At 37.7% G+C, this 115,343-nt stretch carries 89 protein-coding genes (1 of these 89 running past the window's edge); 37 read left to right on the forward strand and 52 right to left on the reverse strand.

Annotated features, from left to right (window positions below):
- Window positions 1-596: 596 nt before the first annotated feature.
- Window positions 597-830 (reverse strand): helix-turn-helix domain-containing protein, encoded by a 234-nt coding sequence (locus tag D0817_RS04835; RefSeq protein ID WP_127337282.1) that lies wholly within the window; start codon window positions 828-830, stop codon window positions 597-599.
- Between the two features lie 27 nt (window positions 831-857).
- Window positions 858-1,184 (reverse strand): helix-turn-helix domain-containing protein, encoded by a 327-nt coding sequence (locus D0817_RS04840; protein WP_238160815.1) that lies wholly within the window; start codon window positions 1,182-1,184, stop codon window positions 858-860.
- 74 nt (window positions 1,185-1,258) lie between these two features.
- Between D0817_RS04840 and D0817_RS04845 the strand changes: the two genes are divergently transcribed.
- Window positions 1,259-1,729, forward strand: coding sequence for a JAB domain-containing protein (locus D0817_RS04845; RefSeq protein ID WP_127337283.1), 471 nt, complete (start codon window positions 1,259-1,261; stop codon window positions 1,727-1,729).
- A gap of 114 nt (window positions 1,730-1,843) precedes the next feature.
- On the opposite strand, the gene D0817_RS04850 is transcribed toward D0817_RS04845, so the two are convergent.
- The 8 genes from D0817_RS04850 to D0817_RS04880 form a co-directional block, all read right to left on the reverse strand.
- Window positions 1,844-3,271, reverse strand: coding sequence for an MATE family efflux transporter (locus D0817_RS04850; protein WP_127337284.1), 1,428 nt, complete (start codon window positions 3,269-3,271; stop codon window positions 1,844-1,846).
- Window positions 3,272-3,359: 88 nt separating this feature from the next.
- A complete protein-coding gene (locus D0817_RS04855; protein WP_202866471.1) occupies window positions 3,360-5,165 on the reverse strand; it encodes an IucA/IucC family protein in 1,806 nt (601 codons plus the stop codon).
- A gap of 12 nt (window positions 5,166-5,177) precedes the next feature.
- The gene (locus D0817_RS26090; protein WP_202866472.1) at window positions 5,178-5,777 is read right to left on the reverse strand and encodes a GNAT family N-acetyltransferase; all 600 of its coding nucleotides are present in this window, start codon (window positions 5,775-5,777) and stop codon (window positions 5,178-5,180) included.
- An 11-nt stretch (window positions 5,778-5,788) separates the two neighbouring features.
- Complete coding sequence (locus D0817_RS04860; RefSeq protein WP_127337285.1) at window positions 5,789-8,218, reverse strand: GNAT family N-acetyltransferase; 2,430 nt, start codon at window positions 8,216-8,218, stop codon at window positions 5,789-5,791.
- 16 nt (window positions 8,219-8,234) lie between these two features.
- Window positions 8,235-9,332, reverse strand: a complete 1,098-nt coding sequence (locus tag D0817_RS04865; protein ID WP_127337286.1) for a heparan-alpha-glucosaminide N-acetyltransferase domain-containing protein — start codon at window positions 9,330-9,332, stop codon at window positions 8,235-8,237.
- Window positions 9,333-9,343: 11 nt separating this feature from the next.
- Entirely contained in the window at window positions 9,344-10,675 is a 1,332-nt protein-coding gene (locus D0817_RS04870; protein WP_193555352.1) for a lysine N(6)-hydroxylase/L-ornithine N(5)-oxygenase family protein, read from the reverse strand.
- A gap of 8 nt (window positions 10,676-10,683) precedes the next feature.
- Complete coding sequence (locus D0817_RS04875; protein WP_127337288.1) at window positions 10,684-12,216, reverse strand: pyridoxal phosphate-dependent decarboxylase family protein; 1,533 nt, start codon at window positions 12,214-12,216, stop codon at window positions 10,684-10,686.
- Window positions 12,217-12,388: 172 nt separating this feature from the next.
- Window positions 12,389-13,015, reverse strand: coding sequence for a response regulator transcription factor (locus D0817_RS04880; protein ID WP_127337289.1), 627 nt, complete (start codon window positions 13,013-13,015; stop codon window positions 12,389-12,391).
- A gap of 320 nt (window positions 13,016-13,335) precedes the next feature.
- Between D0817_RS04880 and D0817_RS04885 the strand changes: the two genes are divergently transcribed.
- Window positions 13,336-14,547, forward strand: coding sequence for a M24 family metallopeptidase (locus D0817_RS04885; RefSeq protein WP_127337290.1), 1,212 nt, complete (start codon window positions 13,336-13,338; stop codon window positions 14,545-14,547).
- Window positions 14,548-14,781: 234 nt separating this feature from the next.
- Here D0817_RS04885 and D0817_RS04890 read toward each other — a convergent pair whose 3' ends face one another.
- The 6 genes from D0817_RS04890 to D0817_RS04915 all read right to left on the reverse strand — a co-directional run bounded on the left by D0817_RS04890 (window position 14,782) and on the right by D0817_RS04915 (window position 25,987).
- The gene (locus D0817_RS04890; protein ID WP_127337291.1) at window positions 14,782-18,612 is read right to left on the reverse strand and encodes a M43 family zinc metalloprotease; all 3,831 of its coding nucleotides are present in this window, start codon (window positions 18,610-18,612) and stop codon (window positions 14,782-14,784) included.
- Between the two features lie 369 nt (window positions 18,613-18,981).
- A complete protein-coding gene (locus tag D0817_RS04895) occupies window positions 18,982-21,141 on the reverse strand; it encodes a S9 family peptidase (RefSeq protein ID WP_127337292.1) in 2,160 nt (719 codons plus the stop codon).
- 21 nt (window positions 21,142-21,162) lie between these two features.
- Complete coding sequence (locus D0817_RS04900; RefSeq protein WP_127337293.1) at window positions 21,163-22,398, reverse strand: NAD(P)/FAD-dependent oxidoreductase; 1,236 nt, start codon at window positions 22,396-22,398, stop codon at window positions 21,163-21,165.
- A 67-nt stretch (window positions 22,399-22,465) separates the two neighbouring features.
- Window positions 22,466-23,476: a 4-hydroxyproline epimerase gene (locus D0817_RS04905; protein ID WP_127337294.1), complete on the reverse strand. Its 1,011-nt coding sequence runs from the start codon at window positions 23,474-23,476 to the stop codon at window positions 22,466-22,468.
- A 1-nt stretch (window position 23,477) separates the two neighbouring features.
- Window positions 23,478-25,061 (reverse strand): aldehyde dehydrogenase (NADP(+)), encoded by a 1,584-nt coding sequence (locus tag D0817_RS04910; RefSeq protein ID WP_127337295.1) that lies wholly within the window; start codon window positions 25,059-25,061, stop codon window positions 23,478-23,480.
- Between the two features lie 11 nt (window positions 25,062-25,072).
- On the reverse strand, window positions 25,073-25,987 hold the full coding sequence (locus D0817_RS04915; protein WP_127337296.1) for a dihydrodipicolinate synthase family protein: 915 nt from the start codon (window positions 25,985-25,987) through the stop codon (window positions 25,073-25,075).
- A gap of 267 nt (window positions 25,988-26,254) precedes the next feature.
- Here D0817_RS04915 and D0817_RS04920 point away from each other — a divergent pair, with 267 nt between their 5' ends.
- A complete protein-coding gene (locus tag D0817_RS04920) occupies window positions 26,255-27,013 on the forward strand; it encodes an AraC family transcriptional regulator (RefSeq protein WP_368773378.1) in 759 nt (252 codons plus the stop codon).
- A gap of 40 nt (window positions 27,014-27,053) precedes the next feature.
- Here D0817_RS04920 and D0817_RS04925 read toward each other — a convergent pair whose 3' ends face one another.
- The 3 genes from D0817_RS04925 to D0817_RS04935 form a co-directional block, all read right to left on the reverse strand.
- Window positions 27,054-27,869, reverse strand: a complete 816-nt coding sequence (locus tag D0817_RS04925; protein ID WP_127337297.1) for a polysaccharide deacetylase family protein — start codon at window positions 27,867-27,869, stop codon at window positions 27,054-27,056.
- 113 nt (window positions 27,870-27,982) lie between these two features.
- Window positions 27,983-28,675 carry a LytR/AlgR family response regulator transcription factor gene (locus D0817_RS04930; RefSeq protein ID WP_127337298.1) on the reverse strand — a complete coding sequence of 231 codons (693 nt, stop codon included), beginning with the start codon at window positions 28,673-28,675 and terminating at the stop codon, window positions 27,983-27,985.
- Window positions 28,672-29,700, reverse strand: a complete 1,029-nt coding sequence (locus tag D0817_RS04935) for a sensor histidine kinase (protein ID WP_127337299.1) — start codon at window positions 29,698-29,700, stop codon at window positions 28,672-28,674. The genes D0817_RS04930 and D0817_RS04935 overlap by 4 nt, the downstream gene beginning before the upstream one ends.
- Before the next feature lie 145 nt (window positions 29,701-29,845).
- Between D0817_RS04935 and D0817_RS04940 the strand changes: the two genes are divergently transcribed.
- Window positions 29,846-30,751 (forward strand): DUF6268 family outer membrane beta-barrel protein, encoded by a 906-nt coding sequence (locus D0817_RS04940; RefSeq protein WP_127337300.1) that lies wholly within the window; start codon window positions 29,846-29,848, stop codon window positions 30,749-30,751.
- Window positions 30,752-31,232: 481 nt separating this feature from the next.
- Here the strand turns inward: D0817_RS04940 and D0817_RS04945 are convergent, their stop codons facing one another.
- From D0817_RS04945 to D0817_RS04990, 10 genes are all read right to left on the reverse strand, one after another.
- Window positions 31,233-32,135 (reverse strand): ROK family protein, encoded by a 903-nt coding sequence (locus D0817_RS04945; protein WP_127337301.1) that lies wholly within the window; start codon window positions 32,133-32,135, stop codon window positions 31,233-31,235.
- Between the two features lie 24 nt (window positions 32,136-32,159).
- On the reverse strand, window positions 32,160-33,623 hold the full coding sequence (locus D0817_RS04950; protein ID WP_127337302.1) for a glycoside hydrolase family 125 protein: 1,464 nt from the start codon (window positions 33,621-33,623) through the stop codon (window positions 32,160-32,162).
- A 6-nt stretch (window positions 33,624-33,629) separates the two neighbouring features.
- Entirely contained in the window at window positions 33,630-35,915 is a 2,286-nt protein-coding gene (locus tag D0817_RS04955; RefSeq protein ID WP_127337303.1) for a GH92 family glycosyl hydrolase, read from the reverse strand.
- Between the two features lie 183 nt (window positions 35,916-36,098).
- Entirely contained in the window at window positions 36,099-38,375 is a 2,277-nt protein-coding gene (locus D0817_RS04960) for a GH92 family glycosyl hydrolase (RefSeq protein WP_127337304.1), read from the reverse strand.
- A gap of 419 nt (window positions 38,376-38,794) precedes the next feature.
- The gene (locus D0817_RS04965; protein WP_127337305.1) at window positions 38,795-40,309 is read right to left on the reverse strand and encodes a SusD/RagB family nutrient-binding outer membrane lipoprotein; all 1,515 of its coding nucleotides are present in this window, start codon (window positions 40,307-40,309) and stop codon (window positions 38,795-38,797) included.
- Between the two features lie 11 nt (window positions 40,310-40,320).
- On the reverse strand, window positions 40,321-43,413 hold the full coding sequence (locus D0817_RS04970) for a SusC/RagA family TonB-linked outer membrane protein (protein ID WP_238160816.1): 3,093 nt from the start codon (window positions 43,411-43,413) through the stop codon (window positions 40,321-40,323).
- A gap of 281 nt (window positions 43,414-43,694) precedes the next feature.
- On the reverse strand, window positions 43,695-44,705 hold the full coding sequence (locus tag D0817_RS04975) for a LacI family DNA-binding transcriptional regulator (RefSeq protein WP_127337307.1): 1,011 nt from the start codon (window positions 44,703-44,705) through the stop codon (window positions 43,695-43,697).
- 373 nt (window positions 44,706-45,078) lie between these two features.
- Window positions 45,079-46,323: an MFS transporter gene (locus D0817_RS04980; RefSeq protein WP_127337308.1), complete on the reverse strand. Its 1,245-nt coding sequence runs from the start codon at window positions 46,321-46,323 to the stop codon at window positions 45,079-45,081.
- A gap of 18 nt (window positions 46,324-46,341) precedes the next feature.
- Window positions 46,342-46,569 carry a hypothetical protein gene (locus tag D0817_RS04985; protein ID WP_127337309.1) on the reverse strand — a complete coding sequence of 76 codons (228 nt, stop codon included), beginning with the start codon at window positions 46,567-46,569 and terminating at the stop codon, window positions 46,342-46,344.
- A 6-nt stretch (window positions 46,570-46,575) separates the two neighbouring features.
- Window positions 46,576-47,172 carry a TetR/AcrR family transcriptional regulator gene (locus D0817_RS04990; RefSeq protein WP_127337310.1) on the reverse strand — a complete coding sequence of 199 codons (597 nt, stop codon included), beginning with the start codon at window positions 47,170-47,172 and terminating at the stop codon, window positions 46,576-46,578.
- 344 nt (window positions 47,173-47,516) lie between these two features.
- Between D0817_RS04990 and D0817_RS26180 the strand changes: the two genes are divergently transcribed.
- The 3 genes from D0817_RS26180 (at window position 47,517) to D0817_RS05000 (ending at window position 49,767) form a co-directional block, all read left to right on the forward strand.
- Complete coding sequence (locus tag D0817_RS26180) at window positions 47,517-47,972, forward strand: hypothetical protein (RefSeq protein ID WP_238160817.1); 456 nt, start codon at window positions 47,517-47,519, stop codon at window positions 47,970-47,972.
- 149 nt (window positions 47,973-48,121) lie between these two features.
- A complete protein-coding gene (locus tag D0817_RS26185; protein WP_238160818.1) occupies window positions 48,122-48,748 on the forward strand; it encodes a hypothetical protein in 627 nt (208 codons plus the stop codon).
- Window positions 48,739-49,767, forward strand: coding sequence for a hypothetical protein (locus D0817_RS05000; protein WP_127337311.1), 1,029 nt, complete (start codon window positions 48,739-48,741; stop codon window positions 49,765-49,767). The genes D0817_RS26185 and D0817_RS05000 overlap by 10 nt, the downstream gene beginning before the upstream one ends.
- Window positions 49,768-49,866: 99 nt before the next feature.
- Here the strand turns inward: D0817_RS05000 and D0817_RS05005 are convergent, their stop codons facing one another.
- The 3 genes from D0817_RS05005 to D0817_RS05015 all read right to left on the reverse strand — a co-directional run bounded on the left by D0817_RS05005 (window position 49,867) and on the right by D0817_RS05015 (window position 55,707).
- A complete protein-coding gene (locus D0817_RS05005; RefSeq protein WP_127337312.1) occupies window positions 49,867-51,732 on the reverse strand; it encodes a trehalase family glycosidase in 1,866 nt (621 codons plus the stop codon).
- Window positions 51,722-52,942: an MFS transporter gene (locus tag D0817_RS05010; protein WP_127337313.1), complete on the reverse strand. Its 1,221-nt coding sequence runs from the start codon at window positions 52,940-52,942 to the stop codon at window positions 51,722-51,724. Before D0817_RS05010 ends, D0817_RS05005 begins: the two co-directional genes overlap by 11 nt.
- Window positions 52,943-53,067: 125 nt before the next feature.
- Window positions 53,068-55,707, reverse strand: a complete 2,640-nt coding sequence (locus D0817_RS05015; RefSeq protein WP_127337314.1) for a TonB-dependent receptor — start codon at window positions 55,705-55,707, stop codon at window positions 53,068-53,070.
- A 297-nt stretch (window positions 55,708-56,004) separates the two neighbouring features.
- On the opposite strand from D0817_RS05015, the gene D0817_RS05020 reads away from it, so the two are divergent.
- Complete coding sequence (locus D0817_RS05020) at window positions 56,005-57,036, forward strand: LacI family DNA-binding transcriptional regulator (RefSeq protein WP_127337315.1); 1,032 nt, start codon at window positions 56,005-56,007, stop codon at window positions 57,034-57,036.
- Window positions 57,037-57,044: 8 nt separating this feature from the next.
- Here the strand turns inward: D0817_RS05020 and D0817_RS05025 are convergent, their stop codons facing one another.
- From D0817_RS05025 to D0817_RS05050, 6 genes are read right to left on the reverse strand one after another with little or no spacing between them, the layout of a single operon-like run.
- A complete protein-coding gene (locus D0817_RS05025; protein WP_127337316.1) occupies window positions 57,045-57,566 on the reverse strand; it encodes a general secretion pathway protein in 522 nt (173 codons plus the stop codon).
- 1 nt (window position 57,567) lies between these two features.
- Window positions 57,568-58,764: a PilN domain-containing protein gene (locus D0817_RS05030; protein WP_127337317.1), complete on the reverse strand. Its 1,197-nt coding sequence runs from the start codon at window positions 58,762-58,764 to the stop codon at window positions 57,568-57,570.
- Complete coding sequence (locus tag D0817_RS05035) at window positions 58,764-60,938, reverse strand: type II secretion system protein GspD (protein ID WP_127337318.1); 2,175 nt, start codon at window positions 60,936-60,938, stop codon at window positions 58,764-58,766. Before D0817_RS05035 ends, D0817_RS05030 begins: the two co-directional genes overlap by 1 nt.
- A 40-nt stretch (window positions 60,939-60,978) precedes the next feature.
- The gene (locus D0817_RS05040) at window positions 60,979-62,382 is read right to left on the reverse strand and encodes a GspE/PulE family protein (protein WP_127337319.1); all 1,404 of its coding nucleotides are present in this window, start codon (window positions 62,380-62,382) and stop codon (window positions 60,979-60,981) included.
- Between the two features lies 1 nt (window position 62,383).
- A complete protein-coding gene (locus D0817_RS05045) occupies window positions 62,384-62,860 on the reverse strand; it encodes a general secretion pathway protein (RefSeq protein ID WP_127337320.1) in 477 nt (158 codons plus the stop codon).
- On the reverse strand, window positions 62,860-63,270 hold the full coding sequence (locus D0817_RS05050) for a prepilin-type N-terminal cleavage/methylation domain-containing protein (protein ID WP_255667693.1): 411 nt from the start codon (window positions 63,268-63,270) through the stop codon (window positions 62,860-62,862). The genes D0817_RS05045 and D0817_RS05050 overlap by 1 nt, the downstream gene beginning before the upstream one ends.
- A gap of 452 nt (window positions 63,271-63,722) precedes the next feature.
- On the opposite strand from D0817_RS05050, the gene D0817_RS05055 reads away from it, so the two are divergent.
- The 18 genes from D0817_RS05055 (at window position 63,723) to D0817_RS05140 (ending at window position 85,229) form a co-directional block, all read left to right on the forward strand.
- Window positions 63,723-64,454, forward strand: a complete 732-nt coding sequence (locus D0817_RS05055; RefSeq protein WP_127337321.1) for a hypothetical protein — start codon at window positions 63,723-63,725, stop codon at window positions 64,452-64,454.
- A 54-nt stretch (window positions 64,455-64,508) separates the two neighbouring features.
- Window positions 64,509-65,444: a hypothetical protein gene (locus D0817_RS05060; RefSeq protein WP_127337322.1), complete on the forward strand. Its 936-nt coding sequence runs from the start codon at window positions 64,509-64,511 to the stop codon at window positions 65,442-65,444.
- Window positions 65,445-65,556: 112 nt separating this feature from the next.
- Entirely contained in the window at window positions 65,557-66,603 is a 1,047-nt protein-coding gene (locus tag D0817_RS05065; protein WP_127337323.1) for a hypothetical protein, read from the forward strand.
- 25 nt (window positions 66,604-66,628) lie between these two features.
- Window positions 66,629-67,603: a tail fiber protein gene (locus tag D0817_RS05070; protein WP_127337324.1), complete on the forward strand. Its 975-nt coding sequence runs from the start codon at window positions 66,629-66,631 to the stop codon at window positions 67,601-67,603.
- Window positions 67,604-67,608: 5 nt separating this feature from the next.
- Window positions 67,609-68,088: a hypothetical protein gene (locus tag D0817_RS05075; RefSeq protein ID WP_127337325.1), complete on the forward strand. Its 480-nt coding sequence runs from the start codon at window positions 67,609-67,611 to the stop codon at window positions 68,086-68,088.
- A 110-nt stretch (window positions 68,089-68,198) separates the two neighbouring features.
- Window positions 68,199-69,371: a hypothetical protein gene (locus D0817_RS05080; RefSeq protein WP_238160819.1), complete on the forward strand. Its 1,173-nt coding sequence runs from the start codon at window positions 68,199-68,201 to the stop codon at window positions 69,369-69,371.
- Entirely contained in the window at window positions 69,359-69,703 is a 345-nt protein-coding gene (locus D0817_RS05085) for a hypothetical protein (protein ID WP_127337327.1), read from the forward strand. Before D0817_RS05080 ends, D0817_RS05085 begins: the two co-directional genes overlap by 13 nt.
- Window positions 69,685-70,161, forward strand: a complete 477-nt coding sequence (locus D0817_RS05090) for a PulJ/GspJ family protein (RefSeq protein ID WP_127337328.1) — start codon at window positions 69,685-69,687, stop codon at window positions 70,159-70,161. The genes D0817_RS05085 and D0817_RS05090 overlap by 19 nt, the downstream gene beginning before the upstream one ends.
- On the forward strand, window positions 70,151-71,287 hold the full coding sequence (locus D0817_RS05095; protein WP_127337329.1) for a type II secretion system F family protein: 1,137 nt from the start codon (window positions 70,151-70,153) through the stop codon (window positions 71,285-71,287). Before D0817_RS05090 ends, D0817_RS05095 begins: the two co-directional genes overlap by 11 nt.
- Window positions 71,288-71,369: 82 nt before the next feature.
- Window positions 71,370-74,780, forward strand: coding sequence for an RHS repeat domain-containing protein (locus D0817_RS05100; protein WP_127337330.1), 3,411 nt, complete (start codon window positions 71,370-71,372; stop codon window positions 74,778-74,780).
- Between the two features lie 12 nt (window positions 74,781-74,792).
- Window positions 74,793-78,455 (forward strand): DUF6443 domain-containing protein, encoded by a 3,663-nt coding sequence (locus tag D0817_RS05105; protein ID WP_238160820.1) that lies wholly within the window; start codon window positions 74,793-74,795, stop codon window positions 78,453-78,455.
- A complete protein-coding gene (locus tag D0817_RS05110) occupies window positions 78,456-78,785 on the forward strand; it encodes a hypothetical protein (protein ID WP_127337331.1) in 330 nt (109 codons plus the stop codon).
- 1,005 nt (window positions 78,786-79,790) lie between these two features.
- Window positions 79,791-80,189, forward strand: a complete 399-nt coding sequence (locus D0817_RS05115) for an Imm44 family immunity protein (RefSeq protein WP_127337332.1) — start codon at window positions 79,791-79,793, stop codon at window positions 80,187-80,189.
- 205 nt (window positions 80,190-80,394) lie between these two features.
- On the forward strand, window positions 80,395-80,853 hold the full coding sequence (locus D0817_RS05120) for a hypothetical protein (protein WP_127337333.1): 459 nt from the start codon (window positions 80,395-80,397) through the stop codon (window positions 80,851-80,853).
- Window positions 80,854-82,155: 1,302 nt separating this feature from the next.
- Window positions 82,156-82,539: a hypothetical protein gene (locus tag D0817_RS05125; RefSeq protein WP_127337334.1), complete on the forward strand. Its 384-nt coding sequence runs from the start codon at window positions 82,156-82,158 to the stop codon at window positions 82,537-82,539.
- Window positions 82,540-82,883: 344 nt separating this feature from the next.
- A complete protein-coding gene (locus D0817_RS05130) occupies window positions 82,884-83,306 on the forward strand; it encodes a hypothetical protein (RefSeq protein ID WP_127337335.1) in 423 nt (140 codons plus the stop codon).
- 496 nt (window positions 83,307-83,802) lie between these two features.
- Window positions 83,803-84,288 (forward strand): hypothetical protein, encoded by a 486-nt coding sequence (locus tag D0817_RS05135; RefSeq protein WP_127337336.1) that lies wholly within the window; start codon window positions 83,803-83,805, stop codon window positions 84,286-84,288.
- Between the two features lie 497 nt (window positions 84,289-84,785).
- Window positions 84,786-85,229 (forward strand): hypothetical protein, encoded by a 444-nt coding sequence (locus D0817_RS05140; protein WP_127337337.1) that lies wholly within the window; start codon window positions 84,786-84,788, stop codon window positions 85,227-85,229.
- 236 nt (window positions 85,230-85,465) lie between these two features.
- Here the strand turns inward: D0817_RS05140 and D0817_RS05145 are convergent, their stop codons facing one another.
- The 10 genes from D0817_RS05145 to D0817_RS05190 all read right to left on the reverse strand — a co-directional run bounded on the left by D0817_RS05145 (window position 85,466) and on the right by D0817_RS05190 (window position 96,448).
- A complete protein-coding gene (locus D0817_RS05145; RefSeq protein WP_238160834.1) occupies window positions 85,466-86,452 on the reverse strand; it encodes an FAD:protein FMN transferase in 987 nt (328 codons plus the stop codon).
- Window positions 86,453-86,462: 10 nt separating this feature from the next.
- Complete coding sequence (locus D0817_RS05150) at window positions 86,463-88,664, reverse strand: PepSY domain-containing protein (RefSeq protein ID WP_127337338.1); 2,202 nt, start codon at window positions 88,662-88,664, stop codon at window positions 86,463-86,465.
- 5 nt (window positions 88,665-88,669) lie between these two features.
- Window positions 88,670-89,149, reverse strand: a complete 480-nt coding sequence (locus D0817_RS05155; protein WP_127337339.1) for a DUF2271 domain-containing protein — start codon at window positions 89,147-89,149, stop codon at window positions 88,670-88,672.
- Window positions 89,150-89,156: 7 nt separating this feature from the next.
- Window positions 89,157-90,638, reverse strand: a complete 1,482-nt coding sequence (locus D0817_RS05160) for an ankyrin repeat domain-containing protein (RefSeq protein WP_127337340.1) — start codon at window positions 90,636-90,638, stop codon at window positions 89,157-89,159.
- Between the two features lie 497 nt (window positions 90,639-91,135).
- A complete protein-coding gene (locus D0817_RS05165) occupies window positions 91,136-91,936 on the reverse strand; it encodes an MFS transporter (RefSeq protein ID WP_127337341.1) in 801 nt (266 codons plus the stop codon).
- Between the two features lie 14 nt (window positions 91,937-91,950).
- Window positions 91,951-92,349 (reverse strand): MFS transporter, encoded by a 399-nt coding sequence (locus D0817_RS26410; RefSeq protein WP_127337342.1) that lies wholly within the window; start codon window positions 92,347-92,349, stop codon window positions 91,951-91,953.
- A 15-nt stretch (window positions 92,350-92,364) separates the two neighbouring features.
- The gene (locus tag D0817_RS05175; RefSeq protein WP_127337343.1) at window positions 92,365-93,186 is read right to left on the reverse strand and encodes an SDR family NAD(P)-dependent oxidoreductase; all 822 of its coding nucleotides are present in this window, start codon (window positions 93,184-93,186) and stop codon (window positions 92,365-92,367) included.
- Window positions 93,187-93,258: 72 nt separating this feature from the next.
- The gene (locus D0817_RS05180) at window positions 93,259-93,837 is read right to left on the reverse strand and encodes a TetR/AcrR family transcriptional regulator (protein WP_127337344.1); all 579 of its coding nucleotides are present in this window, start codon (window positions 93,835-93,837) and stop codon (window positions 93,259-93,261) included.
- Window positions 93,838-94,076: 239 nt separating this feature from the next.
- Window positions 94,077-95,537, reverse strand: coding sequence for a glycosyltransferase family 2 protein (locus tag D0817_RS05185; RefSeq protein ID WP_127337345.1), 1,461 nt, complete (start codon window positions 95,535-95,537; stop codon window positions 94,077-94,079).
- 476 nt (window positions 95,538-96,013) lie between these two features.
- Window positions 96,014-96,448 carry a PepSY-like domain-containing protein gene (locus D0817_RS05190; protein ID WP_127337346.1) on the reverse strand — a complete coding sequence of 145 codons (435 nt, stop codon included), beginning with the start codon at window positions 96,446-96,448 and terminating at the stop codon, window positions 96,014-96,016.
- A gap of 544 nt (window positions 96,449-96,992) precedes the next feature.
- On the opposite strand from D0817_RS05190, the gene D0817_RS05195 reads away from it, so the two are divergent.
- From D0817_RS05195 to D0817_RS05230, 8 genes are all read left to right on the forward strand, one after another.
- Window positions 96,993-97,646: a hypothetical protein gene (locus D0817_RS05195; protein ID WP_127337347.1), complete on the forward strand. Its 654-nt coding sequence runs from the start codon at window positions 96,993-96,995 to the stop codon at window positions 97,644-97,646.
- A gap of 422 nt (window positions 97,647-98,068) precedes the next feature.
- Window positions 98,069-99,742, forward strand: coding sequence for a circadian clock protein KaiC (gene kaiC / locus D0817_RS05200; protein WP_127337348.1), 1,674 nt, complete (start codon window positions 98,069-98,071; stop codon window positions 99,740-99,742).
- 7 nt (window positions 99,743-99,749) lie between these two features.
- On the forward strand, window positions 99,750-100,046 hold the full coding sequence (locus tag D0817_RS05205) for a circadian clock KaiB family protein (protein ID WP_127337349.1): 297 nt from the start codon (window positions 99,750-99,752) through the stop codon (window positions 100,044-100,046).
- Entirely contained in the window at window positions 100,046-100,345 is a 300-nt protein-coding gene (locus tag D0817_RS05210) for a circadian clock KaiB family protein (RefSeq protein WP_127337350.1), read from the forward strand. The genes D0817_RS05205 and D0817_RS05210 overlap by 1 nt, the downstream gene beginning before the upstream one ends.
- Complete coding sequence (locus tag D0817_RS05215; RefSeq protein ID WP_238160821.1) at window positions 100,338-101,603, forward strand: sensor histidine kinase; 1,266 nt, start codon at window positions 100,338-100,340, stop codon at window positions 101,601-101,603. The genes D0817_RS05210 and D0817_RS05215 overlap by 8 nt, the downstream gene beginning before the upstream one ends.
- Window positions 101,604-101,609: 6 nt before the next feature.
- Complete coding sequence (locus D0817_RS05220; RefSeq protein ID WP_238160822.1) at window positions 101,610-102,011, forward strand: response regulator; 402 nt, start codon at window positions 101,610-101,612, stop codon at window positions 102,009-102,011.
- Between the two features lie 5 nt (window positions 102,012-102,016).
- A complete protein-coding gene (locus tag D0817_RS05225; RefSeq protein WP_127337352.1) occupies window positions 102,017-102,889 on the forward strand; it encodes a helix-turn-helix domain-containing protein in 873 nt (290 codons plus the stop codon).
- A 77-nt stretch (window positions 102,890-102,966) separates the two neighbouring features.
- The gene (locus tag D0817_RS05230; protein WP_193555353.1) at window positions 102,967-104,016 is read left to right on the forward strand and encodes an alpha/beta hydrolase; all 1,050 of its coding nucleotides are present in this window, start codon (window positions 102,967-102,969) and stop codon (window positions 104,014-104,016) included.
- A gap of 89 nt (window positions 104,017-104,105) precedes the next feature.
- Here the strand turns inward: D0817_RS05230 and D0817_RS05235 are convergent, their stop codons facing one another.
- Together D0817_RS05235 and D0817_RS05240 are read right to left on the reverse strand one after the other, a co-directional pair.
- Window positions 104,106-104,498, reverse strand: coding sequence for a hypothetical protein (locus tag D0817_RS05235; protein WP_127337353.1), 393 nt, complete (start codon window positions 104,496-104,498; stop codon window positions 104,106-104,108).
- 80 nt (window positions 104,499-104,578) lie between these two features.
- Window positions 104,579-106,513 (reverse strand): tetratricopeptide repeat protein, encoded by a 1,935-nt coding sequence (locus D0817_RS05240; RefSeq protein ID WP_167470928.1) that lies wholly within the window; start codon window positions 106,511-106,513, stop codon window positions 104,579-104,581.
- A 267-nt stretch (window positions 106,514-106,780) separates the two neighbouring features.
- Between D0817_RS05240 and D0817_RS05245 the strand changes: the two genes are divergently transcribed.
- From D0817_RS05245 to D0817_RS05255, 3 genes are all read left to right on the forward strand, one after another.
- Window positions 106,781-109,645 carry a TIM-barrel domain-containing protein gene (locus D0817_RS05245; RefSeq protein ID WP_127337354.1) on the forward strand — a complete coding sequence of 955 codons (2,865 nt, stop codon included), beginning with the start codon at window positions 106,781-106,783 and terminating at the stop codon, window positions 109,643-109,645.
- A 171-nt stretch (window positions 109,646-109,816) separates the two neighbouring features.
- Window positions 109,817-113,785, forward strand: a complete 3,969-nt coding sequence (locus D0817_RS05250) for a hybrid sensor histidine kinase/response regulator transcription factor (RefSeq protein WP_127337355.1) — start codon at window positions 109,817-109,819, stop codon at window positions 113,783-113,785.
- A gap of 279 nt (window positions 113,786-114,064) precedes the next feature.
- On the forward strand, window positions 114,065-114,310 hold the full coding sequence (locus D0817_RS05255; RefSeq protein ID WP_127337356.1) for a hypothetical protein: 246 nt from the start codon (window positions 114,065-114,067) through the stop codon (window positions 114,308-114,310).
- Between the two features lie 108 nt (window positions 114,311-114,418).
- On the opposite strand, the gene D0817_RS05260 is transcribed toward D0817_RS05255, so the two are convergent.
- Together D0817_RS05260 and D0817_RS05265 are read right to left on the reverse strand one after the other, a co-directional pair.
- Entirely contained in the window at window positions 114,419-115,027 is a 609-nt protein-coding gene (locus D0817_RS05260) for a thioredoxin family protein (RefSeq protein WP_127337357.1), read from the reverse strand.
- A 3-nt stretch (window positions 115,028-115,030) separates the two neighbouring features.
- Window positions 115,031-115,343, reverse strand: the 3' portion of a protein-coding gene (locus tag D0817_RS05265) for a TlpA family protein disulfide reductase (RefSeq protein WP_127337358.1). 161 nt of this gene lie beyond the right edge of the window; 313 of the gene's 474 nt are visible here — the last part of the coding sequence; the start codon falls outside the window, past its right edge; the stop codon is at window positions 115,031-115,033.

Here is a 115,343-nt window from a genome sequence, read left to right on the forward strand (position 1 = left end):
TGTACGTCACCGTTTTAATATCATTCTGGGTCATTGTCTGGCCAATGACCATAGCCGGAAATAAAACTAAAAGAAGTTTGCTGAAATTTTTCATGATTTATTGGTAATTGGCTTGTAGTGATGCTGGTTTTCGGAGGGTATAATTCCAGTTTCATAATCAAATTCGGTTTTAATTTATAATTGATCTTCCATTATCCATATGTACAAGAATGTATGAATAATTTACATTTTACAAATATAGAGAAAAATTTAAAAGTAGGAAATACTTTATAAAGTAAAAATAAATAATTGTAAATAGTAAGAAAAATATTGTTTTTATGAAAAAATATTCTATATTTTTTCTCTTTATCAAAAAATAATTAATTGTAGTAAGTTATGGGAGAAAGTAAAAACAACACCATCACCATGGATTGCATGGAAAAACTCGCCGACGCAGTTCTGTATGGGAGTAACGGGATCAGTATAGGTAACGTGACGGAGAAATCACGTAAGAAAAACAAATGCCAAACTGGCAGAATTACCAATAAAAAGATATCCCTGTAAAGTAAAAACTGCTTCACAGGGATAAGTTGCAAACAATATAAAAAGTGAAATTCTTATAAATTCTTAAAGAACTCACCTAATGATATTTTATGTATATCTAAAACTTTAATCAAAGTCTTTAATGTAATATTTTTTCCAGATTCAATACGCCAGTATTGAACTCTGTTTAAATCATTTTCAAAAGCAAAAGTTTCATAACTCGTGTAACCTTTCGATAATCTAATTTCTTTTAGCTTTTGAGAAATCTGATTGATTTTTATATCAATATTTTTATCTAAATCTTCCATAGAGCGAAAATTCGAAACTTGGACAATTTAAAGATTAAAAGAGTCGTCGTCAAAAAAATCCTTGAGCGTTATATTAACCATTTTGCAAAACTTTTGAATTGAATATACTGTAACTCCCCTAGCATTTTTTACACTTTCCCATCTATTAATTACTTGTCTGTCTATATGATTTTTTTGGGCAAAATCAGTTTGAGAAAGTCCTGTTTTTAATCTTAAAGACTCAATTCTCTCTGCAATTTTTTTTTGTAGTATAATATCTTCCGTTGTCAATTCTCCCATACTGCAATTTTGATATTTTTTAATAATATTATGTAGTCCACTTGGATTACAAATGATAATTTTTATCTTTGCCAAATACTTCTTTAAAGAATGAAGATTATTAAGCAAAATATCAGTCACAAAAATAATAGCACCGAAAATTTCAACTCATGAAAACCAAAAAAGAAAAACCAGACTGGAAAATCGCATCAGAAATAGAACTCATTTACAAAACCAAAGTAAAAGCTTCAGAACGCCCGCATATCACCTCTTCGGAAGCAGCGTATAAACTGGCCATACAAACCTGGAATCCGGGAAAAATAGAATTCTTCGAACAGTTTAAGATTCTGTTGCTCAACAAATCCAATAAAGTAATGGGCGTTTATGAAGTCTCTTCGGGAAGTACAACCGGAACCCGTGTTGACCTTCGGTTATTGTTTTCGGCGGCACTCAAAGCCAATGCTTCAGGGCTTATTATGATTCACAATCATCCATCGGGCAAAACGATCCCGTCACATAACGATACCCTGATTACCCGAAAAATCAAGGAAGCGGGTGCTATGCTCAATATCGAGGTGATAGACCATTTAATTATTAGCCCTGAAAATTATTATTCGTTTGCAGATCACGGCAAACTTTAGTCTGTTAATTATTTTCAAATGGCTATCTTCCAATTTCCTCTCGCTGGCAAAAGGAATACTTGATGCGATTCCTTCGTTCCTCGGCATGACAAATTAGGTACACGATAACTTATTTCAAATCTTTATCCGCTTCCAGTTCCCTCTTCTGTAAACAATCACACTCAAAACCGTAATAAGAGTTTCTGCCACCGGAATAGCGATAAAAACACCCAATGGTCCTAATTTGTAATAGTGAACCAAAAGATACGCAAACGGAATCTGGAAGATCCAGAAACCAAAAATATTTATCCACGTGGGGGTCCAGGTATCGCCTGCCCCATTGAACGTGTTGTTTAAAACCATTCCCAAACCATAAAAAATAAACCCGATACTCATAATCTGCAGGGCATTGACAGCAATTTTTACAATTTCGGCATCGTTTGTAAAAAATGAAATCAGGTAATGGGCACTAAAAAAGCAAATGAGCATGATAAAGCCCATAAAGAGCATGTTGTATTTGGCGGTTTTATAAACCGATTTTTCGGCCCGGTCTACTTTTTTGGCTCCGAGGTTCTGACCTACCAAAGTCGCGGCAGCATTACTGAGTCCCCAGGCGGGCAGGATAAAAAACATCATAATCCGGATCGCGGTCTGATAGCCCGACGAAGCATAATCGCCTCCAGTGGTGGCGACAAGATTCGCCAGGAAAATCCAGCTGCACGAAGCGATTACATACTGCAAAACTCCGGGTGTGGCGAGTTTTATAATGGCCTGAATTAGTTTGAGATCCGGAATAAAATAGCTTCCTTTTATTTTTAAGATTCCTTTTCCGTAAAAGAGAAAATAACACTGATAGACCACTCCAATCGCTCTTCCGGCAGTGGTAGCAATGGCAGCGCCCATGATTCCCATGGACGGAATAAACCAAAAACCATTTATTAAGATAGGACAAAGAATGATATTCGAAATATTGGCAATCCATAAACTTTTCATGGCAATGATGGCATTTCCGGCACCCCGGAAGATTCCATTAATCAGAAAAATCAGCATGACCACTACACTTCCGGCAATCATAATTCGGGTATAGATGGCACCATAAACGATAGATGATGCCGAAGCGCCCATTAATTGCAGTATTTCTTTAGCATAAATAAAGCCCGGAATACTTATGAGTAAATTAATCAAGATGGCGATTACAATAGCCTGAACTCCCGATTTTGCGGCTTCGGTGGCTTCTTTCTCCCCAATACGCCGGGCTACAATGGCAGTGGTGGCAATACTGATGCCTATGGCAATCGAATAAATAATGGCAAACAACGATTCGGTTAAACCCACAATCTGAATAGCGTGGTTGCTTTCTGCTAAATGTCCCACGAAATACAAATCGACCAACGCAAATACCGATTCCATGACCATTTCCAATACCATAGGAACCGAAAGGATGATAATGGCTTTTTTAATGCTTCCGGACGTAAAATCAAACGATTCTGCCTTTTTCAAAACTTCAGAAAAACGATCCAACGTACCGCGAATTGACTTTACCGACCTTGTGAGATATAACATAATTCTTTTTTTAATTCTATAAAATACAGTTTTCTTCCCGGAGCTTAATCCGGAAAGAAAACCATTTAAAACAAACTTTTCAGCCCAGTTAAAATGCTGCCGAAAGTTTGTCTTTGGGTATGAATGCCGAAATCGGATTTTTTAATTTCCCCACAAACTGAAGACTTTCAATGGGCGAAGCCAGATCGAGCATTTGCTTGTTGTTTCGCAATTGCAGGCGGTTCAGGCAGCAGGAATCAAATTGGGAAACAAACAGATTGTTTTTTTTAAACTGTTCTTCCAGCTGCGGATGTGTCTCCTGGTATTCGTGGATACAAATCGCTACTTCTTCCCAAAAATCACTTTCAGGCAGTGTCCCCGATTCGGATAAAATAGCCGAAAGAAAACGGAAATAAAACTGAAAAACATCATTAAAAAGACACAAAATCTTTAGTGGTTCGTTCATGTCAATCTGAATGCGTTTTGCTTTTTCCGGCAGTTCCCTTTTGGTATTAAAAACCATTACTTCCTCGGTAATATCTTTCATGATGGCCTTTACGGGAACATGGTTTTCAAACACCAGAATCAGGTTTTCGCCATGTGGCATAAAAACCATTTCATGTTCGTAAAAACAATGTAACAAAGGCGAAAGATATGCATTGAGATAACTTTTAATCCATGATTTTGGACTGATTCCGGATGCCTTAATCAATTCAGACACCAAAGAATTCCCGGCCTGATCGACATGCAGTAAGGCCGCCATAGTCATGATTTGCTGGCCTTTGGACAATTTAGGAATGGGGCTTTCGCGCCACAAAGCAGCCAGCATTTTGTTGTGCGGCAGACTTCGTCCGAGCGGTTCGTACAGAAAATTTCGGTAGCCAATGGTGGCCACTTCGCCTAATAAAGTAAATCCTTTTTGTTGCAGATAAGCATCGTTTTCTACCACATCGGCAACCCATTCGGTAATGGTTGGCGTGCTTTCCATATAATACGGCGACAGACCGCGCATAAAGCCCATATTGATGACCGAAAGGGCGGTTTTGACATAAAATTTCTCGGGCGAACTGGTATTAAAAAAAGTACGGATCGACTGCTGTGCCGAATACGTATCGTTTCCGTAACCGAGGCAAACCAGATGGCCTTCGGCAATATCGGGCGCAAAAATAAGCGCCAGTTTATTAAACCATTGCCACGGATGCACCGGAAAAAAGTAATATTCCTCGCTGTTTAACCCTTTCGATTGCATTACATTTTCAAAAGAAGTAATGGTTTCCAATGGCAATTCCTGAGCCAGTACTTTTTTATAATTTAAAGTTTTAATTCCCGAGAAAGTGGCCCTGCTCCTGTGTCCGGCCAGCCATAACAACTGCATTGGCGCATTGGCTTCGGGTGAAAACTGCGCAAAATCATCAATATTGAAACCGTTTTTTCCGCTATTGGCCACAAAGCATGGGTGCCCTTCCGTCATCGCGTGTTCAATGACCTGATAGCCCTGATTTGCTAAGGCTTCAGACGAATATTTTTCATGGTCAATTTTATAAGCGGTGCTGTATAAGGTGCTGGTAATTTCTTCTAAATAGGTTGGCAAAAGCGTTTCGTCAATGCCTAAAACATCTTTAAATTCAATTAAAAATTCCAGTAAGCGCAACGGCACTTCTTCTCCGTCTGCTGTTTTCTTTTGAATGGATTCAGCCGAAACCGACCAGTGGTTTAATGCCAGAACAGAAGCTTCAAAGGTATATTCGAAAGTCTTATCGGGCGAAAACAAACCATAGGTTTTTCCGTTTTTTAGTGTTGGAACAATGAGCAATTCGTGTGCAAATTCGCCTATCGTTTTCTTTAGCAAAAGTACATTGGCTTTGTCCCAGTTTTTTTTGGTGATATGTGCAATACTTTTAGTGGGTAGTTCCATTTTCTTTTTTATTTAAATCGACTGTAAAGCCTTGTAATAGTCTCCACGTGTGCAAAATTCGAGATGTGCTTGTTTGTGCGGAAGATCGAGCAAAGTCTGAAAAACAAATCCTGCTTTTTTATTCAGTAAATGAATTTTATGATTACGGGCATCCGGTTCCACCACGACGCGCTGGTTGTTGGCATCACAAAAAATAAAATCAAGGATGACGGTAAAAATTGACCAGGTAAAATGGTTGATCGCTTTTTCGAAAGGCGCCACGAGAATGTGCATGCCCCTGTCGCCCTTTTCTACTTTGTAATAATCGCCGATACTGTCTTCTTCCGGATTATAACATTCTAACAGAAAAGAAACAGTACCATTGAAAATCCCCATATAAACATCGGTTTTTTCGAGAATTTTACGGTACGAATCGTATACTTCCTGTACCGAAAATCCGTTCATGCCCCAGTACACTGCATACTCGCGATTAACCCAGTTGTGCAGCAGCGGAATATCGGCCTCCATATCTATCGAACGAAGCTCAAAAACACCTAAGCCCGGAATCGTTTTTACAAAAACAATATCGGTAACGGCTTTATTTTCAGGATGCGTTAATGTTGTATTAATCATCTGTTGCGGAATTAAGCTGTTATTTTTTTATACGGCGCGATCGGATTTTGCAGTTTTCCCTGAAATTGCAGCAAAGCCACCGGATCATCCAAATCGATCATGGTTTTATTGTTGTTCAGCTGCAGGCGGTTCAGGCAGGACAATTGAAATTCATCGGCAAACAAATCATATTGTTCGAATTTGGAAGCCAGATGCGGATTTGCTTCCTGATAATCCGAAATGCAATCGGCTACCAATTCCCAAAAACGTTTTTCGTCATAACCGTCGCTGCTCACTAAAATAGCCGACAGGAAACGGAAAAAACCGTCAAAAACATCTATAAAAACAGAAAGTAATTTGACCTCTTCCGGCACTTCTGCGTAGATTCTTTCAATATTTTTCGGAATCACAACATCCGGGTTCAGGATCACGGCCTCTTCGGTAATATCTTTCATGAACGAACGCACCGGAACGTGATTTTCCAATCCTAAAATAAGATTTTCGCCATGCGGCATAAACACCAGATCGTATTGGTAAAAACAGTGCAATAAAGGGCTTAGATACACTTTGAAGTATTCAGTCAGCCAATTGTCTATGGACAGGCCGGATGCTTTTATAATTTCTGAAACCAATGCTTTTCCGTCTTTATCGAGGTGTAAAAAAGCGGCCATAGTCATCAGTTGTTCATCATTTTCGAGCTTGGCCACGGGGCTTTCCCTCCACAAGGAAGCAATCATTTTGTTGTACGGATTGTGTTTTCCGAATTCCTCAAAATACGGATTGATGTAACTTACCGAAGCCACTTCGCCCAACATCCCGAAGCCCACTTTTTGCAGGTATTCGTCCTTGCTTAATAACGCGTCCAGCCATTCGGCCATTTCAGGCGCGGTGCCCAGATAAAATATCGGTAAACCACGCATGAACCCCATGTTCAGGATTGAAAGTGAGGTTTTGGTATAGAATTTTTTAGGATTGCTTAAATTAAACAAAGTTCTTATCGACTGCTGTGCCTGATACAAATCCGGGCCATAACCTACACAAATCAGTTTTCCTTTGGCAATTTCGGGTGAAAATAAATTCGCCAGTTTATTGAACCATTGCCACGGGTGAACGGGAATAAAGTAATAGTCTTTTGGGTCTGCTCCTTTTTTCGCGATAATAGAATTGAAATGCGCCCGTGTTTCGGTTCCCAATTCCTGTTGAATCAGGGTTTCGTAATCTAGTTTTTTTGTCCCGGCATAAACCGTTCTGTCACGGTGACCGGCCAGCCAGATCATTTTAAACGGATTTCCTGTTTCGGGTGCATAGGCTTTATAATCCATGCTGTTGTAACCGATACGCCCGTTATTGGCCACAAATCCGGGATGGCCTTCCATCATGGACTGTTCGATGGTCTGGAAATCTGAATTGGCCAGGGATTTGGAAGTGGAATTTTCCTTTAATAATTTATAGGCGCTTCCGTATAAAGTGCTGATGATTTCTTCGATGTACGAAGGCAATAACTGCTCTGAAATACCTAAGTTGCTTTTGAATTCCTGAATAAATTCGACGGCATCTAAAGCGGCTGTTGCTCCGTTTTGCGTTTTTGAAATAGATTGCAGTTCAATATTCAAATGGTTTAAGGCCAGCAATTGTGCCGTAAAACGATACACGGTTTTGCCATTATCGGATACCAGCGCATACTGATTTCCCGCTTCATTACTTTCTTCCTGAATGGGCCTGATTAAAAACTCATGCGAAAACTCGCAAAGCGCTTTTTTAATCAAAAGCCTGTTGGCTTTTTCCCAAACTTCAGGCTGAATGTGCGCAATAGCATTTTCCGGAAATTCTATTTGATTTTCGTTATTCATTTCAATATAATTGAGGTTAAATAAATTTGTTTTTTTGATGAACTGATCGCGGTTACAAAAAGCCAGCAGCGCTGTTTTATGCGGTAACTGCACGACCTCTGAATCTACAAAACCAACCCTGTGGCAGATTTCGAACATTTTTTTGTTTCGAATATCGGGTTCTACCAGAATGCGCTGGACTTTCAGGTCACTGAAAATAAATTTCATGATTCCCGAGAAAATATGCCAGGTAAACTGCGGAATGTATTTCGTGCAGGGTGCCACAATTACGTGCATCCCACAATCGTAATCCTGAACCGGATGATAATTGCCGATAATGTCCAGTTTTGGATTGTAACGTTCCAGTAAAAAGGAAACTTCGCCATTGACCAGTCCGATAAAAATATCGGATTCACTGCTTAGTTTTTCATATTCGGTACGGACTTCTTCCACCGATTTCCCCTGCATGCCCCAATATTGTGCGTAATCGCGATTGACCCAATCGTGAATAATTTCAGTATCAAAATCCAGCTGCAACGGACGAAAATCGATAGTGCCAAATTCCGGGATCGTAATTGTATAAATAGGATTCAACGATCCTTTTATCACCCGTTTTCCATTGTATAAATTCATTTCTGTAGTCTTTTAATTAATTGATTAAAGGTGCTGTGGTCCATTTTTCACGCCATTGCTCACGAACTGAATTGTAGACCAGCTGAAGCGAAATGCTCAGACCAATCACGACCGGAAATAAACCTAAAACCGTGAGTTGGTCGTGTTCCCAAAAACCAATCACATACATGCCCCAATTGATCAGCACCCATTGAATGACATACAAACTGGTGACGTTTTTACTGCAGAAAATAAGTCCTTTAAAAACAGGATTATCTTCCCTGAACAGCTGCACAATAAAATTGACCAGCCAGTAAAAAACCATATTAGCGCCCAGTAATAAAATGCTTCCGCCCGGTCCTAAATGGTAGTAATCCCCAAAGTGATATTCGGAATTTGTAAAATTCAGTACAGCGCCAATTCCGATAAAAAGAAAACCGAGCCCTAACATTTTCCTGAAAAATACAGGTTGATTTTCTTCCAGTTCTTTATACCATCTTCCTAAGAACATTCCCAGCAAAATAAAGGCACTCCATGGGAAAACAGGGAAATAAACATTAAACTGGTTGCTGAAAAATAAGTCGCAGAGATAGTCTACTCCTACAATTCCAACCCTGAAACCGCTGACTTCCTTAGAAATGGCGATAATGGCCAGAGCCACGATTAACGGAACGTATTTACTTTTGCTGAAATGATTAATAACTCCCATAATAAACAGTGTTACACCCGCCAATTGCAGAATGTCTCCTAAAAGCAAACAGAATATTCCGGTTTGCAGCGTTCCTGATTGTAATCCATAAGCGCTCACAAAAGATTCCGGCAATCCTCCAAACACGAATTCGGGTATTAGGAATTTCAGGAAGTTCATTCCGTACCCAATTCCTAAAATGTATAAACCTCTTTTGCATACTTTCTGAAAACTTTGCCTTCTGGACAGTACAAATGAAATTCCCATACTCACTAAAAACAAGGTGGTTCCCCTTCCCAGCCATAATGTAATTTCGCCTAAAATGCTGTGGGTTTGCGTCGGAATAGTTCCGTAAATCAGCATGGTGTGAATCATCATCATAAAAATCACACTCATTCCCCTGGTAATATCAATCGCTAAAATTCTTTTTTTTTGTTGTGTTTCCATAGTTTTTCTATTTATGAAATTTCTTCAAATACATTCGATTCAATCGCCTCCCCTACGGTCACCCCGAATTCCTGAAAAGCTATTTTGGTTTCTACCTGATAATATTCAACACCGGTAATTTCTTTAATGATATAGGAATTGCGATAACAGGCCATCCCCAAATCCGGCGTCACAAATCCGTGCGTGTGCAGTTCCGCATTCTGAACAAAAATTTCACCTCCGTTTTTGTCAATACTGTAATTTCTGTTGGCATCAAAACGTCCTTTTTCGTCCCATTGGATTCTCGATGAAATGCCTTCTATAAAACGCGGCAGCTCATAACCGTAACCCGTTGCCAAAACCAATGCGTCGGTGGTATGACGGTATTTTTTGTCCTGCTCGACCTGATGCAATTCCAATTCGAAAGACTGCTTGTCCTCGTCGTAATCTGCTTTGATACAGGCTGCATTTGTTCTTAAATTCACATCTATTTCCGTCACTACTTTTTTAGTGTAAATGGTATCGAAAATGGTTCCGATCAGGTCTTTATTGATTCCTTTGTAAAGCAGTTTCTGGTCTTTAAGCAGGGAATCTCTTTTTTGGGGCGGAAGGCTGTAGAAATAGTCCACATATTCCGGAGAAGTCATTTCTAAGGTAAGTTTGCTGTAATCCATCGGGAAAAAACGGGACGAACGCGTAATCCAGTTGAGCTGATACCCGTATACATCGATTTCCTGCAACAAATCATTGAATACTTCGGCAGCACTTTGTCCGCTTCCCAATACCGTGATTGATTTTTGTTTTTGAAGGGCGGCCTTGGTCTGAAGGTATCCGGACGAATGCACTGCTTTTCCTTTAAGGGATTTGCAGGATTTCGGAATATGAGGTGCTGTTCCTGTTCCCAGTACCAGTTTTCTGGTTTGGTAGAAGGTGACGGCATTGGTCTTTGTACAAACTGTCTTTACAATATAAAGGGACTGATTTTCATCGTATTCGATCGTTGACACTTCGGTATTGAAAAAGACATTCGGCAGTTTTTTAATCGCCCACTGGCAATACTGATTGTATTCGTTTCGTAGTAATAAAAAGTTTTCACGAATGTAAAACGAGTACATTTTGCCCTGTTCTTTGATGTAATTCAAAAAGCTAAACGGGCTTGTCGGATCGGCAAGCGTCACCAAATCTGCCAGAAAAGGAATCTGCAGTGTAGTATCCTGCAAAAGCATTCCGGGATGCCAGTTAAAAGAATCATTTTTATCAAAGAATAAACCGTCAAGGTTCTCAATGGGTGTGGTCAGGCAGGCTAAGCCCAGGTTAAAAGGTCCAACACCAACAGCTATAAAGTCGTATATTTTATTTTCCATAATGGGTATTAATTTATCAATGAATATTCCTGCCCGTGAGCAACGATTAAAGCAATAATTTCTTCGATATCGGCAGGAGTTGTAAGCGGATTTAGCAAGGTGAATTTCAGGAATACTTCGTTATAGACTTTCGTACTGGTGATAATGGCTTTTCCTTCGTTGAAAATTGCTTTTCGAATGTAACTGTTTAAGCCGCAGAAGGATCTTTCGTCTGCTTTCCAGGGCGTGTAACGAAAGACAATGGTGCTGATTTCCGGATGATGGATCAGTTCGAAATCGTCTCTGTTTCTCAGTAAATTTGCCGTAAACAGGGCATTATCGATGGCTTTTTCCATGTAGGTGCTTAGTCCTTTCGTACCAATGATTCTTAAAGTAAACCATAATTTCAAAGCATCGAACCTGCGGGTGGTCTGGATGGATTTTTTGACCATGTTCGGAATTCCTTCGTCTTCCTGTTCTTTGGAGTTCAGGTAATCGGCGTGGTATTTGATATAATCGACATACAATTTGTCCCTCATAAAAAAGCCGCTGGAACTTACGGGCTGGTAAAATGTTTTGTGATAATCGATCGTCACCGAATCTGAAAATTCGATTCCTTCGAGTTTATTTTTATGTTTTTCACTGATCAGTAATCCTCCTCCATAAGCGGCATCTACGTGAAACCATAATTTGTTTTCTGCTGCTATTGCAGCGATTTCAGTTAAGGGATCTATCGAACCAAAATCTGTAGTGCCCGCCGTACCCACAATGGCAATCGGAATATTTCCTAAATCTTTCTGTTGCTGGATTACTTTTTTCAGTGCGTGAACATTCATTTTAAAATCCGAATCAACGGCTACCGGAACTACGGCATTCTGACCTAATCCCAATAAGCTTAAATTCTTTTTTAAGCTAAAATGACTTACTTCAGAACATAAAACCCTGAACTTTGAGGCATCAGCAGGAAGCCCGTCCATTTTTGGATCAATATCGTAATGCGTTTTTATATAATGATCGCGTGCCAGGAGCAATCCCATCATATTTGACTGTGTTCCGCCACTCGTAAAAATTCCGTCGGCTCTTTGAGGATAGCCCAATTTTTCTATCGTCCATTCGACCAGTTTCAATTCTATAAAAGTGGCTCCGGTGCTCTGATCCCAGGTATCCATGGAGGAATTTAAAGAGGAGATGAAGGCTTCTGCCACCAATGTAGGTGTCAGAATCGGGCAATTGAGATGTGCGATGTATTTTGGATCGTGAAAATGAATACAATCGTTCAGATAAATAGCTTTCAATTCGTCCAAAACATAATCGAGGCTCTTTCCTTCGAAGTTTTCCTCCAGCCCAATGGCATCTATTTTCTCCCTGATTGAAGTAATACTAGTTCCTGTAAAAGGCGTATCCCTGTTTTCCAAATGATTCGCAATTAACTTAATTGCTTTTTTCATGCTCTTTTTATAAAGAGATACCGACTTCTTATTATTAGAAAAGATATGCTTGTGATGGTCTGTTTCTAATACATTCCCGAACTGAATTGTTCTTATCTGCTCTTTTGCTTCCATTAGTTTATTTATTTAGATTGATTCTAAAGAATAGTTTTCAGCAAAAGTAAATCCGATAAAAAAAATAGTCAATACTACACCAATGGTAAATAGAATTGCACAAAAGAGGTACAGGAACTACTACATTTATAGTAGGAAATAACCAATAAAAATATAATTATTTGAACGAAAATTAAATCACTTTTTTCTCAATGGCATATAAAATAAGCTCTGGCGTGGTATGCTTGCCTGTTTTTTTCATAATATTTTTCCGATGTGTCCTGAAAGTGTGAATACTGATAAAAAGATGCGAGGCGATGCTTTTCCCGTCATTCCCTTTGGCAATTTGTTTTAAAATTTCGTTTTCCCGGAAAGTCAGTTTTTGATTGGCTTCTGAATCGGGTAAAGCAAATACGTTCATCAGTCCGTTTAAGGTTTTCGGGCAGAAGTAGCGTTCCCCGTTTTCAATCTTGTAGAGCGCATCGAAAATGGTCTGTTCCTGACAATCTTTGGAAATAAAACCTTCAATCCCGTCCTGTAAGAAACTGTTTACGGTTTGTTTGTGTTTAAAGTAGGATAAAATGATAATCTTACAATCCGGAAAATTCATGCGGAGGTTTTTGAAGTCGTCTTCGTAGAATAAAAAAATATTATTGGGATCTATGATAAGATACTCTACCTTGTTTTTTTCAAAATGATTAAGTAACTCATCTTTAGAGTTTACCACAGTAAGATTTGCTTTTTTCACAAATTTTTTCAGTGTATATCTCAAGCCGATTATGTGCAGGTTTTCAGAATCAGCGATAAGGAAATTTTTCATTATTTTATCTTTATTTAGAATTGGTCTAAACAAAAATAGATAATAAAATTCATATTACTATATTAATTTATTGACACATATGTTAATAAAAGAAAGAATCCAATTACAAAAACAAAACTATTCCCTACTAATGTTATAAAAATACTGGCATAAAAATGTTCAGACAGGGGTACTTCTACTCGTTTTGTTGGGCAATCAATTGGGGGTATTTATATGATATTACCTCAAAATTATATTATTTTACCAGTTTGTTCTGAAAATCAGACAATCCCAAAATAATGACTTAATTTTGATTTTAAACAACTTAAAAAAATAAACAAATGACAATTGGAGTTGGCGGTTCTACCGCAAGTATAGAATTAGACAAGATACCAAACATGACACTTGAGGTACAGCCCATTGCACTGGCTGAATATCATTTACGTATCAAAAAAGCAACAGCACTTCTTAAAAAACAAAACTGCAACGCCATCTTCCTCAATGCGGGAACCAACCTGTATTATTTTACGGGTACCAAATGGAATGCGTCGGAAAGAATGGTGGGTGCCTTACTTTTTGAGGATGAAAGCATCGAATATATTGTTCCCAAATTTGAAGAAGGTACGTTTAAAACCTTCCTGCAAGTGGAAGGAAATCTGAATTTCTGGGAAGAACATGAAAATCCGTATGAGCTTTTTGGAACAATATTACAAAAGAAAAACATTTCAAACGGAACTATTGCGCTGGATGAATCTGCTTCATACTTTTTAGCCGACAATGTTGTCAAAGCCAATCCCAATTATAGTTTTATAAATGCCCAGCCTGTAACTGCGGGCTGCAGAATGCATAAATCGGCTGCTGAAAATGCTATCATCCAACAGGCAAAAGAAATAACAATGGTGGTTCAAAGAGCTGCCGCACGCATTTTACATCCGGGTATTGAAGTAAAAACGGTTACTGATTTTATCAACAACGCCCATATCAAAGCCGGAATCCCTTCCGGTTCTTATTTCTGTATTGTACTTTTTGGGGAGGATTCACAATATCCACATGGCGTTACTGCCCCTCAGCCTTTGAAGGACAACGATATTGTTTTAATTGATACCGGCTGCCGTTTGGAAGGTTATTTGTCTGATATCACACGAACCTACGTTTATGGAACACCCTCCGAAAATCACAGAAAAATATGGAACTTAGAAAAAGCAACCCAAAAAGCTGCTTTTGATGCCGCGCAGATCGGCGCCAGTTGTGGTTCGGTAGATGATGCTGCCCGAAAAGTATTAGCCGAAGCGGGTTTAAGCGGTGATTACGAAATCCCCGGCTTACCGCATCGCGTAGGACATGGAACCGGACTAGACATTCACGAATACCCGTATTTAGTGCGCGGAAATCCAACGCTTTTAGAAGAGGGAATGGTGGTCAGCAACGAACCTATGATCTGTATTCCGGGCCAATTCGGGATTCGCCATGAAGATCATTTTTATATGACGGCGTCAGGACCTAGATGGTTTACAATGCCTATGGAGAGTATTGATAATCCGTTTGGTTTGTAGTGTTAGTTTCAGGTTTTAGGTTTCAAGTTTAAGGTTTCAAGTTTAAGGTTTCAAGTTTCAGGTTTCAGGTTTCAGGTTTCAGGTTTCAGGTTTCAGGTTTCAGGTTTCAGGTTTCAGGTTTAAACTGTTGCGTAATTTGCAACTGAAAACTTTGACTGAGACTGTGACTGAAAACTAAAAAAGAGACTGCCCAACTTATGGAACAGTCTCTTTTACTTTTAACTAACAAATGAATTATTCTACTAACAACTTTTTCTTTTCTGTAGAATTTCCGTCTGTGGCAATTACCAGATAAACTCCTTTTCTTAGGGAATTCACGGAGAAGGAAGTGGTATTGTGCACTGCGCCAACCAGATTACCTGTACTGTCATAAATGGTTATTTTGACTTTGGAAGTATCGAGACTGCCAAAATTAAAATGGACTACGTCAGAAGCCGGATTGGGATACATGGCAAATGATTTAATGGTATCTGCTGCCTGTACTCCTAAACTACCGGACTGCAGATCGATGGTATGGGATGCGCTCCATTCACTCACTGCTGTTCCGTTTTTGGCTCTTAGCCTGAATTCATAAACGGTTTGTGTACCTTGTTTCGGAATCCATAAATAGTAGGTTGCCGAAGTGCCGACTGTGGTCCAGCCCGAGTTGTTTAACTGGATTTCATAAGAGGCAGCTTCAGGTAAGGTCGCCCATGATGCATAAAATCCTGATGCATAAATCCCTGCATTGGAAAGATTTATGGGGGTTGGCAACGTTATCGGTGTTGTTGTGCCTGCCGTAACGGTATAATCTTCTACTTCCCCATCTCCTACATTACCGCAGGCTGTCGCTGGATTGGCATTGTATTTCATCACCACACGCATGCGGGTTGTTCCGGTAAAGCTAATTGGCGTAAAACTTCCTGTCACCGTCGTTTTTGAGGAGATTCCGTCGATTACTTTTTCGGATGCTTCAAACTGATTGTTTTTGTTATAATCAATCCAAACGCCCCAGTATTCCGTGTACGAAGAACCCGTAAAACCAGGAACCAGACTAATATTTATGTTTGAATTCGGAGTCAGCGTAATTACTTTTGAGGAATAGTCGGTATAACCAGCGGCGTCTTTTCCGGAAGTATGGGTAAAGCTTCCTATCGTTACAGTATTGATAAATTCATAACCGTTTGCAGCCTGAACCGCACACAAAGCCGCATTTGGAATAACAGCCGAAACGACATTGGAATAGTCCGAATAAACAGCCGCTGCTTTTGCCCTGATTTTGTATTTGTAGGTGCTGCCTGCTGTCAAACCGGTATTGGTATAAGTAGTTGCTGTAGCGGCTAAAGTCGCAATTTCGGCAAAAACATCCTCTGAACCGGCTCTTTCGATTACTACACTGGTGGCATTCGTTGCATTGTTGACCCAGCTTAGCTGCACTTCTGAATTTCCTGCCGTCGCTGTTAAAGCTGAAGGTGCCGGAACGGTTGTTGCGTTTTGTACTCCTGCTTTTATGGATTCGTTTGGTTTGGTGTTATAACCAAAATCGAGAACAGTATATCCTACTCCGCCGGCTTCCACTTTTACATGCATCCATCCGTAACAAGTACGTCCCCTGCTCTTGTATTCAAAACCTACATAGCCTGTTTTATTATCCCAGGCTGTATAAGAGGCCGTTCTTAAATCCAGCTGATCCGGATAAGCACTTCCGGGAGTCACAAAAGTACTGGATGCTCCGATAGTGGTTCCTTCAGGGATAAATGAAATGTTTCTGGTACCGGTCTCCCCGACTAATCTTTTTCCATAGGTTTCCATTTTCAAAGCGGCCGCTGCAAATTGCCAGGCACCATACTCCGTGTTATCTCCAATTCCTAAATTGAAAAATTCCCAGGTGGATGTCGCCGATGCTACATAATCAGTATTATTGACATAAAATATTCCATAGGGTGCATCAAATTTCAAATTGATGGTTTTGGACGCATTGTCTAAAGTGGTAATTCCGCCGGTAATGGCAGCATCTTTAAAAGTAATAACTATCGCTGTATCATTTGCAGGAAGATGCGCAGTGGCTTTTCCTGTAAAGCTAAGCACCGTTTTGGTATTGCCCTGAAGCGTAAGAACCGCTGTTAAACCTGCCGGAACTCCGGTGATGGTGTAATGTGTTACTGGGGTCCATGTTCCGCTGCTTTTGGTAAATGTTCCGTTATTTGTGGAGAGTGTAATCGTCGTGCTTGCGGTTACGCCGCCATCATTTACTTCGGATTCGTATAAAGTGCCTTCAGATAAAACTACGGCTGTTTTAGCAGTCATTCCGGTATAAATCGGAGTATTCGGCTGGGTATTATAGGCATATTCAGAAATCGTATATCCATCCCCGTTGGCATTTACGGTAATCTTAAACCATCCGTAACACGGTAAACCATCGATTAAATATTCAAAACCTGCATAGCCTGTTTTTCCGTCCCAGGTGGTATACGCCGGGGTACGCAAATCAAGCTGGTTGGGGTATGCTCCGGGTGCTGTCAGATTGCCTGCAGGCCCAACTGCTGTATTGGCTGCGAGCAATGTTATGTTTTTGGTACCGCTTTCGCATACCATTCTTTTGGTGTAGGTTTCAATTTTCAAAGCATTGGCAGCAAACCTCCAGCCTCCGAACGCAGGATCATCTCCCTGGGCAATTTCAAAATATTTCCATGTTAAGTCCGATGATACGGTTACATCTGGCATATCGACAAAAATGATTCCGTACGGATCTGAAAATTTGAAATTAAAAAACAGCGACGTACAGGACAAATCAGCCGTTCCACCCACAAAAGCTGCCGGTACAAAAGTTATTCCGCCTGAAGCATTGTTTGCAAAAGCGTGACTGGCTGCTTTTCCCGTAAGGGTTATCGTAATCTGCTTGTTTGAATTTACGGTAAGAACCGGTGTTATACCTGCCGGAAATGTATGTGTGAAATGTGTACCTGAAGTGAGTGTTCCGGAACTAAGGGCGAAGTTTTTGGTACCGCTTAAGGTTACGGTTGATGAGGTGGTAAAAGAACCGTCATTAACAATAGCTTCTTTAAAGGTTGTTGCAGATGCCAGCAAAGCACTTCCGGTTGCATTTACACCGGTATCGATCAGATTTTGAGCCTGCCATAAGGATTTACGGGCCGGGTGCTCTAAAGCGGCCAGCATTCTGCTGATCTGACCCTGAGTATACATTTTATAACAGCCCTGAGCGCCATTATAGCCCATATAATTTTCGAAATTCACTTTATCCCCTTTACAATTGGTTCCCGGCGTACAAGCCAAAGTATGCTTGGCATCTTCTGCCGGTGTGTCGTCTACTTCATCGGTTCCCGAGCATCCGCCTTCAAAAGTGTGGATTAAATTCAGGAAATGACCAAACTCATGCGTTAAGGTTGCCGAGAATTCCTTGCTATAGGAGTTGTCATACAGATAAGCGCCATTAAAAACCACACGGGCCGTATTGCTTGCCGTCATATCGGAATTGGGATACCAGGCTACTCCGGAGTTATTGGTGGCACCATCGTTATACAAATCATTCTGAATGTAAACATTCATGTATTTGGTATTGTCCCAGGCATCGGCCGCAATCTGGTCGTCATAACCTCCGCCGTTTCCATAACCATTTTTGGCGGGATGAAAGATAACACCGGAAGTACAGCCACCATTAGGATCTTTTTTCGCCAGTTTGAATTCCACATTGATGGTTCCTCGTCGTGGCTGAAAGAAGGATTCCACCGTCTGAAAATCGGCATTTCTTCCGTTGAAATCATCATTAAGCTGTGCCAGATGATTTACAATTTTTTCGTAAGTAACGGTTTTACCACTTTGTACGTCTCCATAAATATGGAAGACCACTGGGATAGTATAGCTAACAGCGGCGTCTTTTGACGTTTTGTTTTTCCGCTGTAAAGCAAACTTTTTGCTAAATACATCAAAGTTTTTTTTCTCCTGAAGCGAAGCCGGATGATTCCGGTATACTTTGGCGTTTTCTTCGGTTGTCCGACAAGGTAAACCTTGTGCACTAACTTTCAATACACTGAAAATCAGAAAGAACAGTAGTAGTTTTAATTTCATGGTTTTTTGGTTTTAATTAGTAATAACCAAATTTAACCCTACAGTTTTGTTCTTTCTGATACTATTTTAGTACGAATTGGTATATAGTTAGCTTGTTTTAGTGTTTAGTATTCAGTCGCTGTTTGCAGTATTCAGTCCCATTATTCAGTCCCAGTTGAAACCTGAAATCTAAAATTTACAATAGAAACGCGTTTCGACTTCGCTCAACGTGACAAGCTGTAGATTGAGACTATGACCGAAAACTGCGACTAAAAAATCAAGACCTGTCAGGCTGAGCGAAGTCGAAGCGCCGCAACAAAAAGCCCTTCGACTTCGCTCAGGGTGACACCAAAAACTGAAAATTGCGACTGAAAACTGCGACTAAAAAAACTACTTCCCTCCGGCAGGACAATTCTTTTGAATAAACCTTACAAAGGTATCCAGTAAATGCTTACTCGTTCCTTCGCCTTCATAAATACTGTGCGAACGGTTCGGGTAGATCATCAGGTCGAACATTTTATCGTATTTGATCAGCTCGTTTATTAAAACCTCGGCATTTTTATAGTGTACGTTGTCATCGCCTGTTCCATGAATGTATAACAGGTTTCCTTTTAAGTTTTTGGCGTGGGTTACGGGAGATGCCTGAATGTAAGTCGCCTCATTCTCACCCGGAATTCCCATATAACGTTCGGTATAAATATTGTCGTAAAAATGCTGGTCGGTAACGGCCGAAATTGCTATTCCTGATTTGTAGATGTCAGGATACTGGAACATTAAATTTAAAGTTACAGCGCCACCACCACTCCAGCCGTGAACGGCTATCCGGTCAGAATCCACGAATTTCCATTTTAGGATTTCTCTGGCTGCCATGGCCTGGTCACGGGTGTTGATAATTCCGATGTTTTTGTAAATGGACTTTCTCCATTTCGTTCCTTTCATTACAGGAGTTCCTCTGTTGTCCATCGCGATTCCGATATATCCCTGCGGAATTACCTGTGCGATAAACGGATAAAAATAAGGTTCGTCATTGGCTACGGAAGCCATAGGTTCTCCGTACACATAAAAGAATACCGGATATTTTTTGGAAGGGTCAAAATCCATTGGTTTTGCCATTATTCCGTCCATTTCTATTCCGTCTGCCGTAGTTACTTTGAATTTCTCCATGGTATAATCACGCTGAGGTGCCTGAAAGGAATCCGCTTCCTGCGGCAGGATTTTTTTATGTCCGGGTAAGGCAATTAACCGGGTATTATACTCTCTGCTGATACTTGAATTGGTATGTTTGGCATACATTGCATCTGTCGAAAAACTATATTCGTTGGTACCGTCAAACACATCCGGCGTTACTCTTTTGGTCTTTTTTGAATTTATATTGGTTTCGTACAAATAACGTTGTGTCGCATCTGTCGGACTTGCCTTGAAATAAATTGTTTTGGTCTTGTCGTTGTACGCCTGAAAATAAGCATCGAAATTAGCTTTCGTTATTAATTCTTTTGATTTGCCATCACTGCTGATTTTGTAAATGTGCATCCAGCCGTCTGCATCAGAACTCCATAAAAAGGCTTTTCCGTTATCTACAAAATGGCATGGGAAGCCATCGTATTCACCGGAGGAAATGTCAAAAACATCAATCCATGCTGCCGATTCTTCTTTGTAAATGGCCTTAGCAGCACCTGATTTCGTATCGCAATTGTAAAAAGTAACCTGGTTCTGATTGCGGTTTAACTGAATCACCATTACCGACTGGTTCGTCAGCCATTTCATTCGTACCAAATAGTTGTTATCCGGTTCGCCGGGAATATTCAGCCAATTGGTCTGTAAAGAAGCGATATCTATTATTCCGATTTTAACCGACGAAGGTTTTTCTCCTGCTTTCGGATATTCAACGGGAACCACCACCGGATACAAAGAATCGGTACTGTTGATCATGAAATGAAATTTGGTGGCCGAAGCATCTGCGCGCCAAAAGGCAATACTCTTGCCATCAGGGCTCCATCGGAATCCGTCTCTGGCCGCCAGTTCTTCTTCGTACACCCAGTCAAATGTTCCGTTGATGATTTTATCGGTTCCGTCTGTGGTCAGCGGTGTTATTTTTCCGGTATTTAAATTTTCAAGGTAAATGTTGTGATTGGAAACATAGGCTACATTTTCATTATCACCTGAAAACTTCGCAAACATCAATGAAGAGGCGTCCAGGTTTTTTCCTAATTGCTTTCCTTTTCCTGTTGCTAAATCAAAAAACCAGTAATCTCCTTTGGTATTTGCCCTCCACACTTTTTTTGAATTGGTATACAGCAGTACTTTTGTTTTGGCGGTATTCCAGACCAGATCTTCAATTTCTCCGGTAAAGCCGGATTCAGACAACTGTTGCTGAGTCAGAATTGTGGTATGCTTATCCAATTTGTCCACATCATAAACGGCTACATTGTTATTTTGACTGACCCAGAACGAATGGGAATCCGGTAACCATTTCAGATTATTGATGTCGACATCATTCTGGGCAAAAACAGCAGAACAAACAAAGAGTAGCAGTAGTAAATACTTTTTCATAGGAGTGTTTTTTATTCTTAATTACAGTTGAAACATTTTGGTGTCTACAGAAGTTGTTTTACCTGCGATAATCTCCGTTACAATTTTACCTGTTGCCGGGGCCAGACTTAATCCCATCATCGCATGACCTGTAGCCAGTGTCAAATTTACAATTTTTTTATCTCTTGTAATAACAGGCATTCCGGATGGTGTACAAGGCCTGAAGCCGAACCAGGTAGCTGCTGTTTTTGGCATTTCGACCTGCATTTCGGGGTAAAAATCATTGATCGTGGTTACGATTCCCTGGAGCCTGCCGGTATTTATTTTTGTATCTCCGGTATGTGTTATTTCCATCGTTCCGCCAAAACGAATATCATTATTCATCGGTGTTACCGCTACTTTTCCTTCACATAAAATCGACGGAATTGCCGGTTTTTGATCGCTGTCTTTTAATGTAAAACTGTATCCTTTTCCGGGTAAAACCGAGATCGAAACATTTAGTTTTTTGGCCAGTACAGGACTCCATGAACCTGCTGCCAATACCACTTCATCCGCAGCGAAAGTGCCTTTATCGGTGGCTATCTTAGTAATTTTATTTCCTTCAAAATGAAAATCCTTTACCGTTGTATGCCGATGAATCTCCACTTTCAATCGAATTAATTCTTCTTTAATGAACTTCATGAAGTGCTGCGGATACAAATGTGCGTCACTTTTATAATGAACGCCGCCCGTTACCTCGGTTTTGGTTCCGGTTTCCAGAGCTGCAACTTCCGCTTTGGAAAGATAGTCGACTTCAAGTCCCAGGCGTTCCGCTTCTTTGCCTTCATGGTACATTTCTTCTGCAACTTTATCACTTTTATAAAGCATTAAAAGTCCTTTCTCTTCGTAAAAAAAGGAATTATTTTCTCTGGCAAAATCCTGATACAATTCTTTACTCAACATCGAAAGATGATGCAAAGCCGGCATTGCTTTCTCGACGTGACTGCTGTTGGCATGTTTGTAAAATTGCAAACCCCATTTTAATAAATCGGTATTAAAACGCGGTTTTACATAAAACGGACTCTGGCTGTCAAACATCCATCTCATGCCCTGTGCTATCATGCCGGGCTGTGCCAGGGGTATAATGTGTGACGGTACAATCATACCGGCGTTTCCGTACGAGCAGCCGTCATCCATAGCCGACTGATCAAAAACACTGACTTCGTACCCTTCTTTAGCCAGATAATAGGCCGAACACAAGCCAATAATGCCACCGCCGACAATCCCTATTTTTTTCATAGATTTTAAATTAAAAGTTGATTGACAAGACGTCCCGCCTTTATCAATAGCTACTATTCTTGTATTTTTAGATGACCTGAAATCCAAAGGCATAAGGATCGTCGCTTTCATCAATAATGATGTTGTTGTATCCGTACACTTTTGCCCATCCCTGAATGCTGGGAACAATGGCCGGAATGTCTCCGATGGTGGTTTCTTCGACCACTTTTCCAATAAATTTACTTCCGATATAACTTTCGTGAATAAATTCTTCACCTGCTTTGAGCTTTCCTTTTGCGTGCAGTTGCGCCATTCTAGCAGAAGTTCCTGTACCGCAAGGCGAACGGTCTATGGCTTTATCCCCATAAAAAACAGCATTCCGGCCTGATGATTCCGGATCAATTGGAGTTCCCGTCCATAACATATGAGTCACATCCCGGATCGTATTATTTTCGGGATGAATAAAATAATTGGGATATTCTTCATTGATCCGGTTGCGTAATTCCTGACTGTACTGAATAATTTTGCTTGCGGTAAAATCCTGCACACCCGAAAAATTGTCCTGCGGATCTACAATCGCGTAATAATTTCCTCCGTAAGCCACATCAAATTTAAGATCTCCGAGTTCCGGGCAATGGATGGTCAGTCCTTCTGCTGCCAGATAGGATTTGACGTTGGTCAGCCGTACCCAATCGACCTTGGCACCGGTCTGCTGATATTCAATTTGTACCAAACCTGCCGGAGCTTCCATTTTGATTTTACCGGGTGTTTTGGGAATAACCAGTCCTTCTTCGATGGCAATAGTGATGGTTCCGATCGTTCCATGACCGCACATCGGCAGGCAGCCTGAGGTTTCTATGAATAAAATTCCAAAATCATTTTCCGGATCAGATGGCGGATATAAAATACTGCCGCTCATCATATCATGACCACGAGGTTCAAACATAAGCCCTTTTCTGATCCAGTCAAATTCTTTCAGGAAATGCTGGCGTTTTTCACTCATGGAAGCACCTGTCAAATTGGGTCCGCCTCCGGCCACGACTCGTACGGGATTTCCGCAGGTGTGCGCGTCTACACAAAAAAAAGTTTTCTTTAGCATTTTATATTTTGGATAGGGTTAGTTTATGGTCTGTGGTACGAACAATCTGCAGCGGATTTTCATTTTGCAATTCAGCCGGAAGCAAATCATCGGGCCAGTTCTGATAACTCAGCGGACGCACCCATCTGTAAACGGCATGTGTTCCCACCGCAGTAAATCTAGAATCCGATGATGCCGGATAGGGACCGCCGTGGAGCATGGAAGGGCATACTTCTACACCGGTTGGGACACCATTAAAAATCAAACGTCCCACCCGATTCTGCAAGGCAAAAATGACATCCTGATGCTCGTGCAATTCATTTTCTTCACCGATAATCGTTCCGGTTAGTTGTCCGTCTAATGTATTAATTATTTGTAGTAATTCGGCTTCATCATTACATTCAACCAGAATTGAAAAGGGACCAAAAACCTCATGACTCAATACTTTATTTTTCAGGAATTCTTCCCCGCTCACTTTCAGGACAGTCGGCCTGCCATGATTGGGTGGTACTTCTCCTGTAAACTGAGCTACTTTCGAAACGCCGTTTTGTGATGCCATCGTGAAAATGCCTGTTTCAAAATCAGCCTGCATGGAAGCATGCAGCATACAGGAAGGTGTTGTTTTTTCGATCGCTTTGGCTAATTGTTCGGCAAACTCGTTTAAGGCAGCTCCTTTTACGGCTAATAATAAGCCGGGATTGGTACAAAACTGGCCGGCACCTAAAGTAATCGAACCTGCATAGGCAAGAGCCCACTTTTGACTGTTTTGTTTCAAGGCCTCCGGCAGCAATACCACCGGATTCACACTTCCCATTTCAGCAAAAACCGGAATGGGTTCCGGACGCTTTGCAGCAAGGTCGCATAAAGCCCGTCCTCCACTGATACTGCCCGTGAAGCCTACTGCTTTTACCAAGGGATGTTGTACTAAACTTGCTCCCAGCGTTCTGCCTGCTCCTGCAAGATTTGAAAAGACGCCTTCGGGCATGTTTGTTTTTTGCGCTGCTTTTATAATGGCCGAGGCTACCATTTCTCCCGTTCCGATATGCATCGAATGGCTTTTAACGATCACCGGACAACCCGCAGCCAGTGCTGAAGCCGTATCTCCTCCGGCAGTTGAAAAGGCAAAAGGAAAATTACTGGAACCAAAAACCACAACAGGTCCTAACGGTACCAGCATCTTTCGTAAATCTTCTTTTGGGGCTGGCTGGCGCTCCGGAATTGCAGTATCTATTGTAGCCTGAACCCAGCTTCCTTCGATAAGCATTTCTGCAAAGGAACGCAGCTGTCCGATCATCCTGCCGCGCTCCCCTTCTGCACGGCCTTTTGAAAAACCGGATTCGCTACAATATTGAACCAACAATAGATCTCCCAATGCTAAAATTTCATCGGCAATGGTGTTTAAAAACGCAGCTTTTTCTATACCGGAACATCTTTTGTAACTGTCAAATGCCTGACTGGCCAAAGCAACCGCTTCTTCTATTTCTTCGTGTGTTGCTTCTGTAAAAACCCACGGATTCTCTGTATTTAAAAGCGGATTGAACGTTTTTAAGGTAATGTTTCCGCCTGCTTTAAGCTGACTTCCTATATAATTTTTTCCTGTAATCATATCGTTTGGAATTATAGGTTTTTGTAATCCGGCAATGTCGGTCGGGTGCGCAATCCTTCTGCTATAATGGCCAGTACTTTTTCACGCTCACTGCCCTGAAGCGGCAGTCTTGGTGCACGAACATATTCGCTTCCGATTCCGGTTGCCACTTCGGCTAATTTGATATTTTGCACGAGAAAAGAATTAATATCCAATTCGAGCAGCGGCAAAAACCATCTGTATATTTTTAGGGCTTCGTCGATTCGTCCTGCCTTTACCAGTTTAAAAATCGCTACGGTTTCTGCCGGAAAAGCACAAACCAAACCTGAAACCCATCCGTCTGAGCCCATTAATAAACTTTCTAAAGCCAGCGTGTCCACTCCCGATAATATTTTCAGACGGTCTCCAAAACGACTGATCATTCTCGTGACGTTCGAAATATCTCTTGTGGATTCTTTGACGGCCTGAATGTTATCGTATTTCAGTAATTCTTCAAACATGTCCAATGTCACTTCAATTTTGTAATCGACCGGATTGTTATAGACCATGATCGGAAGCGAGGTATTTTTGGCTACTTCACTAAAATAAACCACCGTTTCATAATCAGAAGCTTTATAGCGCATCGGGGGCAGCATCATCAATCCTTTGGCACCGTCTTCTTCGGCTTTGTTGGCGGCTAAGATTGCTCCTCTTGTGGTTTGTTCGGCTATATTCATGATCACAGGCACCTTATTATTCGTAATTGAAACAGTATGTCTGACCAATTCCCGCTTTTCTTCTTCCAAAAGTGTACTGGCCTCTCCTAATGTTCCTCCTAAAATAATCCCTGATACTCCGGCCTCTAATTGTGCTTTCATATTGACTTCAAACATATTGAAGTCTAATTTATCGTCTGCAGTAAATTTGGTAGTTACTGCCGGCATGACGCCGTTCCATTGAATCCCCATAGTATTGATTTTTTATTGTCAACCAAAATTATCGAGAAACCAGTCAGCTGTCTCACAGAAAATTACCTCAAAATGATACTATATTACCCTCTATGGTTTTGAAATTCAAAAAACAGATTAGGATAGCATCATTTTATTACTGAAATGCAATATATTTGGTAGTAACTAACCTACCCAACCATGAAAGTTTTTCCATTTAAAATTCCAAAATCGGGAGAATAACCGCTTATCTATCAGGAAGATATAGAAATATCGTTTTACGATAAATTGCATCAGCACGAAGAAGTTCAGATTAGTTTTATCGAAAAAGGAGAAGGTGCCGTTTTTGCCGGTGATACGATTTCGCAATATCAGGAAGGCGATATTTTAGTGATCGGAAGCAACCTGCCTCATGTGTTTAGAAGTGATGTCCGGGAAAATGAAATCTCGGTGATGCGGACCTTATTTTTTACTTTTACTTCTTTTGGAAAAGATTTTTTCGCATTGCCTACTTTCAAAAATATTCATCCGATTCTGGAAAGCAGTAAAAACGGGTTCATCATTCATAACGCTCCCAAAAAAGTAGTCAAATATTTTAAGAAACTTAAAAAAGCGGACCCCTACTCACGCTTTATTCTTTTTCTGGATATTTTGAAGTGGCTTTCAACAGCTGAAAATGAGCCTTTGTCCAATTATCTGTATCACAAAAAAATAACCGATAATGAAGGGAAACGAATGCAGACTGTTTTTGAATATGTGATGACCAATTTTCATCAGAACATTACCCTTGATGAAATTGCTTCTATAGCCAATATGACCAAAAATGCGTTTTGCAGATACTTTAAAGTACGGACGAACAAATCGTTTTTTCAGTTTCTGATTGAAGTCCGGATTGAAAGGGCGGCAAAACTGCTCTCGAGCAACGCGGAGCTTTCTGTTCTGGAAATTGCCGAATTATGCGGTTTCAATAATATTTCTAACTTCAATCGGAAATTTAAAGAGCTGAAACACCTTTCTCCTTTGCAATACAGGAAGATGAATAGTTAAACAGGGATAAATTTCCAACATCTGCCGTAATGGAATCCGGTTAGTTTTTTAATTTTTTCAAATCATCTACCGAATAAAACTTTAGTTTGTTTTCTGCAGCAAATGCACAAAGCTGTTTGAGTAAACCGATTGGGGTTTCCAGCCTTTCATCTGCATTATCGACTGTTTTATGTCCGTAAAATATAACAATTTTGTTATGTTCTTTGGCATACAGCAAAAGGCTTTTGTAGTATTCGAGGTTAAACTGTTCGTAATCATCATCAATCCCTAAGCCGTAGATGACGCGCTTGTCCTCATAATAACAATACTGGCTTTTCGGATAGAGTTCGCCGTAGGTGGTGCCTCTTATAAAATCGAAATAATTCAGCAATCTTTTGTCGAGTGCACTGTTTCTGGCACCATCGGGATAAGCAAAGGACTTAATATCGAATCCGTCTTTCTGCATGGCTTCCTTAAGTGGAATGATTTCATTTTTCACATAAGCATCCAGTCCGTATTTTGCGACGTATTTCACGGCGTTTTCATGATTGTAACCATGTCCGGCTATATCATGCCCCATTTTTTGAAGGTAATGCAATTTTTCTTTTTGATCTTTTGTAAAAGCACTGTACTTGCAGATGAAAAAAGTAGCTTTCCAATTGTAGGGACGCAGTTCTTTCTCGGCATTGTACCAGGTTTCTACATAATCATCATCAAAAGTCAATACAAGACCCGGCTGATAGGGTTCCTCCTTTTTCAGCTTTTTGGGAGCAACGGGAGAAACCGGAACATCAGTACTGACATCAAAGGCTACAAGGATAAATATAACAATAAGGCTGATGAAAGAAATCAGGTATAGAAGCTTCTTCTTGGTCATTACTTTTTAAAATTATAGTCTCAAATATACTCATAAATCCAAAAGAATAACCTTATCGAATGATTTATCGAAAAAAGCTTTTGGAGGAATACATCAATACCCGTTTAATCTCCTTATAAATTGATAAATCGCTCCATGACGATACTTTTTCGATTTCTGGCAATGGGCAAAATGGTGTTTTTTAGGGACAGCCTGAAACCGTCTATATGTGTGATGTATTTTGTATTTACAATGTAGGAGCGATGGATTTGCAAAAAGTTTTCTGTTGGAAGCTGGTCCGCAATACTTTTTAAGGTTTGATGAATGATGCTCTTTTTACTGTTTTCAGCATATATTTCGATATAATTCTGCATGCTTCTGATGTACATGATTTGTGCAGGCTGAATTTTTACGGTTATACCGTTTTCTTTAAAAAACAATGGTTTTGAAGTTAATTCCTGCTGGTACATCAAATCATGCATTTTTTTTGCTTTTAAGACGGCTGACTTAAAATCTTCAAAAAAAATCGGTTTTAATAAATAGTCGACCGCATTTACCTTATATCCTTTTAGTGCATATTCTGAATAGGCTGTTGTAAAAATAATCATTGCTTGTTTATCGGTAATAAGTTTTGCAAACTCCATTCCGTTAAGCAAGGGCATTTCTATATCCAGAAAAATCAGGTCAACGGTTTCTGTTTTTAGTTTTTCAAGGGCCAGATGTGCGTTAGCAAAAACGCCGACATTGCTTAGAAAATCAAATTCACTTATAAAGGACTCTAACCCTTCCCTGGCAATCCTTTCGTCATCAATCACGATACATTTCATACTTTGGTCAGGTTTAATTTTAAACGCACACTATAGGAGTCAGCTTCCGGAATCAGTTCCAGTTCGTAATTATCCTTATAGGAAAGCTCGAGTCTTTTCTTGACATATTTTAAACCAACTCCCCCTTTTTTTGGATTTGATACCTGCTGTCCCGACGCATTTTTCAGGTGCAGGAACAATTGATTTTCATCCTTTAAAAAAATGTGCAGTTGTATATAACGCTTTTCCTCCTTAAAAGAAGAAACATGTTTGAATGCATTTTCAACAAATGTCGATAACAGAAAAGGAATAATCAGCAATGTATTTTCCGGAATATCCCATTGGCAGGAAATTTCAAGGTCTTCCCCGGAGCGGTCTTTTTCCAATTCGAAATAATGTTTGAGGAAGGCAATTTCATCGTCCAGTTTAATCCATTTATTTTGTGATTCATAGACATAATAACGCAGAATTTTGCTGTATCTGGATAACAATTCGAGCGCTTCATCCTGGTCTTTTCGAATCAGGAATTGCAGGTTATTCAGGATATTAAAGGTAAAATGCGGGCTTAACTGCGTTCTCAGGTGATCTATTTCCATTTCCAGCACACTATTTCGTAATTCCTGATGCTTTTTTTCTGAAGCTATATTTTGTTTGAACAATTCGATCGAATAACTCATTCCCGCAATCAGGATACTCACTAGCAGCATACCGCAAAACATGGAAATGAGTTCATTTTCCATCAGGTTTGCATCCGATAACAATTTTGTTGTAATAAAATAACCTGCTGCAGTAAGCAGGATGGCTGTCGCAAAGCTAATAGATACAGCCGAAATTACAAACCCTGCCGTATCATGTGTTTTAAGGTATTTCTTGATTAATACATTCAGAAAAGAAACGTGTACACGCAAAATTAATACAATCGCGACAGCATGAATAAGGGCTACACCCAGGGTAAAATTCGGACTGCTGGACAATGACAGTTGCAATAAAACAATGAGGAATAAAAAAATCCAGAAAAGAAGGTTTGCTTTTTTAATAGTGAACATAGCTGCAGATTGAGATTACAAAATTAATTTATTTTCGATCGCGGCGCTGCCCATTGGTCAACAAAATACGACCATTAGTCAAAAGCCAAAAAAAGCTTTTGAATGATAGAATAGTTTTGCCCTGTCAAACTTAAAAACATACAATATGAAAACGACATCATGGCTGGCTTTACTATTATTATTGCTGGCAGCTTCACAAACAAAAGCACAAATAACCCTCCAGGCTGAGCATTTTGGATCATCCCGTTATCGGGATGAAAACAATAATAATTTGGGAGACAGTAAAGGATCCGCGGCAGTTTATCAGGCGGATGTAAAAATCCCGCTTTCGATGAAGGTTAATAAAGACAGTCTTGCTGTTGTCTGGGGTGTAGCGCTTTCTGGAGCCTATGCCTCCCTTACCAATAAAAATTTTACTCAGGAGATGGTGTTGTCTGATATTGTCAATGCGCAGTTTTCTTTATTTAATATGCGACCGCTCAACAAAAAGTGGAATATGTTATTGTTTGCAGGTGCCGGAATCTATACCGACCAGACACAAATTTCTAAAATGGGCGCCAGAAGTGTACTTGGAAATGCGGGTGCTGTATTCATCAGGAAAATCAATTCGAAATTAGAGCTTGGCGGCGGACTGGCTTTCAACAACACGTTTGGATATCCTATGCTGTTTCCGGCCTTATACCTGAATTATAATGCTCCGGGCAGGTATGTTTTTAATGTTTCGCTTATGAGCGGTTTTCAGGCATCGGCCGGATATGAGATTCACAAATCATTTGTGTTGAGTGTCATTGCGGACATGAACGGACAAATGGCACTTGTGGAAAAAGGAGGAAAAGATGTAATTTTCACACACCAGTATATTGTCACAGGATTACGGCCGGAAATCCGCATTGGCAAAAAAATCACGCTTCCGGTTACACTTGGAATCAGCGCTGTACGTCCTGCCTATTTTACGGATAGGAACCTGAAAAGCTTTTTCAGCAGTACAAACCAATATCAGTTTAAGTCTTCTTTTTATGCAGCGGCACAGATTAATTATAAGTTTTATTAGACTTTGCATAAATCTTAAAAAATAATTCTATGACTTCTCTTATGATCACCTTACTTTGTTATGTATTTGCCCTGATTTCTTAATTCCGAAGAAATACAAAGAGAACAAGAAACAAAATAAGTTTTGCAATAAAATGATCTGCTAAGTTTATCTTAATATATAAAGTTTCATACTTATAAAATTATCTCTAATGATGTTATTTATATTATGACAAAATTTATTTGTTATTTCATTTATTTATATCACAATATAAAACGGAAACAAGACTGGTAAAAATTAAAAATAAATTTGCAGCACTTTCTGTTTTAAAACTTTTATTTCAAAGTAGAGAAAACAGACTGATTGAAACAGTTTCTTTACGAAAACCAAAAACAAATAGTAAAGATTTTTATAAAAAAATGCGCAATGGTGTTTACATCTCATTGCGCATTATAAAAAAAATTTCTTTTTAAGCTGTATGCCTAACTTAACTTCATAAAATCTAACTTTTGTAAAGCATACTTGCAGCCCCTAACAAAGCAGCTGCCTCGTTATCTGTCGAAACACAGACTGTTATTGTACTACTTGCTTCTTCGATTTTTTTATTGAAAACAGGCAGAAAAAATTCACTTGCATTGGCAATTTTTCCTCCGATAATAAAACGGTCCGCACCAAACTTTTCCAGCCACGGAATCACTATTGCAGCTAAATTCTCTCCCATTTCTTCAAACACATTTACGGCAATAACATCTCCTTCAACAGCGCGATTATAAAGTTCCAGCCCGTTAGCAAGCTTTGTTCCGCTCAAAGCATGATAATGTGATAAAAGGCCTCTTACCGAAACATAATCTTCCGCCATACCTTGTTTATAAGGAAGGTTGTAAATTTCGCCGTCTTCAGGTACGCATTCTCCCCCGGCAACAGATATTCCTTTGTCAATAAAACAGGCTCCAAGTCCGGTTCCTAAGGTAACGGCCATTACTTTTCTGGATAGGTTCTCCTGATCCTTAAAAACTTCTCCTTTGCCAAAACAAACGGCATCATTTTCAAAAAGTACCGGAAAATCACCAGAAAGATCAAGGTGCTCCAAAAGCAAATCCCGAATATTTAACCCATAAAAATGTTCGTACTTGGACTGGTCTTTGATCCAGCAAATACCCTTTTGATAATCAAACGGGCCGGGCATGCATACCGCCAGACCTGTCATTGCTGTAACTTTAGATTTTTCTATGGCTGTAGCAATTGCTTTTTTCCAGATCTTCATTACCTGGTCAACCGGTAAATTAGAATCGAAAGATTCCTTGTTCAGAGAGAAGTCCATAACTTTCATCTCTTTTATATTAATAACTGCTGCGGTAATATGTGTCCCTCCAATATCTAGCCCTACGGCGTATGGTATATTCATTTTTCCTTGTTTAACTTGCTTATTCTAGATATTCTTATCTTTTAAAATCTGAGGGTATTTGATACTGGTGTGAACGATCATTTCGCCAAATAAGGTATTCGCCCAGGCAAACCATTTTCTCGTAAACCTGGTTACATCATCTTTATGAAAAGACTCGTGCATGAATCCGGTGTCTGCATTGGTTTTGATCAAATTGCTAATGCATGCTTTTATTTCTTTTTCATCTACACTGGTAATCGCTCTCAGTACAATACTCATTGGCCAGATGGTGTCAACTCCCGTATGCGGTCCTCCAACCCCTTCCCCGGCTTTTCCTTTGTAGAAAAAAGGATTGTTTTCTGACAGTACGACTTTACGCGTATTAAGGTATAAAGGGTCATTGGGAGCAATTGCGCCTAAATACGGCAATGACAATAAAGAAGGAACATTGGCATCATCCATCATGTGGAAACTGCCGTATCCGTTTACTTCAAAAGCAATGATTTTTCCGAATTTGGGGTGGTCTATGATTCCGTTTTCTTTTAAGCCTTTTTGTACCTGATCCCTTAATTCTCTTGCTTTTGCTACCAGGTCATTGTCTTTTAAGGCCGGTAAGGAGAATATTTCAATCAGATACCCCAATACTTCTATCGCGAACATATTACTTGGAATCAGATAGCCAAACAAAGTACTGTCATCACTTGGCCTGAAAGTAGAAACAATTAGTCCGCATGGTTTTACCGGATAACCGTAACCTCCCAAAGGCACTCCGTCTGTCGCCCAGGCGGTCTGACGCTGAAACGTATAAGGCCCTCCTTTTCCATCCAGTCTTTGCTGTTCCTTAAAAGTCTGCAATACGAGCAGCATGGCTTTTTTCCAATGTTCGTCGAACAGACTGATGTCTCCGGTTTCCTTCCAATAGCCGTGTGCCAGTCGGACCGGGTAACACAAACTGTCAATTTCCCATTTCCTTTCGTGGATTCCGGGCTGCATTTTGGTCAGGTCATTTTTCCATTCGCTTTCTTTTGTAAAATCTTTATAAAAGGCATTCGCATAAGGATCCAGCAATATACATTTTGCCTGGCGGTTTATTACGCCTTTGACCAGTTCGGCCAGTTTAGCATCTTCTTTTACAAACGGAATATAAGGCCAGATTTGTGCTGTACTGTCGCGAAGCCACATGGCATCTATATCTCCCGTAATCACGTAGGTATCGGGTTTCCCGTCGATGATTTCAAAATCGACTGTAGTATCCAGTGTATTGGGAAAACAGTTTTCGAACAACCAGGCCAGTTCGGGATTTGCAATTTGCTTTTTGATCCGTACAATGGCTGCTTCTACGGCCTGACTTGTAAATTTTCTCTCGGCCAACGGAGGTCTTTTGCTTATAAAATCTTTTAAAGGAAACTGAAAAGCATCCGAATTAAATCCGAAGGCATTGCTTTGAATGGCTAATAGTCCTGCTGAAAAAATGCCTGTATTTTTTATAAATTTTCTACGTGATTGCATAAAAGTTTATTTTGAAGTTGAATAAGAATACGGATACGCTTCTGCTGCTGTACCTCTTTGTAAATTAGGGGAACTGGTCATATCAAAATTTAATTCGCCACCTTCTAACACATCAAAATGATTGATGTAATTTTTGTTATGTTTCGAATTATTCCATCTTAATTCATTGACATATCTGTTGCTTTCTGAATTATCGGGCGCATTGATGATCAGCTGTTTTCCGTTTTCCAATTGCAGGGTTGTTTTCTTAAATAAGGGTGCCCCCAGCACATATTCATCGGTTCCGGGACAAACCGGATAGAATCCCATAGCCGAGAAAATATACCAGGCCGAAGTTTGTCCGTTGTCTTCATCACCGCAATATCCGTCCGGCGTTGGTTTGTACAGGCGGTTCATCACTTCTCGTGACCAGTATTGTGTTTTCCACGGTTCTCCTGCGTAATTGTATAAATAAATCATATGCTGAATCGGCTGATTACCGTGTGCATATTGCCCCATGTTCATGATTTGCATTTCACGGATTTCATGAATAACAGAACCATAATAAGTATCATCAAAAACCGGAGGCGTGGTGAATACGGCATCTAATTTAGCTGTGAATGCTTTTTCGCCGCCCATCAGACCGATTAAACCGTGAACATCATGAAATACACTCCAGCTGTAATGCCAGCTGTTCCCTTCCGTAAAGGCATCTCCCCATTTAAACGGATTAAAACTGGCCGGAAAACTTCCGTCTTTATTCCTTCCGCTCATGAGTCCGATAGCCGGATTGTAGAGGTTTTTGTAATTCATCATTCGTTTTTCGAACAGCCTTATTTCTTTATTCGGGCGGTTGAGGGCTTTGGCCAGCTTCCAGATCGTAAAATCATCATAAGCGTATTCTAATGTTCTGGCGGCATTTTCGTTAATACCGGCATCATAAGGAACATAACCTAATATATTGTAGTAATTCACTCCTTTTCTGCCCACCGCGTCCATCGGTCCTTCGTTATTCGCTCCGTGCAGCAGGGCTTCGTATAACGTATTGATATCATAACCTCTTAATCCTTTCATATAGGCATCCGAAACTATGGAGGCTGAATTATTTCCGACCATGACATTTCTAAAACCGGGACTGGACCATTCCGGTAAAAAACCGCCTTCTTTATAATCATTTACTAGACCTTCCTGCATTTCTTTGTTGATAGAAGGATAGACTAAATTCAGTAAAGGGTACAAAGCGCGGAAAGTATCCCAAAAACCGGTTCCTGCAAACATATAACCGGGCAGCACTTTTCCGTTGTACGGACTGTAATGCACGATTTTTCCATTGGCATCTATTTCGTACTGCTTTTGCGGGAAACACACCGTGCGGTACAAACAGGAATAGAACGTTTTTAACTGCTCTTCGTTCGTGTCTTCAACCGTTATTTTTCCTAAGACTTTGTTCCATTCTCTTTTTGATTCTGCTACAGTTTCATCAAAAGTAGCGGCTCCTAATTCGTTCTTTAAATTTAATTCTGCCTGCGCTGTACTAATAAAAGAAGAAGCTACTTTTATGTTTACCTTTTCTCCTTTTTTGGTTTTAAAACCAACTACTGCACCTACATGAGTCCCCGTCAGCTCTAATTTATCTTTTTCCAGAATTGTCTCATTCCAGGTGGAGCTGGTCAAAAATGGCTTGTCGAACTGCAATACGAAATAGTTTTTGAAATTCTCAGGAACTCCTCCGCTATTGCGGGTGGTGTAACCAATAATTTTATTTTCTGACGGAATAATTTTAATGTAGGATCCTTTATTGAAAGCATCAATTACAATGGAAGATTTTTCATTATCCGGAAATGTTATCTGAAAATGCGCCGCTCTTTCTGTCGTGGTTATTTCTGTTGTCACATCATAATCTGCGAGGTAAACGCTGTAAAAATAAGGCTTTGAAACCTCCGCTTTATGACTGAACCAGCTGGCACGATCGTCTTCTGTAAAAGCAACTTTACCGGTAACCGGCATAATCGAAAACTGGCCGTAATCGTTCATCCATGGTGATGGCTGGTGGGTTTGTTTGAATCCCCTGATCTTTTCTGCGGTATAGGTATATGCCCAACCGTCGCCCATTTTTCCGGTTTGCGGTGTCCAGAAATTCATGCCCCAGGGCCTACAAATCGCCGGATAGGTATTTCCGTTCGAAAGATTAGGCAGCGATTGTGTTCCCATCAGCGGATTTACATATTCTACCGGATCTAAAGTTTTAACCTGCGCGTTTAGAAAAACACAATATTGTAATAATCCTAAAAAAATTAAACTCTTTATTTTCATGTTTTAATTGATTATGAGTTGTGAGTTATGTGTTATGAGTTATGTGTTGTGTATTGTGTGTTGTGTATTGTGTGTTGTGTGTTGTGCGTTATTTGTTATTTGTTGTGAAATGAAAACTGAGACTGTGACTGAAAACTGAGACTGAAACTGTGACTGCAAACTGTGACCGAGACTGAAAACTCCCTAAATAGGCCTGTCTTCTTTCTTAACTCCAAAAGTCAAAGAAGGTTTGCTGCCCATATACAATTTTAATTCTCCTCCTTTTACGATCATCTCGTGTGTGATATAGGATTTTGTATAGGGTTTGCCGTTGTACTCTGCTTTTTGGATATAGATGTTTGTATTACTGTTATCGATTGCTTTCACCGTAAACGAAATCCCTTCTTTATGATGGATTGTAGCCGTATTGACCAACGGACTTCCCAAAACATATATTCCATTGGCGGGATTAACGGAATAGAATCCCATAGATGAGAGCACATACCAGGCCGACATTTGTCCTAAGTCTTCATTCCCACATAAGCCGTCGGGTTTTGTGGTGTAAAATTTATCGTCAATTTCACGAATTAGTTTTGCTGTTTTCCAGGGCTGTCCGGCGTACGCATATAGATATGGAATATGGTGATTGGGCTCATTTCCCTGTGCGTATTGTCCGATTAGGCCACTGATATCCGGGGAAACTTCTTCTCCTTCTACTTTATCCGTCAGTAAAAATAAGGCGTCTAATTTGGCTACGAACTTGTCCTCACTTCCAAATAAATCGATCAAACCATACGGATCCTGAGGTACCAGCCAGGTGTACTGCCAGGCATTACCTTCTACATAATCGTCTTTGCGGTGTGCTGAAGAAAGCGGATTAAAAGGCGTTCTCCAGTTTCCATCGGCTAACTTACCCCGCATGAAAGTGGTTTCTTTATCGAAATAGAGCTTATACAAATTGGCTCTTTTGGTAAAATAAACATAATCTTCGGTTTTGTTTAAGGCTTTTGCCATTTGGGCCACGCAGTAATCATCAATGGCATATTCCAAAGCATTTCCAACGGATTCCAGCATTTTATCAGCCGGAATATATTCTAATTGCTGCACATAATCCATTCCGTCGCGGGTTTGCATGGCCGTTTTTTTGATGGCTTCGTAGGCAAGTGCCGTGTCGTAATCTCTGTATCCTTTCAGGTAGGCATCTGCAATAACTGCAATGGAGTGATTTCCATTCATCGTATTTGTTTCATTCCCCATCAAATGCCAGACCGGTAATCTGCCCTGCTGTTGGTAAATGGCCAAAAACGATTTCACAATATCATTAATCTTTTCGGGTTGTGTAATAGTGTACAAAGGATGTAAACCACGGTAGGTATCCCAAAGTGAAAAAGTCGTGTAATTGGTAAAATCAGCTTTCTCATAGACCTTTTTATCGGTTCCTCTGTAATCTCCGTTGGCATCGTTAAAAATAGAAGGCGCAAACATCGTATGATACAAGGAAGTATAAAAAACTTTCATTGTTTTGTCGTCTGCTTTGATCTGAATTTTATTTAACTCCTTATTCCATTTTGAGTTGGCTTCTTTTACTGTTTTATTAAAATCCCAAGCCGGAATTTCTGCTTTTATATTGGCAGCGGCATTTTCGGAACTTACAGGAGAGATTCCGACTTTTACGAGAACCTGTTTGTTTTTTAAAGCTTTAAAATCTAAAACGGCTTTCATTCGCACACCTTCCGCTTCACTGCCTTTTACCGGAGCAATGCTTTCATATAAAGCCATAGCGGTTATTGGTTCTGAGAATTCCATCGTAAAATAGATGCGCTGGTCAGTTGCCCAGCCCGCCGAATACCGGTAGCCGGCAAGAGTCGTTTCGTTTATTTTTTTAATATATGTTTTTACAGGTTTGTCCCATCCTATTCCATCGGCAAGGTCCAATAAAACATGAGCATCAGTAGCGGAATCGAAAGTGTATTTATGGAAACCGACTCTTTCACTTGCTGTTAATTCGGCTTTGATTTTATACTTGTCTAACACAACGCTGTAATAACCCGGTTGGCTTACTTCGTTCTGATGTGAAAAATAAGAACCGTAACCGTTTGCCATATCTTCTTTGGTTCCTTTGGTAAGGGCGACTTTTCCGGATACGGGCAGTAAAAGGATATCGTTTAAATCCCCAATTCCCGTGCCGCTCAAATGGGTATGCGTAAAACCTAAGATGGTGTTGCTGGCATAATTATATCCGCTGCACCAGTCCCAGCCTTCAAAAACATTTACAGGCCCCAGTTGAACGGCTCCAAAAGGAACATTAGCGCCCACAAATACGTGACCATGACCCGCAGAGCCAATGAATGGATTTACATATTGGGTGTAATCGGTACTTTTCTGATTTGCTTTTTTTTCCTGTGAAATCACCGGACTGGCCAAAAAAAGGTTTAAAGCTAAAATTCCGCTAAAGGCTATTTTGTTATATTTTGTAAACATTTATTTTGTTTTAATATTTGACTTTTTTGATGGGTCACGGATGAATACTTAACCGCAAAGGTCGCCACGGGTTACGCAAAGGTCGCAAAATATTGCTTTGTCACTTTGAAACTTGAAACATGAAACTTTGAAACCTGAAACTTTGAAACTTGAAACCTGAAACCTGAAACTTTGAAACTTAAACAATCACTTTTAATAATTAAAAAGTGCTTCTCTATTGCTTTGATTTGTATGACAAAAATCCCCTCTTTTTCAGCAAGAGCATTTTTAGCTGTTGCGAAAAAAAAGACATTATACCTCTAAAACAAACCTGAACAATACGAACCCTTTTGACTATTAGCAGCAGAGTGATTAAAAAATAAGCCGGATAACAGGATCGTACCCGACTTATTTTAACTAATCAACCAAAATTAATTATTTTAAACTTTGTCCCACCAGATTCTGGTTGTCATCAAATCCAATCCCTGACGCTGTATGGCCGCTTTGTAATTGGCTTCATTGGTAATCAGTTCCGACTGATCGTAAATCAATCTTCTCGGAATAGTTCCTTTGGTCTCTCCCGTAGGATCATTCACCGGAACCAATACCGGATAACCTGTTCTTCTGTACTCAGAAAAAGCTTCAAAACCATTAAACAGCAATACAATCCATTTCTGCGTTATAATTTGTTCTATTTTCTGGGCATCTGTACCGGCCGATTTAAAAGGATAAGTTGTAATATAAGTGTTGTATTCCGCTGGAGTCACCGCAGGTACTTTGTCTCCGAAAATAGTCAGCACTTCCATAGCGGCTTTTACTCCGTTTTCGTAATGTTGCTGCGCTGTTCCGCCCACATTCCATCCTCGTACGGCTGCTTCTGCCAGTATAAATTTTACTTCAGCAAAAGACATGATCAAAGTCGGGGCATCTAAACGCAATACTGTAGAAGTATTCGGGTCTGAGAAAAGTTTTTTGTCTCCTCCCGGAAATTCTTTGGCTTCATTTGGCAAACCTTGCTGACTTGCCGGATTGTTGTTTCCTGTTGCTTCCAGTTTTGCATAGATTCTTAAACGCGGATCGTTGGTATTTTTCAGTAAATCGATAAAAGTTTTACTGAATTTAATATTCGACTCTCCTCCGTTCAGGTCATTTCGAACCCATGAAGAGGTAATTGGATTTGTTTTCACTCCTGCAGGGCCTGCATCATGTTTTAGAACAAGACTGTCATCATTAGACGTAAAAACTCCTTTTGCAACTGCTTTCTCTACATATTCTTTTGCTTTGGCAGGGTTTACTTTAGACAAACGCATGGCTACTCTCAACATCAGGGAGTTGGCCAGTTTTTTCCATCTTGTAACATCACTCTGGTAATACAAATCAGCATTTCCGACAAAAGCTTTATTGGCATCTAATGCTGTTCCGGCTTCATCAAGTTCTTTTAGAAGGTCATTATAGATCGCTTCCTGCGTATCGTATTTTGGGTCATATATATTGTGGGTATATCCTTTTCCGGCTTCGAAATAAGGAACTTCACCATAGGTATCTGTCAGTTTTTGAAACAGGAATACTTTCATAATCCTAAGGGCCTGAACCATATTGGAATTTTCCGGTGTATTGGGTGTTACCGATAATAACTGAAAAATCTGATTCAGTCCTTTCCCGTATGTTTCTCCAAACAAAGCGCCTGAATACTCCGAAGAATAGGTATATTTTGATCCCCCTCCCAGTGAAGCGAAATGCTGTACATATTGCGCGGCGTAAATATTATTTCCCCTTGTATTCGAAAAATCCTGTCCGTCCACATAGATTTCTGCAAGCGTAAACATTGATTTTAAAGCCGGATCTGTAAGGGCATTTGGATTCGTATTCAGTTCTTCGAATCCTTTATCGCAGGATGACAGCGTCAAGGCACCAACCATTGCGATACAAAATGTTTTTATATATTTATTTTTCATCTTATTTACTATTAGAATTTAACATTAAGCGTTATACCGTAGTTTCTGGTCAATGGCATAGAGGCTCTTTCCATACCCTGAGCATTACTATTGGAATAGTTGGACTCCGGATCAATGTTTGGAACTTTGTCATAAATCGTCCATAAATTATGGGCAGAAAAAGCTAAACTTATGGCCTGAAATGGAGTTTTCTCGATATAGTTTTTTGGGAAATTGTAGCTAAAAGAAATCGCTCTTAACTTCACAAAATCGGCATCGTACACAAAGTTTGAGGTCACGTCACTGTAACTTCTCCAGTAATCATAGGCTGATACGGTTTGGTTTACAGCATTACCATTCACATCTGTACCTGTTACGGCTACTCCGCCTTCACGACCCGGAAGTGTAATTTCGGATAATCCGTAACGCGTTCCTAACTGGTTGGTCGCCGAATAGATTTCGCCTCCGAATTTAGCATCTACAAAAACGGAAAGTGTGAAATTTTTATAACTGAAATCATTTGAAAGACCCATTGAAACCGGCGCTACACCTTGTCCTGCAATGATTAAGTTTCCTCGAAGGAATTTACCGTTGGTATCCAGAACGATATTTCCGCTGGCATCTCTTAAGTAATCATACGCTTTGATAACTCCGAAAGGCTGCCCTTTTTCTAAAACTACAGAAGCTCTTGCGTCTCTGTTTCCTTCTAATGATTTGGTATTGATTTTATCTGAAAGGCTCAGTACTTCACTCTCGTTGTACGCAAAATTATAGCCTACACTCCACGAAAAACTTGGTGTTTTTACTGCTTTTAGATTCACTGCAAATTCCACCCCTTTGTTCAGGATTTCCCCCACATTGATTTTAGTCGTTCTGTAACCCGAAGCCTGGGAGATATCAGCATCTGCAATATCCTTTGTTGTTTTCTTGCTGTAGAAAGTCAAATCGGTACTTAACCGGTTATTGAAAAATGTATTTTCAAAACCAAACTCTATCGTACTTACATTATAAGGTCTTAGGTTTCGATTGTTAACGGTATCCCCATTTACACCTAAAATGGGCTGCCCTTGTGAATCTGTTTGCCCGTCCGGTGTGGTATAAGTCAGTGATAAGGCATAGGCTTCCTGCAATCCGCCTCCCACGTTACCCCATCCTGCCCTGATCTTACCATAAGACATCCATTCAGGTAATTTGATCACTTCAGAATAAATAAAACTGGTACTTACCGATGGATAAAAAATGCTGTTATCTTCAGGATCTAAAGTAGAAAACCAATCTTCACGGCCTGTTAAACTTAAAAATAAGAAATCTTTATAGGCTAAATCAGCAGAATAAAAAAGGGAGTTTACTTCGCGTTCCGAAAATAATTTCTCTGTTTTGTCCGGTTGCGTATTTCCATAGAAATATTTGAATGGTACAATAAAATTATTTCCTTTCATTTTAATACCGTTGTATCGGTTATCCTGACGGTTTGCTCCAATAAAAGCATCCAGTGAAAGATTTTTAGCGATGTCACTTTTGTACCCTAAGTAACCCGAAGCATTAAATTCAGAGCGGTTCTCAATTCTGTCTTCAATAGATCCGCCAATATTGTAATTGATTCCGGTTGGCTCAATCTCTGTATATTCGTAGTTAATATCATCAATACCCACCACTGCTTTTGCGTAGATTTTATCTGTAATGTTATAGGTAACTTTTGCAGAACCTATAAAACGTTTTCTAAGATCCGTGTTTAAAGTCTGATCTGTTGCAAAGTACGGATTGGTATGGTAGACGTTTGCTCCCAGGTAATCTTCTTCTCCACCATTGGCATCGTACGGGTTGCGCAGCCATCTGATGTCGGTACCCGGCGTCATAAAAGTAGTCGGGAAAGAAGGGTTTCTTGGCGAGTCATTCAGATAAGGCCTGTTTTTACTTTTCTCCGAAATATATTGTGCGTTGGACTCAATACTTATTTTTTTGTTTGGAGACGTGTTTAAACTCAGCGTAATGTTATTTCTTCCGAAATTTGTTCCCGGTAAAATAGACTCGTCTTTTGTATTTCCGAAAGACAATCTGAAATTTGTCGTTTCATTCCCGCCTGAAATGGCCAGGGTATTACTGAAAGAATGACCAGTTCTGTAGAAATTTTCAACGTTGTCTTTTCCGTATGCCTGATACGGTCTCGTTTTTCCGTCCAGAGCAAGTGAGGGTGTTCCGTCGTACTTATCTCCCCAGGCGAAATAGTAAGAATCCCTAAGTTCCTGTAAATTGGTAAATCGGGTTGGAACTCCGTTTGCATCCGGTGCTCCTGCACCATATTGGTCCTGCCAGTCTAAAAGGCTTGCCGGTGTATTGAAAGTCGAATTTGTACTGAAATCAACTCCGATTCCGGTTCCGTTTTTCCCTTTTTTGGTGGTAATTAAGATAACACCATTTGATCCGCGGTAGCCGTAAAGCGCTGAAGCGGCACTACCTTTTAGTACCGACATTGAGGCAATATCATCGGGATTGAAGGAAGACATACCGTCACCCTTATCGGCTCCTCCGTACATTCCTGCATTTCCCTGTTGCGTATTATCAATCGGAATACCGTCTACTACATACAAGGGCTGGTTAAGTCCGGAAGCTGAAGTGGCTCCACGAATTACCACACGGCTTGAACCGGAGGGTCCTGTAACCGGTGCGGAAACGTTAACCCCGGCTATTCTCCCCTGAAGGGCATTTCCTAAGTTAATTTCTTTATTTTTGGTAAGGTCATCCCCTTTCAGTTCTCCAACGGCATAACCTAAACTTTTTCTCTGTTTCTTAACTCCAAAGGAAGTTACGACCACATCTTTTAATTCCTGCGCATTTTCTGTCAGTACCACTGAAACCCTGCTTTCAGTTGCCTGAAGCACCACTGATTTTGATACAAAACCTATAGAAGTTACATTTAAAGTAACCTTTCCTTCCGGAACATTCATCTTAAAGCGACCTTCGGCGTCTGTAATTGCGCTGAATGGTTTTCCCTGAACCTCGATTGATGCAGCAACAATTCCCTTGTTCTCTGCATCTGCCACTATGCCTGTTATTAATCGATTTTGTGCAACAGCTCCTAAGCTACTGAACAATACCATTCCTAACACTGCTAAAATTCGTTTCATAAGCATTTTTTTTGGTTTATTTGTTTGATTTGTGTTTGTTTTTAATCTGTTTGTTTTAAATATTAATAAAAAATTGAACTCAGTTTAAATAAAAAAAGTAGTTATATCGTTATAAAAAAATAGTTCTTGTCCGTTTTTACTACATAAAAATACTTGGTAAAAATCACTTATTAAGCAGCTTCAGCTGTTTTATTTACTAAAACGTTTTAGTGAAATGGGTAAAAAAAACCGCGTCTTAATTGATTTTTTATTTTTTCTAATTTTAAAATATTCAGAGAAATTTAAACTGACTCCCTGACTATCAATGTGCCTTTCTTAAGCACCTTTTCGACTTTAAAAGCATCTAAATCTGTCATCTGGCTCATCAGTAACTCAATAGATTTAATGGCAATATCTTCTATCGGCTGTGCAATCACGGAAATCGTGGGTGTATGCAATTTGAAACTGTCGTGATCATCAAAACTGATTACCGAGATATCCTCCGGGATTCTGTACCCCATACCTTTAAAAGCCTGCAAACCTACAAGTCCCATATAATTGGCTAAAAATAAAACAGCGTCAATCTTCGGGTTTTTATTAAAAAAGCGTACAATAGCCTCAATTCTGCGCTGCTCATTCGTATGGTAATCCAAATAAAGGGCAAGCGATTTATCGTACATGCCTTCTTCTTTTAATGCATCTTTATAGCCTTTCTCCCTTAATTTCATCTGTATCATTTCAGATGTATTATTGACAACCGCTATGTTTTTGCATCCTTTATTCATTAAATATTTAGTCGCAGAAAAGGACCCCTCATAATTATCCATCACGACATGACTTACTTTCTGATGGGCAAAATACCTGTCGATTAAAACAACCGGTTTCTGTAATTTCAACAGAAGATCAATACTCTTTTCTAAATTTTTTGTGGGTGTAATAATAAACCCTTCTACATTGGCCTGCAAAAGACTTTGTACCAATTCTTCACAACGTGCACCATCATCTCCCGTACTGCAATAGAAAACCCTGTAATCAAGATTTTTTGCTTCATCTTCTATTACCCTGGCTAAATCTGCAAAAAACTGGTTGGAGATGTCTTCTACAATAAGACCAATCGACCGTGTTTTTCCCGTTCTGAGACTGCTCGCAATCATGCTTGGACGGTAGTGGAGTTTTTGTGCCACTTCCTGTACTTTTTTTATGACAGGAGGACTAATTGCCATTTTCTCCCCTTTCCCATTAATAACAAAAGAAACTGTAGATATCGATACCTGGGCCTCAGTAGCAATATCCTTAATTGTGATTCTTTTCATTAAATGGTTTGTATTAAATGGAATTTAATTAGTTGAACAAATATATATAAAACTGATTTACAAAATCGTTTTAGTAAAATATTTTTTCCAATAAATCACTATTTTAATGCTAATTTAAAACATTATACTCAGCAATTATGATGTTTTTGACCATAATTATCATTTTGTGTTTTCAGGCAAATAAAAGTATTAATGCCTGTATTTCAGCTCATATCCAGTAAAATAATAAAAACCCCGACTGATTACAGAGTGTGATTTTTGATTTATTAAATTTATCTTCATCTTCATTTTGATCAAAAAAAAAGACGATCAGCGATCGTCTTTTTTTTTATTTATTGTGAAAATTTATCAGAAATGTTTCTTCCGCGATTTTTTACAGGATACTTTTCTCTTTGGATTTTGCCAATTGGTTTACTCTCCACATTAGCAGTACAGAACAGAAGGTAATAACGGCAATAACATATCCCAGGACATCATAATTTTCCAGGGGAGAAGTTTTAGTTTCCTGATGGACAATGAACCCTGCACATACCGCTGCGATACCACCTGCAATTTGCTGCAGTGAAGAAGTGATAGACATATAGGCACCACGATCTTTCATTTCCGGAATGGCTGTATTCAGCGTTGTCGCAGGAATCATTCGGCTCATGATTCCCATAAACAATACCATATTGATGGCCACGACTTCCCATAGTGGGATAGGATCAAGATTGGTATAAATTAAGATCATAATTACCGAAACCAGAGATCCAACAGCAAACAGCTTAAATTTATTGACTTTATCGCTTAGTTTTCCCACCAAAGGCATAATAATAAGCACCGAAAGTCCCGTAAAGAAAAATACCATTGGCAACTGAAGGTGGCTTATGTGAATATTGTTTACGAGAAAAGCACTCCCAAAAGGTTGTAACATAAAACCGCCTACTGAAAGAAATGCAATTGCGGCAAAACCAATCTGGTAGTTTTTATTCTGAAGTGTATGCCACAGGTGCAGAAAAGGACTTTTGTCTGACTGCAATTTGAGATGATTTGTTACAGGTTCCATCTGAGTAATAATGGCAACCAGAATCAATGCTCCCAACACGGCAATCATGATAAAGGCAGAATGCCATCCCCAGTTATTGGCAAAATACAATCCGAGTGGTATTCCCAAAATCTGACTTACCGCATAAGCCATCTGTATCGATCCCATTACACGTCCTCTTTGCTGAATTACAAATAAGTCGGTCACGATGGCAAGCGAAACCGAACCGATAACACCGCCAAAAAGGCCTGTAAAAATCCGCGCGAAAAGCAGCATCCAGTAATTGGAAGCCAGTGCACAAAAAAGAGTACCGATAATAAATCCGGTGTAAAAGAAAATGAGCAGTTTTTTTCTGTCGAATTTATCAGCGAAGCCCGCTGCCAGTAATCCTGAAATTCCGGCACTGAAAGCGTAAGCAGAAACCGTAAATCCAAATTTGGACGTCGTCATGTCCAGCGTTTTCATTAATATATCGCCCAATGGGGAAATAATAATAAAATCAAGTATAACCGTAAATTGTAAAAGCGCCAGAATGGCAATAATTATGATTTGTTTTAAAGTAAAAGCAGTATTTACTGCAGTAGTTTTTTCCATTTTGAATAGATTTGTTTTTTATATCAATTCCCGGCATTGATGCCCGAATTCACTGATAAGAGTAATAATTTGATTTGGCTGAAGCGATTCTGAAACTACCCGCAATACACAATCAATATCCTCATGATCTATGCTCCATTGTCGTATAGCATCGTGGTTGTTCAGCTCATGATACATTGCGCAGCCTGTATCGATTTTTCCAATATTCGTCTTAAAAATATGTACTGTGTTTAAATCTATATCCATAACTTTTCATGGTTTTAAAGCTTTTATGGTTGCCTGAAAAGCTTCTTTCATTATTGTATCGGTAAGAACAAACGGTTTCCCTCCCATACTCTTACCATCGGTATGAAAGTTTAATAAAGTGTATAATGGCCCGTAAGCAACGGCCCAAAAAGCTTCAAATGTCATTGGCGAAATTTCCTTATTATGCAGAGCGTTATCGATAAACTGTTTCATAATCATCCTGAAATCCGAAAATTTGGTGGTAGAATTTAATATTATTTCTCCGTGGGGAGAGTGTTTGATAATTTCAAAAAAAGCAACTTGCTTCGGATACTTCATGGTAAAATCAGCCCTGTTTATCCATTGTATCCATAATCCTTCTTCAAATGACATTTCGGGCGAGAAATTTTGAATTGTACTTGAAAAAAACTCAAGAGCGACGGTTGCTCCTATTTTTTGAATTAAATCATCCTTGTCTTTATAATAAATATATAATGTACCAACAGAGATATTACAAGCTTTCGCAAGTTTGTTCATACTGAAACCCTGAAATCCATCCTGTACGATTTGATCTATTGCATTGGCAATAACCAGTTTTTCTTTATCAATATCTCTTACTCTCATGACATTTTTTAGCAAAGATAAAATAATAAATGAATGAACATTCTTTTATTTATTGTTTTTTTTTGGATTCTGTAATATTTTTTTAAAAGTGATTTATGTTAAAACAATATTCGTATTTAAAATACGTTTTGGTATTTATTAACTTTTCAGATTCAGGTGAAAAAAAATAATCTAATGACAATTATTATATTTTTTGCAATAATCTGTAGTACTTGTATGATAATTTCGTTATTTTGCCCGCGAATTAAAATGAAGTAATTGTTTTTTAACCTTTAAACTGATAGCGTAGCCACTATAATATAAAAGAAAAGTCCCCCTTTTTTTAACATTCAAATTTAACAACAATGAAACCTACACTTTTTAAAAGCCTGTCCTCAATAGGCTTATTACTCTTAACCATCATGCTGCAGACCAGCTGCAGCGATACTGATTCGGGCGATTATACCGCCAATTATCTGCCACAGATTGATGCAACAAAACTTTCGGCAGCAAACCACCCAATGACCTTATTTGAAGACGATGAAGATCCTGCCAGAATGTACGACAAAAAGGACCGCTGGTTTCGTGTAAATCAGCCGGTACAGGTCATCCAAAAAGGAAAAGATTCTGTACAGTTATCCCTTTACTCCCCGGTTGGCCTTAAGGATGTAAAAATTTATGCCAAATTACCCAACTACGAGAAACGTTTTGTACTGTATCACTTTACGCAGATTCCAGCTTTTCATCGATCATTGCATCAAATTCCATTGGTTTCGGCAAAAAATGATTACGAACTGGAAGACGGAAAACAGTTACTATAGATAAAATAGAGGGTTTTTCAACTGGCGGAATCGAATTTTCAGTAGAATCTTCCGATCCCTTATTTGCGAAATTCAAGAAAATAAAATCTTCGCAACTGGTTCAGTTTCATGACGGTTACCATATTGACGAATATGGTAAATACCTGCCTATGAATCCCGTATTGGCGAAAGAAGCCATTACGATGATTATCAATTATTCCTATGCTTTAAGCCATCCGATCTACTATCAGACACATAATAATTTCGATCTTTATAAAAAAGAACAGGCCGCAGCAGCGGGAACTGCTGTACCCGGAGCTACCGACTGGCATGGCAATACTGCGGATGCCAATGGCCAGTACGATTATTTTACCAAAGCCGAGATCGAAAAACGATACTGGGACTATGTGGACGGAAGAACGCTTTACATGGCCATGGTGGGCGGTGATGCTGCCTGGGGAGGCGGACCACTGGCTTCTCAGTATGAATCTAATTATGTAAGCGGACACTGGAAAGGGGAAATGTCACTCTGGTCACATGAATATTCCCACCATACGGGCTATAACCATGACAGTAATTTTGCCAATAGCGGCGAAGGCGGCGGACAACAGGAAATGCTGACGCAGTTCTATAAATATTTGATATACATCAACGACCTTCCTTTTATTGATCCGGATATTTTAAAAACGTACAGCAAAACAAAATATCTAAACGGAACTTACACGAAACCGGTTTTTAAAATTGATCCGAAAAACGCATTTTTAGTAAAATATAAAGGAGAAGGAAAATGGAATTAAAAAGACTTTACACGCTGCCTAAAGTAGTTTTGGTACTGCTTCTGATACTTACAGGCTGCAACGATAACGATGATACAAATGCAGCTACAGACGATAAATATTACTATTATCCGACAGATGAAGCATCCATAACAGCTGCACAGATTGGAGACGGTACAGCTACGCTTGACCCGAGGGGAATCACCATTGCCAATGATAAATTATATGTCTGCAATGCGAATGTCCTTGAAATTTTTGATGCTAAAACGTTGAAACACCTAAAATCTGTAACTGCCTTTTCTAAAGGAGCAACAAACATCGATTTTACCAATCTTTCTTCTGTTTGCGTAGATAATAAAAGAATCTATCTCGGAAGTGTCGATTCACGTCTTTTTGTATTGGATGAAACTACGACTTTAGGAATCAATACGGTGGGTAACGGACAATGGTGGAATACTTTTGTACACGTTTTTGGTGTTGTAGTCAAAGACGGGCTGGTTTTCGTGAAGGAAAAAAACACGACTATTAAAGTTTTTGAAACCTCCCAAATTACAGAAACCAGTAAATGGGACTTAGCGCCGATTGCAAAATTAAATACGTTAAACGGATATGATGAATTTTATTCCCTGCAGGTCGAAGGCGGAAATCTGGTTGTTGCGGGACGAAATGCCAAAGCCTATTTGTATTATGATATTGCTTCGATTCGTGCCAATGCTGCGGCTTCACTCACCACTCCGCTTGTTCCGGTAACCAAGCCGTTTTCAGATGCTAAGCCTCTTGCTGTTTCGATCAATAGCGACTGGGCCATCACTTCTGAAAATGTAGGTGCTGTCAATTTTTTACGATTCTATCCGAAAGAAGAATTTCTTAACAAAACCTACTCCGCCAGGATCAATGCGAACGACATTATGGGCGAAAATCCTTTTGGAACTATTTTGGGTATTGCACAGTTAGAAGACCGTATCTTCGTAGCGGATAATACCAATAAAAAAATACGCATACTCAGGCTAAAGAAAGCCGCGATTAGCGAACAAAACTAAAATAAAAGCTGCTTCCTGAATAATATCGGAAGCAGCTTTTTTACTTTAAAAGGCATTTTCAAAAACAAAATTGACGTTTTAAAATGACCTGAATATTTTTTAGAATAAACTATCCGGATCAGTCAGACTGGATAATTTTTCCTTTAAGTCAGAACTTAGCAGTGTCAGTCCAAATTGGTAGGAAGCATTCATCCAGCCAAATCCCTCTTCTGTTATGTAGTTAAATTCGGTGCCGACATTTCCATATTCTGCAAAAATTTTATGGGAACTGATGGACAAATCAAATTTCTCCGGGATCGTTCCGTTGTAATCAACTGCATTTCGGGTAATAAGCCACAACCAGCGGTAGATCATTTCCTGCGCTTCGTCCTGAAAATTATAATTTAACAAGCCTTTCCACAGGAGTATCTGATGCGGCGCCCAGCCAAACGGATAATCCCATTGTCTTGTTGGCGCATGTTCACTTACGGCTGCAATAGACGATGGAGTACTTCCGGCAATTCCTCCTTTCATTTTAAATTTTGGCAATGTTTTTTGAACCAAAATAGCGGCTTGTTCCTGTGTACAGATTTTTGCCCACAACGGATAAAAAGTTGTGGCGGCCTCAAAATAATGTTGTTCTTTTAATTCAAAATTGTAATCAAGATAAAGGCCGTCGGCTTCGTTCCAGCACAATTCGTTGATTTTTTCCTTTCTTTCCGCTGCTTTTTTATGCCAGTAATCACTGGAATAAGACATGTTTTCATTGTATTGAAACTGGTCATTAAAAAACGTTTCAATCAGGAAGGCAATATCGGTTTCATATTTATAAAGCAGGCTGTTGATGGCGACTGTATTCAAATCCGCGCAAATACCTACCAGTCTGTTCGTCGTATCATGGCCGCTTTCGCGCATGCTCCTGTCATGTGTAAAATAATGATCCAGATCAGCATCGAGAATTTCCCGTTCGAGGTATTTATTCTCAAATTCCCGGGTTGACAGTCCGTATTTTGGTGCATATTTTTCCAGTATATCATCAAAATGCCCTTCTTCTACCTCAAACGGAAGCCCGATTCCCTCTGCTTTGTAACGATTCAATCCAGTGGGCGTAAGTCTTTTCCCCTGCTCCATCCAAACGGTTTTGTATTCTTTTATAGCGGTTTTTAAATGTCTTTCAATCCATGCTTTTTCGGGATTCGACTTCTGTATAATATCAACAATCAGTGAAGTATATAACGGTGGTTGTGTACGGGTCAGGTAATAACTTCGATTGGCATTCAGGATTTTTCCATAATGATCAATCTGGTATTTAAAGTTTTCTGCCATGCCAAGCGCCAGATCGGTTTTATCGTCAATTAAAAGTCCCATTGTGATAAAATAACTGTCCCAGCCGTACATCTCATTAAATCGTCCCCCCGGAACTACAAAAGGAACTCCCGTGGTTTCATTGTTTTTGGTTTGAAGCGCCAATGCCAGAATTCCCGGTTTTTTATTCAGGGATAAAACATATTCCGGTGTAATAACTGCGGGCAACTGCACCACTTTTAAGGTCGGATTTGCTGTTTCTAAATTTTTAAAATAGTCAAAAGCAAAAGAATCTCCGGCCGGAACATACAAATACGAAATGGCATTTTCTATTTTGTCGTCTTCCAGGATTTTTTTAACGCCCGCAGCATCAATCGTTCTGGTAAGTCCTTTCCAGTATAAATCTTTTATTTTTCTTGAAATTCTTTTTACCGGATCTTCTGTTATATCTTCTAAACTAATTTCGGCAAATTCCGTGTCATTTTTTTTGGAAAGCGCCAATTCCTGTAATAGGTTAGAAAGTTGGTACGTTCCTTCAACAGCCATCGGATTTCCTTTGTCATCTTCGAGCAAAAAGCGTTTTGGCCCTTTGTCATCAATGGTGATCTTTTTGTCGCCATCAGTGTCTTCCTGAGCCAGTAACTGACTAAGCGTTTGATTGATATGTAATTTAAATTTCATTTTTCGCGGTAATTTTTTTAAGAATAAAAAAGGAGATCAGCAATAAAAACATCGGAATTAAGGTGAAATAAAATGCTTTTTCCGGGCCTTCATTTTTAAACAGCCAGCCTGTAATCCGTGAGCCTAATGTCCCTCCAAGAGCTGAAAAAATAACGATTAATCCTGTCATCGAACTTTGAAGGTTTTTCGGCAGGGAGCTTAATACAATTGAATTCAGTAAGGGATAAATAGGCGCTATAAACAATCCGATCAGCGGAAATGCAAATCCAATCAGCGGAATGTCTGAAAGTGAATCAATATTTTTCACTTCAAGTCCAACCACATTGGGAAGTACAAAATATACGATTAACATGGCAGCGATTACACACACGCTCAGCACCCAGATCCAGTTGATTTTTTTGGTCACTATTCCGGCCACAAGCCGGCCAACCGCCAGTGAAATTGCAAGAATGCTTGCCATCATAATGCTGATATTTTCGGGTAAATGAAGCACTTTTGTATTAAAGGTGGGCAGCCAGGAAAGAATGCCCTGTTCGATCATGACAAATAAAAAAACGCTGATGACGAAAATGACCGTTAGCATTTTGGCGATCAATTTAAACATTTGCAGAAAATCATCCTTGAAATTGGCTCCTGCGGTTGCTGTACTTGTTTCAAATTTTGTAAAAAACAGAAACAGGAAGGACAATAGTGATAATCCCGCCAAAAACCAATATACATTTAACCACGAATCCGGATGGGTTTCATCATTAAAAGCCGGAAACAGAAAGTATGCCAGGGCAATTCCAATCATAAAAACGCCTTCAATACTGCTCATGAGCGCATTGTGTTCTTTCTGGTTTTCGGTGACGGTACCTATTAAAGAATACACCGAAACTTTTATCAATGCAAAAGAGACGCCTACAGTTGCAAATAAGAGTTTGGCACTGTCAAACGAGTTTCCGAAATACATGGCAATGCAGGCCAACGTGACGAGGGCAAGACCTGTAAGCATGGCTTTTTTGTAGCCAATCCGCGGCAGAAAAGAGGCGATAAAAAAAGAGACAATTGCAATAGGCATATCCTTAAAGGCTTCCAGAATACTGGCCTGTACTTCGTCTACGCCGTAATTTTTTTGTGATTTCAAAATGACAATGCCTACACTATTCAATAAAATGGCAAAGACAAAATAATTGAGATAAAGCGCTATTTTAATTCCTAGGTTTTTCATTAAGGGACGGGTTTGTTTTATAAAGAAAGATCCCTTTATAAAAAGAAGGATTACGTAAAGTTACAAAAATACCAAATGCTGTTTTGGCAACAGCATTTGGCAAACTATCAATTAACTAACTCAAATTAAAAATTAACGGTTACCGAAAATCTAAAAGCACGTCCTAAAATAGGTCTTGCCATAAACACATCGCTTGCTGCTGATGTGGTTTGTCTCGGGTCACCTTCTGTTAAACCAATCTCGTTGAATAAATTCGATGCATCTACTGCAAAACGAAGGTTATTATAGGTATAATTTAAACCTGCTCCCACTTCTTTGTAAGCCGGTAAAACTTGTCTGTTATCCTGATTGGTAAACTTTTTATCATAATACGAAAATTGTACATAAGCTGTAAAATCTTTTGTGATATTTACTTCAGGTCTCAGGTTACAGAAAAATTCAGGAATTCTTCGCGCTGTATTTCCATTGAAATCAAAAGTAGAACCGTCTGCGTTAGAACCGGTGAAATTATCGTATTCCGGCTTTTGAACGGTGAAGGTAAAATTCAGGTTTACGATTTCATATCTTGCATTCGTCTCCACTTCAAGACCAATATTGTTTACGTCGGCAAATTTGTTTTCAGAACTTCCGTCTGATAAAATATCGGTGAAAGCAACATTTTTCAAATTCATGTGAAATACGTTCGCATTCACAGAGAAGAACGAACCGGAATATTTGTACCCTAATTCCAACTGATTCACTTTTGTGTTTTCAAGCTTGCTTAAATCGGCCGCGTTGTCATAAAACGATTCTTCAATCGGAGATCTGAAACCATGACTGTAACGGACGTAAGAAGCCATATTATCATTGAATTTGTAATTGGCGGCACCTGTATAAGACAATTCGCTTACATCGTATCTCCAATAGGTATACGGATTTCCTTTTACTGTTGTAACTGCATCATCGGCGGTATTGTTATCCAGTACACCTAAATTTTCGGCAAAAAAACGGGCATTGTCCCTGTATCCGGAATATTTGTCTTTATTGTATCGTACACCCGCATTAAAAGTCAGGTTTTCGGTTGCTTTAATTTCTGCATCGGCATAAATATCATTCAGAACACCTTTGGTTTGGGCATCTCTTTCTAACCATGTAATTCTTTCTACTCCGTTCCAGGTATGGTTTACGCCTGTGGTATTATCTTCTACGTTTAATAATCTCGGATTGTCTGAAACACCTACCAGATACGAATTCCAGTTCCAGTATTGGTTTGATTTCCAGTTCGAATAATAGTATCCGGCGGTTAATTTTACAGGATCTAAATCGAAAGCGAAAGAGAAATTGTTGGCAAAATTGTTCATTTTTTTATGAATGTACCAATGATCGGCTCTCATAATTAATGCATTTGGATCAACAGCTGCTCCGTTGTCTACATAGGTAAAATCTAAATTAGCAGCGGTTGTATTCTGAACTCCTGTGGCGTAGGCATCTTGAGTCCACGGACCTCCGTTAGGAAAAATGGCATTGTAATTCAAATCGATAGCCGTTTGTTTAAAGGCATTTTTGAAAGTTACCTTATCCGATATTTTCTTTTTGAATTCTGCTCCGACAGAGTTGATCACCGGATGTGAACCATCTTCCAAATCGGCACTAAAAGTTCCGCCACCGTATTGAGGCACATTCAGATGACTGAAATTTACCGAAGTCAGCGTCCCGTAATTCGGATTAAAACCATCGATACCTTCGATTTTTCCGTTATTGCTTTTTAATGGAATCGGCAGGTAAAAAGTATTTCTGTCGTCCAGGTGTTTGAAATTCACTCTTAAATAATCGCCATCGTCAAATTTATACGTCAGGTTTCCTTTGATCTGACCTCCTTTATTGGCTGTAAATCCGGTATTTCTCACTCCGTTATCGGCTCTGTAGAAACCACCGATATTAAAAAACAACTTATCCTGAATTAAAGCGCCTGATAAATTAAGATCGGTTCTGAACATTCCGTAGTCCGAGGTAGAAAACTTTGCTCTTCCCTGAAAATCATTTTGTCCTGTTTTAGAAATAAAATTGATGATTCCGCCGGGCGCATTGTTGGCGAAAATCGAGGCAGATCCTCCACGGACCGCTTCCATTTTGCTGACCGTTTCGTCCAGTCTGTAAAAAGTATCCGCATTGGCAAATTGCAAAGCACCATCTTCAAAAACCGGTAATCCGTCTTCCTGGATTTGCACATATTCATACGCTCCGGCAGATGGAATTCCCCTTGCAAAAAGGTTGTTTCCGATTTCCCCTCCTGAAGCTTCTACCACAAATCCTGGAATGGTCTGAAGTAAAGCTGCCGTACTTGCCGGAGCCCTGTCTTCAATTGCTTTGGCTCCCATCGAAGTAATGGCTACACTCGATTCGAGCTTCGATCTCGGGCTGGATGAACCTGTCACGACCACTTCTTTTAAATTTTGCGATTCTGTTTCTAAAAACAAATTTTCAACTACTGCTTCTCCTTCTTTTAAAGTAACTTTTTTGGTGAAGCTTTTATAGCCGACATTGGTTGCTGAAATAGTATACGTTCCGGCAGCCACATTTGAAAACAGATAAGTTCCGTTTACATCGGTAGTCACCGTCTGATCTGGTCCTGTTAGGGATACATTGGCTCCGGGAACAGTTTGTCCGCTTTCGTCGAACACTTTTCCGGAAACCGTATTTTTCTCCTGTGCAAACAAGTGGTTTGGTACAGAAATTAGGCACAACATTAAAAATAGTCCGCCTGCATACGAGTGAATAAGTTTCATTTTTTTTTGGTTTGGTTAGTAAAATTCATACTTGTTAGTGTAAACTTAGTAACTAATTAAAACCTGACTACGAAATTATAGTCGAAAACGTTTTCGAAAACACCTAAAACGTTTTCGAAAACACCTAAAACGTTTTCGAAAATTATTTTTTTTAGGAAAACTGGTTTAATTTAACCGCGAAATGTACAATGAAGATGGTTGGGCGATGCAAGGTGTACCATCTTTGAAAAATCTTTACTAATATTGCCTTTCATAATTTTCACATCGAACTCTCGTAATTTTTAGTATATTTATTTCATGAATGATACAAAATTAATTGATATCGCCTCGGCCTTGGGAATTTCCGTTACTACGGTTTCAAAAGCTTTAAAAGGGTATACCGATATTAGCAAAACTACCCGTGCGAAAGTGATTGAAATGGCAGATAAGATGAATTATATGCCAAACTCTGTTGCGGTAAACCTCAGAACCAATGAAACCAAAACCATTGGGGTTATCATTCCTGCAACGGTGCATCATTTTTTTTCAAGTGTGCTGAACGGCATTCTGGAAGAGGCAGAGAAAAGAGGTTATCTGGTTATTATTCTACAGTCCAGTGAAAAATACGAACTGGAGAAAAAACAGGTTGCCTTATTATTGCAAAAAAGAGTGGATGGTATTTTGATGTCCCTCTCTAATGAAACGGATGATTTTTTTCATATCAACGAAGCCATCCGAAAAAATACGCCGGTGGTTTTATTTGATAAAATTGCCAAACGTGTCGATTGTTCCAAAGTGGTTATCAATGACATGAAAGCTGCGTATGATGCCGTAACATATTTAATAGAAAAAGGGTTCAAAAAAATTGCTCATTTTCGCGGTTCTTATGTTCCCCAGAATTCGATTGACCGTTTTTTAGGCTATAAAAAAGCACTTGAAGACCACAATATACAGTATGATCCTTCCCTGGTTTATGTTTGCGATCACAATACCGATTTTGAAGACGGTTACGAAAATGCCGAAAAATTAATGGCCGATCATAAAGATGTGGATGCTGTTTTTGCCGTTACGGATCTGGTGGCCATCGGAATTATTAAATATTTTAATGACAAAAAAATAAAAACTCCCGAACAGGTTGCCGTCTTTGGATTCAGCAACTGGTTTATGAGCACCGTCATTTCCCCAAAACTAACCACAATCGATCAGCCCGGCTATGACATCGGATATCGTGCTGCCTCGATATTAATTGATGAAATCGCCCAGATAAAAGAACATATTCCGGTAGTTCATCAGATTGTGGAACTTCCGACTCATATTATTGAAAGGGAATCTACGCAGAGAGGAATATAAAATGTATTCTAAATTCCTTTACTGGTCTGCATGATAACTTCAACAAATAACTGATCCGTATTGGTTTTGTAGTTTTTTTTCTTTGTGAAATTTAAATGTTTTATAGCCCCCAGCTTAGGATTGTTTTCGATCTGATTTAATAATGCAAGGCTTCCGTTAAAAGAACCTTCGAGGGTAAAAATATAACTGGTCGTAATAAATCCTTTTTGGGTTATACTATGAGGCTCCTGAAAATCTGTAATCTTAAGTTTATATTTGGTACTATACGAACTTAACTGCTTTAATAAATCATTCTGGAAAGAGTCTGAAACGTTAATTTCATACTGAGACAAGACCTGATCCAGCTGTTTCTCTTTTTGAAGAAGCTGAGCCACAAGATTAGGCATGTTACTATCATCTGCTATTTGCTGTTCCTTCTCTTTATATTCTTTGTAATACTGAATTGTATTTGAAATCGCGAAAGAATAACAGAAATAAAGGATTACAACAAATCCTGCTAAAAGCATTTTATTTTTATTGTTTGGTTTCATTTTATTTCAGCCTTATTTTGATGGAAAATTCAGTTTCGTTAGCATCGTTTTTTCCAAAATGTGCAATTAAAACTTTATCAATCCACTTGATTTTCTCTATATTTTCAATCCAATGTGTAAAATCATCATTGGAAAGTGTCGTACCTGTAACCGTAATGCTTTTATCTGTTGTAAGAACTGCTTCTCCTGCTTTTATTTTCTTTTCTAAAGGATTAAAAATTAATTCGGTCAACAAAATTGAAGACGGAATTTCTTTTACAATTTCATTAATAAGCAAGGAGCTTTGGGAAGCTGTTTTTCCAACGCTATTTTTTACTTTTTCCTCTTTTACTATAATTCGCTGTTTGATTTTACCAATATCTTCCAGGGATGATTTATTTACCAGAACTGTTTCAGTAGTTTCCTGTGCCAGTTTGTAATAATGTGTAAAAAAGGCAAAATTGATTAACAAAACAGCCAGTAAAACACCAATCATTATTTTTATCCCTTTGGCAAAAAATTGTTTCTGATTGTAGGTATCATATAATTCTTCGCTATAGGATATCACAGAACCTGAATTAGGAGAAGAATTTAGTATGAGTCTTAAGATTCCCGAAAAAGCCAGTACATGCCTGTTTTCGACTTCAAGGTCATTAATATCATAACTAATAGTGGAATCCTGTACATTCGAAGAAATAATTGGATTGTCTTCGACCTTGGAAATAAGCTGATTATTGGTAAAAATCTGGTCTACCTTTATATATTCAAGGATTTCAGATAATGAACAGATTCCCAGACTGATTCCTGAAATGATAATTTTTTGCTTTTCGTATTGATTGACTATTTCGTCAAGATATGTTTTTCGGGTAATCGCAATAACAGATTTTGTTTTTAAACGCCAGATTTCAAAATAAAATTCCTCCCAATTCGTATTTGGAAATGCTTTATGCAACAGTTTATCATCAGAAGGTTCAATACTTAAAACCTCTTTTTGTATCACCTGGTTTGTATTTATGACTAAAAAGAAAGGCAGTTTTATATCCCATTTTTCAGCTATTTTTTGAGAATAACTAACTCTGTCTTTTTTAGAGACAACCAATCCTTCTTTTTTTTCTTCAATCAAAATCAAGGCAATTTTTTCTTCACTTTTTAAAGTAAAATGCTCGATGCCAATATACTGTCTACCCAGTAAAAATGAAGTTATGGATGGAAAGGTCATTAATAAATAACGGTTGGTTTAATTAATACGCTTAATTTTTTCTTAGAATCTTCACGTTTTCGTGAACTAAAAAGCCATTTAAGAATCGGAATTCTGGATAATAAAGGTACTCCGGTTCCGGAATCGTTTTTTACGGATTCTTCTAATCCTCCCAACACAATTAAGTCTTGATCTTTTACTCTGATGATTGAGGTAAATTCCCGTGAATTGATTCCCGGAGGTGCATCTTTATCTACCTTTTGTCCATTAAAACTGGATTGAATCACCTTAATGTCCATTGTAATTTGTCCGTCACCGGATACCAATGGCATAATAGTTACTGATAATTCCGCATCAATGGGCTGGTAATTTTTAACTTCTGACGCTTGTGGAATCTGAGACCCGTAAAAATTTTGATTGGTTACCACATAATAAGTTGTTTCTCCAATAGACAAATAGGCTTTATGACCATTTAACGTTGATAGTCTAGGGGAAGAACGAATTTTTAAATTACCATTCGTTTCCATTGCTTTAAGACTCAGGTAAAAATTAGGCACCACTTTTCCAATATTTAACGAGCCAAATCCATTAAACCCTTCGATAATACTATTGATTGTTTTGGCGCCCAAATTAATATCGGCGGTAGGAAAAACTGTTCCGGAAGTGGTCACCGGTTTATCTCCGATACCTGCTTTTATTCCGGTTTCCACAGTGGCTGAACGGTTTACTTCTAAAAGCATCACTTCAATTAGAATAACGGGTACTGATTTGTCAATATATTTTATAAAAGACTCAAATCGTTCAATATTGGCCGCTGGTCCGTTAACGATAAAACTATTAAGTTCCTTGTCGATTTTAATATCCAGATCTTTTTTAACCTCGTCGGGAATAATTTTCAAAATGGATTCTGAAGGATTACTGCCAGAAGAGGACGAAGCTGAATTATTTGAAAAATTATTTTGATTCTGATTATTAGAATTCATTCTCGAATCAGATGAATTATAATTAGAAAAATTGTTTCCGTTATTATTATTTAATCGCCCTGCACTTCTGCCCTCTTTTGACGGATCACTCAAAATTTCGATAGAGCGATACATCAACGGAATCGATTTTATATTTCTTACCACTAATTGTTCCTTTGTTCCGAAATAATAAATGGAACCACTATTCATAAAGGTAAAAGAACCCGATCCGGAAGAGACTGATGAATTGTTACCCGAGTTAGTATTATATTGTGGCTGGGAAGAATTATTGTTTTGATATGAATTACCTTCCAGCTTCGTTTCAAACAATTTTACCAGTAAAGCATCGAAAGTGATATTCTTCGCTTTTACAGTGGCATTTCCGGCATTCTCTAAGGGAGTTGAAATAAACATGTCAACATCAAGTTCATGCCCTATATCATATACAATACTTGAAATTGGTGTGTTTTCAAAATCCACATCCAGCAGTTTTTTTTCTTTATCTACTACCGTAAAAAAGAAATTAGATTTTCTGGAGCGCTGCGGTTTATTTTGTCTGATAGCTGCATTTACATCCCCTGCTTCAGGAGTAAAATTTCCTTCAAGTTTATCGAAGACATAAAAATTATCCCTTGTTTTGGTCACGCTTAAATTATTCGCAAATGCCAGTTTATTCAAAGCGGCATCAAAAGGCATGTTTTTAATATAAACTGTTAACAATTGATTTTCCAAACCGGGAGCAAAGACGAGGTTTTTGGCACTTTCATCCATTATTTTTCGAAACACATCATACAATTTGTCTTCTTTCAGATTTAAAGAGAGCAAATTACCATCTGCGTAGTAAATGACATCAATAGCTTTTACTACGGGAGTTTCTAATGGTTTTTCGTATGTTTTTACGGATAAAATATTACCTGTAAATTCAATCGTCAGATTATATTCTTTACACAAAAAAATTAATAAGTCCCCAACTGTTACGTTAGAAAAATTATTGACAATGTTAATCTGACTTAAATTAGGAGCAACACTAATATTTAATTTATGAATCTGAGAAACCGCTAACAAAAAACCGGATAAAGAAGCCTCTTTAATATTAACGTTAACTCTCTCATTGAGTCCCGGCGCATCAGCTGTAATAGACTCAATGTTATTTTTAAGTTGCTGGATCCTGTTCTCCTGTGAGAATGAAAGCTGAAATGCGAATAGTAAAAGTAAAGTAATTATATTTTTCATGAAAAGATATCAAATCGTGAGATTTTGCTGTTTTATTTTTTTATAAGAGTAAAGAAAAGACTTCATCTATCGAAGTAATTCCGTCATTTATCAATGATAATGCATTGCGTTTTAGTGTGAAAATATCCTTTTCCTCGATGTAAGAATCAATATCAATTTGATTGCTTTTTATCAATGCGGCTAATTCTGATCCGATTGGTAAAATTTCGTAAATGGCTTTTCTGCCTGAATAACCCGTGTGATAGCAATGCTCACAACCTACTGCAACATAATGTTTGGAAATGTTTTTAGGAATCTCAAAATCAGTCGGAAAAATAGCTGTCTCTATATCTTCTTCGCTTTTGCAGGAGTCACATAATTTACGAACCAAACGTTGAGCTACGCTGATATTTAAGGTACTGGCGATTAAAAAAGACGGAATGCCCATATCTATTAATCTCGACACTGTCGCCCAGGCCGAATTGGTATGAATCGTCGAAAGCACCAAATGCCCGGTCAAAGCGGCACGAATGGCCATATTGGCGGTATTTACGTCCCGTATTTCACCCACCATAATAATATCCGGGTCCTGTCTCAGGAAAGTACGCAAAGTGGTTGGAAAATCAAGTCCAATATTCTCTTTTAACTGCACCTGAATAATACCATCCAGCGTATATTCTATTGGATCTTCAACCGTTAAAATATTAGTATCGGGAAGGTTTAGTTTTTTTAACGTCGCATATAATGTCGTTGTTTTCCCTGATCCTGTCGGTCCTGAAATCAAAACGATACCATTAGGTTTTTTTATATTTTGCAAATAGGTTTTTAATTCTTTAGCTGTAAATCCGAGAGCATTAATATCAATATGACTGGTGTCTTTGCTAAGAATACGCAATACAACCTTTTCCCCATGTAAAGTTGGTAAAACCGACACACGAATATCAAAATCCTCATAATCGGTTGTAATGGTAATACGTCCATCTTGAGGAAGTCGTTTCTCGGAAATATCAAGTTGCGCCCTGATTTTAATTTTGTTTACAATTACAGGATATTCTTCTGTTGCAATATGAAACTGTTCTTTTAATTTTCCATCCAATCTAAAACGTACACGGGCTCTTTTTTCAAACGGTTCAAAATGAATATCACTGCTTCCTATTTCTTTGGCATTCAGCACTATTTTTTCCAAAAAATCTGCCGTATAATGTATATCAGAAACATTATTAGAAGCTGTTTTCCGATAATTAGTACTTAAATATCGATTTATATTTTCTGTAGTGTCAGCTGCTAACTGAACAGGAAAGGGCAATAAAACACTAAGTTCATTCTGCAAACTTTGAAGGTCGGCGGTATCTGTTTTAAGCAAAACTGTTTTTTGGTCTACAGAGATGGGAACTACTCTGTAATAGTAGGCTTGCTCTGATTTAACAAGTTGTTGGAATTCAATTGGGATCTCAAATTTTTGCATTCTAATAGGCGTATAAAAAATTACTATCAGAACAAAAAGTTGCCATATAAACTACTGCAAAAAACAGTGACATATAGCCTGCCAAAGGAACTGTCTTAAACTGATTTTTCTTTTGAAAAACAATATGCAGGAGTAAAGAAAATACTAACGCAAAAACAAATAACACTATAAAAGAAACCGTTGCGAAACTAAAACTGATAAAAATAAAAAACAAAACATCTCCAATTCCTAAAGAATCTTTAAAAGACATTTTTCTTGTTTTCAGATAGATAAAGCAAACACCTAATAGAAAGGTAACAAAAGCAATATTCAGAATTGAATTTACAAAGACAAGTTCTATCGGAATATAATACAATTGAATTGCAAAAACCAGAATACCAGTTATTGGATAAAGAAACCAGTATACTAAACGGTTCTTATAATCCTGATATAAAATTGCCACAAATATCATTACTAAAATTAATTTCAAATACCACATTAATCTTTTGTAATTTGTTTTGGAACACCATTTTGATCTATTTCCCAAACATTAAAAATACCATTCCCATTAAAATCGGTTATTGCTGTAGCCTGTACTTTAAATTCTGTATCACTAGATTGTACTATTTCGTAAATATAATTTGCGCTGCCATTTTCTTTGGTGGTCTTTGGCGCTTCAAAATCTATTTCATTAAAATTCGGGCTGTATTTTGAATACATGAAATTATACTGCTTTTCGGCATTATATATTGCTTTTAGCTGTACCTGTGCCTCTACGCTTTTTGCTTTTGTGATCAGTGGCATTAGGTTGGGTAAAGCAATTAGAAGCAAAATTCCTATAATGGCCAAAACAATCAGCATTTCCTGAAGATTGAAAGAAGACAGTTTTTTAAATAGTTTTTTATCCAAAACAAGTATAATTTATTTTTGCAAATATATCTTTTTTATTGTGAAAACAATTAAGGTCTGCAGAAGAATATTTCATTAATCATGAATTTTATTAATAAGAAATAACCTATATTTGCAAAAAGAACAATCTTTACAGGATTAACGATTTAAAAACTAGACGATCAGTATATTAAAAATAAAAAAACGTATAAATAATTTATATTTCCTAACTCTTTTTAAATGTTTTCATTTTTAAGTAAGATTGAAAAAAAATTAATTTGCAACTGATAAGACAATCTTTTTTTAAGATATTTTTAATGCATAAATTACTCTTTTAGCTGCTGTAAAATAATTGCATAAAACGCAACAATTATCAATTCGATTTTTGTTAGTTTTGACAAAAAAATTTTACTAAAATTAAATTAAGAAAAACATCACTTTAAGTAAAAAAAAAACTTTCAAAAATTTACATTATGATCAAGAAATTAGTTGTTTTGACTTTGCTAATCTTTGTCGCTTGTCAAACAACCAAAATAAAAAATGAAACCTACAAAATTGCTACTTCATCCCCTGAATTAGGAAGTATCGGGCAATCTCAAATAAAAAATGGCGTCGAGAATAATTTTGCGGTGCGAACTTTACCTAAACTGGAGAATAATATTCGTGTTTCTATTGATATAGTTCCTTACAATAAACAATTAAATAAGGTTTATGCCTCAAAAGCCAAATACAATCAGAATCAGGCAAAAGTAACGTATGTTGACAGCTTGCCTAATAAACCTGAATTGGTCACTATTAAAATATTAGATGTAAATGGTTTGGTAAATGAGTTAAACGCCCAACATAACTCCGATGTTTTAAGATTATTACAAAACACTGAAAAAACGCAAATAATTACAGCTGTTGCAGTGACGTTTTCTTTGGATGAACTCACAAAAATAAGACAGGCAGATGCGTATTATTTAACCAATTCACTTGACAAGAAATATCTAATAACTTTATACAAGTCCGGTAAAAAAACAGACACTATAGATATCAGTACTCAAATAATTATCGCCTACCAATCGAGTAAGTTTTGCTGGGCACAATCGTCAAAAACCAAATGGTATATAGCGGATATTGTAAGCGACAACACCAATTGCAAAGGAAATACCAAATCTATCGTACCCAGAAAAGAGGAAGACAAAAGTCTTTTTGATATGTAAGTCCATTAGCAGCTTATATTCATTACACTACATTATTACTACAATTAAATTCAAATGAAAAAATTTCAGTTCTATACGTTTTTATCCTTCATCTTTTTTTTATCCCTTTTTTCATGTGAAGAAATCTTAATTGTAGATGATATTTCAAAAGAAGAAATTACTTTAATTGCTCCGGCAAATAACTCTGTTTTGTTTTCCACCGGAGCTTCATTCTCCTGGAACAGTATAGAGAATGCCGAAAAATATCGTCTTCAGATTGCAAAACCAAATTTTGCAAATCCGATCGAAATTGTTCTGGACACTTTGATCGCTAAAACCTCCTATACCCAACAAATGAATATTGGAAAATATGAGTGGCGCGTTAAAGCCGTAAATAGTGGCTACGAAACTCCTTATAAATCCAGTGCTTTCGAAATTTTGAACAACGAGGATTTCCAGAATAATACAGTCGTATTACTTTCACCGGGCAATAATCTGATAACGAAAAATGCCATTCAAAAATTAACATGGCAAACCATAATTGGGGCATCTGAATATCAGCTTCAGATTTATGACAGCACTAATGAGATTGTTAAAGAAAACAGCAGTGCTTCAACAAGTTTTGATTATATCTTTCCTGACGGCAATTTTAGCTGGAAAGTAAGAGCGAGCAATGGAACAAAGGAAACTTTATACACAACAAGAAAAATAGTTGTAGATACAAAAGTACCAAATACTCCTGTACTGGCAAATCCGGCCGATAAAAGCACCACTACTGCAACTGACATTAATTTTCAATATAGCAGGACTCCTATGACCGGAAGCGTTGAAAAAGACAGTATTTATGTGTACACCGAAAGTGCTTTGACAAATCTTAAATTTAAAGAACAAGTAACCAGCCCTTATACCAAAACACTTACGTCAGGTTCTTATTACTGGTATATACTGTCTTTTGATCAGGCTGGTAACAAAAGTAACAAGAGTAATGTTTTTAGCTTTACTATAAATTAAGTTGGTTTTCCAGATGGTAACTTAATAGTATTTTTAAGTGCAATCGATCAATCAGTTTTTTGATATCATTATAAAAAAAATAGAACTATAAAAAATTTAACAAAACAAAAAAATGAAAAAAATCACAACAATAATCATTATTCTAATCAGCTGTATTAATAGTGCTGTAAACGCTCAGACTTATTATCCTTTAAAAAATATAGAAACGAACCTCGCTCCCGTTTCAAACGTTAATGGGCAATGGGTTGCCGTTTCACCTTCTAACAATACTTTAGGGGCAAATTATTATCAGGGATTAAGTTTTGGTTTCGACGTAAATAATTATGCCAGCTTAGTTAACGGTGTTGGAACACAAGATCTTTATTTCGGAAGATGGCAATCTGAATGGAAAGGATGGAGAAAAATAGTAATGCAAAACGAAATTGGTAATGTTGGAATAGGTACCTCTGCACCTACTGCTAATCTAGAAGTAGTTGCTCCTTTACTGGATGGCTCCGAAACATTACTAAAAGTAAGAGTAAGCGATGCTGCTCAGGATTATTTTAGAATTTCTAATATGACTGGTGGTAGCGGACAATTTATTCCAACTTTATATGGATATCATGTTTCTGATAATCGACCAGCACTATATTTAACCGCTGCTGTTGAATCTGGCAATGATATTGGAATAGATCCCGTGATGGTATTTGATTCCAGATTACCTTTAAATGCTATTGCAACAAGACCTTTGTTTGCATGGGATTCTTTTGGCAATAGAAAAATGATTCTAACTTCAAACGGAAATTTGGGGATTGGCACTACAACCACTGGACCTCACAAACTGGCAGTAGAAGGATCAATCGGAGCAAGAGAAATAAAAGTACAGGCAACAGGCTGGTCTGATTTTGTTTTCGAAAAAAACTATAGTTTGCCAACTCTTGAAGAAGTAGAAAAACATATTAACGAAAAGGGCCATTTAAAAGATGTTCCAAGTGAAAAAGAAGTTCTTGAAAACGGAATTAATCTGGGAGAAATGAACTCTAAATTACTTCAGAAAATTGAGGAACTGACTCTGTATAGTATCGAGCAAAATAAAAAAATAATTGATCTACAGAAACAAAATGAAAAACTGTTAGAGATTGAAAAAAGATTATCTAAAATAGAAACTAATTCAAAATAATATTAAGCCACTAAACCTTTCAAAATTGAAAAAGATCATATACATTCTTACAATAACAGTATTAGGTTTCACGAAGATTTCAGCTAATTCTAAGTTCTATACAACTGAATATGAGACAGCTGTTACCTTTCCTGCAGCTTATGCTATAGGTGATTATATTGAATTTCTAAAAGTTAATCCTTTAGATGTTGCTGCATCAGGTTATTATCAAATTTCAATTAGTTATACCCGTGGAGGAGTTGCAGCTGCGGCAATACATCTGGCTTCAATTTCACACTCTAACCCTGCACTTTGGAGAGAAACAGGACGAATAAATAACAATCCGTATTCTGGTCTTGGTGTGAATTTTACAATAGATTGCAATACTGAATACAATAATCCTCGCTTCCGAATCAGAGCCATTAATACATTAGGAATAAGTGCTGATCTTATAGTTCATATAAAAGTAACTTCATTAAACATAAATGGAACTTTTACAGCATTAAATACTACTGGAAATGACTTAACCGTTTCTAAATTTTTACCGATGACAAGCGATTGGAATCTTTATGTTGGAAATGTATTTTCTAATGCCGGAGCCCAGATTGCAATTAAAGCAACTCAAAATGGGTATGTTGGAATTGGAACGACAATTCCTGATGAAAAACTTACTGTAGATGGTAAGATTCATGCAAAAGAAGTTCGCGTTGATCTTTTGAGCCCAATGACAGTACCTGATTATGTATTTACAACTGACTATAAATTAAAAACTCTCAAAGAAGTCGAGGAATATATTAAAAAAAACAATCACTTACCGGAGATTCCATCAGCAAAAGAAATAGAAAAAAATGGTCTGATGCTTGCTGAAATGAACATGAGTTTATTGAAGAAAATTGAGGAATTAACGCTATACAGTATCGAGCAAAATAAAAAAATTGAAGCACAGACAAAAGAAATTGAATCTTTAAAAAATTTAGTTTTAAGGGTTACAAAAATTGAAAATGAACTAGCCCGAAAATAATTTTAATGAAAAATAAAAAAAACATATACATCCTTCTCCCCATCGTATTATTCGTTTGGGGCGGAGTTTTGTATCAGGTTTTTTCTTTTACCAATACCGAAGAGGTGATTTCATCTGCCAATCCTGAATTTACTATTAAGCCTCTGAAGATAAAGAAAAGGCAATCTTTTGTTATTAACGTCAATTACAGAGATCCTTTTTTAGGAAAAATGTATGCTCCTCAAACGGCTTCAAAAGTAAAGTCTGCAACCGTAAAGAAAACAGTGCAACATCATGAAAATGTAGTGTGGCCTGTAATCCTTTACAAAGGAATGATTTCGGATACAAAAGACAAAAATAAAATTTTCATGCTTGTAATTGATAGCCACAATACGTATATGAGAATTGGAGATACCGAAAATGAAATTTTTCTAAAAAATGGTGACAAAGAATCTGTTTATGTAAAATACAAAGGGAATCTAAATCTTATAATGCTTCAGGATTGAAACTAAAGTTTAAAATAAGGTCCGGAGCTTTACAGTTTACCGTATTTATTTCAGTACTAATTGCTTTGCTCTTAGCTGGGTTAATTCTGTATGCCTATACTTTCATTTATATGAAAGAACAATCAAAGGGGGCCATAGAAAACATTCAGTTTTCGGATATCGGAATCAATGCGCTGTTACAACAGAAAGAGTTCACTACCGATACCATTCCATTAGATTTTATTAAAAAAGAAAATCAGACGGTTAAAATTCATTTGTCACAATGGGGCATTTTTGAAAAAGGAATTTCCACCTCGCAATTCCGGAAAAAAAAATTCACTAAAACTGCTATTATAGGAGGTCTTATTAATTCAGAGGAATCCGCAACCCTATTCCTGCAGGAAAGTTATAATGCACTAACTGTGGTGGGCAACACGGCCATTCGCGGTATAGCCTACTTGCCCGTACAAGGAGTAAATTCAGGTTACATTGGCGGACATAGTTATTATGGCTCACACCTCATTTACGGGTCGATTAAAAAAAGTACAAAAGAACTCCCGCAACCTAGAAAACAACTTTTAGAATCGGTTGAGTATAACCTCAATCAATACAAACCACTTACCGAGGATGATTATATCTCTTTGGAAAAAAGTTCAAAAATTATAAATTCTTTTCTGTTAAAAACGAAGGCAATATATTCACAAGACCCCATTATATTGGAAAACAAAACAATAACAGGAAATATTATCATTAAATCTGAAACCCTGATCAAAATAAAAAGAATAAGTCAATTAAAAGATGTCATTCTAATTGCCCCCGTTATAGAAATTGAAGATGAAACCATTGGTACTTTTCAGGCTATAGCTAGTAAAAGAATAACCGTTGGAAAAACATGCAAATTAAGTTATCCCTCAGCTCTGGTTTTGTTTCAGGATAATAAAAATAATCCTGACGAAGTTTCAACAAATCCGATGGATAATAAAATTTTTATCGATACAAAATCTGTTGTAAAAGGAAGTATATGTTACTTTCAAACCAAAACTAAACCCGATTTTCAGACCCAGATTGTTTTAGAAAAAGAAGCTATTATAAAAGGACAGGTCTATTGTAATGGAAATCTTGAAGTTAAGGGAACCGTTTCGGGATCTGTGATTACAAAGCAATTTCTGGCTAACGAATCAGGATCTATTTTTGTAAATCACATTTACAACGGTACCATAGAAAATCAAAACATTCCGAGTATTTACGGAGGAATAGTATTCGAAGAAGAGCAACCTAAAACTGTATTGAAATGGTTGTATTAAAAAAAATAAAATCTGCCACCCTGATTGAAGCTATTGTAGCAACAGTCCTAATTGTAATTGTGTTTGTAATTGCCAGTTTAATACTTAATAACCTGCTCTTAAATACTTTTTCCAAAAACACACATAGTATTGAAAACAGAATCAATGAATTGGAATATGAAGTGCAGCACAACACTATACAATTTCCCTATCAGGAAAGTTATAAAGGCTGGGAAATTACTATAGAACAGCAAAAAACAAGATCCGGCATACTGGTCAACTTTATGGCAACAAACAGGAATCGAAAGAAAGAAATAACAAAACAATTTGCAGTATGGCAGCAGGCAAAGTAAAATCATTTACACTCTCTGAGTTACTGATTGTTATGATTATCACGGCAATTGTGGTGGGTATGGCTTTTAGTGTTTTGCGATTGGTACAAAAGCAGATTCATACGATCCAGACCAATTTTGAAAAAAGCAGTACACTCGCCCTTTTTGAACAAAAACTATGGCAGGATTTTAACGAGCCCCATAATATCACCTACAATGAGCAAAAACAGCTTTTACTGATGCTTTCCGAAATAGACACGGTTACCTATTCCTTTCGGGATAAATATGCATTGCGAAATAAAGATACCATTCCATTAAACCTTTCTGTTCAAAAAATATTCACAAACGGAAAAGAGGTTCAAAACGGAAGTATAGATGCTATAACTTTATCTGCAGCGACTACGCTTAAAGATTATGAGATTTTTGTCTCCAAAAAAAATGATATAACCTTTTTTATGAATCAGGAAGATGGCCTTTAAAATAGAAAACACCCCTTCCAAAAAAGGGAATTCAGTAAAAAAAGCAAATAGTATTGAGCATTTGCTGAAAAAAGAAATTTCCTTTTTTGGTAATTCCTTCAATACTAAAAAGAAGCAGTCTTTTTATCAGGAATTAGCCGTTCTGTTAAAAGCCGGAATTACTTTTAAAGAGGGCTTATCGCTGATTGTAGATTCCCTAAAGAAAAAAGCGGATAAAGAATTAATCCAATCCATACTCAATCAGGTTGTAAACGGAAAACCTTTTTCCGAGGCTTTGTCCGGTTCGTCCTCTTTTACGGAATACGAATACTATTCGATTCAGATTGGGGAAGAAACAGGAACCACCGCGCAGGTCTGTTTTGAACTTGGTCACTTTTTTGAGCGCAAAAACGAACAGAAACGGATTATTATTGCAGCCCTGACCTACCCTTCTATTGTCTTAAGCACCGCTGTTTTGGTAGTTGCCTTTATGTTGAGTTATGTGGTGCCGATGTTTGAGGATATTTTCAGACAAAACAAAATGGAGCTGCCGTTTCTGACACAGGTAATTGTAAAACTATCAGTCGTAACCAAAACATACGGACTGTACTTTTTCCTGGCAATCATTCTTTTTATTTTTTCAACCCAGTTCTTTAAAGACAATCCCAAATACAAGAAAGCACTTCATTACTTTTTGATTAAAATACCTATTATAGGCTCCTTTATGACCAAAGTATATCTGGCGCAATTCACACAGGCCGTTACTTTATTGACCACGGCAAAAGTTCCGCTGCTGAATAGTATTCAGATGGTCAAAAAAATGATCCGTTTTGTGCCCCTTCAGGAAGCCCTCGAAAAAGTGGAGGAAAGTATCCTGAAAGGAAATAGCCTAAGCGGCAGTTTAAAGAACAATCCCCTTTTTGATAACCGAATCATATCCCTGGTAAAAGTAGCCGAAGAAACCAACCAAACCGAATATGTATTCAAACAATTAAGCGAACAGTACAATCAGGAAGTGATACAGCAATCTAAAATCATGACGACTGTTCTTGAGCCTTTTATCATTCTTTTCGTAGGGGTTCTGGTGGCGGTTTTGCTGGTGGCTATGTATTTACCAATGTTTCAGTTGAGTAGTGCGATTGGATAAAAAAATAGGTATTAACCTGTTAAAAAATATAATTAATAAGATAAATACAGTAATATTGCAAAATAATCTAATAGCTTTATAAATGAAAAACAAACCAATTCTTAATACAATATTTTTTATTACTTTCTTATTAAGTAATTTACCTGTTCTTGCTCAATCATCCTTTGCTCCAAAAATCACAAGTATACCTAGTTCTCCTGAAGCAGCACTACTGGGTAGATTTGGTGACATTCCGGTAGGCTATTACACAGGAACAGCTAATATTAGTATTCCTCTTTATAGTATTAAAGAAAATGGCGTTGAAATACCTATTAGTCTAAATTATCATGGCTCCGGAATTAAAGTCGCTGATGAAGCTACCTGGGTAGGTTTGGGCTGGAGTTTAGAGCCTGAGGGATCAATAATCCAGGAAATTAGAGGAAAAGAAGATTCCTTTGATAACACTAAAAATTACCTTGGTGGTTATGAAGGTGAGTATTTGGCATTTAGAACAAGATTGTTTGGAAATCCAGAATCTAACGAATATTGGTATGGAAAAACATATCAGTTAGGCTTTGAACATTGGAGAAAATGTTCTAATCAAGTTGCTTTACCCCCGGGCTATCCTTATGATGGACATGCTTTAATGGGGAGTTTGATGCAGGGACATGGAGAACCTGATATTTATAATTATAATTTTTCAGGTTACTCAGGAAAGTTTTATATAAATCCGGATACCAGGCAAATTGTCTTAATTGATAAAAAAGAAGAAATTATTTTTGAAAATTTAGGATCAAGCTTTAAAGCAACTACTCCTGATGGAAATATTTTTATTTTCGATATATTAGAAAAATCTTATGGTTTAAATCCAATTGGAGGTGTTGACTTTTCTGGTCAAACATATAAATTAAGTTCTGTACAATTAACCAATAATAAAGTTTTAAATTTTTCATATTCCAGCACCAATCTAGTTACCCAAAACTCATATCAAAATTCTGTAGCACTTAATTTTATTTGTAACACAAATGCACAGCCAGATCTTAACCCTCCCGTATTGCAAGGATACTTTTCGAGTGACGTAAAAACACTCAGTCAAATTAAATCGAATGAGGTTATAGTAAATTTTAACCTGGAGGAAAGGGAAGACTTAATACAAAGTACCTATAATACAGCAACCAATCCGAAAAGATTAAAATCTATTGATGTTTTATCTGTACAAACAAATAAAAAGGTTAAAACTTTTCAATTCGGCTATTCGTATTTCTTAAGTCAATCTTCCCAAACAAGTTTAGGAAAACGATTAAGATTAGATTCTGTTAAGGAGATTGGATACGATCAAAATGAAAATCCTGATAACTCAAAACCGGCACATTTGTTTCAATATGACATGAGTGTGACAATGCCGGAAAAAAATTCATTATCAGTAGATTTTTGGGGATATTATAATGGCCAAAGCAATACCGGATTACTTCCGAATATCGATTATTTTTATCCGTATAGTCTTTCTATGTTAACTTATCCTAAGGCCAATAGATTTGCGGATGATACAAAAGGAAAAGCTTACTTATTAAATAAAATAACGTACCCTACAGGTGGATATACCGAATTATATTATGAAGCTAACACTTTTACAAATCAATTTATTCCGGATAACATAACCATCAATAAAACACATAAATATCTAACCGTACAAGATAATAATAATGATGACTCTCTTACACCCAAAAACTTAACTCCTTATTTTGAATTAAGCAAAGCTGTCAGTATTCATTTTGAAAATAGAATTGAGGATGGAACGGCATTCCCCGGTAGTACTTCATATTCTTTATATGAACTTGAAGGAACATTTATTGAATTTAAGAAAATAAAAAACGGTGTAACAACTGTAATTAAAAGATGGGACCTGACTTCCGTTTATAATGTCGATTTTGAAAGAGATCATAGGAAGATCTGGGCAGAGGATATTTTGGTGCCTTATGATCCTGGTGCACAATATACAGTAACCACGTATTTACCCGGAAATAAATCTACTAAACCAAATGATACGTATAGGCTAGCTACAGCTAGATCAATCATACAGTATGATGATGAGACAGGAGTCGACACCAGCGTAAGTACAGGAGGCGGATTTAGAATTGCTAATATTAAGAATTATGCAAAAAGTGGACAAATGACAAGCAATAAAAAAATTTGCTACATTAATGAAAACGGAACTTCTTCCGGAAAATTACTAAATCAATTTAAACCTTTGCAGGATGTTACTATTTTTTGTAATACATGTTGGCCACCTAATGGTGGTTTAACAACATCGACATCAACAGCTTTTACGCAATATACTCTTTCTACGACTGACTTTGGAATGAGTGGAGGAAATACTATTGGTTACTCAAGAGTAGAAGAAATTGAATTATCAGAAAATAACGTAGATACAAATGGAAAAAAGGTCTTTACCTATTATAATAATACGAATTTAACCAAACCAGGATTTCCTAATATTGTCTATGCAAAAAACGGGCAGCTTTATGAAGAATTATTTTATAATAGTGGCGGCACTTTAGTAAATAAAAAATTCTATACTTATAAAAATTTGCAAAATTCTGCAATTACTTATGAAGGTGTCAAAATTATAAACCATAGCATAGGGAACGCTGATTTGGGAGATCCCTTTTCTGATGGTTCGACATCTTATGTATATACTTATGAAGCTTATCCCATAAATTCATATTGGTTTGCAACTGAAAGCGTTCTCACAACCAACTTTCTAAATAATGGTTCCTTAAGCACTAGTGAAAATTATATTTATAATGCTAAGGGAAAAATAAGATCTTCTATAACAACCAACAGTAAGAATGAAACTCTTCAGACAGACAATTTTTATGCGTCTGATAATGAAATGACAAGCAGTCCGTTTGCATTAGAATTGAAAAACAAAAACATGATCAATAACCCTTTACAAACGCAAACATATAAAGGCGGAAATAAGATATCAGATCAGATTAACATTTATGATAAAAGTGCTGCAACAAGTAATCTACTATCATTAAAGAATGTTTATGCAGCTAAATTCCCAAATTCATTACCCTTAATCACAGGAATAGGAAACCTTGAAAAAAAGGTCACGTACGATAAGTATGACGGCAAAGCTAATATTTTGCAATATAGCCTTGAGAACACCGGCTCTGTTTCTATTATCTGGGGCTATAATAAAACATTGCCAATTGCCAAGATTGAAAACGCCGACAACTCTAAAATTGCCACAGCACTAGGTGTTTCAGACCTTAGTGCTTTAAACGAAACTAATCTTGCAGCTATTAATGCTTTACGAAATAATAGCTCTTTTACTACTTGTATGATCACTGCCTACACCTTTATTCCTTTGGTAGGTGTCAGCACCATAACAGACCCTAAAGGTGATACTATAACTTATACGTATGATACTTTCGGAAGGCTTGCATTCGTAAAAGATAAAAACGGAAATATCCTTTCTGAGAACCAGTACAATTACAAACCATAAACCAAAAACAGCATGAAAAACTTTATAAAAATTATTTTGGTTTTATTTCCTGTTATGGTCATTGGCCAGACCAAGACCGAGAACTATATCAAGACGGTAACCTACAAAACAGCAAGCCTGACGACAATAACAACTCCCAGTCCTGCTCAGGCATCTCAAAATGTAACCTATTTTGACGGACTTGGAAGACCCGTACAGCAAGTTGCTGTGCAGCAATCCGATTCAGGAAAAGACATTGTAACTCCGATTGAGTACGATGGTTTTGGAAGGCAGGTAAAGGAATATCTTCCGTTTGCTTCGTCCCAAACCAATTCGGCTTTTATCAATCCAACAACTCTGGTTTCAGATTTAACCGCACAATACAAAACCAATTATGGGACTGTCAATGCCAACCCTTATAGTGAGAAACAATTAGAAGCTTCCCCTCTGAACCGTGTTCTGAAACAGGCAGCTCCCGGAAACGACTGGAGCATGGGATTGGGGCATGAGATCAAAATGGACTACCAGACCAATGTAGACAATGACGTGAGACTCTTCACGGCTACCACCATCTGTAATCCGACCTTAGGACTCTATACGATTTCTATTTCAGACAGTGGTACCTACTCCGCCGGACAACTGTACAAAACAGTTACTTATGATGAGAATACGGCAGCTCCGCTATCAGAACTAAATGGTTCAACTATAGAATTTAAAAATAAAGAAGGTCAGATAGTACTAAAAAGAACCTACGGCACTGTAGGAACCGGAACCACTAATGAAAAACACGATACTTATTATGTCTATGATGTTTATGGTAACCTAACCTACGTCATCCCGCCAAAAGCAACGGATCTTATTGGAACTGCCACAGGCCTGCAGGCTGACGTAACTTCATCAGCTCTAGTGCCTGCAGGGACTTCCTTAACCTTAATAGCTTCTAATTCGATTCGATTATTACCGGGATTTCAGTTTAAAGCGCAGGCAGGAAGTACTTTTAGCGCTGTTATTGACAATGGCAATCAAACTATTCTGGATAATTTAGGTTACCAGTACAAATACGACTACCGCAACCGTATGGTAGAGAAAAAATTGCCCGGCAAACAATGGGAATTTATTGTTTATGACAAACTAGATCGTGTTGTCGCTACAGGACCTGCTAATTCGCCTTTTTCGGATCTTACTTCAGTGGGATGGCTCGTTACCAAATATGATGCATTTAACAGGCCGGTTATTACCGGCTGGTTATCCGCTACGGTAACAGTGGCTACCAGGAAAATACTTCAGGATGCACAAAATGCCTTGACTTCAAATTTCAATGAAACCAAAATTGCCACGGCAACCAACACGATAGTACCCGCCACGACAGGAGTAAAATTCAGGTATGACAACGCAGCCTGGCCAACATCAGGATATCATGTAATGAGCGTGAACTATTATGACGATTATAATTTTCCCGATGCACCTGCCACAATTCCCGCAACTGTTGCAGCGAATACTGCCGGGGTAAGTCAGGTTGTTTATTACAATGCGACAACAAAACCTATAGGGCGTTTCACAGGATCCTGGGTAAGGGTTCCTGATCTGAGCACGAATTACAAATATGAACAGACCTACAGTCTGTATGATGAGAAGGCAAGACTGGTACGTTCCTATACGCAGAATTTTCTGGGTGGTTTCACCTGCCTGGACAATAAACTCGATACCTTCTCAGGTCAGCTGCAATATACCATAACCACACACAGCAGATTGTCAACAGACCCTGTACTTAAAACAACCGACACCTTTACCTATTCGGCTCAGGACAGGTTAAAGACCCACACCCATCAAATCGGGACAGGAACACTGGAAGTTATTGCCAATAATTCTTATGATGAACTTGGACAATTAATTTCTAAAAAGGTTGGAAGCAATACCCAAAACATCAATTATACCTACAATATCCGTGGATGGATGACGGGCATTAATGATGTTACGGCTTTGACCATAGCGGGAGATCCAAAGGATTTGTTCGCTTTTAAGATTAATTATAACAATACGCCAGGCATTACGGGTGGTAAAGCCCTATACAACGGAAATATTGCGGAGACGTTCTGGATCAGTACTTCTGAAACAACTCCGGTAATACGCGGATATGCTTATTTATATGATAATCTTAACCGACTTAAAACAAGTATTTATAAGCGCGATGCCGTAATCAGTAATACCATAATCAGTAATGCCTACAGTGAGAACCTGACGTATGATAAAAATGGCAATATAGGCAGTCTTACGCGTAACGGAAACAGTGAAACTGCCACACAAATTGATGCTTTGGTCTACACTTATACCAATAGCAATACCACCAACCAACTTTTAAAAGTAGTCGATAGTGCCCCCGCGGCTACTAAAATTTATGGTTTTGCTGACAGTGCCGCCAATACGGATGATTACAGTTATGATGCTAATGGCAATATGACTAAGGACAACAACAAAAACATCACGGCGATTACCTACAATCACCTGAACCTGCCAACCAAAATAACTTTTGCAACAGCAGGAAACATTGCTTATCTTTACAATGCAACAGGGCAAAAAGTACAGAAAATTGTAAAGGAGGATGCTAATGAAACAATAACCGAATATTTAGGGGGTTATCAGTATGTAAAAACACCTGCTACAACTACAATGCTTAAGTTTTTCCCAACAGCCGAAGGGTATGTAGAGGTTTCAGGAAGTTCTTATAAATATGTATATCAATACAAGGATCATTTGGGTAATATCCGTTTGAGCTATGACAAAAATCTTACGATTCAGGATGAAAACCAATATTATCCTTTTGGGCTACAACAAAAAAGACCTACTGATGTAATGGTAGCGTCTAATTATAAGTATAAGTTTCTTGGTCAAGAGCGTCAAGACGAGCTAGGACTAAACTGGGACACTTTTAGACATAGAAATTATGATTATGCTATTGGTAGATTTTTTGGAGTTGACCCTGTTTCGGAAGAGTATATGTCGATTTCCACTTATCAGTTTGCTCATAATAATCCTGTATGGAAAATTGAAATAGAAGGTTTGGAAGGAGCTCCCTCCAACGGAAAGCAAGATATTTCCAATCATGAACCAATTAAAGTTAAAAATACTCCTATGCAAGGTTTTTTAGGAGGAGGTTTAATTGAAACAAAGGTTATCCAGAAAACTACAACCGAAGTTGTTAAGGAGGTAGCAGTTGAAACTACTAAAAAAGGTGGAGGTCTTTTATTGAAAGGATTAGGTACTGTACTTGCTGTTTTAACTGATTACATGAGCCCTAATTATGGAGGACGTACAAGCGAGATGCCATCTAAATTTGGTATTGATGAAAAATTTAGCGTCAAAGATTATAAAATCGAGGAAAAAACAGTTGAAGAAACAGGAATAAAACGTTTTTTTGAAGATAATAGTAAACATGGCAAAGATAAGAAAGGTAGAGCAGGAAAAGCTCCTGAAAACCCTCAAGAAGTTCTTGATGATTCATTTGAATTGCCTGGAAATACAACGCGAAGAGTTGGTGTTGATTATGAGACTGGCGAGTTTAACGTTTTTGATGAGCATTCTGAAGGAAAATTTCATGGACATGTTAGAACTTGGAATGAATTATCTCAAGACATGAAAAATATATTATTAAAACAAAAAGTGGTTACTAAAAAAGGAAAAATAATTAATCAAGAATAAATGGAGTATAAAAATTATTCATATACAGATAAAAGTTCGATAGAATTATTGCTTCAGACAAACGATAATGAACAAATAATTTCGGCAATTATTGGAGCAGTAAACGGAATAGATGATTGGGAATGGTTGCAAAAATTATGTTTAAATTATATCAATCATTCTGATTATTGGGTTTCTAAGACGGCTATTTCTAGCTTAGGAGATGTTGCTAGAATACATCATAAATTAGAAAAAGAAAAAGTTGTTAGCCATTTAAAAAAAATAGTTAATGAAAAGTTATTAGGTTCTGTTAATTCCGCAATAGAAGATATTGATTTGTTTATCAAATAAATTACAACTCGCTCTGGCTCGCAGAAGAGTTCCCCCTGCTGGCGCGCGAGCGTCTCGCTCGTGAACGCAAAAGTCGACAAAGCATAAAAACAAAGAACTCGCAGTGATGCGAGTTTTTTTATGTTTCACTCGCTAGTGCGAATATCTAGTTCGTAATGACAAAGTATTTCTTACATTAGATGCAAAATCTAATAATGAGTAGAAAATACAAATTTGATAAGAAACTAAGGAGATAATGACCAAAATGTTTTAGAAATTAACATACATTGATGTTGATTGCGTTCACGAGCGAGACGCTCACGCTAGCGGGGGAGATATAGCAAGTTTACTTATCAAGAAGCAAAGATAGGGTCACAATTAAATGAACGATTTAATGATTCAGAAGCTGACCAAAGAGCAATTCATAATGCATACAAATTTTAAACTATGAAAAATAATTTTACCAGTTTAAGTATAATAAATTTTTTATTTTTTATTATATGCTTAATAATTTATTTATTGCCAATCTTTATTAATGGTGATACTAATAGAATATTACTTGGGAAGCTAACTTTTAACGTATTTTATCCATCTTTATTTTGTTGTACAGTACTAACATCTCTATTTATTATTAATAAGGCGAGAATTAGAAAAACTTTTTTGTTTTTGAATTACGTTGTTTTATTGTTTTTGTTGGTGTTTTTATTTAAGATAATATATGTTATTTTGTAAATCAACGGTGTGGCTAATCTATCACATGTGTTGGTGGTTAATTATTTCATATAATATTTGAGAATAATTAAGGATTTATAATAAAATTACAACAAAATAGAGTAGTGACACAACACTTTAGATTTATAACCTATTGAAATAGAATAGATAGCAGTGGAAATAATTTAAAGATGAGCAGTAATGCTCATCTGTTTTGTTTTAATATTGCCTAAATGATCTAAAATGAGTAAACATGCTATGCTAAATGGAAGTTTGCCACCAGGAAATAAGATATTTAGATAAAAAAATAAGATTATGAAATTTAGTATTGGACCACAGTTTTCTAGAGAATTTTCTAATGAAGACAGACTAATAGTTGATGATTTAACAGATACTTTAAATGGATGTATATCTGAAAAAAAATATAACTCAGAAATAGAGAAGATATACATCGCTGTTCTTTGTGTCTCTAAAGGATTCGAACCTTTTTTTAAAGCAAGACCTTTAAAAATATTAAGAAACGAACCAGCGATTGAGTACGAAATCAAACTAGAGTTTGAAACTTTTTTTAAAGCAAACAAGGAAGAAAAAATAACGATTCTGAATAATGAATTTCTAAATCAATCAAAAGAAATTTTGAGTGATAAGAAGGTAAAAAAATTTGATACAGATGCCTTTATTAATGACATTAGAGAATGTTTAAATAAAAATTAAATATGTAAAGCATAATTTTACCCCTTGCTGGCGCGAGCGTCTCGCTCGTGAACGCAAAGTGAATCAACAAAGCATAAAAAACAAAGAACTCGCAGTGATGCGAGTTTTTTTATGTTTCACTCGCTAGTGCGAATATCTAGTTCGTAATCGCAAAGTTTTTCTTACATTAGCTGCAAAATCTAATAATGAGTGTAAAATATAAATAATGAAAATATATATATTAATTATTGTGGTATTATTGCTTTCTTGTAATAAACAAAAGATAAATAGTCAAAAAACTTATTCTTCTTCAAATTATGAGAAGTATTACAACAAAAAAATAGAAGCTAAAAAACTTGCTGATAGCGCTTTAAAAACTGGAAATAAAATTTTATATGTCGAAGCATTTAAGAAATATGTTTCCATCAATTGTTATGAAGACTTTTTATATTATTCAATAAAAATGTCTGAAAAATATGATTTTGGAGAAGCCTACTTTGACACGTTTTATTTATTAACGCTTCGTGAAAATGATAGTGCCATAAGAGTAAACAAATTAGCCAATTATTACTTGTTTAAGGCATACGAAAAGAAGAATATTAATGCTGAATACGAAATAGAGCATATTTACCCAAATTTAAAATCAATACCAAAACCATCTTACTACTTAATTAAAAATGAATAATTAAATATTTTCTAAATTATAAAGTCCCCTTATTGTCCTAAAATAGGTTTACACAAAAGTGAAAAAATATGGAAGATATTCAAAAACAACATCTTCAAAATGGCAATCTAAGTAAGTATAGTGAAGAATTTAAAAGATTTGTTTGTAATGATTTTTAACTGGAACATGGACAAAAAGAGAAATATAAAATAAATATAACATTAGACGTACGAGATTAACTTATTGGCTGAAAGAAATAGGTTTTGACTATCTGTTTAAGATGGCACAAAGTCAGAGACATTTATGCAGCATTGATGAAGACTTCTGGGAGCTGAGTTATAGAATATCTCAATACAATCACCTCCGATGGTAATAGGTGACAAAGAAATCTAAATAAACACTTATATTATCTAAAAAAATCATGCTTACTATCAAAAATCGTCTAACATCATAGCATCATGGGATCTAACAGAATAGATAAAAATAACTTAACAATTATACTTATTCCAATATTTACTATAATCATTTATTATGCATTTATGTATACAGGTTTATTTATGATTTTTGATAAATTTTCAATCTTCTTGGTAAGATTTATTCGTTGGAAAAATGATAAACCTATTTCTATTTTTGATAGCATTATTACTGATTATTGTTTACTTGCATTGTTTTTTATAATTATATTATTGCTATTGTTGTATAGATATCGGAGGAAAAAAGAACTTAAAATTGGTTTTTTAATTTCAATATTAATCATGATGCTAATATTTTTTAAGTACTGTATAGCATTAATGTAAAAGATGGAATTTTAAAGATTGAGCACGTAAGCTTTCCAACGGGACTAAAATCCTTCTATACAGGGTATAAATTACCGGCCGTAATTTTAATAAATAATAGGAATATATAGGGTATTGAGAGTGAAACTAAGAATAAAACAACTTTAAGTAAAAATGGATATGGATTATAGAATTTTTAAAAATTTCCTTTTGCATATTTTAATATATATTGTAATTATTATATTTTTATTCAATTGCATTGATTTTTTTATACTAAATTTTTTGCAAGAATAAGTATTCTTACGCAGATTCGAGTTAAAATATATGTTTACAGCGTAATTACATTAGTCTATAGTACATATTTAATAAAAGAAACTGTAAGATTTAAGTTTATTGAGTATAGAATTAATTTAGTGGTTTTTATGTTATTACAAATGATTGTTTTATACATTTTCAAAAATTAAAACTTTCTTTAAGATATTTTTTAGTAAAGGAATTTTTATAGATTTTTATCCGAACTTCAGTACAATTTTAATATAGATAAAATATGAAAGCAAATATTATAATCATTGTTTTGATCTTAGCGCTAGCTTTTGCATGCAAAAAAAAGGAAGAGGTGAAAGTTTATTATTCAGATGAAAACTCTGGAACTTTTTTTAGGGAAAAATTATCAAATCAAAAATTAATGGATAGTTTAGAGAATCGTACACTATTTAATGGTGATACGCTAGCATATAATGAATTAAAAGGGATTTATTATATCGGTGGACAGAGAGTTACAGGATTGCTTTATTATTCTTTGATTATGTCTAATAAATATAATTATAAAAGAGCTTCCTTTGATGTATATGATATTCTAACACATGATAAAAAAGTTTTGGATGATAAAACAAAAAAAATGGCATATGATTACTTAAAAAAAAGCAAGTGAAATTGCAGTGCTTTTAGGTAGTGCTTCATATCAAGTCTTTTTATATGCTAGTAATGTAACGAACTGAGTAGTGTTTCAGAGTTAATTATATGAGATTGTAAATTCCCGCTCCCCCTGCTGGCGCGAGCGTATCCTCGTGAACACAAAGTGAATCAACAAAGCATAAAAAACAAAGAACTCGCATTGATGCGAGTTTTTTTATGTTTCACTCGCTAGCGCGAATGTCTAGTTCGTAACCGCAAAGTATTTCTTACATTAGCTGCAAAATCTAATAATGATTGTAAAATACAAATTTGGCAAGAAACTACAGTGATATGACCAAAATGTTTTAGAAATTGACATAAATGATGTTGATTGCGTTCACGAGCGAGACGCTCGCGATAGCGGGGAAAAAAAAATCAAAAATACTAGCAATACTAATCATTTTTTCCATTATAATTTTTATCATATATGGGCAACTAAAAAGTTATAGATATGAAAAAGAATTACTAAAAGATGGAAAAGTAACAATTGGAAAACTTGATAGTATTGAAGAACATCCTAAAAGAACTTATTTGCATGTATCATATTATATTGGCAAAAAAAAAATTATTTCTTTTGAAAGTGGTTTACACAAAAAAGTATCTCCAAAAGACATCGGCAAATTTTATAAAATAAAATATCTATTAAATTCTCCTGAAATAATTAGGGGAATTTACTCTCAACAGATTATCGATAGCATGGCAATATTAAAAGCAGGTTTTTCAAAAAAGGATATCGAAAAATAAGGGTAGTGTTCCAGATTAGGTGTTTTTATAAAGTAATGACGTAACCCCTTGCTGGCGAGCGTCTAGTTCGCGATCAAAATCAATAAATCAAAACTTTTTCTTTGGTAGTGCGAACATCTTTTTCCTAGATGCAAAGTATTTCCCCCTGCTGGCGCGAGCGTCTCGCTCGTGAACACAAAGTTAATCAGCAAAGTATAAAAAACAAAGAACTCGCATTGATGCGAGTTTTTTTATGTTTCACTCGCTAGTGCGAATATCTAGTTCGTAATCGCAAAGTATTTCTTACATTAGCTGCAAAATTAATAATGAGTGTAAAATAAAAATTTGGCAAGAGACTACGGTGATGATGGCCAAAAATGTTTTAGAAATTGACATAAATGATGTTGATTGCGTTCACGAGCGAGACGCTCACGCTAGCGGGGGAGCTGGGAGAAAAGAAATGACAGAACCTGTTTAAAATCGATGAATGATAATTTAAAAATGTATAAGGATAGAAGTGATTAAAAGAAAAGCAATAACTCTGGGCATATTAATGGTTTGTATATCTATATTTGAAAAATGTAGTTTCTATGATTCAAATATTTCTAGTACTATTCTGAATCATCAAATAATTTATGATTCTATAAATTATAAAGTAAAAAATTTTAATGTTAATTTATATATAACACTGGAGTTTAAAAATAAAAATATCGAGAGAAATCAGTATAATGACTTTTTATTAATTATTGAAAAAGATACTTTTCCCTTAATTCCGCAGGTTAACTATTTAAAAAAAGAGAATCATGGTCAGATACAAATCCGATATTTATCAAAAATAAATTTTCAATCTAATAGGTACGATAATGATTCTATATTAAATATTATAAAAAAATATAGCAAAGTAATTAATTCAAAAGGTAAAGAAATTAATAAAAATAAAGGATTTATTATTGAGCCACTGATACTTTTACATATGCCTAAAAATAATGGAATAAAAATTTAAATCTTACCCGCTCTCCTAATTGTTCCTTATGAAAAGCTGCGCAAATGTTTCTAGACTGCATCCAAAAGTTTAGACGAATTTATAATTAAATTTGATAAAACTCTCCTGACTTTTAAGATTAGTTGTTAATTAATACTGATTTGATATAGCTACTAAAATTCTACGAAAATGGTTTTAAAGTCAGAGATTTTATGAGATTTCTGTTTTAATTATATTTGTTTAAAATGACGCAAAGTCAGAGACAGATGCGCAGCGTCGATCAAGACTTTGGGGAGTTGGGGGGTGGTGATATTTTAAGTCTTATCGCGCATGAAAGAGGACAACATATAAAAGATTGTTTAGATTTGGGGAAGGGAATTTACAACACTCGTTTTAAGTATAATGCATACCTGAGGCAATTTCAGCTTGAGTCCTGGAAAAACACTTACAGACTTATGAAGATGAAATAGAGCAAGTAGCAGGACAATACGTTCATTATTAAAAAAATATTTTGTCAAATGAAAAAAAACATAATACTAATATTTATTATTTTTATCTTTTCATGTAAGAATTATAAATCTTACGATAAATATTGTATAAAAAAGATTGAATTTATAAATCAAAGTCGAAATTTAATTCCATCAATCGTAAAGATTCAAATTGAAGATTCAAATGATAGTTTAAAGAACTTGCTAGCTTTAGGTAAGTTAAAAAAAGTCATTTTGTATTCCGTAAAAGCTAATGATAGAGATTTCTTTTACTTAGCCCCTTTCGGTACTGGTAAACAATTTAACATAGAAGGAGAGGTTATAAATTTATCTTTAATGACAACTTTATACGAAAAAGAGTTTGGTAATCGGTTATCAGATATAGAAATTGAAAAAAAGGTTAATGGTGATATTGGTTTGGTAGTAGATAAAGATACAATTGTAATAAAAAAATGTGAAACCATTTCAGATTAAAGGTACTTCATAATCAGCAATGTAAGATTTCTTTCATTCCCCCCTGCTGGCGCAAATGTCTCTGACTTTGCGAAAATTTTTTTGTATCCTCATGAAAATTAAAACCTGATAAAATTATCTCGACTTTTAAAATTAGTTCTTAATGAATGCTTATTTGATATAGCTGATAAAATTCTAAGAAATAGTTTTAAAGTCAGAGACATTTTCGCAGCGTCGATGAGTACTCCAGTAAGCCGTTAATCACCCCTAAAATTTTTCGATTTAAAAACCTTTCCCTTATCCGTAATCATCAGACAACTATACGCCGGATATTTATTGATTAACTGAAGTCCGGCATCTTTTCCGAGGACAATCAATGAAGTACTGAAACCATTTGCCATTTCCGCGCTTGGTCCGAACACGGTGACGCTCACCAGTCCGGTTTCGGGATAACCCGTGATAGGGTTGATGATATGGGAATATCTTTTACCGTTTAGTTCTGTGAACTTTTCATAATTACCGGAGGTGGTAACGGCTTCTCTTTTCAGGGAAAATGTTTTGACGAATTTATCCGTATCAAATGGGTTCGTTATGCCTATAGTCCATTCTTTTCCATTGGGTTGTGCTCCCCAGGTGGTGAGATCACCCGAAGCATTTACAATGCCGGCTTTTACGCCTTTGGCTTCCATCACTTCGCGGGCTTTATCGGCTGCGTAGCCTTTTCCGATGGATCCAAAACCAATTTTCATTCCGGGTAATTTCAGGAATATCGTCGATTGAATACTGTCTAAGACTATGTTTTGGTATCCTACTTTTTCGACTGATTTTTTGATTTGTTCCGCTGTGGGCATTTCAGTCATCGAACCGTCGAATTTCCACACTTTTTCCAGAGCGCCAAAGCTAATATCGAATGCGCCGTTTGTCATCTTCGAAATGGCGATGGCTCTCTTCGTCAGATCAAATACTTCTCTGTCTACTTTTACGGGGCGAATACCAGCATTTTGATTGACTTCGGAAACCTGAGAATCTGACTTCCAGTCCGAAATAAGGTTTTCGATACGCGTAATTTCTGCAATGGTTTCTTTTATCCTGGTTTCAGCCGTCAGGGAGTCTTCTGCTACAATGGTAATATCAAAACGGCTTCCCATCAGCAAGGTGGTTCTTTTTCGCAGCACTTGTCCTGTGCAGGCAAAACTGTACAGGAACAGACAAATTGGAACTATATTTAGTGTTTTTTTTAACATGCTTTCAAGCTTAATAACAATCTGCCAGTACTTGCTTTTTTGTTTTATAAAACGCCAGATCATTTCCGGTTTTTTCATTGCAAATGGTGTCCAGGACTTTTTCTATATCCTGTTGCATGGCAAGAGAACCGCAAATCATAACTGTTCCGCCCTTTTGCAATAAAGCAGCAAAAAACTCCGCATCTCTTTGAATCAAATCCATCACATAACATTGATTTTGTTCGCGTGAAAAGGCAATGTGAAAATCTTTGAGATATTGCTTGCTGATGTGATCGTTTGCGAATTCTCTGTATGCAGAAACCGATTCCGTTTCGTTTCGGAAACCACAATACAAATGACAGGCTGTTTTAGCTTTATTCTGCTCAATCATTCCCAGAAAGGGTGCAATTCCGGTTCCGTTTGAAATCAGAGCCACTCCCGCACTCTTTTTAGGAAAATGAAATCCTTCATTATGCATAACGCGTGCTTTGATAACAGAACCAGGCTTAAGATCGTACAAATAACCGGATCCTAGACCGTGCGGGTGCAATTTTACGGCTAAACTGATATTGCCCTTGCTCTTCCCTATCGAATACAAACGATCTCTGCCATCGCCCACCGGATAAATGGCCAGCAAGTCTCCCGAGGTAAATTTAGTCCGCATTCCGGCACGCAGGGTGATCCTAAAGGTATGATCGGTTTCGGAAATCGCTGTTTTTTCCAAAACAATCATCTTCTCCACTCCTCTTGGCTTTTGTGCATATGTTGCCGGTGTCACAGCTAAAGCAATGTCTGTTTTTTGGCTCCATTTTTTCACCCATTCTACAAATTGCTTCGGCGACTTATCGTCAACGGTATGGAGTTCCATAAAATTGCTGCTCCATGATTTCTGAGCCAGAAATTCTTCCGCTTTTTTCGCAAAACCACAAAAATCAGGATATGATTTAGACCCAAAACCAACAATGCATACTGCAACTTTTTGTTCCTGCGGATATTGATCCACCAGTGATAGAAATTTTCCTCCGTTAGAAGGCGCATCCCCTAGACCGTGTGTCGAAGTAAAAATGATGAGATGTTCTGCTTTTGGAAATTGGCTGTAGTCATTTAAACCACCCAGATAAGAAGAAAAACCTTTGTGCAGCAATTGTGTGTGAATCGCATTCGCAAAACGGAAAGTGCTTCCGTTTTCTGAACCGGCCAGTATAATGAAGCGACTGTCTTTTGCGGTATGTCTGTTTTTGATCCTGGTTTCCCTGCGACGCAACGTCATGGCAAAGCCTGAATAAATAAAAAACAGAATGTTCAGGGCTGCAAGGGCCAGAACAACTGCCCAGATCGCATTGGCGCGTCCGGTATGAAGATCCAGACTCAGATTTTCAAGCAATACCGTTACCGGATAACGAACTTCACTTGCAATTTGCCCTGTAAACTGATTGACCTTCAGCTCCCTATCGGTAAGTTTAAGTATAAAAAACTCTTCCGGATCCTCGGTATCAAAAGGAAATTCTATTTTCTGAACATCAGAAAGTTTTGTTTTTTTGAAAATCTCAAAATCCGCACTATTTTGCTGTTTGGCAGTTTTAGTATTAACCTGAATTTCTTTCTCACTTATTTTACTTTCCGGAAAAAGCTTAAATCTTTGCATCGAAAGATACGTTCCGGAAAGCGCCATTATCAAAATCGGAATAAGCATCAGCCTTCCCAGAATGACATGGTAATATTGGGCAAAATTGTCTTTAATGATTTTCGAGAAAAAACGACTTAATCCCTTTTGTCTCTGTAGTACCAATGCGGTACCGGAAATGGCAATCAGAAAAAGCAAAAAAGCATTCACCCCAATAAAAAGCCTTCCGGTTTCGTGTAAAAACAGGGAACGGTGAAGCGAAGTGATCCATTGGATAAAAGCGTTTTTCTTTTCGGCCTTTCCTATAACTTTGCCGGTTACCGGATTGATATAGGCATTAACATCGTTACCCTCTTCATCAAGACCTTTTAAGGTAGTAAACTGATTGTGATCTACGCTGATTTCGCTCACTTCGAGATAATTCTTACTCAAAGCAGGGATAACAGCTGCAACGGATATATTCTCAAAATTATCAACACGGTAAGGCGGTATTTTCTCCCCTATTGCATCGGCAGCCAGTACCACTCCGGTAACTGATGTCAAAACAAGAAAGAGTGAAGAAAATACCGCCAGTGTTAAGTGTGCATATCTCCAGACGGATAATGTCATATGCCTTATATATTGCTAAGTTTTACATATCTTATGTATCCTTTTCCCTCTGCTTTTTCGGTAATTGCTGCAGTTGTTAAAGGTATTTCGGCATCTCCCACGTAATATTTCTGGTCTTCAACCGCGGTTTCAAAACGTATTTTATAGCCTTTATCCATTTTTGAGTTTTCGATCTCGAATACCGTTACACTGCGGTCTCCACCCGTAACTGAAGCACCTGTTTTAGCACTTACATCCGGTTTTTTAGTATTGAATTTATTCCATTCCTTCAGGCTTTTGTACCATTTTTTATCGTCGCCCATGATATAAAGCGTTTTTTCATATTCTCCTTTAGCATCAATAAGGGATACAACCACATAAGCACCTTCCCCAACATAGTTTGCCATTTGCAAAAGGCATTTGTATTTCGTGGTTTGTGCTGAAGCCTGAAATGACAAAAGGCCTGCAATTACTGCCATCAGACAGATTTTAGATAATGATTTCATTTAGTTTTTATTTTAAAAAATCAACAGATATATTATTCTTTTTCAATAATTCGTTTTCTTGTGCCAGACTAAAAGCCGTTTCATCAAATTCGGTTTTAAGGTCTTTTTTAGCCCCGATTGACAACAAATACTTCAAAACAGTATCGTCTTTTGCAATCATTGCCGCCTTGTGTAATGCCGTTAACCCTTCTTTGTTTTTGGCATTCACATCTATATTCAGTCCGTCGAGTTTTTTCAACAGAACGATATTATTTTTGGCTGTAGCAGTATAATACAATGTACTTCCGTCTTTTTGCTGCGCCGCAAAGTTAATCCCTTTACTCTTTAATAAGTTTAATTTCTCATCGAAATCATCTTTTTGCGCTCCGCCTTTTGAACCTCTGTACGATTCAATCAGATAATAGGCGAGATTGTTTCCTGCACTGTCTGTAACATTGATATCTGCTCCCTTGCTTAAAAGTAATGCCACAACTTCTTCTGAACTTCCTTTCACCCCTGCTGTCAAAGCTGATTCTCCCTTGGCATTTACAGCATTGATATTTTTTACTTTTGCGGCTAAAGTTTGTATTAGTTCAATGTCTTTTCCTTCTGATGCAATAATTAAAGGGGTATTGCCATCTTTATCAGCCTTATTAACATCTACGTCTTTATCGATAAAATATTTTATAATTTCGGACTGCTTTTCCTTACGTGCCAGGATGTGAATCACCGTCTGACCATTTGAAGAGGTCGCTGTGGGTTTAAGTTTAAGATCCTCCACTAAATATTTAAACGCTTCGATTGGGTTTGCACTTCTGCGCATTCCCTGAGCGGCTGTTATTAGGGCATAATCGGTATACTTCACTCCTTTTCCTGCGAGTGTTTTTAATAATTCAATATTTCCGGATCTCGCCGCATAATCAAAAGCGGTGTGCCCATTCTTATCAACCTCTTTGAGCGATAATCCTTTCGATACTAAATAGTTCGTAACCGTCAGGTCTTTATCGGCAGGGACAGCCAGCAATAATAGCGTGGCTCCGTCATCGTATTTCTTTTTCGGATCGATTCCTGCTTTAAAAAAAGCGTCAAATGTGGCAGGGCTCGTTGTTCCTGTCCCGGCAGCAAAGGCAATTGGCGTGGCGCCATGACTGTCTTCGAAATTAACATCGGAACCTTTAGCAATAAGGTATTCCACTAATTCTGTATTTCCTTTGTAGGCCGCCCAATGCAGGTAGATCCTATTGTCGTGCGTTAATTTTGTTATTTCGTTACCCGGAAGTGTCAGTAAATATTTGATATCTTCGATTGGTGCGCCATTATTGATAGCCAAAACAACCGGATCAAAGGCATTTACATTTAATTCTGCAGGGTTATTTCCTTTTTCTATTTCCGATTTTAAAGTGGCCAAATCCGGAGCCGTTTTCCAGAAATTCTGGTCTAAAAGTTTATTTTCCTGAGCGTTAACCTGTAATGTTGCTGCAAATAGTGCAGTAAGGAGTATTTTTTTCATAATGTATACAATCAATGAATTCCTAATCTGTTTAACGAACTTTCCACTGCGGAATTTCAAGGGCGAAAGTTAGGTCTTATTTAGAATATTTCAAAATAAGGATTCGTAAATGTGTTTTATTTTTTCAATAAAATCAATATCAGATGCAACACAATGATTTACAGACTCATCTCTTATCTAATTTATTTCAAACACCAAAAATCAGCGTTATTTCGGACTTAAAACATCAACTTTCGACTGATATTTAGCTGCTGTTTTAAGGACTTCCATTGAACATTAGAACAAGCATCGTCATTTATTTGCTTTTTACAGGAGAAAAATAAAACTTCGCCAAATAAAAAGTCCCGACTCACGAGCGGGACTTTTTAATCATCGTATAATTAAATAAATTATAAGTAAAGTGTTGATTGTAATTCACTGAATATCTGATTTCATATAAAAAATAATTGCATTCTTTTAGAAATCAATGTTTTCCTGACAAAAGTTTTGAATTTCTATTATTCTTTGGCAGCATTCTCAAAGCTGCTTTTTAATCGGTATTTGTTGAATACAATAAAAAGAATCGTAACGATTACCAGTAGCGAAAGATCTGCCACTCCAAGCAATAACTGACTTTTAACTTTGAATAAATTCGCAAATCCGTAACTGAATACAGAACTGATCATGTACATAACACCACCTGTAAGGCCACTGGCCACTCCGGCATTTTTAGAGAAACGGGTCAGGCAATAGCCATAAATAATATTAAAAATAAAACCTCCGGCGATATGAATGCCAATAATAAAACCAATCAAAGTATAAATATTGGTCAGTAAAGAAGAGGTGAAAATCATCAGTAACACTAATACGATCTGAATACCAAACGCGATTCCGACTTTCTTTCCTAACGGTTTTTTTAGTAGAGCTTTTGCGATAATTCCGCCTGTCATCAGCGATAAACCGGATAACAAAGAAGTATACCCTGTCGTGATGGCCGAATGGCCCAAAACACGTTCTATGATAAAAGGACTGGATAAACTAAAGACGACGACAATACCAAAACAGATTCCGATAATGATTAGTCCCAATGTAAAATCAGCAGTTTGAAGCATTCCCTTATATGTTTCTGCAATTGATTTTAGTTTGAAAGGATGATAATGTTTTAAGGATTCGCCACTATACATAAGTTCCAAAATCAGGAATACTAATGATAGTCCGCCTAAGAAGTAAAAGTTGGATCTCCAGCCAAAACTGTTTTGCAGATAGCCTCCCAGAAACGGAGCCATAATAGGCGCGCAGGCCCAAATGATCGAAAACAAACTGATATAGCTTTTTAGTTTTCACCAGCAAAAAGATCTACAAAATACGCTCGCTTTCCGACTACAATAAGCGCAATTGTGATTCCCTGAATAATTCGCATGGCATAAATCACATAAATATCAGGGACCAGTGCAATAACAAAACTGGTAACCGAAAATAACGCCAGTGATACAAGACCAATTTTATAACGGCCGAAACTGTCTAAAATACTTCCGATAAAAAACTGGCTGATACCAACACTAAACATAAACAACACCAGTGAAAGCTGGACTGCCGCCGCCGAAACATGCAGGTCATTGGCCATTGCCGGTAGTGATGGCAGGTAAATATCTGTAGCAAAGCCCGATAACGGAATCAATGCAAGGGCCAGTATTGTACTAAAGCCCTTGTGATTTTCTTTTAAAATTCTCATTTCTATTTTGATAAATTATGCTCCGTGTGCTTCCTCAGAAACGCTTTTCCATTCCTCAAAGCTAGCCAGACGTTCTTCATATACTTTTTTGACTGCCGGATAAGCAAATGCACCCAGTAACAATCTCAAAGGCGGTTCTTTTTCATCTGTCAATTTCAGGATAACAGCAGCCGTAGCTTCCGGTTTGCCAAAAAGACCCGGAGTTGAAACCGCTTCATTAAAAGCTTGTTTTACAGGATCGTAAACAGCCATACTTTGGGTCTGAACAGCAGATTCCCCGGACCAGTCCGTTGTAAAGCCATTAGGTTCTACCAGGGAAACATGAATTCCAAACCCTTTTACTTCTGTAGCGAGTGTTTCACTAAATCCTTCCACGGCAAATTTAGAGGCATTATAAAGTCCCAAAACAGGCAGTGTTACGAGTCCTAAGAAACTGGATACCTGAATGATATGACCGCTTTTTTGTTCACGCATAATGGGCAGTACAGCTTGCGATAACCAAAGCACTCCAAAAAAGTTGGTTTCCATTTGCTTTCTTGCCTCTTCTTCTGATGTTTCTTCTATCGTACCGAATAAACCATAGCCGGCATTATTGATCAGGACGTCAATTCTTCCAAAATGTTCTTTTGCTTTGTTTACGGCTTCAAAAGAAGCTTTACGGTCGTTGACATCCAGTTGAACCGGCAGTACAAGATTCCCGTATTTATCTTTTAAATCCTGTAGTGCTTCGATGTTTCTTCCAGTTGCCACTACACTATCACCGCGTTTTAAAAATGCTTCTGCCCAGATTTTCCCAAATCCTCTTGTGGCTCCTGTTATAAAAATTACTTTTGACATTGTTATTATATTTATTATTAAACTTTATTTTAAAATAGACCGAACGGTCTAAAAAACAGCAAAAAAAATATTTTAGATTACATATTTTATAAATTCGCTTTTTATGCTGTCCAGCACAAGCACCATCTGTTGATTTCCGACTAATTTACCGCATAAAATGGCACCTTCAATCATAGCAAAAACTTTGATGCTAAATTGTCCGGGATCCAGTTCTTCGGATAATTCCTTATTTTTTATGCCGTCTTCCACTATCATATAAAACCTTTTCTGGGCAGAAAAGACTGCTTTTTTGACCAGTTCTTTCATACCCGGATTGGTATCATCTGCCTCAGTACCAAAATTTAGTATCGGACAGCCCTCCATCATGCTTTCATCATTCTGATACACATCCAGTAAATTGAAAAGCTTCGTTTCTGCCGAGTTCCCTTTGGCTACAGCTGCGTCTAATTTGTTTGCCAATTTTGATCTCAGATAAACAAATGCCTCCATGCAGATCTCTTCTTTGCTCCCGAAGTTTCCGTAGATTCCTCCTTTGGCTAATTTTGTAGCTTCCATAATATCGGTAAGAGAAGTTCCGGCCATTCCTTTTTTATTAATTATGGGTGCCGATGCTTCTATGATAAATTGTCTCGTTCTTTCTGCTTTGCTCATGATCTTTTCCTTTTGACGGTACAAATATAGACCGTTCGGTCTTAAATGCAATTTATTTTAACTTTTTATTTCAATACTTGTTCTTTTGTGTCAGAATTAACTGCTCAGGAGATATTCGTTAATTTTCGCTTTTTTTACACTGCAAAAGAGTTCTTTCAGGAAACAAAAAAAAAGCTTCTATTCATTCGAACAGAAGCTTTTTAAACAAATTAATCTCTCTTTATTCAGTATTACAATTTTTATTTTTTATCTGATAACCCTCGGGTTAACCATCCTCTTTTATTCGCTGTTACTATGGCATAAGGAGTAATCCAAAATAAACTGAACGTATAAAAGATGCTGTAGGAATAAGCCCAGAAAGAATCTGCCACATTATATCTTTTTGCATAAAATATAACCGGAAAAGTAGAAACAATCAGAATCCCCAGTAAGGTTGAACTTAAAAATAACAACGGGTGTGTCGCTATAAAAATCAACATAAAAATCAGGAATGGGTACGCTAAAATGATTTTTAAAGACTGGTTGATAAACAAAAGTCTTGCCCCAAACTTAGATCCTTCTCTAAAATCCTTAAAAACATATTGTGCCATCATAAGGTTCTCACGAACATTACTTCTGCTCCATCTGATGAACATTTTGTATAAACCGGTGTATTCTTCAGGAACATTGGTAAGTACATAGGCATTTTTCTGGAACAACACATGAAGTCCCTGTTTCAGGATCATATTGGTCATCGCACGGTCTTCACCAATGTCTGAAGGTTGTCCCATAAAAGTCTGGTTGATCCATTCCGGAAGGCAGTTCAGTACGGCATCCCTGCGGTAAGCTGCTGCTGCACCCGGAGTGCAAAGTACAGATCCTAACATGCTTTCAGCCGAACGCATGAATTCAAAACTCATTACAAAACTTACGTTTAACATCTTAGGAAGTAATGCTTTTTTATTGTTCAATACCTGAACATTTCCTGCCACTGCCCCGCATTTTTCGTTTACCACAAAAGGGCTTACCAGATTCCTTAAAGTATCTTTTTTTACAATGGAATCACTGTCGACTGTTACAAAAATTTCTCCGGTACCCAGTTCAAATCCACGGTAAAGTGCGTGACGTTTACCAGCGTTTTCAGGTTGTTGGAAAATAGTCAGACGATCGCCTAATTTTATTTTTGCCTGCTGCATCCAGTACCAGGTATCATCTTTACTTCCATCATCGATGGCAAGGATTTGTAATTTTTGCTCCGGAAAATCACTGTCAGCCAAACTTAATAAAGTATCCCAAACCAGTTTACCTTCATTGTAGGCAGGCACTATAACCGTGCAGGTTGGCAGCAATTCATCACTAACCGATTCAATTGGTTTATAACGGAAATAGAGGAATAAATTATAGACAAAGACACCGCTTTGAAAAATGAATAACGCAATGGCTAAAATCAGGAAAGGAAATCCCCAGGAAGAATTGATTCGCTCTATCTGAAACTGATCAAAATCAGGCTGGAACTGATACACCATAAATGCACCGGTCAACATTAGGGCAAAAGTACTGATGAGTACTATTAATCCCAACGGACTTGACGTTTTTTCAATGGTTTTGCCTGATGTTGGATTGTTAATACGAAAAATGGAACTGCTTATAGAATGTCCGTTATTGTTTGTATTGTCGCTTGTAGTATAAAATTGATCTGAAATAATTGTTTCACTTTTCATATTGCACTTCTGTTGATTTGTATGGTATGGCTTTTATAATTTTCCCGTAAACAGGAATTCACACTATCACATTTAGCAATGCATGTGCCATTACGCTATAAAATACATTTTGAGGGCTTTACGATATTCAGGTGCAATTTAAGCTGTGTAAAGTTTACACACTTGTACAATGTTTATACAGCTTTTGTGTGTATCCGGCAGTCAAAATTCCCAACAAATACAGACGTTTTAAGATAGTACATCTTTGTTTTTCGATTTTGAAAAGTACTCAAAATGATGACCGGAATTTCTTCAATACTAACGACAAAAAAAAGGAAATAGTATCTGGCTATTTCCTTTTCAAATTTCAAAATTCAAATTTACTCTCTACTCTTTATTCTATATTCTAAACTCTATATTCTAAACTCTAAATTCTGTACTCTATACTCTCTAATCTATATTCTGTACTCTCTACTCTTTTAACATTTTTCAACAAATTAATCTTTCTCCCCTTTTATAAACTTTCCTTCTTTAGAAAATTCGAGGTCAATTTTGTTGGTTAAATCCACATCCAGGTCTTTGTGTCCGTAATCAATGTGTGTGATTTTTTCGTTCGGATAGTTTTTAGCTACATAGTCTTTGACGGAAGCCGGAATGAATGCAGTCGGAATTGGTTTGTCACCGCCATCCACCTCGCGATATGAACCATCTTTCCAGAATTCTACTTCTGTTCCGTCTTTCAGTTTAACTTCGTATCCTTTTTCACCGTGTTCTGCGTCTTTTTTCGCGACGTCTACCGTAGTGTTGCTAAAATGTTTTTTCAGAAAATCCTGAGCCGGCTGTGGCAGCTCTGTCACCGCGATCTTCTTCTGTGCGTTGGCCGATATTGCAAGTCCCAGCAATAATGCAGCAAATGTGATTCTCATTTTCATGGTTTGCATGTTTTAAAATTATTGTTATACTAATTTACAACAGGAGAAAATAGCTACAAAACATTTTAAGAAATCTTTATAATTTCTAATAAACTCATTTATAAGTTATTGCACAAGCAACACCGCTTTAAAAATACTACTTCACATTTTCTGAATCTTATTATTTCGAGGTTTATAATTTAGTCAGTAAAATAAAGTTTTAGTGCCGGTCTACATTTTGTAAATTCTAAAGCGCCTGGACAGTCACAGTCGCAGTCAACAGTTAAACAAGCCTCATCAATAACAAATGAAAACTTCTCAAAAAGAGCTTATCAAGGATACGATTCCGATGCTCAGAAAGCGGTAAAGATCTGATTCATTATTTTTATGCCCGAATGTTTACCGCACAGCCCGAATTGCGTAATATAGGCAATCAGATCAACGGATAACGAAACATGAAGAACCTGATATCGGGAGGCTTTTTTTACGTTTTTATTTGGAACCGCTGTTTATTCCCCTAACTTTATTGTTCTTTGTAGAGCAACATATTTTTACTTTAAAACAAATGAACAAAACAATTTTAGTGGTCGTAATTATAAGTGCTGTTGTCTTTTTTATGGTAAGACAAATGGTCTTTAAACCTTATATGTGGAAAAAAGCAATTCATTGTGAAGCGCACAAACTGCAGTTAGGAAGTTTTATTTTTAGCAAACAAAGAGGTTCCAACGGGAGTCAGAGCTTCGAAAACAAGTACTTTGTTTTTAAAGTAATCGAAATCAACGGCGATTTTGTGCGCCTTTCAGTCATTCGGACATTATCTGAAAAAGGAACTATTTCCCAGGGCGATTTTTCGACCACTTCAGCTCATTACAAAACACTAAAAGAAAATATAACCAATCTGCTCATCACTCCAATTCAGCAAGAAGATTTGTACAAAGGTGACGGTCCCCGTTATGAGCTGAATGATTATTTGCTTCAGCACTATCCAAGTTTAAAAAAGTCCCGCTACTATTATGAAGATATCCCGGAGGAAAATAAAAACAAACCCCTGCCCACAAATGCAATGGAACTGAATATGTATTTCAGCCTGGTGTATTCCAAAAAGGAAATCATTGAAAACCAAAAACTGAGTCCGTGGATTATGAATAACAGCCTCAAAAATGCGCCTGAAATTGCAGACAGGCTTTCGGAAAAAATTGATTTAATTATAAATAAATAATTTTATTTCTTTCGCAAAAGCCTGTAAACGTTCCCTTTTTTTTAATGTTGTTTACTTTTTTTCTACTTTTTTACATTTATTTGTCCATTCTGAAAGTCAAGTTGTCATCACGCTATAACGTGTAAAATGATACAACATGGAAACCAGAATTAATATATTCGAAAGAAACCGCTTTTGGCCTTGCCAAAACAATCGCTGACAAAAATGTCATTCGCAAAAATATGGAACAACTGAATTCGGAAAACTAATCCAATGTTGCCCTATTTTACCGATTCCTGCCGCACTATCATTGCATTACAGTTTTCTCTTATATTTCAATTTAGGCTGTGAATTTAATTAAACAGCTGTTAAAACTTTAATAAATATTAATGTTAAAGTCTGTAGGAAAACGTATATTTGAGTAAACAGAATATTTAAATAGCGTGCAAAAAGAATCAAAATCAAATAGTTTTATATTTCCCAAAACTCCAACCGGAGTAGATGGTCTGGATGAGATTACAGATGGCGGGTTTCCAAAAGGACGACCAACCTTAATCTGTGGCGGAGCCGGCTGTGGAAAGACATTGTTATCCATGCAATTCCTTATTAAGGGTATTACAGAATATAACGAACCCGGAGTCTTCATGTCTTTTGAAGAGCCTTCACATGACCTTACCCTGAATGTTAAATCACTGGGATTTGACCTTGAAAAGCTCAAAACAGACAAAAAACTCGTAGTAGATTATGTAAGAGTCGAACGATCTGAAATTGAAGAAGCTGGGGAATACGATCTTGACGGTTTATTCATCCGGTTAGGACATGCCATCGATTCGATAAAAGCCACCCGTGTTGTACTGGATACCATTGAGTCCTTGTTTTCAGGGCTGGACAATCAGGCGATCCTGAGAGCTGAACTGCGAAGACTGTTTCACTGGCTTAAAACCAAAGGCGTAACCGCCATTATTACAGGAGAGCGCGGTGAAGCAACGCTAACAAGGCAGGGACTCGAAGAATACGTTTCCGATTGTGTAATTGTTTTGGACCACCGTGTTATCGAACAGGTTTCCACCCGCCGGCTTCGAATTGTAAAGTACAGAGGCTCTACGCATGGCACCAACGAATATCCGTTCCTTATTGATGATGACGGAATTTCAGTACTTCCGATTACCTCTTTAAAACTTGACAACGAAGTTTCTTCAGATGTCATTTCGACCGGAGTACCGGGATTGAACAACATGTTTCAGGGCGGAGGTTTTTTCCGTGGCAGCAATATACTGGTTTCTGGAACAGCGGGTACAGCCAAAACAACAATTGCCTGTTACTTTGCGGCAGAACAATGCGAAAAGAAAGAGAAAACAATCTATTTTGCTTTTGAGGAATCGCCACAGCAATTGGTACGAAATATGAAATCGATAAATGTTAATCTGGAAAAATATATCAAAAATGGTACTTTGCAGATTCATTCTTCACGTCCGTCACTCAATGGTCTTGAACTGCATTTGCTTACCCTGAGAAAATTAATCCGGGATTTTAAACCTACTACCATCATTATTGACCCGATCAGCAACCTGATTACAGTGGGTAGTGAACACGAAGTCCGATCCATGCTGGTGCGATTGATAGACATGCTGAAAGTCAATAATATCACTGCCCTTTTTACTTCACTAAACAAGCAGACTGATAATTTCAGACCGGATCTTGCAGAAGAATCCGTATCGTCATTAGTCGATACCTGGATAACAGTACGCGATATGGAAGGAATCGGGGAACGCAACCGCGGTATTTTTATTGTAAAATCGAGAGGAATGGGACATTCCAACCAGGTGCGTGAATTTATCATCACAAGCAACGGAATTGAATTACTGGATGTAGAACTGGGTCCGCAGGGAATTCTGACGGGAACAGCAAGAAAATCGCATCAGATCAAGAAAACAATGTCGGATATTAAACTTCAAAACGAGATCAATCGCAAAGACAGAGAGATTGCGCGTAAACGCAGGATTCTTGAAGCCAATATAGAAGCGCTTAAAAATGAATTTGAATCTGCCGAGGAAGAATTAAATATCCTGAAAGCGACAGAAGAACTACAGGAAAAGCTGGGTTCCAAAAAAAATTAGAGAGAATATGAAAAAGGAAGTAGCCGAATGGCAGTTATTGCTATATATAGCGGGTCAGACGCCAAAGTCAATAACCGCACTAGAGAACATAAAAAAATATGCCGAAGTACATCTGGCAGGAAAATACAGTATCGAAATTATTGATTTGCTTAAAAGCCCGCAATTGGCCGAAGGCGATCAAATTTTAGCGGTACCTACTCTTGTTAGAAAATTTCCGGAACCTATTCGTAAAATAATAGGCGATCTTTCCAATGAAGAAAGAGTACTTGTCGGACTGAATATCAAACCTGTAATCTCTTACTAATGGATGATCCCTCTGAAAGTACAAGTGCAGCCAAACATAAATTTATGCTTTTTGTTTCGGGTATGTCTGTAAAATCAGGGCATGCCATAGAAAACCTGCGTATAATTTGTGACAAGTATTTTACCGATAATTACGAACTGGAAATTATAGACATCAGCCGTGATACAGAACAGGCCGTAATTCATCAGATTGTAGCAATACCTACATTAATAAAAACAGATCCTGCACCGAAAAGAATTATCCTTGGTGATTTATCAGATAAGGAAAAGGTGTTAAGGATACTAAATATCATTGAATAATTTGGAGTATAATAATAAAAATATCGAATCCTTATTAAAAGAGATAGCTTCATTAAAAGAAGAGCTTTATGAATCTAACAGCATTGTCGATGCCATAAAACAGGGAGATGTTGATGCCTTAGTAGTCAATAACAACGGAGTTCCACAGCTTTATTCGCTCGAAACCGCCGATTACACTTTTAGGCTTTTAATTGAAAAATTCGGACAGGGCGCAGTGAGTATTTCCAAAAACGGACTTATATTATACTGCAATGATTATTTCGCCAGACTCATAGAGCTGCCTTCCGAAAAAATAATTGGAAATTATCTCTATGAATATTTCGATGATCCGGACCATTTCACGCCATTAATAGAAGCCATGAAATATGGTGTTAATACGCACGAAATTGTGTTTAAGACCCTCAATGAAAAAAAGATTTTCCCCGCCTACATTGCCCTGACCGACTTTGAACCCTCTGTACAGGGTATCGGAATTGTGATTACCGACTTAACAGAAAAGAAAAAGCATGAAGAAGCGTTAATAAAGCATCATAAAGAACTGGAGGAAAAAATTCACGAACTGAACCGGATCAACAGCAATCTCGAAGAATTTATTCATGTAATTTCACATGACCTCAAAGAGCCGCTCCGGAAAATCGTCATGCACAATACCAAAATAGACGGAAGTTATCTTTCTGAAACAGATGCCAAGTCTATGAATGTCATGAAGTTATCCGCATTACGACTGAATTCACTGGTAGATGATTTGGTAAGCTATTCGTCACACACAGCCCAGGAAGAGCGACTGGAAATAGATTTGACAGCCGTCATTGCTGAGGTAAAAGAGGATCTGGAAATAATAATCAACGACAGGAAAGCCCGTATTGAAACAGGAAAGCTTCCTTTGATCAAGGCCTCAAAAGTGCAAATGCGCCAGCTTTTTTCCAATCTTATTTCAAATGCCATTAAATACAGCAAGAAAGAAATTCCCCCAATTATTGAAATTTCACAAATTGAGAATTTTAAATCCGAAATTCCGAATCAATCCACTAAATTTGTAAAAATTCAAATCAGGGACAACGGCATTGGAATGGAGCAAAATCACCTCATAAAAATTTTTACTATCTTTCAGCGCCTGCATGCTAAAACCGAATATTCGGGCAATGGTATTGGTCTGGCGATTTGTAAAAAAATTATGGAAAACCATTCGGGATATATCACCGTTGAAAGTGAGCTGAACATTGGAACCACCTTTAATCTCTTTTTTCCAATATTATAATTGCCAATGCTACACAACCTACATATTGTTATTGCAGAAGATGACAGCGATGATGCTGACGTAATGTATGAAACCTTCAATAAAAACCCGAATTTTGGAAAAGTAAGTCTGGTAAGCAACGGTGAAGAGCTGCTGAATTATCTCAAAAATACTTCTAATGCTATTCCGGATGTTATTCTTACTGATATCAACATGCCCATACTGGATGGCATTGAAGCATTGCAGCGGATTTTGAATGACGCTGATTTAAAAACCATTCCCTGTTTTGTGTATTCTACGAGTATAAATCCGGCCTACAAGGAAAAATGTGACGTGCTGGGTGTAAAAGCCTATCTGATCAAACCATATTCTTTTGAAGCCTTTGAAGAGATTCCAAAAAACATTCTTACGCTCATAGAACACGAATAATCCCAATGAACAATCCTAAAATTTTCGAATCCAATTATAAAAAACTGGGCTTTCTGGTGCTCGACAGGGATGCTGCGGAGGAAGTCAACAGCGATTATTACAAACCTTATATTAAAGTCCTTTTTTTACCGGAAGATTATTCCCTGACCATCGATTTTAAACAGTATACCACTACAACTTCTTCCCTCTTTTTTATTAACAGCAATCAGTACCTGCAGATTGAAAAAGAAGGCAAAGCACCCGGTTATTTTATGTATTACAACCGTGATTTTTATTGCGTGCAGATTCATGATGCCGAAGTCGCCTGTGACGGCTTATTGTTCAATAATATTTTCGAAATGCCCATGACGGCCCTGCCTGAAAAGGAAGCCGGATTTGTTGCAGGAATCTTTAATCAGATTCAGGGAGAATTTGATGCTGTGGATTCTTCACAGGAAGAAATGATCCGAACCTACCTGAAGCAGCTTATTATAAAGGCAACGCGCATCTGGAAAGTACAGCAATTGGGTATCCTGAATACGGAACCTTCTAAGGAAATGGATTTCTTCAGGGATTTTAGCCGTCTGGTTGAAATTCACTTCAGAACCAAACATACGGTGGCCGATTATGCCGATATTCTTGGCGTTGCCCCGAAAACACTATCCAAAAAATTCAATCGGCTGGAGCTTACACAACCTAACGATATCATTAAAGACCGCATCATGCTGGAAGCAAAAAGGCTGCTGGGTCATTCTTCCTTAAGTGTAAAAGAAATTGCGTATCAGCTTGGCTATGAAGATCCGGCTTACTTTAACCGCCTTTTTACCAGTAAAGTTGGCGACACTCCATCTAATTTCAGGAAAAAATACCTCCAAGGGAAAAATGTACAATCAGAATAGACTTTTGTCTATTTTAAGAGCCTTACTACCGCCATATCTTTGTCCTATCAAATTATAACTGATAAAACATAAAAGATATGAAAACTATTAAATTATTACAACAGGGTTTATTTATTGCAGCATTGTTTATTGTAAACACCATGGCTACAGCACAAGAAAGACAATACAAAGGCGAAAATGATCCGCAGGTTTTTACAGAAGTCCGTTCGTTTTTGAAAGCGTTAAATTCAGGTGACGGAAAACCATTAGAACAATTAAGTATTCCGGACGCCAGAAATGTTTTGGTTGGCGCTCAAAAATCCGTAGAAGTGGATTATTCCGGTATTGAGGAATCTGAAAAAGTGATTTCTCAAAACGGATACAAAGTAAAAATTCACATTACAAAACCTAAAGGGGCAAAATCGAATGCGCCTGTATTTATCTTCATTCACGGCGGTGGCTGGGTACTGGGAGATTATCCTACCCACAGAAGACTGGTTCGTGATTTAGTTGTAAAAAGTGGTGCCGTAGCGGTTTTCCCGGACTACACTCCTTCTCCGGAAGCCCAATATCCCGTAGCCATTAATGAAATATATGCTGCCACACAATGGGTAGCCGAACACGGAAAAGAAATTGGTGTTGATGGTAAAAACCTTGCCGTTGCCGGAAACAGCGTGGGTGGAAATATGACTGCAGCTATTACTTTAATGGCGAAAGACAAAAAAGGGCCACACATTAAACTACAGGTTTTATTATGGCCGGTAACCGATGCTAATTTCGAAACGGAGTCTTACAATTCTTTTGCAAACGGAAGATTCCTAACCAAAAACATGATGAAATGGTTCTGGGACAATTATTTACCTGACAACAACAAAAGAAAAGAAATATACGCTTCTCCGTTGCAGGCTAGTTTAGCGCAACTGAAAGACTTGCCTCCCGCACTGGTACAAACTGCTGAAAATGATGTTTTGAGAGATGAAGGTGAAGCCTATGCCAGAAAATTAAACGAAGCCGGGGTTCCGGTAACACTAACAAGATATTCAGGATTGATTCACGATTACGGTCTTCTTAATCCAATTTCTACTGTGCCTGCCGTACAAACTGCCATTGAACAGGCTGCCGTGGTGATTAAAACTGCCTTAAAATAAGCAGTCAAAGCAATAAAATCTCAAAAGGGGAATAGTGTCAGAACTATTCCCCTTTCTTTTCTAAATATTCAAAAAAAATGTAAAACTATTTACAAAAGAGCTTCCACGTAATTGGCGATTTGAGAATCGGTTTGAGCGTTGAAAGACGATTGCACCAATTGCACGGTCAGGAACAGGGTATCGTCTTTTAATTCCATTTTGACATCATTGTTATCCTCTGAATTGGTCAGATGAATGGTAGTCATTTTCTCTTTCAAAGCTTCTTTCCCCATATCATCGGAACATATTTTCTTTACGAATGATTCCACATCATCAAAAACAATATCCAGTCGGGATAATGGATATTCATCATAAGCTGTGAAAGTATTCCAGTCAATGGCTACTTTAATATCATAACCGGCTCTTTCTTTTAATTTTGCTTCAAAAACCGGAAGTTTTTCTACCTTAATTGATTCGGCTAAACGCTTTTCTGCTAATCCCATATGTATTTGTTTTTTATTAATTACTACACCGCAAATTTATCCGCAGGACTTGTATCAGGCATCACCATTTCTAGTGATTTTTAACTGAGTTTGATTTCCGGTTTTAAGGCGATTTTCCCTTTATTCTCCATGATTTCCGTCAGCATGGCAGATGCATAGCCCATTGTTTTTGCTTTACGTGCCTGTTCCATTGCTTTTTTCGGGTTTTGCATCTTATAGTATATTTCGCCAAGATTACAGACATATACAGGTTCTTTCGGGTTGGTAGCTATTGCTTTTTCGAAATAAACCAAAGATTCTTCGTAGCGTAACTCCAAATCTAAAATACAGCCGAAACTATTGTAAATATGCGCCAGTGCAGCTGGTTCATGTGCTGTTTTGGCAATAAAATAATCCCGTTGGGCATAACAGGCTTCGAATCCTTTGGTATACCAGAGCAATCTTGCCTCGAGAAAATACGTAAACCCAAATTGGGGGTCGATTTCCAGTAATTCATCACATTTTTTTTGTGCCGCTTCGTAGTCTTTTGCGAAAACAAAATCCCAGCCTTCTTTCAGCAGCTTTCTTTTGAGATCGTCTTCTGCTTTGTCTGCCTTTTCTTCGTCAATTTCTTTTTTCCATCGTTCATCAATTCCAATTTCCCAATGGGTAAACCGTATTTTTTTTCCGTTCAATACAACGGTGAAAACCATTTCCACTTCCGATTCATTGTGGAAATCAAGGGCCAGTATGACTGAAGTTTCTTCATTATCACCTTTATTCTCCTCAATAGTCCGGTTAAGTTGCTGACTGTCCACATATACATGCAACCACGGAAACAACGAAGAGCCACGGTAAATAAATGTTATTTTTTTCGGCAGAAATCGTAAATCAGGCATTTCGGTGGCGTCTTTTTCAATTCTGTAATTTTTGAAGGAGACATCAGTGATTTCAATATAATTTCGTTCGTCAAGACCGGAAAAAGTGAGGTTCCATGAAATCAGTTTGTCCTTTAATCCAAAGCGTTCCCGTATCCCGCCTGATGTTTTTATTTTTTCGATTAATTCCGAAAATGCCTTTTCATCAGCATAATACCGGTGGGCACGGCGGTGTTTTTGTATTTTATCTTCTTTTTGTTCGGGGCTGATTTGTGTCGGTGTACTTTCCGGAAAATCCAGTAAAACCAAATCTTCGGTATACAATTTTAGGCCTCCGTTTGGGTAAAGGTGCAACTGTATCCTTTTGGACTTTTTGCCTCTTAGTACTTCCGGTTCATCCAAAGGGTATTTTTCCTGCTCCAAAAGTAATTCAGCATACGGAAAAGGTATGTTTAGGGTATAATACTGATCCTCAATAATAGAATACCACGACATTTCAAACCGGTCTGCACCAAAAGGAATGTGTATTAAACAGGAGAAAGCAGATTGCTGCAAATGATAATATTTGGCTGTAGGTTCCATCTCCTCCAGTTCCTGCTCCGAAAAAAAAGAAATGTCATTGAGTAATTCTATGTCGGAAGCCAGTTTTTTAGAAGTATTTACAAACGCAATCGAGTCGATATACGTCAATAATTCACGGTCGTGATACACCCCGAATGAAGCTTTAAAATAAGTTTTCGCCAAACGGATTCTTGCCTGATAATTACTGCTGAACTTGTAAACATAATACCCAACCGGACTCCCAAAAACAATACTAAACCAAACAGTAAAATACCAGCCCTGAAATACGCCGGTTTTCTGATAGGCAACCAGCGCATAAACGCCATAATCTACAAACAGTAAAAGTGCCAGTACCCCTACAACACCGGCCAGAAATTCAAAAGTGATATTAGCAGAGCTTTTTCCATAGTAGTACATGAAAAAATTGGCAATCCAGGCGATCACAACATTAAAAAATAGCGCCAAACCAATACCCAAAAAATAGAGTAAACCATAAGTAATGCAGGCCGCCACAGCCAATAATCCAATGGGGAAGAATATTTCACCGCTAAAGTAAACGGGATCGATTCGTTTATAGGATGTATATTTTTTGATCATTTAGTATTCTTTTATTTCAGTTAAACATCTAATTCCAGACTCAGGACAAAAGTATAGGATCAAAGAAATTCGATTCTCATTATAAATAATGATTTTTAAAGTGGTTGTGCACCTGTACCAAAAACTACCGGTTTTTCAGGGCTTTACCTTGAAAAAGGACACAAATAATTCATAATGATACCTTCTTCAAAACATACACATACCCCAAATAGAATTTTTATACTGAAATTTGTTACCTTAAAATTTTACTAAAACCACTATTTAACCATGCGCAAAAAAATACATTTCTTATTTGCTGCAACGCTGTTGGCTTCCTGTTCGGTGAAGCAATATCAATCGATAGACGACGGCATCATTGTAAGCGTGAAACAAAACAGTAAAACAGATGTCCAAAAAGTACGTATTCAGGTATTACAGGACGAACTGATACATGTTTCGGCAACTCCGGATGCCGCTTTCGCCAAAGATTCTTCGTTAATCATCGTTGCCGGAAAATCAAAAGTCCCTTATAAAATAGAAACCAATGTTGCCGATTCTGTTTCGGTTGTCACTTCACGACTGAAAGTGATGGTTTCTAAAATAAATGGCGGAATCAATTTTAAAGACAAGGACGGAAAACTAATTTTAGGCGAAAAAGCAGGCGGTGGGCGACATTTCACTCCGATTGAAGTGGAAGGAACCAAAGGCTACACTGTTCGCCAGATCTTTGATTCCCCTGCCGATGAAGCGTTCCACGGACTGGGACAGCATCAGGCGGATGAATTCAATTACAAGGGTAAAAACGAAGAATTATTTCAATACAATACCAAAGTTTCAGTTCCTTTTATTGTTTCGAATAAAAACTACGGGCTTTTATGGGACAGTTATTCTTTGAGCCGTTTTGGTGAAAGCCGTCCGTATGCGCAATTGAATACCGTTTTTACGTTATACGATAAAAAAGGAAATCCCGGAGCTTTGACCGGAACGTATGTTTCTAATGAAAAAGGCGTTCAAAACATCGAACGAAAGGAAGAATCTATTTTCTTTGAAGACATTAAAAGCATCAAAAAATTACCGCAAAACTTCCCTTTAAAAAAGGCTGACGTTACTTACGAAGGATCAATTGAGGCACCGGAAAACGGAACTTATAAGTTTACGTTGTATTATGCCGGATATGTAAAAGTGTACCTAAACAACCAATTAGTAGTTCCGGAGCGCTGGAGAACCGCCTGGAATCCGAATAGTTATAAATTCTCTTTGCCATTGGAAGCCGGAAAACGCGTTCCCTTGCGCATTGAATGGAAACCGGATGGCGGAACTTCCTATTGTGGTTTACGCGTACTTACGCCTCAGCCGGCAGAAGAAAAAAACAATCAGGTGTGGTGGAGCGAAATGACACAAAAAATCGATTATTATTTCGTTCATGGAAATTCTGCAGATGAAGTAATTAAAGGCTACCGTACCTTAACAGGGAAATCCCAGATTATGCCTAAGTGGGCCATGGGATACTGGCAAAGCCGTGAAAGATATAAAACACAGGATGAAATTGTCGGAAACCTGAAAGAATTCAGAAAACGTAAATTCCCGATTGATAACATTGTCCTGGACTGGAATTACTGGGAAGAAGATTCCTGGGGAAGCCATGAATTTGACAAAAAACGTTTCCCGAATCCACAGGGAATGGTTGATTCTATTCACGCATTGAATGGTAAAATGATGATTTCGGTCTGGCCGAAGTTTTACAAAACCACCGAACATTTCAAGGAATTTGATGAAAAAGGCTGGATGTACCAACAAGCCATAAAAGATAATGTTAAGGACTGGGTTGGCCCCGGCTATGTTGGTTCTTTTTACGATGCCTATTCCGGTGGTGCCCGTAAATTGTTCTGGAAACAAATCTATGATAATTTATACCCGCTAAAAATCGATGCCTGGTGGATGGATGCCAGCGAACCAAATGTATTGGATTGTACCGATATGGAGTATCGAAAAGCCTTATGCGGCCCGACAGCCCTGGGTTCTTCTACGGAATTTTTTAATACCTACGCTTTAATGAATGCCGAAGCCATCTATGACGGACAACGCAGCGTGGAACCCAACAAAAGGGTGTTTCTGTTGACAAGATCCGGATTCGCAGGTTTACAGCGTTATTCCACGGCCACCTGGAGTGGTGATATTGCCACACGCTGGGAAGATATGAAGGCTCAGATTTCTGCCGGACTTAATTTCGCAGTAAGCGGTATCCCCTATTGGACGATGGATATTGGAGGTTTCTGTGTAGAAGACCGATACGTAAGCGGACAGCAGCAATACGACAAAAATGGTCAGGAAAATGCCGATTATAAGGAATGGAGAGAATTAAACACACGCTGGTTTCAGTTTGGTGCCTTTGCTCCTTTGTACCGGGCACACGGGCAATTTCCGTACCGTGAGCCCTGGAATATCGCTCCGGATACGCACCAGGCTTACCAATCTATTTTGTACTATACCAATCTGCGTTACCGACTGATGCCGTATATCTATACCATGGCAGGAATGACGTACTTTGACGATTACACGATCATGAGACCTTTGTTTATGGATTTTGCAGCAGATAAAAAAGTGCAGAATGTAAGCGATCAGTTTATGTTCGGGCCTTCCTTTATGGTTTGTCCGGTGTATAAATACGAAGCCCGTAAACGTAATGTGTACTTCCCGGAAGGAACCAACTGGTTTGATTTCTATACCGGACGTTACATCACCGGCGGACAACAGCTGAATATGGACGCACCGTATGAGCACATTCCGTTATTTATTCGCGAAGGCGCCATTATTCCGGTTGGACCTGAAATGCAATACAGCACAGAGAAAAAAGCAGACAAAATTGTACTTTATGTTTATATGGGACAGGATGGAAAATTCACCCTGTATGAAGATGAAAACGAAAATTATAACTACGAAAAAGGAAGTTTTTCGAATATAGCTTTCAATTACAATGAAGCTTCCGGAACCCTGACCATTGGGGAGCAAAAAGGAAAATTCGACGGAATGATTAAGAATCGCAAATTCGTAATTGTCGCCGTAAGTAAAGAGAATCCAAAGGCTTTTACCTATGATGCCGCAGGAAAAGAAATCAGTTACGACGGAAATCAGCAAACCGTAAAGCTGAAATAAGACCAAAAGAGGTTTATACGATATTCCGTATAAACCTCTTTTTTCATTAAATAAAAATCAAAATTCCTGCAGTATTCCGCGCTGCTTTATACCTTTGGAAGGATTTCACGAAGCACACCACTTCTTGAAATATTATCCTATATTGTGCTTCCAAAAGCTGCTTACTTTTACATGAAACCTTTTAACCGATTTCTATCCGTACTTATTCTGTCACTCATGGCCTGTTTTGATGCTGTGGGACAATCGTATACGTTTCATCATTTAAAAACCAGCGACGGACTTTCGAACAGTACGATAAAAAGTATTTTAAAAGACCGTTACGGCTTTCTGTGGATTGGAACGGAGTCAGGCCTAAACCGTTATGACGGCTACGGATTTAAAATATATTCCACAAAATCTGATAAACCTTCGTCTATCATCAACGACGATATCCGCGGCTTACAGGAAGACGGATTGGGGAATATCTGGATCAGTACCGAATTCAGTTACATTGTTTATCAGCGCAATAAAGATAACTTCAGAAGTGATGTTCCGAATGTACTCAAAGATTTAGGAATTAAAACAAATGAAAATTATAAAGTCTACGTCGATAAAAACAAAGACTTATGGGTTTTGTCCGGAAACAAAATCTTTGTGTATGACACCCGTAAAAAGACCTTAAAAACCTTTACCTCCAAAGAAAAAATAGCAGAAGCCGCAAATGTTTTTATAGGTGATAACGGCAATTCCATTTTTAGAGTGCTGCGCTCCGGAACTATTTTGAAGACCGACAAAGGCAGCGGCAGGGAATCTTTTTTGAAACTCCCGGATGTTGCAGCACAGCACATTCAGGACAAAAAGAATAAAATTTACGTCGATTCCCAAAACGGATTGTGGATTTTCTCTAATACAGCGGCTCTTTATTACCAAAAAAACAGCCATAGCGAATGGAAAAAAATCGCTTTCAACAATACTGCACAAAACGATGTCATATTCGATATTAAAGATGACGGAAACGGCAAAGTATGGATTGGCACAGACCATCAGGGAATTTTTATTTACAATACTTTAGACAACAGCATTTCCAACATCACCCACAATGCACAGAACCCTGCTTCTGTCGCATCCAATAATATCGGCTGCCTGTATAAAGATGATACCGGAACCCTATGGGCAGGCCACAACAAAAAAGGCATTTCGTATTACAACGCCAGTTTTGGGAATCTCGTGAATATCGAATTACAGGACTGCAAGGACGTCAGCACTTTTCTGGAAGACAAAAAAGGAAATCTCTGGCTGGGAACCGATGGAAACGGTTTGTATTTCAAAGAAAAATCCTCCGGAAATTCCATCAGGAAAATGCCTTTGGCGAGTAATGTAATTGTTTCCTTACTCGAAGACAAAAAAGGCAGAATCTGGATTGGCACCTACTTAAACGGATTGTTCTGCTATGAAAACGGAAGCTTTCAGCATTTTACGAAAGAAAACAGCACTTTGAATTCGAATGACATCTGGAATTTAAAAGAAGACCGTTACGGCAACATATGGATCGGTACGCTGGGACATGGGATTCAATGTCTCAGAAACGGTGCAGCCCGTTTTGAAACGATAGCCAAAACAGTCAAAGGTCTCGAATTTACGCTGGATATGTTTTATGACAACGGCGACCAATTGTACGTTGGCACAGACAGCGGACTTTTCATTATTGATATTCTTACCGGACAGCAGCTCAAAGCTTCGGGAAACAAGAGCAAAACCCAAAAATTCAGGCAGCTCTTTACTTCCAGTGTGTATAAAGATACCCGGAATAATATCTGGCTGGGGCACTCCAAAGGATTATCGGTCTGGGATACCAAAAAAGATACGGTTTATTATTTTGACAAGACCAATGGATTGTCTGATAATATTGTAAAGGGAATTATTGAAGACAATCACCAGCACATCTGGGTTACGACAAGCAACGGATTATCGGTACTCACTGTTGAACCCAATGCAAAAGGCATCCTGAAAATAAGCAGCCGAAACTTTTCTGCCAAAGACGGGCTTCACGATAATTACTTCAACACCCACGGAATTTACAAGCTTCGCAACGGGGACATTCTTTTGGGCGGAACAGAAGGATATACCACTGTAAACCCGAATAAAATGGCAGAAAAAAGCAAACCTCCTGCACAGGTCATTTTTACCGTACTAAGCCTTGGTAATGTGCCCGTTCAGGTAGATTCGCTGTACAACGGGCACCGCTTACTGCAACGCTCGATGGAGCAGACTTCTGAGCTTACGTTCCGTCATGACGATCAGTTAATCGCGATTCAGTTTACGACGTCCGATTTGGTCAACGCCTATAAAGTCAGGTATCTGTATAAGCTTGAAGGTTTTAGTAATCAATGGCTTTCGACAGAAAAAAACAAAATTGAGTTTTCATCTCTTGCTCCGGGCACTTACACCCTTTTGGTAAAAGCCTCCAACAGCGACGGAATCTGGAACGAAAAACCGGCTGTTTTAAACATTACGGTCACTCCACCCTTCTATTTATCGGGCTGGGCCTTTCTGTTCTATCTACTGGCGATCGTGGCCATTACACTGTATGTCATCCGATATACAAAGAAAAAACATCAGAGAGAACTCGAACAGCAGCGTATACAACTCGAACATTTGCAGCAAATCAATCTGAATGAAATGAAACTCCGGTTTTTTACGAATATAAGTCACGATCTCCGAACACCGCTCACATTGATTACCATTCCGCTTCAGACCATTCTGAACAGGGAACTCGAGGAAGGCCTTCGCGCCAAGCTGGGTATTGTCTATAAAAATGTCGAGCAACTGATGACACTGATCAATTCGCTTTTGGATTTCCGTAAACTCGATGTCGGTACCGAAAACCTGAACCTTACCTCAGGCGATTTTGTATATTACATTCAGGAAAGATGCACACTTTTTCAATCCTATGCCACCGACCGGAATATGAAGTTCACGTATACCAGTGAAATGGAAACGCTTCTGATGGAATTTGACAGCGTAAAAGTCCAGAAAATACTTTTTAACCTGTTATCCAATGCTTTTAAATATACCCCGGACGGAGGAAGCATCCATTTGCACCTGTACCGCGAAGGCAAACAGGTGGCTGTCTCGATTTCAGATACGGGTCAGGGAATTCCCGAAAACGAAAAGAAACATATTTTCGAACGCTTTTATCAGGCTGCACAAAGTGAAGAAAATACCGGAAGCGGCATTGGCCTTCACATCGTAAGCGAATATATCACAATGCACGACGGAAGTATATCGGTTACGGACAATTTTCCAAAAGGAACTGTTTTTACCTTCAGGCTGCCGGTTCAGAAAGTAAAAAACAAAGAACAGATTCCGGTATTCGAAAATATTCCAGAAAAGAAAGCCAACGAAAAACCGGTATTGCTTTTTACGGACGATAACAAAGATTTCTGCGATTTCATGTCCGAAAGCCTTTCTGAATTTTATACCGTTCTGGTTGCCCATGATGGTCTAGAAGCCATCGAAAAATTACAGCAAAACAATGTCAATATCGTGGTGAGCGATGTCACGATGCCTAAAATGAGCGGTACCGAATTATGCGCCCAGATCAAAACCACTATAGAATGGTCGCACATTCCCGTGATCCTGCTTACGGCACGAACCGCCGAAGAATACAAAATAGAAGGACTTATGCTGGGTGCTGATGATTACCTGACGAAGCCTTTCAATTTCAACCTGCTCAAACTCCGCATCGATAAATTTTTAGACTGGACCAAAAAATCACATCAGGCTTTTAGCCAGAAAATGGATGTTGCACCCAGTGAAATTACCATCACTTCACTGGACGAACAATTAATAGAAAAAGCAATCAGAACCGTCGAGGAAAACATTGCCAATCCGGATTTTACGGTAGAAGAACTTAGTGCTATTGTAGGACTAAGCAGAACGCATCTCTACAAAAAATTAATGCACATCACCGGAAAAGGCCCTGCAGAATTCATCCGTACGGTCCGATTGAAAAGAGCCAGACAGCTTCTGGAGAAAAGTCAGCTCCAGATTGCCGAAATTGCCTATGCGGTGGGTTTCAATTCCCCGAAACGCTTTACCGTTAATTTTAAAAATGAATTCGGGATCTCCCCTTCCGAATATGTCCGTAACCTGAAATAACAGTTTTTTGAGTTCCTTTTTTATTAACATCCGATTGGTGACAACATAATTAATTCACTAATAAACAACAGTTTATTTTCTTTACTTTTAAAATTCCTAAATACTTTTAGTTTTTTTTAGCTAAGTAAAATCCAAATAGCCAATTAGAACGTAAATAAGAAAAACGGTACTCTTGATCAGGGTAAATTCAAATGGTAATGGGTTTTTTGGAGCATATTGGATTTATCATACTCTTGATTATCGTTTTCTTTTTTTTATTAAATTTTAAGAAGCTAAAAGTTGGAAAAATTAAACATTCAGAGGTTAAAAAGGACTTTGGAATATCTGGAAAGTAAACAGCGGGAATTGAAAAATCAGAAAGAAAATGATACCAGAAGTCTGGAATCTATGATCCAATACCTCAAAAAAGATATGATGGAACAGTTTAAATTATCCGATCACGTCTTACTATCCATGAAACAGGAAATTAAAAATACTGAAACTTTTATTGTCATTGTGCGGAATATCATCGATGCCAATTCTTAGGATTCAGTGATCCAATCTGAATTATCTTACTCGCGATTGTAAAAATATTTCCAAAAAAAAACGCCTCAGATGATGAGACGTTTTCGGGAACAGTTATTGTTTTTAGTTTTATGCTTTCGCTTTTCTTTTTACCGTACAGCCAATTTCTTTGGTTTCGGTTACGGCAGGTTTTTGATTCTTTTTTAAAGATGCAATCACCTCTTCCACATATTTTGTTTTTTCCGTTTTAGTGCCTTCAGGATCATTATCGATTGCCCCGGTATATTCTACCACGGTCCCTTTTGCTGTTTTAGAAACCACAAAAAGATGTGGGGTGTGTTTTGCCCCGTATTGGTCGGTAACTACCTGCCCCTGGTCAAATAAATAAGGGAAACCATATTTTTTCTCTTTCGCCAGATCCTGCATTTTGTCGAAAGTATCTGCTTTGGAAGCTTCAGGATCATTCGGATTGATAGCTATTACAGGGTAACCTTCCGGTTTGAACTTTTTGTCCAGATCAATTATTCTTTGCTCATAGGCTTTGGCATACGGACAGGTATTGCAGGTAAATACCACAATAAAACCTTTTGCTTTCGGATAGCTTTCAAAAGAAATTTCTTTATTATCTACATTTTTAAGTTTAAAATCCGGGGCAGCTTCCCCTGCTTTAAGCGTTTTGCTTTGTGCCTGTGCAAGCATCGCTGTAAAAACCAGCATAAGAGTGATGTACTTTTTCATGATTTATAATTTTTTATATTCTGTTACTAATTGTTCGTAGGTAAGTTCGGTTTCCATAAATTTCTTCTTATCGTTTTTGATAAAAAGGGTCGCCGGAATACTGCCCGACCAGGAAGGATCGATGCGGTCGATGTATTCCTGCGGATTGCTTTCATTTAAAAGAAAAACGGGGTTAGTAAGCTTTTTCCTTTTTACAAAGGGCACCACGGCTGTATTCAGTTTCGATTTAAAATCAACGCTGACCAACAGCACTGCCAGTTTATCCGATTTATATTCCTGGCTCAGTTTTTCAAAATGCGGCAATTCTTTAATACAT

This window comes from Flavobacterium cupreum, from assembly GCF_003996965.1.
GTDB lineage: Bacteria > Bacteroidota > Bacteroidia > Flavobacteriales > Flavobacteriaceae > Flavobacterium > Flavobacterium cupreum.

What these genes read in the sequence shown, in the direction of transcription:
- D0817_RS05005 (WP_127337312.1), bottom strand. Translation starts at nt 51,732, where the DNA reads ATGAAATTTAAATTACATATCAATCAAACGCTTAGTCAGTTACTGGCT.
- D0817_RS04860 (WP_127337285.1), bottom strand. Translation starts at nt 8,218, where the DNA reads ATGAATTTATACAATGGAAAACGGGTGATAAAAGGATCGTTGAATCCT.
- D0817_RS05055 (WP_127337321.1), top strand. Translation starts at nt 63,723, where the DNA reads ATGATCAAGAAATTAGTTGTTTTGACTTTGCTAATCTTTGTCGCTTGT.
- D0817_RS05100 (WP_127337330.1), top strand. Translation starts at nt 71,370, where the DNA reads ATGAAAAACAAACCAATTCTTAATACAATATTTTTTATTACTTTCTTA.
- D0817_RS05000 (WP_127337311.1), top strand. Translation starts at nt 48,739, where the DNA reads ATGGAATTAAAAAGACTTTACACGCTGCCTAAAGTAGTTTTGGTACTG.
- D0817_RS05235 (WP_127337353.1), bottom strand. Translation starts at nt 104,498, where the DNA reads ATGGGATTAGCAGAAAAGCGTTTAGCCGAATCAATTAAGGTAGAAAAA.
- D0817_RS05125 (WP_127337334.1), top strand. Translation starts at nt 82,156, where the DNA reads ATGAAAGCAAATATTATAATCATTGTTTTGATCTTAGCGCTAGCTTTT.
- D0817_RS04890 (WP_127337291.1), bottom strand. Translation starts at nt 18,612, where the DNA reads ATGAAATTAAAACTACTACTGTTCTTTCTGATTTTCAGTGTATTGAAA.
- D0817_RS04960 (WP_127337304.1), bottom strand. Translation starts at nt 38,375, where the DNA reads ATGTTTACAAAATATAACAAAATAGCCTTTAGCGGAATTTTAGCTTTA.
- D0817_RS04990 (WP_127337310.1), bottom strand. Translation starts at nt 47,172, where the DNA reads ATGAGAGTAAGAGATATTGATAAAGAAAAACTGGTTATTGCCAATGCA.
- D0817_RS04875 (WP_127337288.1), bottom strand. Translation starts at nt 12,216, where the DNA reads ATGGAAGCAAAAGAGCAGATAAGAACAATTCAGTTCGGGAATGTATTA.
- D0817_RS05160 (WP_127337340.1), bottom strand. Translation starts at nt 90,638, where the DNA reads ATGAAAAAAATACTCCTTACTGCACTATTTGCAGCAACATTACAGGTT.
- D0817_RS05015 (WP_127337314.1), bottom strand. Translation starts at nt 55,707, where the DNA reads ATGAAACTTATTCACTCGTATGCAGGCGGACTATTTTTAATGTTGTGC.
- D0817_RS04945 (WP_127337301.1), bottom strand. Translation starts at nt 32,135, where the DNA reads ATGAATATACCATACGCCGTAGGGCTAGATATTGGAGGGACACATATT.
- D0817_RS05140 (WP_127337337.1), top strand. Translation starts at nt 84,786, where the DNA reads ATGAAAAAAAACATAATACTAATATTTATTATTTTTATCTTTTCATGT.
- D0817_RS04980 (WP_127337308.1), bottom strand. Translation starts at nt 46,323, where the DNA reads ATGGAAAAAACTACTGCAGTAAATACTGCTTTTACTTTAAAACAAATC.
- D0817_RS04940 (WP_127337300.1), top strand. Translation starts at nt 29,846, where the DNA reads ATGAAAACGACATCATGGCTGGCTTTACTATTATTATTGCTGGCAGCT.
- D0817_RS05175 (WP_127337343.1), bottom strand. Translation starts at nt 93,186, where the DNA reads ATGTCAAAAGTAATTTTTATAACAGGAGCCACAAGAGGATTTGGGAAA.
- D0817_RS05040 (WP_127337319.1), bottom strand. Translation starts at nt 62,382, where the DNA reads ATGCAAAAATTTGAGATCCCAATTGAATTCCAACAACTTGTTAAATCA.
- D0817_RS05240 (WP_167470928.1), bottom strand. Translation starts at nt 106,513, where the DNA reads ATGATCAAAAAATATACATCCTATAAACGAATCGATCCCGTTTACTTT.
- D0817_RS04845 (WP_127337283.1), top strand. Translation starts at nt 1,259, where the DNA reads ATGAAAACCAAAAAAGAAAAACCAGACTGGAAAATCGCATCAGAAATA.
- D0817_RS05110 (WP_127337331.1), top strand. Translation starts at nt 78,456, where the DNA reads ATGGAGTATAAAAATTATTCATATACAGATAAAAGTTCGATAGAATTA.
- D0817_RS05210 (WP_127337350.1), top strand. Translation starts at nt 100,046, where the DNA reads ATGGATGATCCCTCTGAAAGTACAAGTGCAGCCAAACATAAATTTATG.
- D0817_RS05150 (WP_127337338.1), bottom strand. Translation starts at nt 88,664, where the DNA reads ATGACATTATCCGTCTGGAGATATGCACACTTAACACTGGCGGTATTT.
- D0817_RS05130 (WP_127337335.1), top strand. Translation starts at nt 82,884, where the DNA reads ATGATGTTGATTGCGTTCACGAGCGAGACGCTCGCGATAGCGGGGAAA.
- D0817_RS05020 (WP_127337315.1), top strand. Translation starts at nt 56,005, where the DNA reads ATGAATGATACAAAATTAATTGATATCGCCTCGGCCTTGGGAATTTCC.
- D0817_RS05030 (WP_127337317.1), bottom strand. Translation starts at nt 58,764, where the DNA reads ATGACCTTTCCATCCATAACTTCATTTTTACTGGGTAGACAGTATATT.
- D0817_RS26180 (WP_238160817.1), top strand. Translation starts at nt 47,517, where the DNA reads ATGAAACCTACACTTTTTAAAAGCCTGTCCTCAATAGGCTTATTACTC.
- D0817_RS04965 (WP_127337305.1), bottom strand. Translation starts at nt 40,309, where the DNA reads ATGAAAAATAAATATATAAAAACATTTTGTATCGCAATGGTTGGTGCC.
- D0817_RS04855 (WP_202866471.1), bottom strand. Translation starts at nt 5,165, where the DNA reads ATGGAACTACCCACTAAAAGTATTGCACATATCACCAAAAAAAACTGG.
- D0817_RS05190 (WP_127337346.1), bottom strand. Translation starts at nt 96,448, where the DNA reads ATGAAAATGAGAATCACATTTGCTGCATTATTGCTGGGACTTGCAATA.
- D0817_RS05180 (WP_127337344.1), bottom strand. Translation starts at nt 93,837, where the DNA reads ATGAGCAAAGCAGAAAGAACGAGACAATTTATCATAGAAGCATCGGCA.
- D0817_RS05220 (WP_238160822.1), top strand. Translation starts at nt 101,610, where the DNA reads ATGCTACACAACCTACATATTGTTATTGCAGAAGATGACAGCGATGAT.
- D0817_RS04865 (WP_127337286.1), bottom strand. Translation starts at nt 9,332, where the DNA reads ATGGAAACACAACAAAAAAAAAGAATTTTAGCGATTGATATTACCAGG.
- D0817_RS04870 (WP_193555352.1), bottom strand. Translation starts at nt 10,675, where the DNA reads ATGGAAAATAAAATATACGACTTTATAGCTGTTGGTGTTGGACCTTTT.
- D0817_RS05205 (WP_127337349.1), top strand. Translation starts at nt 99,750, where the DNA reads ATGAAAAAGGAAGTAGCCGAATGGCAGTTATTGCTATATATAGCGGGT.
- D0817_RS05025 (WP_127337316.1), bottom strand. Translation starts at nt 57,566, where the DNA reads ATGAAACCAAACAATAAAAATAAAATGCTTTTAGCAGGATTTGTTGTA.
- D0817_RS05045 (WP_127337320.1), bottom strand. Translation starts at nt 62,860, where the DNA reads ATGTGGTATTTGAAATTAATTTTAGTAATGATATTTGTGGCAATTTTA.
- D0817_RS05105 (WP_238160820.1), top strand. Translation starts at nt 74,793, where the DNA reads ATGAAAAACTTTATAAAAATTATTTTGGTTTTATTTCCTGTTATGGTC.
- D0817_RS04895 (WP_127337292.1), bottom strand. Translation starts at nt 21,141, where the DNA reads ATGAAAAAGTATTTACTACTGCTACTCTTTGTTTGTTCTGCTGTTTTT.
- D0817_RS04930 (WP_127337298.1), bottom strand. Translation starts at nt 28,675, where the DNA reads ATGAAATGTATCGTGATTGATGACGAAAGGATTGCCAGGGAAGGGTTA.
- D0817_RS04885 (WP_127337290.1), top strand. Translation starts at nt 13,336, where the DNA reads ATGACAATTGGAGTTGGCGGTTCTACCGCAAGTATAGAATTAGACAAG.
- D0817_RS05115 (WP_127337332.1), top strand. Translation starts at nt 79,791, where the DNA reads ATGAAATTTAGTATTGGACCACAGTTTTCTAGAGAATTTTCTAATGAA.
- D0817_RS05230 (WP_193555353.1), top strand. Translation starts at nt 102,967, where the DNA reads ATGAAAACTATTAAATTATTACAACAGGGTTTATTTATTGCAGCATTG.
- D0817_RS05075 (WP_127337325.1), top strand. Translation starts at nt 67,609, where the DNA reads ATGAAAAATAAAAAAAACATATACATCCTTCTCCCCATCGTATTATTC.
- D0817_RS04850 (WP_127337284.1), bottom strand. Translation starts at nt 3,271, where the DNA reads ATGTTATATCTCACAAGGTCGGTAAAGTCAATTCGCGGTACGTTGGAT.
- D0817_RS05065 (WP_127337323.1), top strand. Translation starts at nt 65,557, where the DNA reads ATGAAAAAAATCACAACAATAATCATTATTCTAATCAGCTGTATTAAT.
- D0817_RS04905 (WP_127337294.1), bottom strand. Translation starts at nt 23,476, where the DNA reads ATGCTAAAGAAAACTTTTTTTTGTGTAGACGCGCACACCTGCGGAAAT.
- D0817_RS05120 (WP_127337333.1), top strand. Translation starts at nt 80,395, where the DNA reads ATGAAAATATATATATTAATTATTGTGGTATTATTGCTTTCTTGTAAT.
- D0817_RS05225 (WP_127337352.1), top strand. Translation starts at nt 102,017, where the DNA reads ATGAACAATCCTAAAATTTTCGAATCCAATTATAAAAAACTGGGCTTT.
- D0817_RS05090 (WP_127337328.1), top strand. Translation starts at nt 69,685, where the DNA reads ATGGCAGCAGGCAAAGTAAAATCATTTACACTCTCTGAGTTACTGATT.
- D0817_RS04880 (WP_127337289.1), bottom strand. Translation starts at nt 13,015, where the DNA reads ATGAAAAATTTCCTTATCGCTGATTCTGAAAACCTGCACATAATCGGC.
- D0817_RS04900 (WP_127337293.1), bottom strand. Translation starts at nt 22,398, where the DNA reads ATGAAAAAAATAGGGATTGTCGGCGGTGGCATTATTGGCTTGTGTTCG.
- D0817_RS04910 (WP_127337295.1), bottom strand. Translation starts at nt 25,061, where the DNA reads ATGATTACAGGAAAAAATTATATAGGAAGTCAGCTTAAAGCAGGCGGA.
- D0817_RS04915 (WP_127337296.1), bottom strand. Translation starts at nt 25,987, where the DNA reads ATGGGGATTCAATGGAACGGCGTCATGCCGGCAGTAACTACCAAATTT.
- D0817_RS04970 (WP_238160816.1), bottom strand. Translation starts at nt 43,413, where the DNA reads ATGAAACGAATTTTAGCAGTGTTAGGAATGGTATTGTTCAGTAGCTTA.
- D0817_RS05155 (WP_127337339.1), bottom strand. Translation starts at nt 89,149, where the DNA reads ATGAAATCATTATCTAAAATCTGTCTGATGGCAGTAATTGCAGGCCTT.
- D0817_RS05260 (WP_127337357.1), bottom strand. Translation starts at nt 115,027, where the DNA reads ATGAAAAAGTACATCACTCTTATGCTGGTTTTTACAGCGATGCTTGCA.
- D0817_RS26410 (WP_127337342.1), bottom strand. Translation starts at nt 92,349, where the DNA reads ATGAGAATTTTAAAAGAAAATCACAAGGGCTTTAGTACAATACTGGCC.
- D0817_RS05080 (WP_238160819.1), top strand. Translation starts at nt 68,199, where the DNA reads ATGAAAGAACAATCAAAGGGGGCCATAGAAAACATTCAGTTTTCGGAT.
- D0817_RS05085 (WP_127337327.1), top strand. Translation starts at nt 69,359, where the DNA reads ATGGTTGTATTAAAAAAAATAAAATCTGCCACCCTGATTGAAGCTATT.
- D0817_RS05145 (WP_238160834.1), bottom strand. Translation starts at nt 86,452, where the DNA reads ATGTTAAAAAAAACACTAAATATAGTTCCAATTTGTCTGTTCCTGTAC.
- D0817_RS05035 (WP_127337318.1), bottom strand. Translation starts at nt 60,938, where the DNA reads ATGAAAAATATAATTACTTTACTTTTACTATTCGCATTTCAGCTTTCA.
- D0817_RS05060 (WP_127337322.1), top strand. Translation starts at nt 64,509, where the DNA reads ATGAAAAAATTTCAGTTCTATACGTTTTTATCCTTCATCTTTTTTTTA.
- D0817_RS05195 (WP_127337347.1), top strand. Translation starts at nt 96,993, where the DNA reads ATGAACAAAACAATTTTAGTGGTCGTAATTATAAGTGCTGTTGTCTTT.
- D0817_RS05250 (WP_127337355.1), top strand. Translation starts at nt 109,817, where the DNA reads ATGAAACCTTTTAACCGATTTCTATCCGTACTTATTCTGTCACTCATG.
- D0817_RS04975 (WP_127337307.1), bottom strand. Translation starts at nt 44,705, where the DNA reads ATGAAAAGAATCACAATTAAGGATATTGCTACTGAGGCCCAGGTATCG.
- D0817_RS04835 (WP_127337282.1), bottom strand. Translation starts at nt 830, where the DNA reads ATGGAAGATTTAGATAAAAATATTGATATAAAAATCAATCAGATTTCT.
- D0817_RS26185 (WP_238160818.1), top strand. Translation starts at nt 48,122, where the DNA reads ATGAATCCCGTATTGGCGAAAGAAGCCATTACGATGATTATCAATTAT.
- D0817_RS04985 (WP_127337309.1), bottom strand. Translation starts at nt 46,569, where the DNA reads ATGGATATAGATTTAAACACAGTACATATTTTTAAGACGAATATTGGA.
- D0817_RS05095 (WP_127337329.1), top strand. Translation starts at nt 70,151, where the DNA reads ATGGCCTTTAAAATAGAAAACACCCCTTCCAAAAAAGGGAATTCAGTA.
- D0817_RS05010 (WP_127337313.1), bottom strand. Translation starts at nt 52,942, where the DNA reads ATGAAAAACCTAGGAATTAAAATAGCGCTTTATCTCAATTATTTTGTC.
- D0817_RS05185 (WP_127337345.1), bottom strand. Translation starts at nt 95,537, where the DNA reads ATGAAAAGTGAAACAATTATTTCAGATCAATTTTATACTACAAGCGAC.
- D0817_RS05245 (WP_127337354.1), top strand. Translation starts at nt 106,781, where the DNA reads ATGCGCAAAAAAATACATTTCTTATTTGCTGCAACGCTGTTGGCTTCC.
- D0817_RS26090 (WP_202866472.1), bottom strand. Translation starts at nt 5,777, where the DNA reads ATGATTAATACAACATTAACGCATCCTGAAAATAAAGCCGTTACCGAT.
- D0817_RS04935 (WP_127337299.1), bottom strand. Translation starts at nt 29,700, where the DNA reads ATGTTCACTATTAAAAAAGCAAACCTTCTTTTCTGGATTTTTTTATTC.
- D0817_RS04955 (WP_127337303.1), bottom strand. Translation starts at nt 35,915, where the DNA reads ATGAAAATAAAGAGTTTAATTTTTTTAGGATTATTACAATATTGTGTT.
- D0817_RS04925 (WP_127337297.1), bottom strand. Translation starts at nt 27,869, where the DNA reads ATGACCAAGAAGAAGCTTCTATACCTGATTTCTTTCATCAGCCTTATT.
- D0817_RS04950 (WP_127337302.1), bottom strand. Translation starts at nt 33,623, where the DNA reads ATGCAATCACGTAGAAAATTTATAAAAAATACAGGCATTTTTTCAGCA.